The organism is Bradyrhizobium sp. 87 (genome assembly GCF_023073015.1).
Taxonomy (GTDB): domain Bacteria; phylum Pseudomonadota; class Alphaproteobacteria; order Rhizobiales; family Xanthobacteraceae; genus Bradyrhizobium; species Bradyrhizobium canariense_D.
Genome location: NZ_JADPIQ010000048.1, coordinates 1 through 110,874 on the forward strand (window position 1 = coordinate 1; position 110,874 = coordinate 110,874).

Here is a 110,874-nt window from a genome sequence, read left to right on the forward strand (position 1 = left end):
CGTTGTTCGGCTCCTGCTCGAACTTCACCAGCTGATTGTCCACGGTGTCCAGGCTCTCGCTGGTTTCCGTCAAAAACTCCCGCAACAGATCATCCATGAGCTACGCCTTACAGACCTGGATCTGGACCTCGACGCCCGAGCCGCGCTGGCATGAACGGAAGCCCCCACCTTGGATCGTTAGACATCCCCTTTCACGGTCCCGTTAATTTCATCCTCCGTGCTAATACGGATATTGAAGACAAGTTTGCCGTTCGACTGCATGGGACAGCGTTTTTCGGCAAGACCGGCCCCACGCCGCAGCGGCGAGACGCGTTAGGTGAACGTGCCGATAACAGCGAGACCCGGCGCGCGGGAAAGCCCTGCTTGTGAAGGAGATATGCGCGGTCTTCGCGCAAATTGTATCGAGCTGCCTGCAGCCCGGGCCGGTCTCGCCACGTCGCCTGGTGCTTTGCCGGGATATGCATCACCCGCATTTGCGGTAAACGAACCGTTACCCGCGTCCGCTGCGGCCGGTGCCGCGCTAACCCAGGCGCGCGGCCGGGGCAAGCTCGCCCTGGGGACGGTGCTCCGCCAGGCAATCGTTGATGGCGGCGAGCAGCGCGTGCGGCGTGAACGGCTTGCGCAGACAGCGCGCCGCACCGAGCTCCAGCGCCATCCGGAGGAAATCCGGGGCCGGCGAATTCAGATTGCGAACGCGTAGCCGGACATCGCTATCAGCGGAACGGCCGGCGCGCGCTCGTGAAAGATTCTGACCGATTCGAACCCGCGCATGTGCGGCATGAAGATATCGATGATCATCAGATCGAACTGTTCGTGTTCGAGCGCACGAAGTCCGGCTTCCCCTCCTTCGGCGATCGTCACCCGAAAATTGTTGCGCTGGAGATAGACCTCGATGGCCATGCAGACCATCGGGTCGTCATCGACGACGAGAATATCGCGCAGATCTTCTGTCCCCGTTTGAGCTTCCCGATTTGGCGATTCAATAATTGAACCGTGGCGCACGCCATGCTCCTTTGCTCGAGAAATGGACTGTTGAGAGCGTCCTTGGCGGAGCCGGAAAGACGATTGACGCGGAATCTGCGGCCACGCGGCGCCAAGGCAACTCCATGACGACGACGCGGCGCGGATGACCTTGAAACGCGCCGGATCAACCATGACCGCGAACAAGCTCCAAACCGATTCTCCAGCCGCACCATCTGGATCTGCTGGTTCCCAGCTCGGTAGGAATTGGGTCAGGGAATCTGTCTTGGCGAGGCCGACGTGCAGCGGCACTGACTGCGATCGGACGTCTTGTCCCAATTGCCAATATATCCCGACGGGAACATGATGGAACGTGGCCGAACGACAAGCAGTTTCCCGTGCTGGTCCGGGAGACGGGAGGCTACTTTGGAAACAATGGTACGTTCCTCCAACGGTTTCCTGTCCGCGCTGTCGGCGGACGATTATGAATTGATCCGCCCCCACCTGCGGACGGGCGATCTGCCGCACGACGCGGTGCTGGTCGCGACCGGCGAAACGCTCAAGCGCGCCTACTTTCCCCATCGCGGCGTCATCTCGCTGGTGGTGGAGCTCGCCAGGGGCGAGCACGTGCAAGTCGCCATGATCGGCCGCGACAGCCTGCTCGGAACGCTCTCGATCATGGGCGATGCCTGCGCGCTGAACACGGCCATCGTGCTGGTTCCAGGCTCCGCCTCGATGATGGACCTCGACCGGCTGCGCGTCGCGGCCGACCAGAGCTGCACCCTGCGGACGCTGCTCACGCGTCACGGACTGGCGGTCTACGCGCAGGTGCAGCAGACCGCGGGCTGCAACGCCGCTCATCCGGTGGAGTCACGGCTGTCGCGCTGCCTGCTCCACACCCATGACCTCTCCGGCGACTACCGGCTGCTGCTGACCCAGGAGGCGATGGCGCAGATGATCGGCGCTCGGCGCAACAGCGTGTCGCTGGTCGCCAACACCTTGCAGCAGGCGAATTTCATTAACTACAGCCGCGGACACATCCAGATCCTCAACCTGGACGGCCTGCGCCAGACGGCGTGCGAATGCTACGCCACCGTGAAGGCGCAGTATGACCGGCTGCTCGGCCCGCGCTGACTGGCGCTGCGGCGTGGTAAACCGGCCGCTAATTCCGGCCCGCAAACACGGAATGTCCTGCTACCGGAACTGAAATCCAGATGCCGTAGACACGGATGTGCCGCGCGCGCCTGTACGGGCCGGCGGCAAACCGTGATCAAGGCAGGCCAAACCATGTTCGAAGTCACCGTCGCGCCTGCGCAAACAGTGCTTGATGCCGAACCCGCGCGCGAGCCGGGCGCGTACCAGGCGCTGGTGCGCGAGATCGGCGAGGATGGTGCTTGCGAAGTGCGCGACGTGTTCTGGAGCGAAACCTGCGCGCGTCTGCAATCGTTCCGCACGCTCTCGCTCGCGCAGCACCACGGCAGGATCGCCCGCGAAGCGCATTCGCTGAAGGGCGCGGCCGGAACGTTCGGCTATGTCAGGCTCGCGGTGCTGGCGCTGCGGCTGGAGAAGACCGCGGAGAGGCTCGGCGACGCCGGATTTTGCGACCTCCTGGACCTGATGGACGCCGCCTACGCTGCCGCGCGCGCGCAGGAGCCGGAGGGCTGACGCGCTCGCTCGAAACGCTCCAACCACTCACGCGTGCATGCCCGCCGTACTTCTACGGCTTGGGATTTTCACAGATGGCTAATCATAGGCAGCGATAGTCGCCGGAAACCAGGAGGGTTTCCATGTTCACCTACGAGACCGCGGACCAGAAAGAAGTTCGCCGCTTCCGCATCGCACAGTTCAACGGCCGGATGGCGACGGTGGCCGCTGGCGAGGCGACGGTGACCGGCTTCGTACGTTCGGTGCTGGAGCAGGAATCGAGCATGCCGCCCCGCTGGACCATCACGATCATTCCCAACGTGCCGAAGGACGAGCTCAAGCCGCTGCGGCCCTCGTCGCGCGCGCGTCCCTTCGCCGAAGATTATTTCTGAGCACGGTCGGAGCCGCGGGTCTTTTTCGAGAAATGCCTCACGCTTGGCCCTCGCCCGCTGCCGGGCGGCCCGACGCAAGGCCCTTCAGTCGATCGAATGCAGCAGCGCCGCACGGACGAGGTCCGCCGTGTTGCGCGCACCGAGCTTCCGCATCGCCTCGGCGCGATGGCTCTCGAAGGTGCGCGGGCTGATCTGCATCCGAAGCGCACCCTGCTTGTTCGAATAACCCTCGCTGATCAGCCTCAGCACCTCGCGCTCGCGCTTGGTCAGCCGCTTCTGGCCTGACAGGCCGAGGATTTCGGCGCTCGGCACGCGCTGCAGCTGTGGCGCGCGCGCGAACTTCGATTCGGCGCCCTCGGCCCTGGACGCGATCGGCAGGCCACCCGTGTGAGAACCGGCAAGCTGTTTGACGAGGCCACAAACCCGCTCGGTCTGCACTAGCGCATTCTCCACGACCCGCTGCAAATAGGCACGGTCGCCCGTCACCGGCGCGAGCTGATCGCTGTGATGCTTGATCTCGCCCATGTAGAGCAGGAGCGCCGTGAGGGGACCGTTGAGCTCGCGGGCGATGGCGGCTGCCATTTCGTCGGCCGCCTTGGCACGGGCGGCGTTCAGACGGACGGCATCGAGCTCTTCAGTTGGAGCGGCGTTGCTTTCGTACCATTCCGACGGCCGCGAATCAGTGGCCGTATCATTCTGTGACCCCATGTCACTCGTTTAGCGGAACCCAACGCGGTCTGTAGTTAACTTTTTGCTCCGTAAGACTACGGTGAATTTGGCAGTTTTGTGCTGAAACCCCGGCACAGGCACACTTTATGCTTGAGTGGCAACGTCCCTCAACATTCTTAGGTTGCTGAACCTGCCCAATTGATAGACGGGTCGCTCGACGCCTTCTTAACGATCAGATCCGCGCCGATTACCTGCGGCCTTGGATTTTACGGATATATTAACGGCGGCTTGCTTCTCTATGTCGCAATTGAGAGCGCGCAAATGCCTCCATGCATGGGGTCGGTAGGCCTGCTGGAAACGTTGCGGAAGATTGCGTGCCATGAACGAGATCGACCAGCTATCGAACTTCCTGCAGAAGCTGACGCCGCTGTCGCGCAGCTGCCTGCTCAGCGAGCTCGAACGGCTTGAGCTGTGCGGCATCGACATGCCGGGCTCGTCCGACCTGCAGTCCCGGTTGCGCGCCGAATTTCGCAAGGACGGATCGAACCAGGCGCGCGCCACCAGTCCCTCGCGCCATTTCTTTGCGCCGCTCGAGCTGCTTCTGATCGACGGCGCGCCCGAGCATGCCAACATGGGGCGGATCTCGCGCAACACCCTCACCCCGATCTGGGAGTGGATCTGCCGCGACCTGCTGCCGACCATGGCACGCGACTACATCAAGGCGATCAACGACCAGGTCGCCGCCAACAACCAGAAGGAAGTGCTGAAGATCGCATCGACCTTCCAGACCAAGGTCGTCAAGGTTCTCGAAAGCACCCTCGCATCAGCGGAGAGCACCGAGTTCGCGCGCGGCAAGCTCGCGCAATACACGGCATCGCACACCGCCTTCGAGGACGTGAAGAAGATCCAACATGTGCTGCGCGCCGGCGCCGCGCTGCCGAAGTTCAACGACAGGCTGCCCGAGAAGATCGCGAAGTTCGACGACGGCACGGTTGATCAGATCACCGCCCGATTGGACGCCTTCAAGAAGGCCCATCCCGAGGCGCTGCCGTTCGCGCTGACGCTGGTGGCGAGGCGGCTGAAGACGTTCTGGCAATTGGTGCGTCTTGCCACCAAGGCCGCAGCGAGCAAGGGCGCCGCCGATGTCGCCGCCGCGCCCTATGCCTGCGTCGTTCACATGGTGCTCGACCAGCTCGACGACAGGCGCCTCGCCTTGCGCATCGCGCTCCGGCACAACCGGGTGCTGATTGCGCGCGACCTGCTCGCCGAGATCTACGAGACCGAATATGCGCTCAAGGTGCGGATCGACGGCATCGAGCATTGCGAATGGGGCATTCGGCTCCAGCAATTGATGGACGCGATCGCGGCGCTGGTGTCCGCCGAGGTGAGCCGCTTCCCCTCCAATGTCGGCCACATTCTCGGTTCGCGCCGGCTGCGCAGCCACGACACGCTCGGTGGCAAGCTGTCCTATCTGGCCTGGAAGGGACGCGATGCGATTGAGGACGGCGCGGCCGCGTTGCGCAAGCTGATCGGCCAAACCTGATCCCGCGCTAATGCGCGCGCGGCAGGCACAGGAAACGATCGAGAAATCGCCCTGACAGCACGAACCTGAACCACCAATACATTATTCGCCGCGACGTCATTGCTGCGATCCTCGACAGCCCACCACCGGCTGCCCAGAGCAATAGCGCACGTGCAGCAATCCGCTTGTGATGTGCTTCACATTGGCGCCAGCGCGCACCGACGCATTGTCGCAGAACCGTCACGAGCGAACCGGGAAAAATGCGCGCGTCGCGCGCAATTGAGGCGCTCCATTATTCAATTGGGCGAGGCGCGCGTGGCTTGGTCCAATTGCAGGACAGCGCGCGTACATGCAGCCGCACTGCACGTCGCGAGATCTCCAGTGATTGTCGCAACCCTGCGCCCGGCGCGCGGGTAGACGTAAAAACTTCCCGACCGAGATCCAGATAATTTTAGACGTGATGGGCGCTTTAACGTTACTCAGATAATTCGACAATCGACTGAAGCCTTCCATATTTGAAACTGCTCACGTCGCTAACACACCGGCACGGAACGGAGTGCTTGCGATGAACGACGAAATTGTAGAACTCGCCGAACGAAGGCCGAAAACCTTCGGACGGCGAAAGGTGAAGCCGCGCGCCTGCGTGGCCGACGGCAAGCGCCATCTTCGCGCGTTTCTCGCGGAAGTGCTGGAGGATCTCGGCTTCGTCACCACCGAATGCGCCAGTGCCGAGGAGCTGCAGAGCGTGCTGACAAGCGAATTGCCCGACCTGATCCTGCTCGGCATCGCCGCCGACGGCATCGAGCCCGGCAAATTTTTGGAGACGCTGGTGCGCGAGGCCTTCGACGGCAGGGTTCTGACTGTGGGCGCCCGCGAGTCGATCATCGTCAGGGCCGTGCAGCAGGTCGGCGAGGAATACGGCCTCAAGATGCTGCCGCCGCTGACGACGCCGTTTGCCGCGGAGACGCTGCGCGACCGTGTCGCGATGCTGTTGCCCGAGGAGCCGGCGCCGAGCCCCGCCGTGCACGTCGGCGAGGCCCTGCACGCCGGCTGGCTCGAGCTCTGGTACCAACCCAAGATCGACGCGCGCACGCTGATTCGCAATAGCGCCGAGGCGCTGGTGCGGATGCGGCATCCGACCTGGGGCGTGGTGCCGCCCGCCTATTTCATCCCCGAAGAGCACGACCCGAATATGCGCGACCTCTCCGAATTCGTGATCGAGCGCGCCATGCAGGACTGGCACTATCTACTGGAGCAGCAGAGCCCGGTCGATCTCGCGATCAATTTGCCGGCGTCCTATCTGAAGGAGCCGCAAGCCGTGCGTGATCTCTGCCGGCGCATGCCGACGCATCCGGCGTTCGGCGGGCTGACGATCGAAATCGACAGCGAGGAGGCGATCCGCGATCTCGATCTCCTGGCCGAGGTCGCCCGCGAACTGCGTCTGCACAATATCGGCCTGTCGGTCGACAATCTCGGCGCCAACTGGCCGTCGCTGATGGACCTTGGAAAAATTCCCTTCATCAAGCTGAAGGCCGACCGGCACTTCGTCACCGGCAGCGGCACTGATCGCCTCAAGCGCACGGTGTGCCGCCACATCGTCGAGCTTTCGCATGGCTATGGCGTGCGCGCCATCGCCGAGGGCGTCGAGAGCCGCGCCGACCTCGTCGCCGCCAACGAGCTCGGCTTCGACCTCGTGCAGGGTTTTCTGTTCGGCAAGCCGATGCCGCTGAAGAAGTTTGCGCGGAGCACGCTGACGCGGACGGTGATGGGGTGAGTCCTTGCGCGAGCGGCGGATTACGCTGTTGCCGCGCACCCCTCAGCCGTCGAGTGCACGGAGCTCGTTTCACCCATTGGGCTGCGTGCCTCGACCTGTTCGACGTGAAGCGCGAAGCTGGTCGCGCCGGAATGCTCGAGTCCTGCGCGGAGCCGCATGCTCGGAATCAGGTAATCGCCGCCATTCTGGCGCCGGTAGGGAATCGGGGATGTCGTCGCAAGCGTTCGCATCCTCTCGCGCAAACGTTCGGCAGTCGCTTGGAAACCCGCTTCGTCCAGTTTGTCGGCCTTGTAGACGACGAACGGCGGAAGCACGTCATAGCCGGGATAATAGAGGATGCCGTGATTGATCGGGAACAGCAGGTCGTCGATCGGCCCGTTGATCCCGCGCGCCGAATAATGCTCCTGCCAGCCGCCGGCGGTCACGATCAGCATCGCGCGTTTGCCCGCCAGCCTGCCTTCGCCGTAACGGTCGCCCCACCGCTTGTCGCTGTGCTCGCCGACGCCATAGGCGAAACCGTAGGCGAACACGCGGTCGACCCAGCCCTTGAGGATGGCCGGCATGCTGAACCACCATAGCGGGAATTGCAGGATCAGGACGTCCGCCCACAGCAGCTTCTCGATCTCGGCCTTGACGTCCGCGGTGAGTGTACCCGACTCGAACGCCTGCTTGGAGGCGGCGGCCGGCGCCAGCCGCCCGTCCGGCGGCAGCAGCGGAAAATCGGCGCGGCCGACCTCGGATGTCCATCCCTGCGCGTAAAGGTCTGACACCCGCACCTCGTGTCCCTCAGCCTCGAGTTCTCTGACGGCAACGTCGCGGAGCGAGCCATTGAGGGAGCGCGGCTCGGGGTGAGCGAAGAGGATCAACACTTTCATGATCAGCACCTTGGTTGACGATTGCGAGCAGCAGGTAGCGCCTCCGACTGCAATCCGGTAGTTGTCGCCGATGGATAGGATCATGCCGAAATATGGATAAATCGGACGTGACGCTCGAACGCATGCGCAGCTTCGTGCGGGTCGCCGAGCGCGGAAGCCTGTCCGCGGTCGCGCGCGAGCTTGGTCTCGGCCAATCGACAGTGACGCGGCACCTTCGGGAACTGGAGCAGGCCGTCGGCGTGCCGCTGCTCACGCGGACCACGCGCAGCGTGACGATGACCGAGGAGGGGCGCCGCTATTACGCCGACTGCGTGCAGATCCTGCGCCTGGTCGAACTCGCCGGCGACGAGGCGCGCAGCACGCGCGGCGCGCCTGCCGGAACGGTGCGCGTCTCCTGCACCGCCGCCTTCGGCGTGCTCCACGTCAGCCGTCTGGTTTTCGCGTTCCAGGACCGCTATCCGGACGTGGCGGTGGATCTCAGCCTGACCGACGAGCGGATCGACCTCGTGCGGGAAGGTGTCGATATCGCTTTGCGTCTGGGGCCGCTCCCCGGCAGCTCGATGAAGCTCAGGCTGCTTGGTCAGTCGCGGCGGGTGCTTGTGGCCGCACCGGACTATCTGGCGTCGCGCGGCAGGCCCGCGCGCCCGCAAGACCTCGCCAGCCACGAGGGTGTCAGGATGTCGAACATCGCCGGCAGCGACGTGCTCGTGCTGCACGGGCGCCGCGGCGGCCGTCATGTGGTCCCCTTCGCAGGGCGGCTGCGGGTGGATCACGGGCTTGCCGCACGCGAGGCGCTCGCGGCCGGTCGTGGCATTGCGCCGGCGCATCTTTGGCTCGTCGACGACCTGCTTGCCTCCGGCCAACTCGAGCGCGTGCTTGAAGACTACGCGCCGCCGTCCGTTCCGCTCAACATGCTGATCGTGCCGGAGCGGTCCGGCATCGCGCGGGTACGGCTGCTGGTCGATTTTCTTGCCGAGGGAATCGCACAGCTGCCGGGGATTGAAAAGCCGCAACCGGGCAAGAGGTAAGGCCGCATCAATTCGGCCTCAGGCAAACCGCCGTGCGAAGAAGACGCAGGCGACCACCAGCGCGGTCGCGACGATCATGCTCCAGGCCACAGGTTCGTGCAGGAGCAGGCCTGCAAGCGCAAGGCCGAAGAACGGCTGGAGCTGCTGCAACTGGCCGACGCGGGCGATGCCGCCGATCGCAAGCCCGCGGTACCAGAAGATGAAACCGACGAACATGCTGAAGACCGAGACGTAGGCGAGCCCGATCCAGGCGGGCACACCGACGCCGCTCCATGTCGACGGCCAGGTTAGAATCGCGACCGGCACCATCAGCGGCAGCGACAGCAGCAGCGCCCAGGAGATCACCTGCCAGCCGCCGAGCCGGCGCGACAGCGCGGCGCCTTCGGCATAGCCGAGCCCGCACAGCACGATCGCCGCGACCATCAGGAGATCGCCGGTGAGCGATGCGGTGCCGTCGTTGGACAGCGCAAAGCCGGCGACAGTGGCGCTGCCCAGAATTGCAAAAAGCCAGAACATCGGCTGCGGCCGCTCGCCGCCGCGCAGCACGCCGAAGATCGCGGTCGACAGCGGCAAGAGCCCGATGAAGACGATCGAATGCGCCGAGGTGATGTGCTGGAGCGCAAGCGCCGTCAGCAAGGGAAAGCCGACCACGACGCCGATGGCGACGATCGCGAGCGAGACGAGATCCTTGCGCTGCGGCCGCGCCTGACGGAGCAGGCCGAGCACGGCCACACCGATCAGCGCCGCGATGACCGCGCGCGCCGAGGTCAGGAACAGCGCGGAAAACCCGCCGACCGCCACGCGGGTCGCCGGCAGCGATGCGCTGAAGATGATGACGCCAAGAAGCCCGTTGCCCAAGCCGCTGCCGGAAGAGTGCATGCCCATCTCGCCTTGTCGGTGGTGATCCGAACTGGCGAGGCCAGCCGGTGTCGCGACGATTACCTGTAAGCCTCCCAAGGCCCAACAACAAAAAGCGCGAAAACAACCCCATGCACAGTAGCCGGAGCTGCAAGATCAATGACTTACGCCGGGGCGGAATCGTGTTTCTAGACCGCGATCGTGATGCGGCGGGCGCTGAAGGCGAGCCGGGGATGATTGCCGACGAGCAGCAGGGCTGCGTGGGACACTTAATTCGCCTTGATGCCCGCTTCACTGATCAGCTTGCCCCATTTCGAGCTTTCGCTTTGGATGAAGCGGCTGAACTCCTCCGGCGAGGTCGGTGCAGGCTCTGCGCCAAGCGTCCGGATCTTCTCGACCACCGATGGATCCTTCAGGGCCTTTCCGAAGGCTTCGTTCAACCGGCCGACGATATCGGCTGGCGTGCCGGCCGGAGCAACCAGCCCGAACCAGCCAACGGATTCGAAACCCGCAATACCGCTCTCGGCGAGTGTCGGCACATCAGGCAAGGACGACAGACGCTGCGCAGACGACACACCGATGGCGTTGAGCTTACCTTCGAGGATCAGTTGCCTCGATGCGGGGATATCCAGTACCGCGAAGGGGACATGGCCTGCGAGAACATCGACCGTCGCCGGCGCGGTCCCGCGATAGGGGACCAGCTCCATGGCGATCCCGGTCTTCTGCGTGAACAGTGCCGCGGTCAAGTGCATGGCGGTCGAATTGCCGCCATGCCCGATCGACAACGCGCCCGGCTTGGCCTTGGCGAGCGCGATCGATTCCGCGACCGTATGCGCCGGCACGTTCGCTGACGCAACCAGCACGAAGGGAATTTTCGCGAGCAGGGTGATCGGCGCAAGATCCTTCGGATCGAACGGCATCGACGAATTGAGATGCGGATTGACCGTCAGGCTGCCTGCCGGCGCAATGCCGAGCGTATAGCCGTCAGGCTTGCCCTGCGCGACCGCGGCCATGCCGATGTTGCCTCCAGCACCCGCGCGGTTCTCGATCACGAGACCCTGTTTGAGCTCGGCAGTGACCAGCGGTTCGAGCGCGCGGATGACGGTATCGGCGCTGCCGCCGGGCGGAAAGGTCACGATGATCTTGATCAATTGCTCGGGATAGACCGCTCGGACCGCCTCCAGCGGCAGCACGGCGAAACTCGCGGCCGTCAGCACGGCCAAAATACGGCGGCTTGCAACGTGAAACACGTTTCCCTCCTGGTGCGAGTCTTTTTTTGTTTTGTGAACCACGACTTTGTAAATCACCTGCCGGCGGACTTCGCCGCGAGACCGTCCGCTTCAAATCGCCTTACGCCGAAGCGCCGGTGATGCGCGTCAGCAAGCCTTGTGGGTCCGCTGGCGCGGCCTGCCCGCGCCAGGCGATGTGCTGATCGGGCCGCGCCAGCACCAGCTTCTCGGCATACGCGCCGTTCGCTTCGTCCGGCGCAATGTCGAGCAGCGCGAGCGGAATGCCGCGCTGCTCTGCGGCAGACTTCAATGGCGCTACATCGATCGCCGGATCGAACCGCAGCAAAGTGTAGCCGACGCCGAAGGCATCGTAGAGCGATCGCCCGTCCCGCAGAAACAGGTGCGGCGCGCGAGCGCCCGGCACGGTGGAGGGGGTGAAGCTGCCCATCGCGTAAGCGGGCGGCGTCTCGCCGTCATAGGCGATGATCGGCGAGGCATCGTAATAGTAGCCGAAGTTCAATCCGGCACAGCAATATTGCTGCACGTTGAGATCGTAGGCCGCCCTGGCCAGCGCTGCGCGCGCGGCGTGGCCGCGCGGCGTGTCGTCCTCGATCTCCGCGGAGACTCCACCACGCTGCGCCATCATCTTCATCGCATGGTCCATGGCAAAGCGCGACACCTGTTCGGTGATGGGCTGACGCTCCGCCTCGTAGGCATCCAGGATCGAAGCCGGCGCCCACCCGTTCAGATGCGCCGCCACCTGCCAGCACAGGTCGACGGCGTCCGCAATCCCCGCATTCATGCCGTAGCCCGCATACGGCATCCACAGATGCGCGGCGTCGCCGCAGATGAAGACTCTGCGGTCGCGGAAGCGATCGGCGACAAGCCGGCGGCCGACCCAGTCCTCCTTGCTGAGGACGCGGTATTCGAAGCGCTCGTCGACGCCGAGAATGGCGCGGATCGCCCAGTCCCGATCGACCGAATCAAATTCGGGCTCGTCTGGCTTCAGGTGATTATGGATCAGCCAGCGGTCCTGACCGTCGATCGCCACCGTCGTGCCTGAGCGTCGCGGGTTGAGCGAGAGCACCATCCAGGCCGGCTTGTGCGCGCCCATCAGCTCCTTGAGCTGCGGCGCTTCGATGAAGGTCGATTGCACGCGCTGGATCACCGGCGTGCCGGACAGGTTGGCGCCGATCGATCTGCGAACCAGGGAACGGCTGCCATCGCAACCGATCACAAAGGAAGCCTCGATGCGGAGCGAGCTTCCGCTGTCGAGGTCGCGCGCCAATGCGACCACATGGTCGTCATTCTGCTCGATGTCCGTGATTTCCGTGCGCGCCAGAATGGTGATGCGCGACTGAGCGGCGGCATGGCTGAACAGGATCGGCTCGAGATAGACTTGGTTGATCCGGTGCGGCGGCTCCGGCGTCGGCCACCAGGTGTCGGGGCCGCCGGTGGCGCTGTAGCGGCGTGCGCGCGAGGGAATGTCGATGCGGCACAGCTCGATGCCGGTCGCCGTGGTCCGGTAGGAGCAGTCGTTCGGGAAATCTGCGGGCAGGCCTGCGTCGCGCAGCTTTGCGGCGACGCCGAGCCGGCGGAAGATCTCCATCGAACGCGCCGAGACGTGATTGCATTTGACGCTGGGCGGATCGCCGGCATGGCGGATCTCCGCGACCACGACGTCGATCCCACGGGAAGCCAGATCCATCGCCGCGGTCAATCCGACGGGCCCGGCGCCCACCACCAGCACCTGTGTCCTCATGTTCGTTTCCAATCCCTTGGCGATCGCCGCTTCACCGACCACGGCATGCATTTTATTGCATGCTCGCTTATGTGATAAGCCGGAAAGAACTCATCAATTCATGAGCTTTGCCTATGAACGTCACCTTACGGCAATTGCAGGCCTTCACCGGCGTGTACCGTACGCGCAGCATCACGCGGGCTGCGCGCGAGCTGGGGATCACGCAATCGGCGGCGAGCCTGTTGATCCAACAGCTCGAAGCGCAGCTCGGCGTCAAACTGTTCGATCGCTCCACTCGTTCGGTGCAGCCGACGCGGGCCGCTGACGAGGCAGTTCATGCCGCCGAACGGATGCTGGGCGATGCGCTGGGCCTGTCGCGGCGCATGCGTGACCTCGCGCAGGCGCGCGCCGGCCGAGTCGCGTTTCTCGCCTCAGCCGGTACCGCATCGGCACTGCTGCCCTCGGTGCTGGCAAAATTCCGGGCAGGCTATCCCGACATCGAAATCGACATGCGCGACGTCGCCGCCGACGATCTCGTTCCACGTCTGATCGCGACGGATGCGGAGTTCGCGATCGGCAGCGTCGAGGGAGAATTCGCGGAGCTGACGATCGAGACGCTGACCCGCGGCCGCCTGAGCGCCATCGGCCGGCGCACCCCCGACTTCGCGGCACGGCGCTCACTGACATGGGACGAATTGGATCAGATGCCGACGATCGCGATGCGGCGCGAGACGCGGATACGCATGCAGATCGATCAGGCGCTGGGGAGCCAGGGCAAGCACCTCAACCCGACCTATGAAGTGACGCTGATCAACACCGCGCTCGCCATGACGGCGCAGGGCCTCGGCCTTGCTATCCTTCCTGCGACGATGCTGCCGGCCGATCAATTTCCAACTCTGATCGCAAAGCCGCTGATACGCCCTGCCATCACCCGCCCGGTGTCGCTGCTGCAGCGCCAGGGTCGGACGCTGTCGCCGGCCGCGCAGGCGTTCGTGGCGACGGCGCGGACGGTGCTGGCGGAGCGAGAGCCGGCAAGATCAGACTGATCTGCCGAGCTTTCTGGAAAGCCGTTTTATTGTGGCGGATGATGTTGGCGGAGAGGGAGGGATTCGAACCCCCGATAGGCTTGCACCTATGCCGCATTTCGAGTGCGGTGCATTCGACCACTCTGCCACCTCTCCTGAAGGCGCCAAGTAAGGAGCATGGCCCCTGTGGTTCGGGCGTTAATAGGCGAGGATGGCGGGCCAGACAAGGCTTGCGAGGGCGAAAATCGGGCCGGTTTTCCGGCTGGACCCACGATGTCACGGTGATGATCGGGGGCGATCGCGGATTTCGGCGGCGGTTTGCGCGGGAATGGGCCTGAGCCGTTCGCCACTGACCCGGCGCGAGCCCGATGCGGCACGTCGGTGCCGAATCACTGGTACCCGCAAAAGGCGGGGTGGGACCGCCAGACGCGGTAAACACTGGCGGTCCCGGTGCCGCTCATTGAAATACTGGCTGGGAAGGGCGGCTTCGCCGGCCAGGTGAGGCGACGGTTTCGACCGTAGCGTGCGGGCGGTGCACCGCAACGCAATCCGGTCCTTAACCTAACCAGTCAAGGTTACTCCTTGTCGGACTTGGCCTTTTTCTTCCCGTTCTCCGTAGAATCGCGGTCTTTGTCTTTGTCCTTGCCGTTGTCCTTGCGGCGGTTGGTGAAGCGGGCATTGCCGAGGCCGGTGCCGATGGTGAGCACGCCCCAGCGATCGACGTCCTGCATGAACGGCACCTCGGAGAGGCCCTGAACCACGCCGTCATTGTGCATCAGGATCGCGGTGTCGTGCTCGCCGATCTGCGGAATGCCCTCGAGCAGGCTCGCCGGCAGGTTGAACTTGCTGCTCTCCCAATTGCCCGGCAGGTTCTGTGCGCCTTTCTCGATGGAGCCGTCCGCGTTGATCACGCCGGGACAGGCGATGCCGATGAACGGCGCCAGCTTGTAGCCTTCCTTCTCGGCCTCGGTGATCAGCCCCTTCAGCATCTTCGTCAGCCGCTTCACCGCGCCTTCGCGCGTCGGCTCGTCGTCGGCATGACGCCACAGCTCGGACTTCACGACCTTGGCTTTCGACAGGTCTTTTGCCTTTTTCCAGCTGGTCTCAACCAGGCCGCAGCGGATGTTGGTGCCGCCGATATCGACGGCGAGGATGCTGTCATGGGCCTCGAAGATCCACGACGGCGCCAAATGCAGCGCGCCGATCAGGCCGGCCTCGTCGGGATGATGGCGGATCGGCAGCATGTCGATCTTGAAGCCCTCGGCGATGAGGATAATCTCGGTGCGCGCGATCGCGAGCTCGCCGAGCCGGGAATCGCGAAAACCGCCGCCGACCACGATGCGCTCGGTCTTGGCCCAGGCCTTGGACTTGAGGAAGCGGCGGGTGACGTAAGCGAGCTCCTGGGCGAAGTCCTCGATGGCGCTATGCACCACCGCCCAGGCCTCGGTGTCGTCGCCGACCAGGATGGCGTCCAGCGTCTTCTTGCTGATCTCGTCCGACGGCTCCTTGCCGAACGGGTCCTCGCCGGACTTGCGCAGCGGCTTGCGCCAGCGCTCGAGGATCTCGCGGAACGCGCCCTTGCTGGCGCGGTCGCCGATGAAGCCATCCTCGTCCTTCATCTCGATGTTGAAGCTGTCGATATCCACCGACGGCAGCCGCTCCGCGCCGTGATGAGCGATGCCCGTCGTCGTCTTGACCAGCTCGTCTGTTGCCATGGTAAGCCCCTTGCCCGTGTGACTGAATTCGCCGGGACAACGGCGGGGGAACCTGTTGGTTGCGGCGCGGTCCGAAATTCGCCTGCGGGCCGGATCGGGCCCAAATGCTTCAAATCCGGCCGTTTTCGCCGGCTTTTCCTTGACTCCGGGGGATCAGCGGCTATAAATCCCGCAACCGGCGCGGGGCGTTTCTCGCGCCGCTTGTTTTTACGTGGGTTTTCAAAGGGATAACTCCCGCCCGCACAAAACTCGCATAAACCCATAACGACTGACAAAAAGCCGGCCCCGACAATATGTCGCGAGGCCGGGAATGAACACGAAGGAAAACAACGATGTTCGCAGTCATCAAAACCGGCGGCCGGCAGTACCGCGTCGTTCCGGATGATGTCCTGGAAGTAGGCAAGATCGAAGGCGAAGTCGGCTCGATCGTGCAGCTCAATGAAGTTCTCCTGGTCGGCGGCGACACGCCGATCCTGGGTCTGCCCACGGTCGCCGGCGCGTCCGTTGCGGTCGAGGTGCTCGACCACAAGCGCGGTCCCAAGGTCATCGCTTTCAAGAAGCGCCGCCGCAAGAATTCGCGCCGCAAGCGCGGCTATCGCGACGAGATCACCGTGCTGCGCATCTCGGAGATCCTGACGGACGGCGCCAAGCCCACCAAGGGGCCGCGTCCGAAGCGGGAGAAGGTCGCCAAGCCAGAGACCACGACCGAAGAGGCCGCCGCATAATTTGATCACGCGCCGTCACGAAGTGATGCGTGAGAAATTGTGAAATGATTCCGTCAAGGAATTGATCTAGAAATACGTAGAATTTCGGAGACGAGCCATGGCTCACAAAAAAGCAGGCGGTTCATCGCGCAACGGTCGCGATTCCAAGGGCAAGCGCCTCGGTATCAAGGCGTTCGGCGGGGAAGTTGTGATTCCCGGCAACATCATTGCGCGTCAGCGCGGCACCACCTGGCATCCCGGCCTTAATGTCGGCATGGGCACGGACCACACCTTGTTCGCCAAGATCGAGGGCCGCGTAACGTTCCAGGCCAAAGCCAACGGCCGCACCTTCATCTCGGTGCTCCCGCTCGCAGAGGCGGCTGAATAGACGGTGGATCAAATTTGGAGTCCGCCGGGTCCCAGACCGAACCGGCGGAGTCCTTGAGATCACAGATCGAAGGCTCCAGGGGAGGCGGGAAACCGGCCTCCCCTTTCGTTTGCGTGCTCACTTTTCACTTTAGTGACTTCGACGGAGCCGGACATGTTGCAGGATTTTTCGAGCGTGACCTTGCGGGAGGCGAGACCCAGCGTCGTCGCCACCGAGCGGCTGACCTTGCGGCGGCCGACCCTCGCCGATGTCAGGACCATCGCCCTCCTCGCCAACGACCGTCGCGTCGCCGAAAACACAAGGCGCCTCCCGCATCCCTATTCGCAGGACGACGCCATCGCCTTCATCCGCGCCAGCGCCCTGCCCGGCAGCGAGACGGTGTTCCTGATCGAGCATGACAGCGGCCCCATCGGCATGGTCGGCATCGACCGCTCGACGCCCGACAACGCCGAGCTCGGCTATTGGCTCGGCGTCGAGCATTGGGGCCGGGGCTTTGCCACCGAGGCCGCACGCGGCGCGATCGACTTCTTCTTCGAGGAGTTCGAGGACGATCATCTCTATGCAGGCGCGCGCGTCACCAACCCGGCCTCGCGCAACGTGCTGGAGAAGTGCGGCTTCCAGTGGAGCGGCGTCCAGCTGCATCGCTTCCTGGCGCTGGGCTCGTCCACGCCCGTCGACTGCTTCCGTCTCTCGCGCGGCGTGTGGGCGTCGCTGAAGAGCTGGAGCAGCGCGCGAAGGGTGAGGTAGGGCGGAGGCGGCTCAAACTGTCGTCCTGGTGAAAGCCAGGACGACGCTCGAATTTATTCCGCTGTAATCACGCTGGCGGATTCACATCCGCGTCCCTGCGTCCGAGATCGCGCTCACGCAGATAAATATAGAACCCGGCGGCGATGATGATGGCGGCGCCGACGATGGTGGCGATTTCGGGCACGTCGCCGAACACGACGAAGCCGAAGATCACCGCCCAGACGATCATCGAATATTGATAGGGCACGACGACGCTGGCCGGCGCGAGCTTGAGCGAGCGGTTGACGCAGAACAGCGCCGTGACCGAGACGCATCCCGCCAGCGCGAAGATCACGAGGCTGCCCGATGTCGGCGGCACCCAGTGGAACGCCGACAGCACAGCGCCCAGCAAGAACGTGCCGACGAATTGCGACGACGCCATCACGATATCGGGCGTCTTGCGCAGGCTGCGCGTGATCAACATCAGCGTTGCGAAAGAAAGACTGCCGCCAAGCGCGATCAGCGCCGGCAGGCTCACCGTCTGTGCCGAGGGCCGCAGCGCGATCAGGACGCCGCAGAAGCCGATCAGGATCGCCGTCCAGCGCCGCCAGCCGACCTTCTCGCCGAGAAAGATCGCCGACATCGCGGTGACGAAAATGGGCCCGGCGAGATAATAGGTGATGACGTCGGCGAGCGGCAGGTAGACCGTCGCAAGGAAGAAGGCCGCCACTTCCAGCGTCGACAGCACGACGCGAAAGAGCTGGAGACCCGGCCGCTCCAGATGCAGGAACTGGTGACGCTGCCGCCAGACCAACGGCGACAGCAGCAGCAGCGCCGCGCAGGCGCGCAGGAACAGCAGCTGCCCCACCGAATAAGTCCCGACCAGGAACTTGCCCATGGCATCGCCAAACGAGAACATGAAGATCGACAGCACCATGAGCGCAATCCCGGCAAGGCGCGCCGAGCGTTCGTCATAGGCCGATAGATTCTTGAACAGGGGCATCGAGCGCCGTTGTAATGACGCAGGCCGTCACGACAAGCCCGCGTTGGACGAATTGAACGGATTGTCGCACTCTCCGCGTCGCGGTAGCGACAGGTGTCTCACAAGAGAGCCAGGAAAGAGCTTAGCCATGACCGACTTCGACCCGGCCCGGCATCGCATGATCCCCGCGCAACGCTGGTTTGAGGATTTCGTGGTCGGCGAGCGCTTCGTGCTGCCGAGCCGCACGCAGACGACGGCGGTGTTCGCGGCGTTCCAGACCGCGAGCGGCGACACGCATCCGGTGCATTACGACGTGGAGTATTGCCGCAGCCGCGGCATGCCGCATCTGCTCGCCCACGGTTTCCAGACGCTGATCCACACCGCGCCCGGCGCCGGCCTGTTTCCGTTCATGGTCGAGGACTCCCTGGTCGGCTTCCTCGAGCAATCCAGCCGGTTCCTCAAACCTGTCTTCGCCGACGACACAATCTATCCCGCGCTCGAGGTCACCGAGCTGGTGCCGGGACGCTCGACCGGCGTGGTGACGCTCAAAAGCACCGTGTTCAACCAGCGCAAGGAGCTGGTGCTGGAGGGCACGCAGAAATTCCTGATCCGGCGCCGGCCAGCTGGTTAAGCAAGGCCACAAATCGCCGGGTTTCGGCCGATTTGCGGGTCCATCCGGGTTGCCGCGCGGGACCGGCTGGCCTACCTATGGCCCATGAAATTCCTAGACGAAGCAAAGGTCTATATCCGCTCCGGCGACGGCGGAAACGGCTGCGTGGCGTTCCGCCGCGAAAAATTCATTGAATTCGGCGGCCCCTCCGGCGGCAATGGTGGCCGCGGCGGCAATGTCATCATCGAGGTCGCCGACGGGCTGAACACGCTGATCGACTATCGCTACCAGCAGCACTTCAAGGCCCAGAAGGGCGAGAACGGCTCGGGCTCGGACCGCCACGGCGCCAATGGCAAGTCGATCGTGCTGAAGGTCCCCATCGGCACGCAGATCTTCGATGAAGATCGCGAGACCATGATCCACGATTTCACCACTGTCGGCGAAAAGTTCGTGCTGGCCGAGGGCGGCAATGGCGGCTTCGGCAACGCGCATTTCAAGACCTCGACCAATCGCGCGCCGCGCAATGCCAATCCCGGCCAGCCCGGGGAGGAGCGCTGGATCTGGCTGCGGTTGAAGCTGATCGCGGATGCCGGCCTCGTCGGCCTGCCCAATGCCGGCAAATCGACCTTCCTTGCCAAGGTCAGCGCGGCCAAGCCGAAGATCGCCGACTATCCCTTCACCACGCTGCATCCGCAGCTCGGCGTCGTGAATGCCGACGGCCGCGAATTCGTGTTGGCGGACATCCCCGGCCTGATCGAAGGCGCGCATGAAGGCGTCGGTCTCGGCGACCGCTTCCTCGCCCATGTCGAGCGCTGCCGCGTGCTGCTGCATCTCATCGATGCGACCTGCGAGCACGCCGGCAAGGCCTACAAGACGGTGCGAACGGAGCTGGACGCCTATGCCGGGCAGCTCACCGACAAGATCGAGATCGTCGCGCTGAACAAGATCGACGCGATCGAGCCGGACGAGTTGAAGAAGCAGAAGGAGCGGCTGAAGCGCGCCGCCAAGAAGACGCCGCTGCTGCTCTCCGCCGTCACCGGTGACGGCGTGCAGGAAGCGTTGCGCTCTCTTGCGGATGTGATCGGCGAGAGCCCGGTGTCTGCGAAAGCGAAGAGCGCGGCCGAAGCGGAGCCGTGGTCGGTTTGATTTTTCGTCGTCCCGGCGAAGGCCGGGACGACGCTGGAGTGTACGGCCGCAGACGCGTGCATCGCTGATAGCTTGTCTTCGCGCCCTCGATAGCGCAGCATCCCACAATCAAGAAACGGCAGGGATCACGCATGGCGCGCGCGAAGAACGTTCTCTGGATCATGTGCGACCAGCTTCGCTATGACTATCTCGGCTGCACCGGCCATCCCACGCTGAAGACACCGAACATCGACGCCATGGCGAAGCGCGGCGTGCTCTTCAGCAAGGCCTATGTGCAGTCGCCGATCTGCGGCCCCTCGCGGATGTCGTTCTACACCGGGCGCTACATGCGCTCGCACGGCTCGCACTGGAACGGCTGGCCGTTGCGGGTCGGCGAGCCCACCCTCGGCGATCACCTCAAGAAGCTCGGCGTGCGCTACGTGCTGGTCGGCAAGACCCACATGGCGCCCGATCTCGAAGGCATGAAGGCGCTCGGCATCCCGCCGGAATCGATGATCGGCGTGCACGTCGCCGAATGCGGGTTTGAGCCCTATGAGCGTGACGACGGCCTGCATCCCACGGGGCGGCCGCGTCCGAAATACGACGAATATCTGCGCCAGCAGGGCTTTGATGCGCCCAATCCCTGGGAGCATTGGGCCAATTCAGGCGCGGCCGAGGACGGCTCGCTCCAGAACGGCTGGCTGCTCGTGCATGCCGACAAGGCCGCGCGCGTGCCGGACGAGCATTCCGAGACGCCCTACATGACGCGACGCGCCATGGATTTCATCGGCGAGGCCGAGACCGACGGCAGGCCGTGGTGCCTGCATCTGTCCTACATCAAGCCGCACTGGCCCTACATCGCGCCCGAACCCTACGCCAGCATGTATTCGACATCGGACATGATCCCGGTGATCCGCTCCGAGCGCGAGCGGCAGAACCCGCATCCGGTGTTCGGCGCCTATATGGACATGCGCTACTCCCGCAACATGGCGCGCGACGATGCCCGCGAGAAGGTGATCCCGACCTATATGGGCCTGATCACCCAGATCGACGCCCAGATGGGCGTGCTGATGAAGTTTCTGGAGGAGCGCGACCTGCTGGACACCACCATGATCGTGTTCACCTCCGATCACGGCGACTATCTCGGCGATCACTGGATGGGCGAGAAGGATCTGTTCCACGAGCAGTCGGCGAAGATCCCGCTCATCATCATCGATCCCTCGAAGGAGGCGGATGCGACGCGTGGCACGCGCAACGATGCGCTGGTCGAAGCCATCGATCTCGCGCCGACCTTCGTCGACTATTTCGGCGGCAAGGTGCCGGGCCATATCCTCGAGGGACGCTCGCTGCTGCCGCTGCTGCGCGGCGAGAGTCCGCCGGATTGGCGCAAGGTGGCGTTCTCCGAATACGACTATGTCATGCAGGACGTGCGGCTGAAGCTGAATCAGCCGATCGAACGCTGTCGCCTGTTCATGGTGTTCGACGGCCGCTGGAAATACATCCACGCCTCAAGCTTCCTCCCGATGCTGTACGACCTCGAAACCGATCCGGAAGAGTTTCTGGATCGCGGCGACGATCCCGAGTGCGCCGGCGTCATCGCTCGACTGCAGGCCGAGCTGTTCGACTGGGCGCTGCATCCCAACGACCACATCACGACGCCGCGCGAGAAAATCGCCGCCTATGCCGACAACCAGCTCCAGGTGAAGGGCGGGATTTTGATCGGTGTTTGGGACGAAGCGGAGCTGGCGTCGATCAAGGACGGGATCGCGCAGCGCGCGAAGCTGTGAGTGAGCGGAAAGAGCCTCTCTCAGCTCGTCATGCCCGGGCTTGACCCGGGCATCCACGTCTTGCGTTAGGTGGCGGTGCACGTGGATGGCCGGGACAAGCCCGGCCATGACGGCGGAGAGCGGAGCGCAAACAGAAACTAATTCTCGATCTTGTACCCCGTCGCCTTCACGACCGGCTGCCAGAACGCGGTGTTGGCGGCGAGCTCCTTGGTCAGACCTTCCGCGCTGCTGCCCACCGGGATCAGACCGATCGCGGTGAGCTTCTCCTTCACCTCGGGCTTGGCGAGCGCGGCGCTTGCGGCCGCGCCGAGCTTGCTTGCGAATTCCGGCGAGCTGCCGGCGGGAAGCCACATGCCGTACCAGGCGTCGGCGACGAGATCGATGCCGCTCTCTTTCAAGGTCGGCACCTCTGAGGCAAAGGGCGAACGTTCCGCGCTGCTCACCGCGATGATCTTCACGCCCTTGGCGCGATGCTGCGCAAGCGCGTCGGCCAGCGTGGTGATCCCGAACGGAACATGGCCGCCGACGAGGTCGTTGAGGATAGCTGCGCTGCCGCGATAGGGCACGCGGCTCAAGGGAATGCCGAGGTCCTTCTCCAGCTTCGAGCCCATGAAATGCGGAATGGTGCCGCTGCTGGGTACGCCGAACGAGGTCCTGTCCGGATGTGCCTTCAGCCAGGCCGCGAACGACTTGAAATCCACAGCGTCGACCGCCGGGCTGATCACCAGCGCAAATTCAAAGCGCGCCAGCAGCGAGACCGGGACGAAATCCTTTGCAGCATCGAAGCTCGGAATCGTCTCGACCATCGGCAGCAGGTACATCGTGGGTCCGGTCGTCACCAGCACCATGCTGCCGTCGGGGCTTCCCCCCTTCACCGCCTTGATGCCGATCAGGCCGTCACCGCCGGTGCGGTTCTCGACCACGATGGTCCGCTGCAGTGCCGGCGCCATCTCCTGCGCGATCAGCCGGCACAGCGTGTCGCCGCCCGCGCCGGCCGCGAACGGGAAGATGATCTTGGTGAGCCCAGCCTGTGCGCGCGTCGCTCCCACCTGCGCCAGCAGCGGCAGGCTCAGACACCGGACCATGAATTTGCGGCGATCCATGGGTTTCCTCCACCGTTATGGTTGGCAGCATGAGAGCCGGACGGCCGCCCGGGGCAACCCGGCGTTCATCCTTTAGCATGCCGGCGCCTTGCGCGGGCCATCGTCCTGCTGCAAAAGCAGGGCCTCATCGGCGCCGCTCTCGCTCCGCCGTGTCCGATGCAGAGCAATCCGTCACACGCGCCAGCACTTGCACACATGGCCAGCCCCGAACTCAGTCAATTCCGCCGCATCGTCGTCAAGGTCGGCTCCGCGCTGCTGGTCGATTCCGACAAGGGCGAGGTGCGCGCGTCCTGGCTTGCCGCGCTCGCCGACGACATGGCCAAGCTGCATCGCGAGGGGCGTGACGTGCTCGTCGTCTCCTCCGGCTCGATCGCGCTCGGCCGCAGCCGCCTGAAATTGCCGCGCGGCCCGCTGAAGCTGGAGGAGAGTCAGGCAGCCGCCGCCGTCGGTCAGATCGCGCTCGCCCGCATCTGGTCGGAGGTGCTTGGCGCCCACGGCATCGGCGCCGGCCAGATCCTGGTGACGCTGCAGGACACCGAGGAGCGCCGCCGCTATCTCAACGCGCGCTCCACTATCGGCAAGCTGCTGGAGTGGCGCGCGATCCCCGTGATCAACGAGAACGACACGGTCGCCACCAACGAGATCCGCTACGGCGACAACGACCGCCTCGCCGCGCGCGTCGCCACCATGGCCAGCGCCGACCTGCTGGTGCTGCTGTCCGACATCGACGGGCTCTACGACGCCCCGCCGAAGAACAACCCGAACGCCAGGCTCATTCCCGTCGTCGACAGCATCTCCTCCGAGATCGAGGCTGTGGCAGGCGACGCCGAGTCCGAGCTGTCGCGCGGCGGCATGCGCACCAAGGTCGAAGCTGCCAAGATCGCGACCACCGGCGGCACGCATATGCTGATCGCCTCGGGCAAGATCGAGCATCCGTTGCAGGCGATCGCCGATGGCGGCCGCTGCACCTGGTTCCTGACGCCGGCCAATCCCATCACCTCGCGAAAACGCTGGATCGCGGGCTCGCTTGAGCCGAAGGGTACGCTGACGATCGACGCCGGCGCGGTCGCGGCCCTGCGCGCCGGCGCCAGCCTGCTGCCGGCCGGCGTGATCAAGGTCGAGGGCCAGTTCGCCCGCGGCGACGCCGTGATCGTGCGCGGCCCCGACACCAGCGAGGTCGGCCGCGGCCTGATCGCCTACGACGCCGACGATGCCGAGCGGATCAAGGGCCGCTCCTCCCCGGATGTCATGGCCATCCTCGGCATCAGCGGGCGGTCCGAGATGATCCACCGGGATGATCTGGTGGTGGGCGGGTAGCCGCTAGGGCATCCGAGTAGGCGCCGGCCGAGGCGTGGATGGCCGGTCAAGCCCGGCCATGACGCCGGAGCTGGGCCATTGATCGAGCTGCCGTCCGGCACGTGAAGCCCTGCCATACCCTGCCGACCCTTCGCAAAAGCGGGATTTCCGTGCTAGGACACTGCCTTAGCAGAAGGTTGAAACTCCCATGGCCGCCCCCCTCAAAGCCGTCGACGGCAATGCCGATCTTCAGGCGCTGATGACCGATCTCGGTACCCGTGCCCGCGCTGCCGCGCGCGTGCTGGCGCTGGCGCCGCCGGAGCAGAAGAACCGGGCGCTCGAGGCCATGGCGCGGGCGATCCGCAACAATGCCGCCGCGATCCTCGCCGCCAATGCCGAGGACGTCACCGAGGCCCGCGCCTCCGGCAACGCCACCTCGTCCTTCATCGACCGCCTGACGCTGACGCCGGCGCGGGTGGAGGGCATGGCCGAGGGCATCGGCATCGTGCGCGGCATTGCCGATCCCGTCGGCATCGTCACCGAGAGCTGGCAACGGCCGAACGGCATGACCATCGAGCGCGTGCGCGTGCCGCTCGGCGTCGTCGGCGTGATCTTCGAGAGCCGGCCGAACGTTGCGGCGGACGCCGGTGTGCTGTGCCTGAAGTCGGGCAATGCCGTGATCCTCCGCGGCGGCTCCGACAGTTTCCGCTCCTGCCGCGCGATCCATGACTGCCTGGTGCAGGGCCTGCGCGAAGCGGGCCTTCCCGAGGCTGCCATCACGCTGGTGCCGACGCGCGACCGCGCGGCGGTAGGCCAGATGCTGTCGGGATTGAATGGCGCCATCGACGTGATCGTGCCGCGCGGAGGCAAGAGCCTCGTCGCGCGCGTCGAGCAGGAAGCGCGCGTGCCGGTGTTCGCGCATCTCGAAGGCGTCAACCACATTTACGTCGACGGCAGCGCCGACCTCGCCATGGCGAAATCGATCGTGCTCAACGCCAAGATGCGCCGCACCGGCGTCTGCGGCGCCGCCGAGACGCTGCTGGTCGATCGCGCCGCAGCCGGTAAAAACCTCAAGCCGCTGGTTGAGATGCTAATCGAGGCCGGCTGCGAAGTGCGTGGCGACGACGCCGTGCAAAAGATCGATGCGCGCGTCAAACCCGCGAGCGCGGACGATTGGGACACCGAATATCTCGATGCGATCATCGCAGCGAAGGTGGTGAACGGCGTCGACGGCGCGATCGCGCATATCCAAAATCACGGTTCGCACCATACCGATGCGATCGTGAGCGCCGACGAGACCGCTGCGAAAAAATTCCTGAGCGAGGTCGATTCCGCGATCGTGCTGCACAACGCCTCGACGCAGTTCGCCGACGGCGGCGAGTTCGGCTTCGGTGCCGAGATCGGCATTGCCACCGGCAGATTCCACGCCCGCGGCCCGGTTGGCGCCGAGCAGCTGACGAGCTTCAAATATCGCGTTCACGGCACCGGGCAGACGCGGCCGTAGACGACGCAGGGCGCGGGGCATTGAGCAACAATTTCGTCGCGCCACGTTTCTTCGCGCAGGCCATACCGACCCATACCTCGGGCATGCGCATCGGCCTGCTCGGCGGCTCGTTCAACCCGCCGCACCAGGCCCATCGCGCGATCAGCCAGTTCGCGCTGAAACGACTCCAGCTCGATCGCGTGTGGTGGCTGGTGACGCCAGGCAATCCGCTGAAGGAGAACGGCGCGCTGCATGAGCTCGGCGCGCGCATGCAGGCGGCGCGCGAAATGGCCGACGATCCCAGGATCGAGGTGAGCTGTCTCGAATCCGTCATTCGCACGCGCTATACCATCGATACGATCAACACCTTGCGCCGCCGCCTCTCGGGCTTGCGCTTTGTCTGGATCATGGGCGCCGACAACCTCGCTCAATTCCATCGTTGGCAGCACTGGCGGCGCATCGCCGACCAGGTGCCGATCGCGGTCATCGACCGTCCGCCGCAGAGTTTTCGCGCCCTCGCCTCTCCCGCCGCCCAGGCGCTCAGGCGCTATCGGATGCCGGAGAATGAGGCCGCCTTGCTCGCGGACCGGCCCGCGCCAGCCTGGGTGTTCCTGACCGGAATGAAGCTGAATCTCTCGTCGACCGGCTTACGGAACCCGGACGGAAGCTGGAAAGGTACGAAGTGAGTCAGATTGTGCGAACGCCATGCGGTCTTCGGGCTCTCTGGCATATTGAAACCCTTAACCCCACATGATGTAGTGTAACCAGTGGGCGCCGGATTCGGCGTTCGCGATACAGTGAAAGGAATGGTCCCTGACCACATCTGTATTGTCCAAGACAGCCTCACCCAAGACGGCTTCACCGAAGTCTGTTTTACCCAAGGTTGCCAAGCCGACGCGTAAAACATCGACCAAAGCTGCGGCCTTGAAGGCGCAACCCGACGCCGACAAGACGCTGAGCCTGATCCTCTCCCGCCTCGACGACATGAAGGCGGAAGAGACTGTGACCATCGACCTTCGCGGCAAATCGGCCTACTCCGACTACATGATCGTCACCACCGGCCGGGTGAACCGGCACGTCGGCGCGATCGCGGAGAACGTCGCCAAAGGCCTCAAGGAAAACGGCATCAAGAACATCCACGTCGAGGGCTTGCCCAATTGCGACTGGGTGCTGATCGATTCCGGCGATGTGATCGTGCACGTGTTCAGACCCGAGGTCCGCGAGTTCTACAGTCTCGAGAGATTGTACACGCAGGGCCCAGGGGCGGCGAAGGCGATCTGAGAGGCTGCTGGCCGATTTCGAATCGGCTGACGCGCATGCTAGCGTCGTGCGCGCGCAGATCGCGCGCGGTCCAGAAAACGCGACCCTGAACATATCATGCGCATAGCCGTCATTGCGGTGGGCCGGCTGAAGCAGGGCCCCGAACGGGAGCTTGCCGAGCGCTATTTCGAGCGGTTCGACGAGGCCGGCCGCAAGCTCGGATTCCGCGAGCTCGCCATCCACGAATTGCCCGAAAGCCGCGCGCGCGATACGGCGACGCGGATGGCCGAAGAGGCCGCGGCGATCTCCGCCCATATTCCCGAAAAGTCGGTGCTGGTGGCGCTGGACGAGCGCGGCCAGAATCTGGATTCGACCGTATTCGCACGGCATCTCGGGCGCTGGCGCGACGAGGGTGCCGGTCATACTATCTTCATGATCGGAGGGGCGGACGGACTTTCGCCCGAATTGCGCCGTAAGGCCAAGCTCGTGATCGCGTTCGGCTCTGCGACCTGGCCGCATCAAATGGTCCGCGTCATGCTTCTGGAACAGCTTTATCGGGCCGCCACCATTCTGGCGGGCCACCCCTATCACCGCGCGTGATCCGCGCCACAACGAGCACCTTTGCTTAAAGCGATGCGAGCGCCGATTTTCAACCTGCTGCTGATCGCCGGCGTTGCCGGCGCAAGCCTCGCGCAAGCTCAGACGCCTGCACCGCAGACTGCGGCCGTAGCGCCCGATGCGATCAAGCAGCGCGAGCAGGAGCTCGAAGCCGCGCGCGCCAGCAAGAAGAGCGCTGAGGAAGCGCAGGCCAAGCTCAAGGCCGAGATCACCTCGCTCGGCCAGGCCCGCACCCAGCTCAATCAACAGTTGATCGACACCGCCGCCAATGTGCGCACCGTCGAGACCAAGATCGACGAGGCCGAAGCGCGGCTGCGATCGCTGAACGGCCGCGAACAGGCGATGCGCAGCTCGCTCGATTCACGCCGCGCCGACATCGTCGAGGTGCTGGCGGCCTTGCAGCGCGCCGGAAGGCGGACGCCGCCGGCACTTCTGGTACGGCCCGAGGATGCCCTGCAATCGCTGCGCACGGCGATGCTGCTCGGTGCCGTGGTGCCGGAGTTGCGCGGCCGTGCCGAGAAGATCGCGGGCGAGCTCGGCGAGCTCGTGGCCTTGCGCAAGACCATCGCGACCGAGCGCGACCAGCTTGCCTCCGACCGCGACAAGGTGCGCAACGACCAGACCCGGCTCGCGGCTCTGGTCGACGAACGGCAGCGTCAGCAGGCGTCGCGCGAAAAGGACCTCGACGCCGAGAACGCGCGCGCCGTTGCGCTCTCAAGACAGGTCGGCGATCTCCAGGGGCTGATCGCCAAGATGGAGCAGGATCTGCAAAGCGCCGCCAAGGCGGCCGAGAAAGCAGCTGAGGCCGCCAAGCAGGCCGAGGCCAAGGCGGCTGCAAACGCGGCCGCCAGCGCCAAGACCGGCCCCGGCACATTCAAGGATCGTTCCCGCACCACCCCTGCGATGGCCTTCGCCGCGGCCAAGGGCCTCCTGCCTCTGCCGGTTAACGGTAACAAGATCAGGGATTTCGGCGGTTCGGACGGGCTCGGCGGGGTCCAGAAGGGCATTTCGCTGGCGACGCGGCCCGGCTCCCAGGTCACGACGCCGTGTGATGGCTGGGTGGTCTATGCCGGCCCGTTCCGCAGCTATGGACAACTCTTGATCCTCAATGCCGGGGGCGGGTATCATGTGCTGATCGCCGGGATGGAGCGCATTTCGGTCAACATCGGACAATTCGTGCTCACGGGGGAGCCTGTCGCGACCATGGGGTCGACCTCTCAAGTCGCCTCCATTCTCGCCACGAACGCGAGTCAACCTGTGCTCTATGTCGAGTTCCGCAAAGACGGCACTCCAATCGATCCAGGCCCATGGTGGGCCGCAAATGAAGGCGAGAAGGTTCGCGGATGATGCGCAAGACTTCAGTTATCCTCCTCAGCGCGGCCACCGGTGCGGCGCTGACGCTGTTCGTGACGCAACCGCGCGCGGTCTTCATGGGCTCCAGCGCGCGAGCCGCCACTGCGGACACCTATCGCCAGCTCAATTTGTTCGGCGACGTGTTCGAGCGCGTGCGCTCGGACTATGTCGAGAAGCCCGACGACACCAAGCTGATCGAATCCGCGATCAGCGGCATGCTTACCGGTCTCGATCCGCATTCGAGCTACATGGACGCCAAGAGCTTCCGCGACATGCAGGTGCAGACCCGCGGTGAGTTCGGCGGCCTCGGCATCGAAGTCACGATGGAAGACGGCCTGATCAAGGTGGTCTCGCCGATCGACGACACCCCGGCCTCGCGCGCCGGTGTCATGGCCAACGACATCATCACCAATCTCGACGACGAGGCGGTGCAGGGCCTGACCCTGAACCAGGCGGTCGAGAAGATGCGCGGCCCGGTCAACACCAAGATCAAGCTGAAGATCATCCGCAAGGGCCAGGACAATCCGATCGACGTCACGCTGGTGCGCGACAACATCCGCGTCCGTTCGGTGCGCGCCCGCGTCGAGGCCGACGACATCGCCTATATCCGCATCACCACCTTCAACGAGCAAACCACCGAAGGCCTGAAGCGCGAGGTCGCCAACCTCTCGAATCAGATCGGCGACAAGCTGAAGGGCTACGTCATCGACCTCCGCAACAACCCGGGCGGCCTGCTCGAGGAAGCGGTCACCGTCTCCGACTCCTTCCTGGAGAAGGGCGAGATCGTCTCGACCCGCGGCCGCAATGCCGAGGAGACCCAGCGCCGTACCGCGCATACGGGCGACCTCACCAAGGGCAAGCCGGTCATCGTGCTGGTCAACGGCGGCTCGGCTTCGGCGTCGGAGATCGTCGCCGGCGCGCTGCAGGACCACAAGCGTGCGACCATCGTCGGCACACGCTCGTTCGGCAAGGGCTCGGTGCAGACCATCATTCCGCTCGGCTCCGGCAACGGCGCGCTGCGTCTGACCACGGCGCGCTATTACACGCCGTCGGGCAAGTCGATCCAGGCCAAGGGCATCGTGCCCGACATCGAAGTGCTGCAGGACGTGCCGGACGAGCTGAAGTCGCGTACCGACACCAAGGGCGAAGCTTCGCTGCGCGGCCATCTCAAGAACGACGGCGACGAGAAGACCGGCTCGCAGTCCTACGTTCCGCCGGACGCCAAGGACGACAAGGCGCTCAAGCTCGCCGACGATCTGCTCCACGGCATCAAGAACAGCGCGTCCGCGGCGCCCACGCCGGGCGGCGACAAGGCCACGACCGACAAGCCCAAAGCGGCGAACTAGGTCGGCGCATCGCGATCTGACGAAAAGGGCGGCTCCCGGAGCCGCCCTTTTTGCTTGGAACTCCTGATATCCCCCGGCCTATCCCGGCCTGCCGCCGCTTGACCCCGGCGTGGTATCGTCATTGCTGAGTGATTCGGGATCGCGCATGACTGAAACGGCCGATGATCTGAGCGCCCCGCTCGGACGGGACAAGCCGCGCCGGAAACGTCGGCTGCGGCTGCCGTTCACGGCCATGCAGCTGCTCGCGGTCCTGCTCGGACTGTTCCTGGTCACCTTTGCCGGCTTCGCCATCTTCAACAAGGATCCGCTCGGCGGCGAGCCAATGACACGGCTCGCGATCCGCGAACCCAATGCCGCAGACAAGGCTGGCGACGACAAGCCGGCCGCGGCCGGCCATGGCCAGGACAGCAAGCAGGAAAGCAAGCAAGAGACCAAGGACGCACCGAAGCAGGCGGGCGAGCAGAAGACCGTCACCATGATCGACGGTTCCACCGGCATGCGCCACGACGTGGTGATCGGCGGCGATGCCGCCGGCAAAAGCGAGACGGCGGCGGCCTCCGCACCGCCGCCCGTCATGGCCGGGATCGACCCAAAACTTCTTGAGAAATCGCGCTATGGCATGATCCCCGCGGTTTCCGGGGATCTGAAGCCGTTCAACGTCTATGCGGCGGATGCCGACCGCGCCAAGGCCGCCAAGATGCCGGTGGTCGCGATCCTGATCGGCGGCCTCGGCGTCGGCGCCGCCAAGACCACCGATGCCATCATGCGGTTGCCAGCGGCGGTGACGCTGGCCTTCACGCCCTATGGGTCCGATCCAGGAAAACTCGCCGAGCGCGCCCGCGCCCAGCGCCACGAGATCTTCCTCCAGATCCCGATGGAGCCCTATGACTTCCCCGACAACGATCCGGGACCGCAGACGCTGCTGACCTCGCTGAGTGCCGACCAGAACATGGACCGCCTGTACTGGCATTTGAGCCGGATGCAGGGCTATGCCGGCCTCACCAATTTCATGGGCGCCCGCTTCATCGCGACGGAGCCGGCGATGCAGCCGATCATCCGCGAGGCGGCCAAGCGCGGGCTCGGCTTCTTCGACGACGGCTCCTCGCCGCGCAGCATCGCGCCGCAAGCGGCCGGCAGCCAGGCGATGCCGTTCGGCAAGGGCGATATCGCGATTGACGCGGTGCCGACCCCGGCCGAGATCGACCGCGCCCTGACCAAGCTCGAAGCGGCGGCGCGCGAGCGCGGCGTGGCCGTGGGCACCGCCTCCGCCCTCCCGGTCTCGATCGAGCGCATCGGCGCCTGGACCAAGACATTGGGCGACCGAGGTATCCTTTTGGTGCCATTGACAACCGCGATGCTGAAATCAAAATCCAGCTAAATCAACGGATTGGTATGGTACAGGCCCGCGGGGCCTGCTTAAGCCTTACCGACAGCATGCGAGAGGTCTGGCGGAATGGCGCGTTACGAGGATCTGCCCTACCGGACCTGCGTCGGCGTGATGTTGCTCAACAAGGACGGACTGGTGTTCATCGGCCGCCGCGCTGGCGGCATCGAGCATGTCGACGACACCCACGTCTGGCAGATGCCGCAGGGCGGCGTCGATCCCGGCGAGGACAATTGGGAGGCCGCCAAGCGCGAGCTCTATGAGGAGACCAGCGTGCGTTCGGTTGAGCGGCTCGGCGAAGTTCCGGACTGGCTCACTTACGACATTCCGCGCACGGTCGCCGGGCGCACCTGGAAGGGCCGCTACCGCGGTCAGCGCCAGAAATGGTTCGCGGTCCGCTTCACCGGCAAGGATAGCGAGATCAACGTCGAAAAGCCCGGCGGCGGTCACAAGGCCGAGTTCGTGAGCTGGCGCTGGGAGCCGATGAAGAACCTGACCGGGCTGATCGTCCCGTTCAAGCGCCCGGTCTACGAGCGCGTGGTGAAGGAATTTTCCGCGCTGGCGCAGGATTAGTTCAAGTCGCCATTCCAGGTTGATGCTAGAGCCAGTTCCGTTCCGATAGAATCGGGACGGGGCTCTAGTTTTTTATTTTGACGCGTTTTCTTGACGCGAACCGGTATCCACTTCGCTCGAAAACGCTCTAATGCACAGCCTGAAATGACGACGAGAGATCCACGCGTGAGCACTGAAAAACCCTACCGTCCCAATGTCGGAATCGCGCTGTTCAATGCCGATGGCCGCGTGCTGATCGGGCACCGCTTCAAGGGCGACGGACCCGAGATCATCCTGCCGGGTCTGGACTGGCAGATGCCGCAGGGCGGCGTCGACGAGGGCGAGGATTTGCGCGATGCCGCGCTGCGCGAGCTCTGGGAAGAGACCAGCGTCAAGAGCGCATCCTATCTCGGCGAGACCGACTGGTTGACTTACGAATTCCCGCCATATGACGGGCCGCAGACACATCGACTGGCGAAATTCCGCGGCCAGCGCCAGAAATGGTTCGCGTTACGCTTCACCGGCAAGGATGACGAGATCGATCCGCTGACGCCGCGCAACGGGCAGCCCGCCGAGTTCGACGCCTGGCGCTGGGAGCGGCTCGACCGCGTCCCCGATGTCGTGGTGCCGTTCCGCCGCCACGTCTACAGCGCAGTGGCGCAGCAGTTTGCGCCGTTCGCGAACTAAAAACGCGAAAAACAACCCCATGCACAGTAGAACGGGGTTGAAATCATTAGAGAACTTTGCCCGGAAATTTGCGTGAGCCTAGTTGATCGGTCCCACCGTGAACGGGCCGATTGCGATGAGGTGGCAGTCGCTGTCGCGCTTGGCGCAGTCGGCGAGCGCGGAATTGACGGCGGTCTGCTCGTCCGCGGCCTTGAGGCCGAGGCCCGGCCGGCCCGCGGTGCCGACCGCGACGGCGTTCCAGCCCATGCCGTCGGCGAGCTTGCGCACGACCTCGTCGCGCGCATCTGCGATGATCGAGGCGTTCGACGCCGCATGGAAGAAGCCGGTGATCCGGAGCAGGGTCGGGATCGGCACGACGAAATTCTCGTCGACCGCAACGACCAGGCAGGCGACGCCGGCGATCGCACCGCACGATTCCAGTGAACGCCGCGCGGCATCGTCGGTGGACGATGCGCCCATCACCATGAAATATTGGCCGCCGGGGCCGAGCGCGACCGCGCGGGATTTTGCCGCGGGCACGAACATGTTCTCGAGCCGGACCTTGGCGGGATCGCGCACCATCGGAAAGTCTTTCGAGGCGAAGGCGCGCTCGGTCATGGCATCATGCCGGACGAACGGTTGCGGCGGCATCGGCGGTTTGCCGTGCGTGTAGACCACATTGTTGCCGACTGCATAGAGCTCGCAACGCCGCGGCGACTGCGCGGCATCGGCGCGCTTCTGGCACTGATCGAGTGCGGCGTTGCGCGCGGCTTCCTCGTTCGGCTGATTCAACGACGCGCCGGTGAACCCGCCGACATTGAGTGCGAACGCCTTGTAGTCGCCGGCAGCGGAATAGTCGCCGGCCAGGTAGTTGCGGATGCGCTCGTTGATGAAGGGGACGCTGTCGGCAGGAAACTTGCCGGCCATCGGTGAAGCCGATGGTGCCGGCATGGGCATCGGCGCTTTCGCCGCCATGGTGGATGACGGGCTTGGCGCTGCTGCCGCAGCCGCGTTGGGCATCGGACTTGATGCTGGGCTTGGCGCGGTCACTGCAACCGCCGGCGCCCTGGTCGTCTCGAGCTTGGTGAAATAGAGGAAGCCGCCGACGCCGATGGCGACGACGGAGACGACACCGACCACCAGCGGCCACATCCAGTTCGGCGCGGCCTCAGCCTTCGTCACCTTCTTGATCTGCGGCGTCGCGTAGCTACCGTCCCCGCGCCGCATCGCCACCATGTAGGCGTGCACCGGCGTCGGGATGTTCTTGACCTCCTGCGCGCCGATATCGGCGAACTGCACCGACAGCTTGTTGGCGACCTGCTCGTGCACGGCGCGGGAGACGCAGATGCCCCCGACCTCGGCGAGGCCCTCGAGCCGGGCGGCGATATTGACGCCGTCACCGAGCAGATCGCCGTCGCGCTCGACCACGTCACCGATGGTGATACCGATGCGGAACGACATCTGCCGGCTCGGCGGATAGGCCATGTTGCGGGTTCGCAGGGATTCCTGAATGTCGATCGCGCAGCGCACCGCATCGACTGCGCTTGGAAATTCCGCAAGCACGGCATCGCCCGCGGTGTTGAAGATGCGTCCGCCCGCCCTGGCAATGAAATCATCGACGACCTCGCGATAGGCGGCGAGACGCCGCAGCGTCTCCTCTTCGTCTTCCGCAACCAGTCGCGAGTAACCGGCAATATCGGCCGCGAAAATCGCTGCGATCTTGCGTTTCATCTGCGGTCGGCCCCCGGAACAAAGTTCGCGGGCGCAGAATGGCGCTATCGGCGGCGCCGTGCAACAAAGTTTCAGCGCCCGCCACTCCCGTGACGAGCGCTGAACTTATTCAGGAATTTTCAGTTCGGGCCCCGGCGCAGTGCACCGGGGCTTAGTGCATCGCCGTGCTGCTGAGCTGCTGCTGGATGCTCTTGAAGTGGTCGAGCCGGGCGATGGCTTGATCGAGCTCGTTGCCTTCGTGCTCCTTCAAGCCCTCTTCCATCTCCGAGATGGTCGCGGCGAACTGCGCGCGGTCGAGCTCGGCCAGCGAGGTCGCGACGTCGGCGAGTACGGTCAGGCCCTTCTCGGAGACTTCGGCGATACCGCCGAGCACGATGATCTTCTCGTGCTTGCCGCCGGTGGTCACGGTGAGAATGCCGGGCCGGATCGCGGCCACGACCGGCGCGTGTCCCGCCAGCACGCCGAAGTCACCTTCGACGCCGGGGATATCGACCTGGTCGACCTCGCCCGAGAAGGCGAGCTTTTCCGGCGAGACGAGATCGAAGTGGAAGGTGGCCATTGGAAACCTGCGAATGGTGAGTAGCGAATTGCGAATGGAGCGGGAGCGGCGCGACTATTCGCTACTCCCTGCTCGCCCTTCGCAGCTTAGGCCGCCTCGGCCGCCAGCTTCTTGCCCTTCTCGATCGCCTCTTCGATGGTGCCGACCATGTAGAAGGCGGCTTCCGGCAGGTGGTCGTACTTGCCTTCGCAGAGGCCGCGGAAGCCCTTGATGGTGTCCGCGAGGTCGACGAACTTGCCGGGCGAGCCGGTGAAGATTTCGGCGACGTGGAACGGCTGCGACAGGAAGCGCTCAATCTTGCGGGCGCGGGCCACCGTCAGCTTGTCCTCTTCCGAAAGCTCGTCCATGCCGAGAATGGCGATGATGTCCTGCAGCGACTTGTAGCGCTGCAGCACCTGCTGGACCTGACGCGCGGTGTCGTAGTGCTCCTGGCCGACGACGAGCGGCGAGAGCATGCGCGAGGTCGAGTCGAGCGGGTCCACCGCCGGATAGATGCCCTTTTCCGAGATCGCGCGGTTCAACACCGTGGTGGCGTCCAAATGCGCGAACGAGGTCGCGGGCGCCGGGTCGGTCAAGTCGTCGGCCGGAACGTAAATGGCCTGCACCGAGGTGATCGAACCCTTCTGCGTGGTGGTGATGCGCTCCTGCAGCGCGCCCATGTCGGTGGCGAGCGTCGGCTGGTAACCCACGGCGCTCGGGATACGACCGAGCAGCGCCGACACTTCAGAGCCGGCTTGGGTGAAGCGGAAGATGTTGTCGACGAAGAACAGCACGTCCTGGCCCTGGTCGCGGAAGTGCTCGGCGACGGTCAGACCGGTGAGGCCGACGCGGGCGCGAGCGCCGGGCGGCTCGTTCATCTGGCCGAACACCAGCGCGCACTTCGACTTGACGCTCGGATCCGGATTATGCGGATCGGCGTTGACCTTGGACTCGATGAACTCGTGATAGAGGTCGTTGCCCTCGCGGGTACGCTCGCCGACGCCGGCGAACACGGAGTAACCACCGTGCGCCTTCGCGACGTTGTTGATCAGCTCCTGAATCAGCACGGTCTTGCCGACGCCGGCGCCGCCGAACAGGCCGATCTTGCCGCCCTTGGCGTAGGGCGCGAGCAAGTCGACGACCTTGATGCCGGTGACGAGAATTTCAGCTTCGGTCGACTGGTCGGTGTAGCTCGGCGCTTCCTGGTGGATGGCGCGCATGCCTTCGGACTGGATCGGACCGGCTTCGTCGATCGGCTCGCCGATCACGTTCATGATGCGCCCGAGCGTGCCTGCACCCACCGGAACCGAGATCGGCTGACCGGTGTCGGTCACTTCCTGGCCGCGGACCAGACCTTCGGTCACGTCCATCGCGATCGTGCGCACGGTGGACTCACCGAGATGCTGTGCAACTTCCAGCACGAGGCGGATGTTGCCGTTCCTGGTTTCCAACGAATTCAGAATGGCCGGCAGATGGCCTTCGAACTGAACGTCGACGACGGCGCCCATGACCTGGGTGACGCGACCGACCTGGGTAGCTGCTGTAGCCATGAAGCTCTCCTTCGAAATTCTTTACTTGAACGACCGTCGTTTGGTTCGTGCGTCAGACCGCCTCGGCGCCGGAGATGATCTCGATCAGCTCCTTGGTGATCTGGGCTTGACGGGTTCGGTTGTAGATCTGGGTTTGCTTGCGGATCATTTCGCCGGCGTTGCGGGTGGCGTTGTCCATGGAGCTCATCTGCGCGCCATAGAACGAGGCGTTGTTTTCCAGCAGCGCACGGAAAATCTGCACCGCGATGTTCCGCGGCAACAGGCCGGAGAGGAGTTCGTCTTCCTCCGGCTCATAGTCGTAGGACGTCGACGGCGCGGTCGCCGCCTTTTCTTCCACGGTCAGCGGAATGATCTGCTGCGCGGTCGGGACCTGGGCGATCACCGACTTGAACTGCGCGTAGAACAGCGTGCAGACGTCGAATTCGCCGTTATCGAAGCGGGCCAGCACCTTCTTGGCGATGTCGTCCGCGTTGACGAAGCCGAGCTGACGAACGCCGCGCAGGTCGAGATGCTCGACGATCTGCTTGTCGTACAGGCGGCGGAGCTGCTCGTAGCCCTTGCGGCCGACGCAGAAGAATTTGACTTCCTTGCCCTGCGCCAACAGCGCCTGGGCGCGCTCGCGCGCGAGGCGCACGATCGAGGAGTTGAACGCGCCGGACAGACCACGCTCGCCGGTGCAGACCAGCAGTAGGTGAACCTGATCCTTGCCGGTGCCGGCCAGCAGCACCGGGGCGCCGGGCGAACCGGCGGCAGCGCTGGCGATGTTGGAGATCACCGCGCTCATCTTGTCGGCATAGGGCCGCGCCGCCTCGGCCGCTTGCTGGGCGCGGCGCAACCGGGACGCCGCGACCATCTGCATGGCCTTGGTGATCTTCTGCGTCGCCTTGGTGGAGGCGATGCGGACGCGCATGTCTTTAAGTGACGCCATTCTTCGTTCACCCCGGCGGTTCGACCCCTTGGATCAAGCCGCTAGCCTATCCCAGTCGTCATGCCCGGGCGTGTCCCGGGCATCCACGTCTTCGTTTCCATGCAGTGAGGCACGGAAGGCCGGGACAAGAAGCCCGGCCTTGCGACCGTTCTCTTATGCGAAGCTCTTGGCGAAACCTTCGACCACCGACTTCAGCTTGGCGGCGGTGTCGTCGGAGAGATCGCGGCTGTCGCGGATCGCGTTGAGGATCTCGACGTTCTTGCCGCGCAGCAGCGACAACAGACCGTCCTCGAACGCGCGCACCTTGTTGACCGGCAGCGGGTCGAGATAGCCGTTGGTGCCGGCCCAGATCACGCAGACCTGCTCTTCCATCTTCAGCGGCGCGAACTGCGGCTGCTTCAGGAGCTCGGTCAGACGCGAGCCGCGATTGAGCAGGCGCTGGGTCGAGGCGTCGAGGTCGGAGCCGAACTGCGCGAACGCCGCCATTTCGCGGTACTGCGCGAGCTCGCCCTTGATCTTGCCGGCGACCTTCTTGGTGGCCTTCGTCTGTGCCGAGGAGCCGACGCGCGACACCGACAGACCGACGTTCACCGCGGGGCGAATGCCCTGGAAGAACAGGTCGGTTTCCAGGAAGATCTGGCCGTCGGTGATCGAGATGACGTTGGTCGGAATGTAGGCCGACACGTCGTTGGCCTGGGTTTCGATGACCGGCAGCGCCGTCAGCGAGCCCGAACCCTGGTCCTTGTTCAGCTTCGCCGCGCGCTCGAGCAGGCGGGAATGCAGATAGAATACGTCGCCCGGATAGGCTTCGCGGCCCGGCGGGCGGCGCAGCAGGAGCGACATCTGGCGGTAGGCGACGGCCTGCTTGGACAAATCGTCATAGATGATGACGGCGTGCATGCCGTTGTCGCGGAAGTACTCGCCCATGGTGCAGCCGGTGAACGGCGCGATGTACTGCATCGGTGCCGGATCCGACGCGGTGGCGGCGACGATGATCGAATATTCGAGCGCGCCCTGCTCTTCCAGCACCTTCACGAACTGGGCAACCGTCGAGCGCTTCTGGCCGATCGCGACGTAGACGCAATACAGCTTGATGTTCTCGTCCGGCTGCGCGTTGAGCGGCTTCTGGTTGAGGATGGTGTCGAGCGCGATCGCGGTCTTGCCGGTCTGACGGTCGCCGATGATCAGCTCGCGCTGGCCGCGGCCGATCGGGATCAGGGCATCGATCGCCTTGAGGCCGGTCGCCATCGGCTCGTTCACCGACTTGCGCGGAATGATGCCGGGCGCCTTGACGTCGACGCGCATGCGCTTGTCGGCCTGGATCGGGCCCTTGCCGTCGATGGGGTTGCCGAGCGCGTCGACGACGCGGCCGAGCAGGCCCTTGCCGACCGGCGCGTCCACGATGGCGCGGGTGCGCTTGACGGTCTGACCTTCCTTGATCTCGCGGTCAGCGCCGAAAATAACGATACCGACGTTGTCGGTTTCGAGGTTCAGCGCCATGCCGCGGGTGCCGTTCTCGAATTCGACCATTTCACCGGCCTGGACGTTATCCAGACCGAAAACGCGAGCGATACCGTCGCCGACGGACAGCACCTGTCCGACTTCGGAGACTTCAGCTTCCTGGCCGAAATTCTTGATCTGGTCCTTGAGGATCGCGGAAATTTCCGCGGCGCGGATGTCCATCAGCCTGCCTCTTTCATCGCGTGCTTGATCGAATTGAGTTTGGTGCGAAGCGAGCTATCGATCATTCGGCTGCCAAGCTTGACCACGAGGCCACCGATGATCGAGGGATCGACCTTCACGTTGAGCGCGACGTCCTTGCCGGTCACCGACTTCAGGGCAACCTTGAGGGCGTCGAGATTCTTGTCCGAGAGCGCCTCCGCCACGGTGACGTCGGCCGTCGCCTCGCCCTTGAACTTGGCGACCAGGGCGCGATAGGCGCGGATGACGTCAGCCACCGCGAACAGGCGGCGGTTGGCGGTCAGCACTTTCAGGAAATTGGCGGAGATGCCGGCGATGCCGGCCTTGTCCAGCACGGCCGAGAGGGCTCTGGACTGGGCATCGGCCGCGAACACGGGGCTGCGGACGAGGCGCTTCAGATCGGCGCTTTCGTTCAGCATGCCCTCGAATTTTTCGAGATCGGCTTTGACCTCGTCGACCACTTTCTGGTCGCGGGCCAGTTCAAACAAGGCCGTTGCATAACGGCCCGACACACCGGAAACGGACGTATCTTCTGCAGCCACAGACGTGCTCTTTTTGCTGTCAAACTCGCAAGGGAAAAACCGTCGCCACGAAGCGGCGCCTAGCGATCCAAGCCCTTGGAATTCAAGCGGGACTTCGATTTTCGACCCCGCACGGAAGTGCCGGGCTCGTTAAAATCGCGGCTTTGCTAACATAGCAGGCGCGCACGTGCAACATGACGCCAAATTAAAGGCATGACGTTCTGTCGCCAGTTCGTCGCACTCCACGACGACGCGACGACGACCTTGCCATGCCGCGGAATTGCCACAGCGCTTAAGCCCAACCCTGAGCCGAGGCCGGCGATTGGTTCCTGCCCTCAGCGCATAGCCGCCATGAACACGGATCGCTGAGGCGTGATTCCAGCCCTCCCGGCTCCACTCGCCGAATACTTTCTGAATTCTAAATGCGGAAAGCGATGACTTCGTTTTACAGTATTCGCGAGTAATATAGAGGTTAACAAACTGCTAAATTCCAATATTACGGAATGTCGGCCGAATATCCCTGCCGGTAACAAGATATTACACAGCGACACAGAACGGATTTACTGCCCAATTCACGCCTCATTAGGAATCGAAACGCGATCCCGCTCGCAAACTTACGGGGGCTCCACTTGCCACATATGTGGCAATACTAGCTTAGGGACCAATATATGCTTTGTTTGAAGACGCTGGGCTCAGTGACCCGGCCGCGTAAGGCGATCGCCTTTGTTGCCGCAACTCTTCTCATCGGGGGAACTGCCACCGAAGCTTCCGCCAAATCCCGCCATCACCATCGCTATTCCCACCATCATCACCGCCACCACGCCCAGACCGATGCCAACACGACCTCCGATTGGCGTAACGCCAATGCATCGATGACGCCGTCGCAGGGCACCGGACGTTCCTTCTCCGGCATGGCTTCCTTTTACGGGAACGAGTCCGGCAGCAGGACCGCCTCCGGCCAGCGCTTCAACCAGAACGCCATGACCGCGGCGCACCGTTCACTGCCGTTCGGCACCAAGCTGCGTGTCACCCATGGCGGCTCGAGCGTCATCGTCACCATCAACGACCGTGGCCCGTTCATCCGCGGCCGTGTCCTCGACCTCTCCACGGGCGCTGCCCGTGCCATCGGCCTCACCGGCGCCGGCGTCGGCCGCGTCACTGCCGAAGTCGTCTCCTAAAGCGCGACGCCTGAAACAAGCTCGCCGTCTTGGGGGACGGCGGGCTTTTTGTTTGTTCTTCCGCCGTTATTGCGAGGAGCGGAGAGACGAAGCAATCCAGACTGCCTCCGTGGAGGGATTCTGGATTGCTTCCGCCTTCGCTAAAGCTTCGGCGGACAAGTCGCTGCGCTCGCAATGACGGGGAGTTTTGCAGCTCCTTACAAAAAGCTCTGCGGATCGACGTCGACTTCGAGCTTTTGATTGCCCTTCGGCTTCGGGCATGCGGCAAGCCAGTTGCGCAGATAATCCGACAGGTCGAAGCCGCGCGCCGATTTCACCAGGATGCGGAAGCGGTAGCGGCCCTTGATGACCGCGAGCGGGGCTTCCGCCGGGCCCAGCACCACAACGCGTTCGTCGCGCGGCGCGAGCGCAACGAGGTGGCGGCCAAAGCCTTCGGCGCTCGGCCGGTCGCCGGCGGAAATGATCAGGCTCGCGAGCCGCCCGAACGGCGGATAGAGCGTGCGTTCGCGCAAATCGATCTCGCTATCGTAGAACGCTTCGCGGTCGCAGGCGATCAGCGCCTTCATCACGGGATGATCGGGCTGGTGGGTCTGGAGATAACCGATGCCACGGCCCTGCTCGCGCCCGGCGCGGCCGATCACCTGGTTGAGCAACTGCCAGGTGCGCTCGGAGGCGCGCGGATCGCCATTGGACAGGCCGAGATCCGCATCGACCACGCCCACCAGATTGAGCCGCGGAAAATTGTGGCCCTTGGCGACGAGCTGGGTGCCGATGATGACGTCGACGCGGCCCTCCGCGATGTCGTTCAGCTCGGAGCGCATCGTCTCGATCGAGGTGATGAGATCGCTCGACAGCAGCATGGTGCGGGCCTCCGGGAACAGCGCCGCCGCCTCCTCCTGCAAGCGCTCGACGCCGGGCCCGACCGCGACCAGCGATTCCTCCGCCGCGCAATGCGGACAGGTTTGCGGGCGCGGCATCGAGAAGCCGCAATGGTGACAGACGAGGCGCTGGCGGAAGCGGTGATCGACCAGCCAGGCATCGCAGATGGTGCAGGCGAAGCGATGGCCGCAGGCGCGGCACAGCGTCAACGGCGCATAACCGCGGCGATTGAGGAACAGTAGCGCCTGCTCGCGCCGCTCGATCGCGGTCCTGATCTCGGACGCCAGCCGCGGCGAGATGAAGCGGCCGCGCGCCGGCGGCTCGCGGCGCATGTCAATGGCCTCGATATGTGGCATGTGCTGGCCGCCGAAGCGCGACGGCAGAGCGATGCGCTGATAGCGGTTCTTGCGCGCATTGACCTCGGATTCGACCGACGGCGTCGCCGACGCCAGCACGATCGGAACCTTTGCGATATGCGCGCGCACCACCGCCATGTCACGGGCGTGATAATGCACGCCCTCGTCCTGCTTGTAGGCTTGGTCGTGCTCTTCATCGACCACGATGAGGCCGAGATTGGCGTAGGGCAGAAAGAGCGCCGAGCGCGCGCCGACCACAACCGGCGCGCTGCCCTCGGAGATCGCCGCCCAATTGCGCGCGCGGGTGCGCGGCGTCAGCTCGGAATGCCATTCCAGAGGGCGCACGCCAAAGCGCTGCGCGAAGCGATCGAGGAACTGGCCGGTGAGCGCGATCTCCGGCATCAGGATGAGCGACTGTTTTCCGCGGCGGATCGCCTCGGCGACGGCTTCGAAGTAAACCTCGGTCTTGCCCGAGCCGGTGACACCGTCGAGCAGCGCGACGTGAAAGCTGCCGTTGGCGGCGAGTGCGCGCATGGCATCGACCCCGGCGCGCTGAAGCGGCGAAAAATCCGGCCGGCTGAAATCCGGATCTGGGGCCGGCGGCGGCGGAGGCGGGGGCATCGGCTCGACCGAGAGCGTTCCTTCGTCGACGAGGCCGTCGATCACGCCGGCCGAAACCCCGGCCTCTCTGGCCGCCTCGGACTTGCCGTGCAGCAGCCGGTCCGACAGCACCTCGATCAGGCGCTGCCGCGCCGGCGTCAGACGTTTTGGCGGATCGCCGACCAGGCGCACGCCGGCGCGCACCCGCTCGGGGCCGAGGTTTTCGCCCATCCGCAGGCACATGCGCAGCACCATGCCGCGCGGGCTCAACGTGTAATTGGCGATCCAGTCCACGACCGCACGCAGCTCGGGCTTCAACGGCGGGATGTCGAGCTTTTCGCTGACCTCCTTGAGGCGGTTGTGCAGGCGCGGATCAGGATTGGCGTTTTCGGCCCAGACCACGGCGAGCACCTCGCGCGGGCCGAGCGGCACGCCAATAATATCGCCCGCCTTCAGCTCCATTCCGCGCGGCACCTTGTAGGAATAGGTCTGGTCGAGCGCGACCGGCACCAGCACGTCGACCATGCGGGTCGCGTTGGCGGAGACGGCGTTGCTGCGCGACGTGTGATCCATGGAGGGGGAATCGGAACCCGGGGGCTTCAAGGCTAGCGCCCTGAGGCGGCCTTAGCGAACGATAAACGAGTGTGATGCGATATACTGAGTGGAATCACCACGTCCAGAGCGCATGAGCAAAGCGGCCGCCCCACAAATCGAGCTCGCCAGCGCCGATCCTGACATCGCGCGGGAGATGACGCGCTGGCTGTCGCATCTCGGCGCGGAGCGGCGGCTGTCGCCGAAGACGCTGGAAGCCTATGCCCGCGATTTGCGGCAGTGCCTGATTTTCCTCTGCGGCCATTGGGGCGAGCGAGTGACGCTAAAGCGTTTCGCCGCGCTGGAGGCCACCGATATCAGAGCCTTCATGGCGATGCGCCGCGCCGACGATATTGCCGGCCGCAGCCTGATGCGCGCGCTCGCGGGCCTGCGCTCGTTCGGCCGCTTTCTCGAGCGCGAAGGCAAGGGCAAGGTCGGGGCGCTCTCGGCGATCCGCGCGCCGAAAGTCGCAAAGAGCCTGCCCAAGCCGCTGCCGATGGCGTCGGCCAAACGTCTTGCGGACGCCGACGAGCGCGCCGGCGAGGACCGCGAGACCTGGATTCTTGCGCGCGACGCCGCCGTGATGGCTCTCCTCTACGGCTCAGGCCTGCGCATCTCCGAAGCGCTGGGGCTGACGCGCCGCGAGGTCCCGCGTCCCGGTGAAGGCGACGTGCTGATCGTGACGGGCAAAGGCAACAAGACCCGCATGGTGCCGGTGCTCCAGAACGTGCTCGCACTGGTGCAAGAATACGTTTCCATGTGCCCGTATCCGCTGCCGGCGGAGGGGCCGATCTTCGTCGGCGCACGCGGCGGGCCCTTGAGCCCGCGCATCATCCAGCTCGCGATGGAGCGGCTGCGCGGCGCGCTCGGCCTGCCCGACAGCGCCACGCCGCACGCGCTCCGGCATTCCTTCGCCACGCACCTGTTGTCACGCGGCGGCGATTTGCGCGCGATCCAGGAATTGCTCGGCCATGCCTCGCTCTCGACCACGCAGATCTATACCGGCATCGATGCCGAGCGGCTGCTGGAAGTCTATGCCAGCGCGCATCCGCGCCGATAGCGGCTCAGTTGGCGAGATACTCGATATCGTAGACGTAGTTCGAGCCGCGCCCGACCTCGACGCGGACCATCGGCCTGAACGTCTCCAGCCGCTCGTACAGCGGCGCCGTGACCTTCACCGGTTGGCCCGCGATGCGAACGAGACAGTCCGCTTTGCGGCGGCTACCTGACCTCCACGCACGATCGACACGGCCTTCGATCACAAGGCGGGACGTCAGGTGATCGAGAAACAGCATTCGTCCGGCATACCATGCAAGACCGCTGCCGAGCAGCACGATCAGGATCATCGAGGCGAACGCCTTCGCCTGGTCACGCCATGAGCCGTACAGCGGAGGTTGTCGCAGCTGCGAGCCGACGATAATCAGGCCCAGAACAACGAGGCCGACATGGACGTCGTTGACTGCGATGATCGAGCTCTTGTCATAAAACCGCAACAGGCCGATGTAGGTCAGGCCAAGCGCGAGGACAATCTTGCCGACGAACGGAAAGGCCGCGGTGTTGCGGGCCTTCAGCAGCGCAAGCGCGGATGCGAGGATGGAAGGCCAGACGCAGGCTGCGATGAATTCCGCTGTGGTCATGGGACAGGACTAGATCAGCCCCGACGCGAAACCCTTAATTGCAACGGCCATCGCGGCTTGCCACTTGCGCCCGTCGCGCAGTTCGGTCAATCGTTGGTAAACAGGCAGGAGGGATTTATGAGCGCACATGAAAGCATGGAGCATGCCGAGCACGCCGAACACGCGTCCGGCTCGAACAAGAAGATCGCGCTCCTGATCGCGGTTCTGGCGCTGTTCCTGGCGATCTCCGAGACGCTCGGCAAGGGCGCCCAGACCGAATCGATCAGCAAGAACGTCGAGGCCTCCAACCTCTGGGCGTTCTTCCAGGCCAAGAGCATCCGCCGCACCGTGGTGCAGACCATGGCCGACCAGGGCAAGCTCATCCTCGGCGCGGCGAGCGACGAGGCCAACAAGGTGGCCGTGCAGAAGCAGATCGAGGACTGGCAGAAGACCGCGCAGCGCTACCGCTCCGAGCCGGAGACCGGCGAAGGCACCGAGCAGCTGGCCGAAAAGGCCAAGCACGCCGAGCATGAGCGCGACGAGGCGACTGCGAAATATCATCACTTCGAGCTGGCGTCCGCCGCCTTCCAGATCGGCATCGTGCTGGCCTCAGCCACCATCATCACCGGCATGCTGCCGCTCGCCTGGATCGCGGGCCTGCTGTCGCTTGCCGGACTTGGGATGACCATGCTCGGCGCATGGTCGCCGCATCTGCTGCATCTGCATTGAGGCTCGTAGCCCGCATGAGCGCAGCGACATGCGCGCTGTCATGCCCCGGCTTGACCGGGGCATCCAGTACGCCGCGGCTTCTCCGTAGCCATTGCCGTCTCTGGAATACTGGATCGCCCGGTCAAGCCGGGCGATGACAGCGAGTCTGCGGTGAGGCTTCACCGCGCTTCGTGCACGCTCTTGCGAAAGCGCTGGATCAGGCGGAGCGTGCGGGAGGACCAGCCTTCGCCGTTGCCGGCGATCAGCTCCTTGATGCGTCGCTTGACCGGATCGACCAGCTCGGCGGCCTTGGCACGCAGCTTCAGCACCAGATCATAGAGCCGCTCGAACCACGCCATCTCCATCAGCTTGTCGCGCGTCACGTCGAACACGAAGGCGGTGACGCCGACCCCGAGCAGCTTTGCGAACACGATGGTGAAGACCGCGCTGGTCCAGTATTCGTGCGTGAGCAGCCACAGGCCAACCAGCTTGAGCGGAAACAGCGGGACGATCGGTACAGCGAACACGATCAGCGTCATCGCTGGCGACAGCGCATCGACGCGGTCCGACAGCCATTGCTTGAACCGCGCAAGCGGGACGATTGCGACAACCCGCGCGACGATCGGTTCGAGATGGTCCCACAGCCAGGCTTCGATCAGGAAGATGATCGCAAGCAGGACCCAGACCGGTTGAAGCAGGCGGCGTAGCATGTGTTTCCCGCCCGATTCGGCGCTGGGCGCGACCTACATATGGATGGCCCGCTTGCCGACTGCAAGCGCGGCTTCCTTGATGGCCTCGGAGCGCGTCGGGTGCGCGTGGCACGTGCGCGCGAGATCCTCCGCGCTGCCGCCAAACTCCATGAGAACGGCTGCCTCATGGATCATTTCGCCGGCTTCGCGGCCGATAATGTGCACGCCGAGGACGCGATCGGTCTTCGCATCTGCGAGAATCTTCACAAAGCCGTCGGTGGTCTGGTTGACCTTGGAGCGCCCGTTGGCGGTAAAGGGAAACTTTCCGACCGTATAAGCCACGCCCGCCTGCTTCAGCTCCTCCTCGGTCTTGCCGACGGAGGATACTTCCGGCGTGGTATACACGACGCCTGGGATAACATCGTAGTTCACGTGGCCGGCCTGCCCGGCGATGATCTCGGCAACCGCGACGCCTTCATCCTCGGCCTTGTGCGCGAGCATCGGGTCCGCGACGACGTCGCCGATGGCATAGACGCCCTTCACGCTGGTGGCGAAATGCGGGTCGATCTGCACGCGGCCGCGATTGTCGAGTGCAACACCGGCTTCCTTCAGTCCGAGCCCCTCCGTGTACGGCACACGGCCGATACAGACGAGAACGACGTCGGCCTCCAGCGTCTCGGCAGCGCCCCCCGCGGCGGGCTCGATCGTCGCCTTCAGCGTCTTGCCGGAGGTGTCCACGCCCGTGACCTTGGCACTGAGCTTGAAGGCAAAGCCCTGCTTCTCCAGGATGCGCTGGAATTGCTTGGCGATCTCGCCGTCCATGCCGGGCAGGATGCGGTCGAGGAATTCGACGACGACCACTTCGGCGCCGAGACGGTGCCAGACCGAGCCGAGCTCGAGGCCGATCACGCCGGCGCCGACGATCAGCAACTTGCCGGGGACCTTGTCCAGCGACAGCGCACCGGTCGACGACACGATGCGGGTCTCGTCGATCTCGATGCCCTTGAGCCGCGCGATGTCCGAGCCGGTGGCGATCACGATGCTCTTGGTTTCGACGACCTGCGACTTGCCGTCGGCGGAGATCTCGACCTTGCCGGTGCCGAGAATCTTGCCGGCGCCCTTGAGCACGTCGATCTTGTTCTTCTTCATCAGGAACTCGACGCCCTTGACGTTGCCGTCGATGCCCTGCTGCTTGAAGTTCATCATCGCAGGCAAATCGAGCTTCGGCGCGGAGACGCTGACGCCCATCTTGGCGAAGGAATGCCCGGCCTCCTCGAACATTTCGGAGGCATGCAGCAGCGCCTTCGACGGCATGCAGCCGACATTGAGGCAGGTGCCGCCGAGCGTCGCGTTCTTTTCCACCACGGCGACTTTCATGCCGAGCTGCGCTGCACGCACCGCGCAGACATAACCGCCCGGTCCGGTGCCGATGACGACGAGATCGTAGGTAGCCATGAGAGAAAGTCCCGTAAGTTTAGCGTTGAAGGATGTGTCAGCGTCCGCGCGGCGCGTCAGCGTCCGCCGGACACATCGAGAATGGCTGAGGTAACGTAGGAGGCATCGTCCGACATCAGCCAGACGATGGCATTGGCGACTTCATCGGCCGTACCGACGCGCTTCATCGGCACCATATGGGCCAAGCGATGGGCGCGGTCGGGCTCACCGCCGGCAGCGTGGATTTCGGTGTCGATCAGGCCGGGGCGGATGCCCGCGACGCGAATGCCCTCGCCGGCAACCTCATAGCCGAGGCCGATGGTGAAGGAATCGATCGCGCCCTTGGACGCGGCATAGTCGACATAGGTGTTCGGCGCGCCGAGCTTGGCCGCAACCGACGACAGATTGACGATGACGCCGCCCTGGCCGCCATGCCTGGTCGACATCCGCTTCACGGCTTCGCGCGCGCAGAGGATGGAGCCGGTGACGTTGACCGCCATCACACGCTGGATGCGCTCGGCCGACATCTCGTCGACGCGCACGCCGCTGGTCCCGACAATACCGCCATTGTTGACGAGCGCGCCGAGCGTGCCGAACGCGTCCGCGGCCTTGAACAGCGCCAGGATGTCGCTTTCCTCGGCGACGTCGCATTTCACCGCGATGGCCTTGCCGTTGCTGGCCGCGATCTCGGCGACCACCTCATCGGCGGCCGTCTTGTTGCTGGCATAGCCGACAACGATCCGGAAGCCGCGTGCCGCGGCGGCAATTGCGGTCGCACGGCCGATGCCGCGGCTGCCGCCGGTGATGACAACGACTTTATCCGTCACGCGCGCCTCCATAGTTCGACACGCGCCGTCGCGAAAGGCGACGGCGCTCGCAGAGCATCAGCGATCAGAGATCGAGCACCAGGCGCGCCGGATCTTCCAGGCTCTCCTTGACGCGGACAAGGAAGGTCACGGCTTCCTTGCCGTCGATGACGCGGTGATCGTAGGACAGCGCCAGATACATCATCGGGCGGACCTCGATCTTGCCGCCGACGACCATCGGCCGCTCCTGGATCTTGTGCATGCCGAGGATGCCGGACTGCGGCGCGTTCAGGATCGGGGTCGACATCAGCGAGCCGTAGATGCCGCCATTGGTGATGGTGAAGGTGCCGCCCTGCATCTCGTCGATCTTGAGCTGGCCGTCGCGGGCGCGGCGGCCGAAATCGGCGATGCCCTTCTCGATGTCGGCGATCGACTTGTTGTCGCAGTCGCGCACCACGGGCACGACGAGGCCCTTGTCGGTGCCGACGGCGACGCCGATGTGATAGTAGTTCTTGTAGATCAGATCGGTGCCGTCGATCTCGGCGTTGACGGCCGGGATGTCCTTCAGCCCCTGGACGACGGCCTTGGTGAAGAAGCCCATGAAGCCGAGCTTCGAGCCATGCTTCTTCTCGAACGCATCCTTGTAGTGGGCACGCAGCGCCATGACGTTGGTCATGTCGACCTCGTTGAAGGTCGTGAGCATCGCGGCGGTGTTCTGCACGTCCTTGAGGCGGCGCGCGATGGTCTGGCGCAGCCGGGTCATCTTGACGCGCTCTTCGCGGGCGGCGTCATCGGCCGGCGACGGTGCGCGGACCTGAACCGCTGCGGCCGGCTGGTTGACGGGGGTCGGCGCCGAGGCCGCACGCTCGATCGCGGCGAGCATGTCGCCCTTGGTGACGCGCCCGTCCTTGCCGGAGCCGGGAACGGTCGAGGCATCGACGCCGGTCTCGGCCGAGAGCTTTCGCACGGAGGGAGCGAGCGGCGCATCGGCCGGTGGCGCCTTCGCCGCGGCGGGAGCAGCAGCGGCCGCAGGAGCGGCAGCCGCGGGCTTCGCGGGCGCAGCTGCCGGCTTGGCAGCGCCGGCGGCGCCTTCGGTAATCTGGCCGAGCAGCGCGCCGACGGCGACGGTGGCACCATCGGCGGCGATGATCTCGCTCAGCGTGCCGGCTGAGGGCGCCGGGACTTCGATGGTGACCTTGTCGGTCTCGAGCTCCACCAAGGGCTCGTCGACGGCGACGGGATCGCCGGCCTTCTTGAACCAGCGGCCGATGGTGGCCTCGGTGACGGATTCGCCGAGGGTCGGCACACGAATTTCAGTCATGGTCTTTTCCTTAAGGAGATCGCCAATGCGGACATAGGTGCAGATGTCAGCGCCCGCGGATGCGGGCGATCCAGTACGCCGTGACAGTCGTGATAGAGACGGGCGGCGCGGAATACTGGATCCCCCGCCCCGGTGCGCAATTGCGCACAAGGCGGGGCATGACGAGGTGTAAAAACTTCTCAGCTCAATGCTTCGTCCAGGAACGCCTTCAGCTGCGCCTGATGCTTCGACATCAGACCCGTGGCGGTCGCAGCGGAGGCGGCGCGGCCGACATAACGCGGACGCCGGCTCGCACCGTTCACCTGGTTCAGCACCCACTCCAGATAGGGCTCGATGAAGTGCCAGGCACCCATGTTGCGCGGCTCTTCCTGGCACCACACCACTTCGGCCTTCTTGAAGCGCGACAGTTCGGCCACCAGCGCCTTGAGCGGCACCGGATAGAGCTGCTCGACGCGCATCAGATAGATGTCGTCCATGCCGCGCTTCTCGCGCTCCTCGTAGAGGTCGTAATAGACCTTGCCCGAGCAGAGCACGATGCGGCGGATCTTCTCGTCGGGAACGAGCTTGATCGCTTCGCTCGGCAGCATCTGGGCGTCGTCATAGAGGATGCGGTGGAAGGTCGTTCCCTTCGCGAGCTCCTCGAGACGCGACACCGCCCGCTTGTGACGCAGCAGGGACTTCGGCGTCATCACGATCAGCGGCTTGCGGATCTCGCGATGAAGCTGCCGGCGCAGCACGTGGAAGTAGTTCGCCGGCGTGGTCGGATAGACCACCTGCATGTTGTCTTCCGCGCACATCTGCAGATAGCGCTCCAGACGCGCCGAGGAGTGCTCCGGTCCCTGGCCTTCATAGCCGTGCGGCAGGAGGCAGACGAGGCCGGACATGCGCAGCCATTTGCGCTCACCCGAGGAGATGAACTGGTCGAACACGACCTGCGCGCCGTTGGCGAAGTCGCCGAACTGCGCTTCCCACAGGGTGAGCGTGTTCGGCTCGGCGAGCGAATAGCCGTATTCGAAGCCGAGCACGGCTTCTTCCGACAGCAGCGAGTTGATGACCTCGTAATGGCCCTGCTCGTGACCGAGATGGTTGAACGGCGTGTAGCGGCTCTCGTCTTCCTGGTCGATCAGGACCGAGTGGCGCTGCGAGAAAGTGCCGCGCTCCGAATCCTGTCCGGACAGGCGGACATGGTGGTTCTCGTTGAGCAGCGTGCAGAACGCCAGCGCTTCGCCGGTCGCCCAGTCGATGCCCGTGCCGCCGTCGATCGCCTTGGCGCGGTTTTCTAGGAAGCGCTGGATCGTGCGGTGGACGCGGAAACCGTCCGGCACCTTGGTGATCTTGCGACCGATGTCCTTCAGGGCGGCGATGTCGACGCCGGTGACGCCACGCCGCGCATCTTCTTCCTGATCGGCGATCTTGAAGCCGGCCCATTTGCCGTCGAGCCAATCGGCCTTGTTGGGCTTGTAGCCGGAGCCGGCTTCGAGTTCGGCATCGAGCCGCGCGCGCCAGTCGGCCTTGGCCTTCTCGACCTCGCCCTCGGTCAACACGCCTTCGCTGATGAGGCGGCGGGCGTAGAGTTCGAGCGTCGACGGATGGGCCGCGATCTTCTTGTACATCACCGGCTGGGTGAAAGCCGGCTCGTCGCCCTCGTTATGGCCATGCCTGCGGTAGCAGAACATGTCGATGACGACGGGCTTGTGGAATTTCTGCCGGAACTCGGTCGCAACCTTGGCCGCGAACACGACGGCTTCCGGATCGTCGCCGTTGACGTGGAAGATCGGCGCGTCGATCATCTTCGCCACGTCGGACGGGTAAGGCGACGAACGGGAATAACGCGGATAGGTGGTGAAGCCGATCTGGTTGTTGACGATGAAGTGCACGGAGCCGCCGGTGCGGTAGCCCTTCAGGTCCGACAGGCCGAAACATTCCGCGACCACGCCCTGGCCGGCGAACGCGGCGTCACCGTGCATCAGCAGCGGCATCACCGAGATGCGCATATCCGGCGGATCGCCGTGCTGATCCTGCTTGGCGCGGACTTTTCCGAGCACCACGGGATCGACGATCTCCAGATGCGAGGGGTTGGCGGTCAGCGACAGATGGATGCGGTTGCCGTCGAACTCGCGATCCGAAGACGCGCCGAGGTGATATTTGACGTCGCCCGAGCCTTCGACCGCATCAGGATTGGCCGAACCGCCCTTGAACTCGTGGAACAGCGCGCGATGCGGCTTGCCCATCACCTGGGTCAGGACGTTGAGGCGGCCGCGGTGCGGCATGCCCAGCACGACCTCCTTCACGCCGAGATTGCCGCCGCGCTTGATGATCTGCTCGAGCGCGGGGATCAGCGATTCAGCACCGTCCAGGCCGAAGCGCTTGGTGCCGGTGAACTTGGTGTCGCAGAATTTCTCGAAACCTTCGGCTTCGACCAACTTCATCAGGATGGCACGGCGACCTTCGCGGGTGAACGAGATTTCCTTGTCCGGCCCCTCGATCCGCTCCTGGATCCACGCCTTCTGCGCCGCGTTGGTGATGTGCATGAACTCGACGCCGAGCGTCTGGCAGTAGGTGCGCTCGCAGATCGCGGTGATTTCGCGCAAGCTGGCGTATTCGAGACCGAGCACATGGTCGAGGAAGATCTTGCGGTCGAAATCGGCTTCGCTGAAGCCGTAGGTCCGCGGGTCGAGCTCTTCGCGATTGCGCTGGGCTTCGATGCCGAGCGGATCGAGCTTGGCGTGGAAGTGACCGCGCATGCGGTAGGACCGGATCAGCATCAGGGCCCGGACCGAGTCGCGGGTGGCCTGGAGAAGGTCGGCGGAGGAGAGGCCGCCGCTCTTATCGCCACCCTTGGCCTGCGCCTTGGCAGCGATCTTGGCTCCGACCGTCTTCTCGACTTCCGCCCAATTGCCGTCGAGCGCGGAGGTCAGATCATCCTGCGGGGTCAGCGGCCAGTTGGCGCGCTCCCAGGACGGGCCTTGGGCGTTCTTGCTGATGTCACCCGGCTGGTCGTTGAGGCTCTTGAAGAAGTCCTGCCACTCGGCATCCACCGAGGACGGGTCCTTCTCGTAGCGGGCGTAGATTTCGTCGATGTAGGTGGCGTTGGTGCCCTGCAAAAAGGAGGAGAGGGCAAAGGCTGCGTTCGCGTCTTGGCGAGACATACTTGAGTTCCTGGCGATTTCGGTTCGCGCATAACAAACGGCGCTGGCGCTGGGCTCCCCGGCAGAGGACCAGCGCGACAGGCACCATTTACCCTATTTGCTGCGAAACTTCGCCCGGAAAATTACGAAGGTGTGAATCAAGATTTCAATTTTTCGGCAAGCGTGTGGCCGAGGCGCGCGGGAGATGGCGACACTGTAATTCCAGCCGATTTCATCGCGTCGGTCTTGGAACCGGCGTCGCCCTTGCCGCCCGAAATGATCGCACCGGCGTGGCCCATGCGACGGCCGGGAGGGGCCGTGACACCGGCGATGAAACCGACCATCGGCTTCTTGCGGCCGCGCTTGGCCTCGTCCTTGAGGAACTGGGCGGCGTCCTCCTCGGCGGAACCGCCGATCTCGCCGATCATGATGATCGACTCGGTCTTGGGGTCGCCGAGCAGCATTTCCAGCACGTCGATAAACTCGGTTCCCTTGACCGGGTCGCCGCCGATGCCGACCGCGGTGGTCTGGCCGAGGCCTTCCTGGGTGGTCTGGAACACGGCTTCGTAGGTCAGCGTGCCGGAGCGGGAGACGATGCCGACGCTGCCGGTCTTGAAGATGTTGGCTGGCATGATGCCGATCTTGCACTCGCCGGCGGTCATGACGCCCGGGCAGTTCGGCCCGATCAGGCGCGACTTGGAGCCGGCCAGCGAACGCTTCACCCTGACCATGTCGATGACCGGGATACCTTCCGTGATGCAGACGATCAGCGGGATCTCGGCGTCGATGGCTTCGCAGATCGCATCGGCCGCGCCCGGCGGCGGCACATAGATCACCGATGCATCGGCACCGGTCTTCTCACGCGCCTCGCGCACGGTGTCGAACACCGGCAGCCCCAGATGCGTCGCGCCGCCTTTGCCGGGCGAGGTGCCGCCGACCATCTTGGTGCCATAGGCAATCGCGGCCTCCGAATGGAAGGTGCCGTTCTTGCCGGTAAAGCCCTGGCAGATGACCTTGGTGTTCTTGTCGATCAGGATGGACATGAGGTCTGCTTTCGCGAAACTAACGAGTGAGAGGTCAGTGGATGCGGCGGTAGACGCCGGTGAGCACGTCGGCCCAGCCTTCTGCGTCCGGCGAGAACTGGATCTTCAACGAATAGGAATCGTCGTCGATGATTTCATAGACGTGGCGCGCATTGCCGCGGAGCGAGCCGCGCACCAGCGTCAGGGTCTTGCCGACCCACCCGCCGGAGGCGGGCGAAGGCGGCGTGTAGCCGAGCGAGTCGTACCAGAACAATTTGTAGGTCCGGTCTTCGCGGTCGAAGGTGAAGATGCCGTGGGTGGCGAAGCTCTGCTTGCCGTCGCGGGTCTGGACCGAGTCCTGGATCAGATAGAAGCCATTGAGATCCATGTGGGCCACGACGCGAGAAGTCGCCGTTCCACCCTCCGTCCAGCGCGACGGAAAGACCACCTCTTCGCCATTCCATTCACCGGCGAACGCGGCAAGACGCGCGTGCTCCGGCAGCGGGGATGATGCAGCGAGATGGTCCTGAGTCATGGCCTCAGCCTCCCTTGACGGCCTTCACGATCTTCTGCGCGGCGTCGTCGAGATTGTCGGCCGGCACCACGTTCAGGCCGGATTCACGAATGATCTTTTTGCCCAGCTCGACATTGGTGCCTTCGAGGCGAACCACCAGCGGCACGCTGAGGCCGACTTCACGCACGGCGGCCGTGACGCCCTCGGCGATCACGTCGCACTTCATGATGCCACCGAAGATGTTGACCAGGATGCCCTTCACGTTGGGATCCGCGGTGATGATCTTGAAGGCGGCCGCGACCTTTTCCTTGCTGGCGCTGCCGCCGACGTCGAGGAAGTTCGCCGGCGCCATGCCGTAGAGCTTGATGATGTCCATCGTCGCCATCGCGAGACCGGCGCCGTTGACCATGCAGCCGATATTGCCGTCGAGGGTGACGTAGTTGAGGTCGTATTTGGACGCCTCGATTTCCTTGGCGTCTTCCTCGGTCTCGTCGCGCAGCGCGAGCACCTCGGGGTGACGAAACAGGGCGTTGTCGTCGAACGACACCTTGGCGTCGAGCACGCGGAGCTGGCCCTGCTTGGTCACGACGAGCGGGTTGATCTCCAGCATCGACATGTCCTTCGCGACGAAGGCCGCGTAGAGCTGCGCGGTGAGCTTCTCGGCCTGCTTGGCGAGATCGCCGGAGAGTTTCAGCGCGTTCGCGACGGTGCGGCCGTGATGGCCCATGATGCCGGTCGCGGGATCGATCGAGAAGGTCACGATCTTCTCAGGCGTGTTGTGCGCGACGTCCTCGATGTTGACGCCGCCCTCAGTCGACACCACGAAGGAGACGCGGGAGGTCTCGCGGTCGACCAGGATCGAGAGGTAGAATTCCTTGTCGATGTCTGAGCCGTCCTCGATGTAGAGGCGGTTGACCTGCTTGCCGGCGGGTCCGGTCTGGATGGTGACGAGCGTTGCGCCGAGCATCTGCTTGGCGAATTCGGAAACTTCCGCGGCCGACTTGGCGATGCGGACGCCGCCCTTGTCGCCGGCCGACGCTTCCTTGAACTTGCCCTTGCCGCGGCCGCCGGCGTGGATCTGGCTCTTCACGACCCAGACCGGGCCCGGGAGTGCCTTTGCCGCCGCGTCCGCATCGGTTGCCTTCAGGACCGGAACGCCCTTCGAGATCGCGACACCGAACTCGTTCAGCAGCGCTTTGGCCTGATATTCATGGATATTCATTTAGTCGCTCCCTGAACCCGCGGGCGGTGACCTCGTAGGCCCACCTCAGTCTTGTGGCTGGCATACCATATACCACAGGAACTGCAACCCGGATTCTCTGACATCGATCTCTGGACTGCCGATCCGGAGCCCGCCCCGTCCTCTACAAGAGTTGCAGCGGGGGCCCGGAAGTGAAACCGCCGAAGACCGGTTTTTCGATCTTCGGCGGGGAATGTTGGGTTTAGCGGCCCAGAAGATCGGGCGCGATCTTCTTGCAGGCGTCAACCAGACCCTGCACTGCGCCGACCGACTTGTCGAAGGCTTCGCGGTCCTTGCCGACGAGCTCGATCTCGACGACGCGCTCGACGCCCTTGGAGCCGATCACGACGGGCACGCCGACATACATGTCCTTCACGCCGTATTCGCCGTTCAGGTAGGCGGCCGAGGCCAGCACGCGCTTCTTGTCACGCAGATAGCTCTCGGCCATCGCGATCGCGGAAGCCGCCGGAGCATAGAAGGCCGAGCCGGTCTTGAGCAGATTGACGATCTCGGCGCCGCCGTTGCGGGTGCGGTCGACGATCTCGTCGAGGCGCGCCTGCGAGGTCCAGCCCATCTTGACGAGATCGGGCAACGGGATGCCGGCGACGGTGGAGTATTTTACCAGCGGCACCATGGTGTCGCCATGGCCGCCCAGCACGAAGGCGGTGACGTCTTCGACCGAAACGTTGAACTCGTCGGCCAGGAAGTAGCGGAAGCGCGACGAATCCAGCACGCCGGCCATGCCGACGACCTTCTTGTGCGGCAGGCCGCTGGCCTTCTGCAGGGCCCAGACCATCGCGTCGAGCGGGTTGGTGATGCAGATGACGAAGGCGTCGGGAGCGTACTTCTTGATGCCGGCGCCGACCTGTTCCATGACCTTGAGGTTGATGGAGAGGAGGTCGTCGCGGCTCATGCCGGGCTTGCGCGGCACGCCGGCGGTGACGATGCAGACCTTTGCGTTGTCGAGCGCCTCGTAGGAGTTCGCGCCGGTGTAGTGCGCGTCAAAGCCGTCGACCGGCGAGGACTGCGCGATGTCGAGCGCCTTGCCCTGCGGCACGCCCTCGGCGATGTCGAACATCACCACGTCGCCCAGCTCTTTCAGGCCGATGAGATGAGCCAGCGTTCCGCCGATCTGACCGGAGCCAATCAAAGCAATCTTGTCGCGCGCCATGTGAGCCTGTCCTTTAGACACGTAAGGAGGGGAAAACTGAGACGGGTGGTTATCCCTTTCGCCTCCCCCGTTCAAGTCACGGGTTGCCCAATTGTCGGGCTTGCCGCGTATTCAAGCGCAACCTTGTCATTCCGGGGCTTGGGGAAGCGCCGAGTCCGGAATGACAGCGCTGGCAAATAGGACTTAAGTCTCGACCAAGCCCTTGGTCGAGCCGCTGGCGGTGGAATCCTTGCGGCCGTGAGGCAGCGCCAGATAGGATTCCGAGCTCATTTCGATCAGGCGCGACGCGGTGCGCTTGAACTCGTTGGCCTCGTTGCCCTCATTGGCAAGATAGAGCGAGATCGGGTTGGCATCGGCGGAGGCCATCAGCTTCACGGCATTGTCATACAGCGTGTCGATCAACGTAATGAAACGCTTGGCGGCGTTGCGCTGGGAGAAATCCATCACTGGAATATGGTCGACCAGGATGGTGTGATAGTCGTGCGCCAGCCTGAGATAGTCGGATGCCCCGAGCGGCTTGTCGCAGAGATCGGCGAACGTGAAGCGCGCCACGCCGTGGGCCGAGCACGGCACGTGCAGGATGCGGCCCTTGATCGAAATATCGCGCGACTTGCATTTGGCGCCGCCTGACATCTTCGACCAGGCGCGGTCGAGCGCGGCGTCCGCCTCGGTGTCTGCCGGCGTCAGCCACATCGGTACGCCCTGAAGTTTTTCCAGCCGGAAGTCGGTGCGCGCGTCGAGCCGCAGCACGTCCATGTGGTCGGTGATCTGCCTGATGAAGGGCAGAAACAGCGAACGGTTCAGGCCGCCCTTGTAGAGGTCGTCAGGCGCGACGTTGGAGGTCGCGACCACCACGGTGCCGAGCTCCAGCAGCTTTGCGAACAGGCGGCCCAAGATCATCGCGTCCGCGATGTCGGTGACGTGGAATTCGTCGAAACAGAGCAGCCAGCTCTCCTCGAAAATCGCATGCGCGGTCAGCGCGATGACGTCGCCGTCGCCAATCTCGCCGCGCGCGATGCCCTGGCGATAATCGTAGATGCGCTCGTGCACCTCGGCCATGAATTCGTGGAAATGGGCGCGCCTCTTGTGCTCGACTGTCGAGTGCTGGAAGAACAGATCCATCAGCATGGTCTTGCCGCGGCCGACCTCGCCATGGACGTAGAGCCCGTGCGGCGCCTCGTCCTTGTCGCTGCTGAACAGGCGGCTGAGCAGGCCCTGCTTGCGCGGCGGCTTGTAATCGGCGAGCCGCTGGTCGAGCGCGGCATAGGCGTCGGCGATTTCAGCCTGCGCAGCGTCGGGCTCGATCGCGCCGGACGCGATCTGGGCCTGATAGGCCTCGCGGAATGAGGAACTGGGGGTCGAGAGCATGCTCTTTACCGCCAGAGATGAGCGGAAATTGCAAGCCGTGAATTGGGGCGGGGCGCCATGCATTCCGTGTCCCGGACGCGCTGCGGCACGCAGTGACGCTGCGCAGAGCCGGGACCGACTGTTTCGTACAGGACCGTTCGTCTATCGCCGCGTAATGGGCCCCGGCTCTGCAGCGCACCGCTTCGCGCTGCGCAGCGTCCGGGGCACGAGAGCTTCGCTACTCACACAGCTCGTAGGCGTCCTCGACCACATACGGGCCGCCGCCGGTTGAGGCGCGGGACGAGAACAAAACAAAACGTTCGGCCGTGAATGCCTTGCTGGGAAAATAGCCACGCAGCGAGAGATAATCGGCGACGTCACGGTCGGTGGCGTCGTGCAGCCGGGCCAGCGTGACATGCGGGATGAACTTGCGGCCTTCCGGGTCGAGGCCGATCCGCTGCATCAGGCGCTCGAGCTCGGCCTGCAATTCCATCAGCGGCTTGCTCGGCACGATGGTGGCGACCACCGCGCGCGGCTTGCGTCCGCCGAAACTCTGCAAACCCTGCACCTTCACCTCGAACGGCTTACGGTCGACGCGAAACAGCATCGAGGCGATTTCGTTGGCGGACATGCCATCGATATTGCCGATGAAGCGCAGGGTGACATGGTAATTTTCGGGATCGATCCAGCGGGCGCCGGGAAGGCCGCCCCGCAAATTGGAAAGCGACTGGCCAATCTCGGCCGGAATTTCCAGACCAGTGAACAAACGCGGCATCGTTTCGCACTCCCGATGCTTGGGCATGATCCCAGGGCAAGATCATATCCAAATTTTAGAGCCGGCGACGAATCACCGGTACCCTAATTCCTATCGCAGTTGTGTGACCCTGCGAAGCATCGCGCGCCTTACTCCGGTAAAACCCTGGGAATTACGGTTAGCGCTGCCTGGTTTTCAACGCCGTTGCTCAGCGATGGTGCCAAGGAATGCCTCAACCGTAGGCAAGATATTCTTGACGATGATATCGACGCCGGCCGCGGTCGGATGAATGCCGTCGGCCTGGTTGAGCTTGGCATCGGCCGCGACACCATCGAGAAAAAACGGATAGAGCGGCACGCCGAATTTTTTCGCCAGATCCGGATAAATCGAATTGAAGCGCGCAGCATAATCCGCGCCGTAATTCGGCGGCGCCAGCATGCCGCACAGCATCACCGCGATCTTGCGCGCCTTGAGGCGCTGGACGATCTCGGTCAGCGCGGTGCGGGTCAAATCGGGATCGATGCCGCGCAACGCATCATTGGCGCCGAGCTCGATGATCACACCGTCGGTTCCGTCAGGGACCGACCAGTCGAGCCGGTCACGGCCCCCCGAGGAGGTGTCGCCGGATACCCCGGCATTGGTCATGCCGACCTCTATGCCTTTGTCTTGTAAAGCTTTTTGAAGCTTTGTGGGGAACGCTTCCTGGGCCGGGAGGCCAAGACCCGCGCTCAGGGAATCGCCGAGAACCACCAGCTTGATCGGTTTCGCCGCCTCAGCCCATGCCGGATTTGCGACGGTCATCAAAGCGAACATCAACACGGCTATGTGCATGAACAATCCGTAACGCCTCTCGACCGCGCGGGCGGAGTTGCCATATGACCGGACCATGGACACTCGCATCTCTTCCTCTTCGCTCGCCGACAGTTCGGCCGACACCATCGCCATCTCCAACGTCAATCTGTCATTGGGTACGGGCGCGGCACGCGTTCACATCCTCAAGGATATCAGCTTGCGCGTGGGCCGGAGCGAGACGATCGGCCTGATCGGCCCGTCAGGTTCGGGCAAATCCACGCTGCTGATGGTGATGGCGGGGCTGGAGCGTCCTGATAACGGAGAGGTGGTGGTCAACGGCACGCCTTTCAATGCCCTCGACGAGGACGCACTGGCCCGCTTCCGCGGCCGCCAGGTCGGCATCGTCTTCCAGTCCTTCCATTTGATCCCGACCATGACCGCGCTGGAGAATGTCGCGGTGCCGCTCGAGCTTGCGGGCAATCCCGACGCCGCAAAGCGCGCGGCGCAGGAGCTGCAATCGGTCGGGCTCGGCGACCGTCTGCATCATTATCCGACCCAACTCTCCGGCGGCGAGCAGCAGCGCGTGGCGCTGGCCCGCGCACTGGCACCCGATCCAGCGATCCTCGTCGCCGACGAGCCGACCGGCAATCTCGACGAAGCCACGGGACAACAGATCGTCGACCTCCTGTTCAGCAAGCATGCCGAGCGCGGCATGACGCTGGTGCTGGTCACGCACGATTCTTCGCTCGCGCAGCGCTGCGATCGCGTGATCCGCCTCCGTTCGGGGCGCATCGACACGCAGTCGGCGCCGGCATGAGTGCTGCTGCCGCACCGTTTGCGAAGCCCAACGGCGTCGCGCTGTCGCTGCGTTACGCGCTGCGCGAATTGCGCGGCGGCCTGCGCGGCTTCTACGTCTTCATTGCCTGCATCGCGCTCGGCGTGATGGCCATCGCTGGCGTCGGCTCGGTCTCGGCGAGCCTGAGCGACGGCCTCGCCCGCGAAGGCCGTACGCTGCTCGGCGGCGACGTGTCGTTCGTCCTGTTTCAGCGCGAGGCGAAGCCGGAGGAAGTCGCCTTCCTGCGTTCGCGCGGCACCGTCTCGAGCGCCGCCACACTGCGCGGCATGGCGCGCTCGGCCGAGGGCAAGCTGGCCCTGGTCGAGATGAAGGCGGTCGACGACACCTATCCGATGCTGGGCCAGCTGACGCTGGCGCCGCCGCTGCCGATGTCCGAGTTGCTCGCGGAGCGCGACGGCGCGTTCGGCGCGGCCGCCGATCCGACACTGCTGGCGCGGCTGTCGCTCAAGACCGGCGATCGCGTCACCGTCGGGGCTGCGACGTTCCAGATCCGCAGCGCCGTCGAAGCCGAGCCCGACAAGCTCGCAGGCGGCATCGGCTTCGGCCCGCGCTTCCTGATCAGCGAAGCGGGCCTGCGCGCGACAGGGCTCGTCCAACCCGGCAGCCTGGTGCGCTGGGTCTATCGTGTGAAGCTGCCGGAGATCGCCAACAACGAGCGCGCCACCGACGCCTTCATCGCGGACGCCCGCAACGCCGCGCCGCAGGCCGGCTGGGAGGTCCGCAGCCGCTCCAATGCCTCGCCGCAGCTCGAGCGCAACATCAACCGCTTCACGCAGTTCCTGACGCTGGTCGGCCTCGCCGCGCTGCTGGTCGGCGGCGTCGGCGTTGCCAATGCCGTCAAGGCCCATATCGACCACAAGCTCGAGGTGATCGCGGCCTTCAAGGCCGTCGGCGCCACCGGGCGCGACGTGTTCGGCATCTATCTCGCCCAGGTTCTCCTGCTCGCCGCGATCGGCTCAGTGATCGGCCTCGCACTAGGCGCCGCCATGCCGTTCGCGATCGTCGGCCTATTCGGCAAGCTGCTGCCCCTGCCGGTGGTGCCGGCGGTGCATGCCGACGAGCTCGCGCTGTCGTTCGTCTACGGGCTGCTCACGGCGCTTGCCTTCGGCCTGTGGCCGCTCGGGCGAGTGCACGACGTGCCGGTGGCGGCGCTGTTCCGCGACACCATCAGCTCCGAATGGCATCGGCCACGCTGGAGCTATCTCGTCTTCATGGCCGTCGTGATCGCGCTGCTCATCGCGGTCGTGATCGGGCTGTCCTTCGACAAGCGCATCGCCGCGGTGTTCGTGGCCTCCTCCGTGGTCGTGTTCGCGCTGCTCCGCGGCATTGCCGCCCTGCTGATGACGATCGCACGGCGGCTGCCGCGCACGCGATGGCCGATGCTGCGACTTGCGATTGCCAACATCCACCGGCCGGGCGCGCTAACGCCCTCGGTCGTGCTGTCGCTCGGGCTCGGGCTCGCCGTGCTCGTCACCATCACCCAGATCGACGGCAATCTGCGCCGGCAGTTCCTGGCGGCGCTGCCCGAGCACGCGCCATCGTTCTTCTTCATCGACATTCCGAGCACGCAGGCCGAGCAGTTCGACACATACCTGCGCCAGATCGCCCCTGGCGCGAAAGTCGACGACGTGCCGATGCTGCGCGGACGGATCGTCGGAGCCCGTGGTGTCCGCGCCGAGGAGCTCAAGCCCAGCACCGATTCCGAGTGGGTGCTGCAGAGCGACCGCGGCCTGACCTATACCGCCGAGCTGCCGAAGGGCTCCAAGGTGGTCGAGGGCGAGTGGTGGAGCGCCGATTATTCCGGCCCGCCGCTGGTTTCGATGGAGAAGAAGATCGCGGACGGACTCGGCCTCAAGGTCGGCGACGAGGTCGTGGTCAATATCCTCGGCCGCGACATCCCCGCGAAGATCAGCAATCTGCGCAGCATCGACTGGCAGGGCCTCGGCATCAATTTCGTCCTCGTGTTCTCGCCGAACGCATTCAAGGGCGCGCCGCACACCCACATCGCGACGCTGACGGAAGCCGGCGGCGATGCGGCCGGCGACGGCAAGATCATCAAGGAGGTCGCTGACGCCTATCCGATGGTGACGAGCGTGCGCGTGCGCGAGGTGATGGAGACGGTCGGCTCGGTCGTGACCAACCTGGCGCTGGCGATCCGCGGCGCCAGCGCGGTGACCCTGATCTCGGCGATCCTGGTGCTCGGCGGCGCGCTCGCCGCCGGCCATCGCCACCGGGTCTACGATGCGGTGATCCTCAAGACCCTGGGCGCGACCCGGCTGCGGCTGCTCGGCGCCTATGCGCTCGAATACCTCCTGATCGGGCTTGCCACCGCGGTCTTCGGCGTTTTCGCCGGCAGCGTCGCGGCCTGGATGATCGTGACCCGGCTGATGACCCTCACTTTCGTCTGGCAGGGCGGCAGCGCAGCCGGCGTGGTCGCGGCTGCCTTGGTCGTCACGGTCGGCCTCGGGCTCGCCGGCACCCTGCTGGCGTTGAACAAAAAGCCCGCCACGGTGTTGCGGAATTTGTGACAAATGGTAGCGGGCGGCGGCACGGGAGCGAAATCGCACGATTCCAGCGATTAACCACGTCCGCTCGTCTGGATTGCAGGTAAGGGCGACATTCAGCCGCGCGTGGACGGTTGCAGCGAATGTGTTAGTTTCCCACATATCGAATGGGTTCGGAGCCCCGATTGTTAGCCAAAATTTAGTCGGCAGACATCGGTATCCGAGATAGAATTTGACGAACCGGCGGCATGGCGACCCTCATGCCGGACCGGACCAACCAACGGGAATTCGACCATGTCGGACCTAGACCGCAATTACGCTTCTCCTTTCGGCAGGGCCGCCGGGCGTGTTGACGCCGCGACGGTCGATGCCGGCCTGCGCGCCTACATGCTGCGCATCTACAACTACATGAGCATCGGCCTGGCCATCACCGGCCTTGCCGCCCTCGGCGTCTACATGGCCGCCGTGACGGACGTTCCGACCCCGGAAGCCGTGCGGGTCGGCAAGCTGTTCCTGACGCCGTTCGGCTACGCGATGTTCGTCAGCCCCCTGAAGTGGCTGTTCATGCTCGCGCCGCTCGCCATGGTGTTCGTGATCTCGGCAGGCATCAACCGGCTCGCTCCTTCGACCGCCCAGATCCTGTTCTGGGTGTTCGCGGCACTGATGGGCGTCTCGCTGTCCTCGATCTTCCTGGTGTTCACGCACACCTCGATCGTCCGGGTGTTCTTCATCACCGCGGCGACTTTCGGCGCGCTCAGCCTCTACGGTTACACCACCAAGCGTGACATGAGCGGAATGGGTTCGTTCCTGTTCATGGGCCTGATCGGCATCGTCATCGCGAGCCTGGTGAACCTGTTCCTGGCGAGCTCGGTGCTGCAGTTCGTCGTGTCGGTGGTCGGCGTGCTGGTGTTCGCGGGCCTCACCGCCTGGGATACCCAGCGGCTGAAGAACGACTACATCTACGGTTACGCTTCGGCCGGCGGTGACATCGCAGAGCGTGCGGCCATCACCGGCGCGCTGTCGCTGTACCTGAACTTCATCAACTTGTTCACGCTGCTCCTGCAGCTCCTCGGCCAGCGCGACTAAGCGCCAGCCCAGAGTGGACGACAGCAACCCCCGGCCGAGAGGCCGGGGTTTTTGTTTGGGGCGAGCCTCTCAACACCCACCGTCATTGCGAGCGCAGCGAAGCAATCCAGAGTCCCTCCGCTGGTGCATTTCTGGATTGCTTCGTCGCAAGGGCTCCTCGCAAGGACGGAGTATGAGGAAGCACGGTTGCCTCTTCCAGCCGCCCCGGGAAGGCTCTAATCTTGCGGCATGTCCGCACCCGATATCAGGCCCACCACCGAGGCCGACCTCCCCGCCATCACGGCTATCTATCGGCAGGCTGTCCGCGAGGGCACCGCGACGTTCGAGCTGGAGCCGCCCGACCTTGCCGAGATGACGCGCCGCTACCGCACGCTGATCGACGGCGGCTACCCCTATTTCGTCGCCATCCTCGACGGGCGCGTCGCCGGCTACGCCTATGCCGGTGCCTACCGGCCCCGCCCGGCCTACCGCTTCACGGTCGAGAACTCGATCTATCTCGATCCATCCTTCCACCGCCGCGGCATCGGGGCGCTCCTGCTGGAGCGGCTGATCGTCGAATGCGAGGCACGCGGCTTCCGTCAGATGATCGCGGTAATTGGGGATTCCACCAATGCCGGCTCGATCGGCGTGCACACCAGGGCCGGCTTCAAAATGATCGGCACGCATCCCAGCGTCGGGCTGAAATTCGGCCGCTGGCTGGACACGGTAATGATGCAGCGGAGCCTCGGCGAGGGCGCCAAGAGCGTGCCGGGGAAGTAAGGCCCGTAGCCCGGGTGAGCGAAGCGATACCCGGGAACGCTGCAAGCAAAGACCCGGATGTCGCTACGCTCATCCGGGCTACTGGATCCCTGCTACACCACCGCCAATTTGCGATCGATCACCAGGAGCACGCGCTCCAGTTCGTGGCCGCGGCGCAGGATCAAGCCCGTCGCCGAGATCACGCTGTACATGCCCTGCTTGCGCGCGAGGCGCGGATCCTTCTCGATACGATAGATCGGCACTTCCGAGGCGCGGCGAAAGACCGAGAACACAGCGCGATCCCTGAGGAAGTCGATGGCATAGTCGCGCCACTCGCCTTCGGCAACCATCCGGCCGTAGAGATTGAGAATACGGTGCAGCTCGAGCCGGTTGAACGTCACGCGGCTCAGTTGCGCATTCGAAGCGGCGGGGCGCGCCGCCGCACGCTGTTCGCTCGGATCGGTATCCTCCGACAGACTCATAGGCCGCCTCCTGTCGCATCAGCATGACCGCGTCCGCGAAGACCGTCCCTCGACCGCGGATCATGACGGTTGCATGATTGCGCCAACTGTTCCCCACCGCAAGGGCCCTTGGAAGGACCTTGGAATCGGAGCCAATCCGCCCACACGCAGCGGTGGAACTCTGTCGCGGCAAACCGTCACGGGATCGTTAGCAGGAATCATAGTGTCGCCGCTTTTCCGCCAAGCGACTGCCGCCCTGCGTTGCGAAAAGACCTATGTGCGTTGACCCGGTCCTTTCGGTTCCGGATTCCTCAGCCCCCAGCCCCCCGGGGCCGTCAGGATCGGGTCTGTTCGCACGACAAGGAGGGCCAACGCGAGTTGGTCCTTTTTTGTTTGAGTCGAATTGTTTGGGTCGGGATGTTTCTGCCTCGACGGATATCTCAGCATCTCAGCAAAAACCCTTTCCCCTCATCCTGAGGAGCCGCGAAGCGGCGTCTCGAAGGATCGAGGCCGAGCTGCCTCAGCAGGGCCTGCATGGTTCGAGACGGCGCTGACGCGCCTCCTCACCATGAGGATTGAGAGTGTGCTTGAGTCGGACGATTCGAAGTGCGCGTCAGTGCAGCGACGTGTACGCCGCGCCCAGCATCGGGCCCGGTCTCTCCCGGCTGCCGTCCTGGACATAGACCACGGCACCGTCGACGCCGTCACGCGTGAGGTTCTCGATCGGCACCGTCCAGCTTTCCGGGCGGCCGGTCCAGTCGCCGACCTTCAGCAGGTTGCGCACCACGTTGTGATAGATCACTTGCTGTCCGCGATTTTCGCCGCGACTGATCGCGATCGGCACCGACCTCGCAATCGAGCAGATCCAGACCTCGCCGTGGGACGCCGTCGGCTCCTTGCTCGCGGCCACCGAGACGTTGATCTGCTTGCCCGCGAGCGACATCGTCACCGGCACGCTCATCACACCAGTGCCCGTCTCGGTTTTGCCGATGGCGCTTTCGATGCCGGTGCGGTCGCTGCCGACGACATGCGTGGAGCCGTTGACCACGACCTGCGGCGTGTAGACTTCGCGGTCGCCGCGCATGCGCGAATACGCACGCTGCCGTGCAGAGAAGCGCGAATCGGCCAATGTGTCCTTCCAGCCGAGATAGTCCCAATAGTCGATCGGCATGCTCAGCGCGATGATCGAGGGATCGCGGGCGAGGTCGCCGATGATCTTGTCGGCCGGCGGGCAGGAGGAGCAGCCCTGCGAGGTAAACAACTCGACAACGGCGCGGGGATCAGCCTCGGCAGGGCGGATGACGGCGACGATTGCACAGAGACCAAGAGCTCCCGACCAGAGGGCACCGGACCAGCGTGAAACCAGATGAGAAGCCGTCATTGTTGTCATGTCGAACGCCGCACACCATTGCTCGTGAGAGGGAAATCTTACCGCCGGATGGTCACCGTAATCTTACGGGCCTCACACATTTGTTGTCCGTCCAAGAACCGTACAAGGGGAGGTTCTGTGCCGGGCGGGCCCATCTGAAGCCTGCCGCAAACGCGTGAAGGCGGCCTTGTGATAGGCCGCCTTCGTGTAACCTACTACTCACTTCGCAGTGAGCCACCGTTCACAAATCCGCGCTTACGCCGCGAGCTTGCGTAGCACGTAGTGCAGGATGCCGCCGTTGCGGTAGTATTCGAGTTCGTCCAGCGTATCGATGCGGCAGAGCAGCGAAACGCGCTGCAGCGAACCGTCGCCGGAGACGATCTCCGCGGTCAGCTTCTGGCGCGGCTTGAGGTCGCCAACGAGGCCGCGCAGCGTGACCTTCTCGTCGCCCTTCAGACCGAGCGACGACCAGGAGGTGCCGTCCTCGAAGGTCAGCGGCAGCACGCCCATACCGACCAAATTGGAGCGGTGGATGCGCTCGAAGCTCTGGCAGATCACGGCGCGCACGCCGAGCAGACGGGTGCCCTTCGCGGCCCAGTCGCGCGAGGAGCCGTTGCCGTATTCGGCGCCGGCGAACACCACCAGCGGCACCTGCTCCTGCTGGTACTTCATCGCGGCGTCGTAGATCGACATCTGCTCGCCGTCGGGCCAGTGCTTGGTGAGACCGCCTTCCGGAATATTGCCGTCGGCGCCCTTCAGCATGAAGTTCTTGATGCGGATATTGGCGAAGGTGCCGCGCATCATGACTTCGTGGTTGCCGCGCCGCGTGCCGTACTGGTTGAAGTCGGCCGGACGCACCTGGTGCTCGCTGAGATATTTGCCGGCGGGCGAGGTGAGCTTGATCGAACCGGCCGGCGAGATGTGGTCGGTGGTGATCTTGTCGCCGAACATGGCGAGGATGCGGGCCTCGACGATGTCGGTGACCGGCTCCGGCTCCTTCTTCATGCCTTCGAAATAGGGCGGGTTCTGCACATAGGTCGAACTCATGTTCCAGCGATAGGTTTCGCTCTCGACCGTCTTGATCTTGCGCCAGTTGGTGTCGCCCTTGAACACGTCGGCATACTTCTTCTTGAAGATCGACGCGGTCACGAACTTCTTCATGAAGGCGTTGATCTCCTTGGTCGTCGGCCAGATGTCCTTGAGGTAGACCGGCTTGCCGTCCTTGCCTTCACCGAGCGGCTCGACGGCGAGGTTCTTGGTGACGGTGCCCGCGAGCGCGTGGGCGACCACGAGCGGCGGCGAAGCCAGATAGTTCGCCTGCACGTCCGGTGAGACGCGGCCTTCGAAGTTGCGATTGCCGGAGAGCACCGCAGCCGCGACGATGCCGTTGTCGTTGATCGACTTCGAGATCTCCTCGGGCAGCGGACCTGAATTACCGATGCAGGTGGTGCAGCCGAAACCGACCAGGTTGAAGCCGACCTTGTCGAGATCGGCCTGGAGACCGGAATCGGCAAGATAGGCCGCCACCACCTGGCTGCCCGGGGCGAGCGAGGTCTTCACCCACGGCTTTGCCTTGAGGCCCTTCGCGGCGGCGTTGCGCGCCAGAAGACCGGCGCCGATCAGCACGCTCGGGTTCGAGGTGTTGGTGCAGGAGGTGATCGCGGCGATCACGACGTCGCCATGGCCGATGTCGAAGTTCTTGCCGTCGACGGCGAAGCGCTTCCCCGGCTCCTCGGCCTTCTTGTATTCGCTGGCGAGCGCGAGCGAAAAGCCCTCGGCCACGGACGGCAGCGCAATGCGGCCTTCGGGGCGCTTCGGGCCGGCCATCGAGGGCACGACATCACCGAGGTCGAGCGTCAGCGTTTCCGTGAACACCGGATCGGGCGACTTGGCGGTACGGAACAGCCCTTGCGCCTTCGCATAGGCCTGCACCAGCGCGACGCGCGCCGAGGCGCGGCCGGAGGTCTTGAGATAATCCAGTGCGGCGGCATCGACCGGGAAGAAGCCGCAGGTCGCGCCATATTCGGGCGCCATGTTGGCGATGGTTGCCTTGTCTGCGACCGAGAGATGGTCGAGGCCGGGGCCGAAGAACTCCACGAACTTGCCGACGACGCCGAGCTTGCGCAGCATCTGCGTCACCGTCAGCACCAGGTCGGTCGCGGTGACGCCTTCCTTCATCGCGCCCTTCAGCTTGAAGCCGACGACGTTGGGCAGCAGCATCGACAGCGGCTGGCCGAGCATGCAGGCTTCCGCCTCGATGCCGCCGACACCCCAGCCGAGCACGGCAAGGCCGTTGACCATGGTGGTGTGGGAATCGGTGCCAACCAGCGAGTCGGGATACGCGACCTCGAAGGTGCCGGTCTTCTTGCCGACCGTCATCTTCTCCTTCTTGGTCCACACCGTCTGGGAGAGATATTCGAGATTGACCTGGTGGCAGATGCCGGTGCCGGGCGGCACGACGGAGAAGTTCGAGAACGCCTTCTGGCCCCATTTCAGGAACTCGTAGCGCTCCTGGTTCTGCTTGTATTCCTCGGTGACGTTCTTGCCGAAGGCCTTGTTGTCCCCGAAGAAGTTCACGATCACGGAGTGGTCGATGACGAGATCGACCGGCACCAGCGGATTGATCTTCTCGGCGTCGCCCCCGAGCTTCTGCATCGCGTTGCGCATCGCGGCGAGATCGACCACGGCGGGCACGCCGGTGAAGTCCTGCATCAGCACGCGCGCCGGGCGGAAGGCGATCTCATGCTCCAGCGACTTCTTGCGCAGCCACTTCGACACCGCGACGATGTCTTCCTTCTTGACCGAGCGGCCGTCCTCGTTGCGGAGCAGGTTCTCGAGCAAAACCTTCATCGAGTAGGGGAGTTTCGAAATTCCCTTCAGACCATTCTTCTCGGCCGTGGGCAGGCTGTAATAGACATAGGTCTTGGCGCCGACCTTGAGGGTCTTTTTGCATTTGAAGCTGTCGAGCGAGGTCATGTAGGAAATCCCAATTGTCAGTTATACCCGGCAGGGTATTTTAACACCGTCAGCGTAGGCAGGCTGAGTCACTTGCAGGGGCAGGTTGAGTTGCCGCATCAAGTAGTTCCGGGCTTATAGAAGCTTTCTAACCGCGCCGCCACAGCCACAATCGTGCCGCGGCAATCCGCGAGCCAAAAATTCCCATGCGCTACCCCAAGTTTTCCTGAGGCCTGGCTTTGAGCGGATCGATACGAGGCAAGATGCAGCTTTCCGGACGCGGGGTCAGTTGCGTGCGGGGCGGGCGCGAGGTGTTTTCCGCGCTCGATTTCGAGGCCGGCTCCGGCGAAGCCGTGGCGGTCGTCGGCCGCAACGGATCGGGCAAGACCTCGCTGCTGAGGCTGATCGCGGGCCTGCTCATTCCGGCGAGCGGCACGATCGCGCTGGACGGGGGTGACGCCGAGCTGACGTTGCCGGAGCAATGCCACTATCTGGGTCATCGCGACGCCCTGAAGCCAGCCCTGAGCGTGGCGGAGAATCTGACGTTCTGGGCCGATTTTCTCGGCGGCGAGCGTTTCGACACCGGCAAGGGACTCGCCACCGTCGGGCTCGACCATGCCGCCGATCTGCCCGCCGCCTTCCTGTCCGCCGGCCAGCGCCGCCGGCTGTCGCTGGCCCGCCTGCTCACCGTCCGCCGCCCCGTCTGGCTGTTGGACGAGCCGACCACGGCGCTCGATGTCGCGGGACAGGACATGTTTTCCGGATTGATGCGCGGGCACTTGGCGCGCGGCGGCCTGATCGTCGCCGCCACCCATGCCCCGCTCGGGATCGATTCGCGGGAGCTGCGGATCGGGGGTGCGGCGTGATTCGGGTCGACCCTCAGGTTTCCAAGCGGCCGAACTCCGCCCTCTCCGTTCCCTCTCCCCTTGTGGGGGAGGGTCAGGGAGGGGGGTGCCACACGGCGCACTCTCTCGGTTCTCGCGTTCGGCAGGCGGGCGCTCCGTTGCTAGCAGCCCGCACCCAAGAACCATCTTCCTCGGGGCTACCCCCCTCCCCCGCCCTCCCCCACAAGGGGGGAGGGAGCGCAGCTCGCCCGGCGCAACCGGCCGACGCTGCCTCCTCACCTCTGGGAGCAGTGGCATGACCGCCCTGTCTGCCCTCATCCGCCGGGATATCCGGATCGCGCTCCGCGTCGGGGGCGGGGCGTTGATTGGCGTGCTGTTCTTTCTGACCGTGGTGGTGCTGATGCCGTTTGCTGTGGGGCCGGACCTGGCACTGCTGTCGCGGCTCGGACCCGCCATCCTGTGGCTGGGGGCGCTGCTGGCGAGCCTGCTGACCCTGGACCGGCTGTTCATGGCCGACCACGAGGACGGCTCGCTCGACCTGATCACGATGAGCCGGACCCCGCTGGAACTCGCCTGCGCGTCGAAAGCGCTGGCGCATTGGCTGGCCGCCGGCCTGCCGCTGATCGTCGCAACCCCCGTGCTCGGCCTGCTGCTCAACCTCGACATGGTCGCAACCGGTGCTGTGGCGCTGACACTGCTCGCCGGCACCCCGGCGCTGACATTTACCGGGATGGTCGGTGCGGCGCTGGCGGTGACGCTGCATCGTGGCGGCTTGCTGATAGCTGTCCTGGTGCTGCCGCTGTCGATACCGGTGCTGATCTTCGGCGTCGCAGCCTCGCAGGCGGCGATCGTCGGACCCATGACGTTCGGCGCGCCGTTCTCGATCCTGTGCGCGCTGTCGCTGGTCAGTCTCGTGATCGGCCCCTTCGCGGCTGCGGCGAGCCTGAAGCATGGGCTGGATTGAGATGGGCTGGACTGACCTTGACCCCGATCAACTTTCGCTGCGGACTTTCGTGCTGATTGCGTGAGCGCTTACCGGTGATTATCAGGATACCATGACGCTGATCGACCTCGCCAACCCCACACGGTTCCTCGCGCTGACGGCGCGGCTGCTGCCATGGCTTGCGGCCGCGACCATCATCCTGCTCGCGATCGGGCTCTATCAGTCTGCCACCGCACCCGACGACTATCAGCAGGGCGCGACGGTAAAGATCATGTTCATCCACGTGCCTAATGCCTGGCTGTCGATGTTCGTATGGGGCGTGATGAGCATTGCCTCGCTCGGCACGCTGGTGTGGCGGCATCCGCTTGCCGACGTCGCCGCCAAAGCGGCCGCCCCGATCGGCGCCAGCTTCACCTTCCTTGCGCTGCTCACGGGCTCGCTGTGGGGCCGGCCGATGTGGGGCACCTATTGGGAATGGGACGCGCGGCTGACCTCGGTGCTGATCCTGTTCCTGATGTATCTCGGCCTGATGGCGCTGTGGCGCGCGGTCGACGAGCCCTCCCGCGCGGCGCGCGCCGCCGCCGTGCTGACCCTAGTCGGCGCCATCAACCTGCCCATCATCAAGTTCTCGGTCGACTGGTGGAACACGCTGCACCAGCCGGCCTCGGTGATGCGGATGGGCGGCTCGTCGCTCGACAGATCATTCCTGATTCCGTTGCTGGTGATGGCGGTCGCGTTTACCCTGCTGTTCGTCACGCTGCATCTGGCTGCGATGCGCAACGAGATTTTGCGACGGCGCGTGCGGTCCCTGCAGATGATGCAGGCGAGCCGTGTGGCGTTTGCAGAAGTCGGCACCGGCTCGCGTGAAGGCAGCACGTCAAAAGAAGCTGGGGCTGCATGATCATGTCGCTCGGTCCCTATGCGTCTTTCATCGTGACATCCTATGCCGCGGCCGCCCTTGTGGTCGTGATCCTGATCGGCTGGATCGTGCTCGATCATCGTAGCCAGACACAGCGCCTGCGCGAGCTCGAGCGCAGCGGCGTGACCCGCCGCTCCGGCCGTAGCGCGACGGATCGGCCATGAGAGATCGAGCATGAGAGATCAATCATGAGCGAGCAATCGACGTCCGCTCCGCCGCAGCGCCGCACCTTCCTGATGGTGCTGCCGCTGATCGCCTTCATCGGCTTGGCGCTGCTGTTCTGGTTCCGGCTCGGCAGCGGCGATCCCTCGCGAATTCCGTCTGCGCTGATCGGACGCCCCGCGCCGCAAACCACGCTGCCGCCGCTCGAGGGATTGCAGGCTGACAATGTGCAGATCCCCGGCCTCGATCCCGCCGCGTTCAAGGGCAAGGTCAGCCTCGTCAATGTCTGGGCGTCCTGGTGCGTGCCGTGCCACGACGAGGCGCCGCTGCTGACCGAATTGGCAAAAGACAAGCGCTTCCAGCTCGTCGGTATCAACTACAAGGATGCCGCCGACAATGCGCGGCGCTTCCTGGGGCGCTACGGCAACCCGTTCGGCCACGTCGGCGTCGATGCCAACGGCCGCGCCTCGATCGAATGGGGTGTCTATGGCGTGCCGGAGACCTTTGTCGTCGGTCGCGAAGGCACCATCGTCTACAAGCTGGTGGGACCGATCACGCCGGAGAATTTGCGGACGGTGCTGTTGCCGCAGATGGAGAACGCGTTGAAGGCGGCGGGGAGCTAGCTCTGTCGTCAGTGTGAGCGAAGGACCCAACCCCAAACACCGCTGTCATGCCCCGGCTTGACCGGGGCATCCAGTACGCCGCGGCCTCTCCGTATCTCACAACCGTCTCTGGAATACTGGATCGCCCCGGCGATGACAGTTGAGTGTGTGGCCGCAACCGGCAATGATGAGTTGAGAGCTCAACCCTTCCTCACATCGCCCGCCTCGGCCTCGCTCGCTTCCAGCGACGCCGGCTCGAGGTGATAGCGCTTGGTCAGCGGCATCTGGGCGATGGCGAAGATCATGGTGATCGGCGTGACGCCGAACACCTTGAAGTTGACCCAGAAGTCGGTGCTCTGGGTGCGCCAGACGATCTCGTTCAACACCGCCATGCCGGCGAAGAACAGCGCCCAGCGCAGCGTCAGGATGCGCCAGCCCTGCGGCGTCAAATTGAACATCTGGTCGAACATGACGGCGATGAAGGAGCGGCCGAACAACAGGCCGCCGCCGAGGATCGCGGCGAACAAAGCGTAGATGATGGTCGGCTTGAGCTTGATGAAGGTCTCGTCGTGGAGCACCAAGGTCAGCGTGCCGAACACCAGCACGATGACGCCCGTCACGATCGCCATGATCGGAATGTGGCGCGTCACCACATAGGAGGCGATCATCGCCGCGACGATCGCGACCATGAAGGCGCCGGTCGCTGCGAACAGATTGAACTTCGCATTGACGAAGAAGAACACGAGCAGCGGGCCGAGCTCGGTCGCAAGCTTGAACAGCGGATGCGGCTGGGTCTTGTCCATTCTTCAGCTTTCGATTCCGGCAATGGCGCGGGCGAAATCACGCGCGGTGAACGGCGCGAGATCGTCGACGCCTTCGCCGACGCCGATGAAATGCACCGGCAGTTTGAATTTCTCCGCGAGCGCCACCAGAATGCCGCCGCGGGCGGTGCCGTCGAGCTTCGTCATCACGAGACCGGTGACCCCTGCGGTGCGATGGAAGGCCTCGACCTGCGACAGCGCGTTCTGGCCGACAGTGGCGTCCAGCACAAGCAGCACCGCATGCGGTGCAGTCGCGTCCACCTTGCGGATGACGCGCACGACCTTTTCGAGCTCGTTCATCAGCTCGGCCTTGTTCTGAAGCCGCCCGGCGGTGTCGATCAGGAGCAGGTCGACGGCCTGCTCCTTCGCCGCCGTCAGCGCGTTGAAGGCGAGGCTCGCCGAATCCGAGCCTTGCGCGCCTGATATGACGGGCGTCCTGGTGCGCTCGCCCCAGACCTTGAGCTGTTCGATCGCCGCCGCGCGAAAGGTGTCGCCGGCGGCCAGCATCACCTTGCGGCCTTCGGACGCGAATTTTTGCGAGAGTTTTCCGATGGTGGTGGTCTTGCCGGAGCCGTTGACGCCGACCACGAGGATGACGAACGGCTTCTTGCCGGCGTCGATCTCGAGCGGCTTCGCCACCGCCGCCAGCACCTTCTCGACCTCGGTCGCGACGACGTCCTTGACCTCGTCCGCCGAGATCGCCTTGTCGTAGCGTCCCGTGCCAACCGCATCCGCGATCCGCACCGCGACCGAGGTGCCGAGGTCGGCGCGCAGCAGCACGTCCTCGATATCGTCGAGCATGGCGCGGTCGAGCTTGCGCTTGGTGACGAGGTCGGCGACCGCGGTCCCGAGCGAGGACGAGGTGCGCTTCAGCCCGTCGGACAGGCGGCGCCACCAGCTCAGCTTGGGGGTCTCGGGGGTGGTATCGTTCATGGTGGCGGTGTGTTAGCCGTTCCGGCTCGCAAACGAAAGTCTTGACCGAAAGTCCTGCAATTGCTCGATGTTCCCGAATTGACGGCCGACGAAATCCTGGCGCGCGTGCTCCATCGCGACGGATTGATGCTGGTCATCGACAAGCCGGCCGGCCTGCCGGTGCATCGCGGACCCAAGGGCGGTGCCAATCTGGAAACCTCCTTCGAGGCGCTTCGTTTCGGCCTGCCGCGGCCGCCGGTGCTGGCCCACCGGCTGGACAAGGACACCTCGGGTTGCCTCGTGCTCGGCCGCCATCGCAAGGCGACGGCGTCGCTCGGCCTGCTGTTCAAGCATGGCAAGATCGGCAAGACCTACTGGACCATCGTCGAGAGCGGCCCCACCGAGGACGAAGGCACCATCGACATGCCGCTCGGACGGCTGAACGCCGAGCGAGGCTGGTGGCAGAAGCCCGATCCCGAGGGCCAGAAGGCCATCACCAACTGGAAGGTGATGGGCCGGGGCGATGGCCTGACCTGGCTCGCCATGGAACCGGTGACCGGGCGGACCCATCAATTGCGGGTGCATTCGTCGGCGACCGGCTGGCCGATCTTCGGCGACAACATTTACGGCAACGGCCCGCGCTTCGGCGAGCCGAAGCTGCACCTGCATTCCCGCGAGATCGTGGTACCGATCTCCCGCAACAAGGAGCCGGTCCGCGTGGTGGCGCCTGCCCCGCCCCACATGCACGAGCGGCTCCGCGCCTGCGGGTGGAACGGGGAGTAGCCCGACTGCTCGCCCCTCATGGTGAGGAGGCCGCGCAGCGCCCCCTATAGTTTACGAAACGTTCAGTGCTCGTCTCTAATGATAGCGGTTGCTTAGAACAAGCTTCCGTCAATCTGCTCAGGACGAGCTGCGCGTCATGTCCACGGCCGAGTTATCGATCATCGACGAGGTCGAGTCCGCGCTTCGGACTGGCTCGGCGGAAAAGGGCCTGGCAACAGCCCGCCGCGTCACCGACCTGTTCCTGTCCTCCGCCGGCAGTTTCGACGACGAGCAGATCGCACTGTTTGACGACGTGCTCGATCGCCTGATCGGCACCATCGAGCTCCGCGCCATCGCCGACATGGGCGCGCGCGTAGCGCTCGCCGAGATCAGCGCGCAGCTCGCGCCGATCGCGCAGGCGCCGCCATCGGTCATTCGCCGCCTCGCCAACAATGACGAAATCCGCATCGCTGGTCCCGTGCTGCAGGAATCCGCGCGCCTCGACGACGGCGCGCTGGTGCAGATCGCATCATCCAAGGGCGAGCCGCATCTGCTCGCGGTCGCCGGACGCTGGTGGCTGAAGGAGATCGTCACCGATGCATTGCTGGCGCGACGTTATCCCAGCGTCAGCCGGCGGCTCGCCGCCAATCCCGGCGCGCGCGTCTCCGGAAGCGGATTTGCCGTCATCGTCGGACAGGCGGAGGCCGATCCCGAGCTCGCTGTCAGCGTCGGCGTCCGCGTCGATTTGCCGTCAGACCTGCGCCGTCAATTGCTGCGCTCGGCGAGCGAGGCCGTGCGGACCCGCCTGTTGTCGCGCGCGCCGCCGCATCTGTTCGAGGAGATCCAGAGCGCGATCGCCGCAGTCACCGTCGGTGTCGAGCGCGAGATGTCGGGTGTCCGCGATTTCGAAGGCGCCAAGCGCGCCGTCGCAGGTCTCAGGGCGACCGGCCAGCTCAGCGAAGCGACGCTGCTCGGCTTCGCAACACAGCGCCGTTATGAAGAAGCGGTGGCCGCATTGGCGGCATTGTCGGGATCGACTGTCGAAGTCATCCGCCCGCTGATGCAAAGCCTGCGCGAGGACGGCCTGCTGGTGCCGTGCAAGGCAGCGCAGCTCAGCTGGGAAACCACCGCCGCCGTGCTCGAAAGCCGCTTTGCGAGCGGCGCGATGAAGCCGGCCGATATCGCAAGGGCTCAAAGCCATTACGCGCGCATGACCCCGGAGAATGCGCGGCGGACGCTGCGCTTCTGGCAGGTGCGGGCGTTGTAGTTTTTCCCTCTCCCCTTGTGGGAGAGGGTGGCTCGCCGCGCAGCGGCGAGACGGGTGAGGGGTCTCTCTCCGCGAGTCCACATTGAGTTGAGTACGCGGAAGCAACCCCTCATCCGGCGCTTCGCGCCACCTTCTCCCACAAGGGGAGAAGGGAAGGAAGCATCACACCGTCAGCCGCGCGCCATCGCGACCGGCAATCCGCAGCGACACCACACTCCCCACACGCTCGCCCGCAATCGCCACCGGCAGATAATGCTCCGTCCGTCCCTGACCGTCGCTCTCGATCAGCACCTCACGCGTGGCGCCTATCTCGGCTTGCAGCCGCTGCAGGAGCGCGGTCTCACCGGCCGAGCGCAGCCGCTTCGCACGCTCCTTGATTGCACCGCCCGCCACCTGTGGCATCCGCGCGGCCGGCGTGCCGGGACGCGGCGAATAGGGGAAGACGTGGAGGAACGTCAGGCCGCATTGCTCGACCAGATCGAGCGAGCGCGAGAACATCTCCTCGGTCTCGGTCGGAAAGCCCGCGATGATGTCGGCCCCCAGCGCGATATCCGGGCGCAGCCGGCGGACCTGGTCGCAGAACGCGATGGCGTCGCCGCGCGTATGCCGCCGCTTCATGCGCTTCAAGATCATGTCGTCGCCGGACTGCAGCGACAGGTGCAGATGCGGCATCAGCCGCGAATCCTCAGCAATTGCATCCAACAGATCGCTGTCCGCCTCGATCGAATCGATAGAGGAGATGCGCAGGCGCCTCAGCTCCGGCACATGCCGCAAAATCTGCTTCGTCAGCATGCCGAGCTTGGGCGTGCCCGGCAGGTCAGTGCCGTAGCTGGTGAGGTCGACGCCCGTCAGCACGATCTCGGCATGGCCGCGCTCGGCCAATGCCCGGACCTGATCGACCACGGCGCCCATCGGCACCGAGCGCGAATTGCCGCGCCCGAACGGAATGATGCAAAAGGTGCAGCGATGGTCGCAGCCGTTCTGCACCTGCACGAACACGCGGGGCAGCCCGCTCGCAAAGCCGTCGATGAGATGCGGCGCCATCTCCTTCACCGCCATGATGTCGCTGACGGCGATTTTTTCGCTCGTACCGAGATCGAACGCCGTACGCGCCTCGCGCCACGCAGACGACCGCATCTTGTCGTCATTGCCGACGACGCGATCGACCTCGGCCATCTCGGCGAACATGCCGCTTTGCGTCTGCGCCGCGCAACCGGTGACGACGATGCGCGCTCCCGGCCGCTCGCGCTTCAATTTGCGGATCGACTGCCTCGCCTGCGCCACCGCTTCGTTGGTGACGGCGCAGCTGTTGATGACGATGGCATCTGAAAGGCCCGCGCCCTCGGCCTCGCGGCGGATCACCTCGGCCTCGAAAGCATTGAGGCGGCATCCGAAGGTGACGATGTCGACGCTCATCACCCGACCGGCGCGAACAGCGCCGGATCGAAACGGCCTTCATATTCGAAGGTCGCCGTGCCCGTCATCAGCACGTGATCGTCGCGCTCGCGCCATTCGATCCCGAGCTTGCCGCCGGGCAGCGTGATCTCGACATTGCGCTCGGCGCGCTTCAGCCGCGCCGCCGCGACCGCCGTGGCACATGCGGCCGAGCCGCAGGCCCTGGTCAGGCCGGCGCCGCGCTCCCAGGTGCGGATCGTGATGTGCTGGGGATCGACGATATGGGCTAGCGTGATGTTGGCGCGCTCCGGGAAGATCGGATGGTTCTCCAGCAGCGGACCGAAACGCTCGAGGTCGTAGGCGTTGACGTCATCGACCCAGAAGATCGCATGCGGATTGCCCATGCTGACCACCGAGGGCGAATGCAGGATCGGATTGTCGATCGGGCCGATCTGCAATTCGATGTAGCGGGTGTCACGAAATTCCTGGTCGAGCGGAATGTCCTGCCAGCCGAACTTCGGCGCGCCCATGTCCACCGTATAAAGATCCGGCGCCGGACCCTGCCAGGCATTGAGCAGGCCCGCGGCCGTCTCGAACGTTGCCGTGCTCTGGCCGGTCTTTTCGAAGATGCGCCGCACGACGCAGCGCATGCCGTTGCCGCAGGCGCCGGCCTCGGAGCCGTCTCTGTTGTAGATGCTGATGAACGCTTCGGTGCCGTCGAAGCGCGGCTTCTGCAGCACCATGAGTTGGTCGTAGGGCACGCCGCCTCGCGGCGATGCCACCGCGCGGGCATCGTCCGGGGTGACCTTTGAGGTGGAATCGCGCATGTCGACAACGACGATCTCGTTGCCGATGCCGTTCATCTTGGCAAATGCGTGGTTGGCCAGCGCGCTCATGAAAATTCCCGAATTTCGCCTGCCTTATATGGCGATCCTTGGCCCTCTTGGCCAGTGATTTGCCGACAAGAGCCAGGACGCTGCCATGACGCATCTGTCATGGGACGAATTCGGCGCTCGCGTGTTAGAACGGCGCAATTCGCGCGATCCGGGACATGCGGCCGGGCTAAGGCTTCGGGGACGTAAGGCCTTGGCGGATAAGCTATTGGGGAGAATAAAAATGTTCAGGTTTCGTCGTCTCGTTTTGGCCGCGCTGATCCCGGCAGCGGCCTTGTCGTTTAGTCTGTCCGCCACGCTGGCCCAAACGCCGAGCCCGGCACCGGCCGCATCAGCGAGCCCCTCGCCGGCCCCGTCGGCTTCGCCCGCCCCGGCCGCGAGCGCTGCCCCCGTCGCCACGCCCTCGCCGGCGGCCAGCGCCACGCCAAGCCCTGCAACGTCCCCTGCAACCTCGCCCTCGCCAGCCGCCAGTGCGTCACCCAGCCCGGCCACTCCGCCCCCGGCTGCCGCCGCGACGCCGGCTCCCGTGCAGACGGCCGATCCTTTCGGCCAGGAGACCACGCTCGAGTCCAAGAAGGTTTTGATGGTCAAGGGCACTGCCAATTGGGACTCGGCCTTCGACACGCTGATTGACGCCTTCAAGGCGCTGAACACGCTGCTGGACAAGCAGGGCATCAAGCACGCCGGCAATTCGATGATCGTCTACACCTCGACCGACGACACCGGCTTCACCTTCCTAGCCGAGATCCCGGTCGAGCAGGACCCGAAGAACCTGCCCAAGGACATGAGCGTCGGCAAATCGCCGGAGGGCAAGGCGCTGAAATTCGTTCATCGCGGCTCCTACGACAACATGGACAACACCTATGAGGCGATCACCAATCATCTCGACGACAAGAAGCTGGAAGCCAAGGACACCTTCATCGAGGAATACCTCACCGATCCCCTGAAGACGGCGGAGGACAAGCTCGTGATCAATGTTTTCGTGCCGCTGAAGTGAAACCGATGAAAAAGCCTGCCATCCTTTTGACCTCCCTTGTTGCGTCCTTTGCCGCCACGATGCTGGCAACGCCTGCGCTCGCCGACGATTTTCCGTCCGCGATTTCGGTGAGCGGCGAAGCCACGATCTCCGCCGCGCCTGATCTGGCGCAGATCGACGCCGGCGTCGCCAACGACGCCAAGTCTGCGAAGGAAGCCTCCGACGCCAACAACGCCGCGATGGGCAAGGTGCTGCTGGCGCTGAAGGGCGCAGGCATTGACGAGAAGGACTACCAGACCTCGCGGCTGTCGCTGCAGCCGCAATACGGCCAGAACAAATCCACCGGCGCCTCGCCCGTGGTCGGCTTCCGCGCCTCAAACCGCGTCACCGTGAAGATCCGCGACGTGACCAAGGTCGCCGCCATCATCGACACGCTGGTCGGCGCCGGCGCCAATGATATCGGCAACATCTCCTTCGAGGTTACGCAGGCCTCGAAACTGCTCGACGATGCCCGCGAGAAAGCTGTCGCAGACGCCCGCCGCAAAGCGGAGATCTACGCCAAGGCGACCGGCGTCACGCTGGGTGCACCGCTCAGCGTCTCCGAAGGCGGCGCCCCGATGCCGCTGTTCAAGGGACGCATGGCCGCAGCTCCCATGGCCGTACCGCAGGCCGCGGTCGCGCCGGGCGAGGAAACGCTAGCGGTGACGGTGAATGTGAGCTGGGCGATCAAGGCGAAAGAGCAGTAGGGGCAGCTGCCGCTACAGACTCCATTGTCGTCCCGGCCGCAATTGCGCACTAGGCCGGGACGACAGCGGGTTCGAAGCGACGGCGAAGCTAGATCTCCACCACCTGCCCCGGCTTCATCGCCACAAATCTTTCCTGCGGAACCTTCGCGGCATCGAGCGCCTCGACCAGCGCTTTCGCCGGCGCATCGATTGCTTCATCGGTCAGCTGAAACGTGCCGTGGTGATGCCCGAGTGCGGCTTGCGCGCCGCAATCCGCGAGCGCCTTCACCGCGTCTTCCGGGTTCATGTGCTGGTCGTGCATGAACCAGCGCGGCTCATAGGCGCCGATCGGGAGGATCGCCAGGCGGAGCGGCCCGTGCCTCTCGGCGACGCGGCGGAAATGCCCGCCATCGCCGTAGCCGGAATCGCAGACGACGTAGATTTTCCCCGCAGGCGTCTCCAGCACGAAACTCGCCCACAGCGCCTTGTTGCGATCGAACATGCCGCGCGCCGACCAGTGCCGGGTCGGCACCAGGGTCACGGCGATACCGCCGCCGAGCTCGACGCGATCATGCCAGTCGAACGCTTCCACCTTGATCGTCGCATCGGTGCTGCGCATCGTGACGTCATTGCCGAGCGGGGTCACCACACGCGGCGCAAAATTCTTGGCGAGCCGCGACAGCGTCGCCATGTCGAGATGATCGTAATGGCCGTGCGAGACCAGCACGACATCGATCTTCGGCAGCTTGTCGAACGCAATGCCGGGATCGTTGTGCCGTTTCGGCCCGGCGAAGCTGACGGGCGAGACCCGCGTCGACCAGACGGGATCGACGAGAATATTGAGGCCGCCGGTCTGGATCAGCCAGCTGGCGTGGCCGACGAAAGAGAGCCGCACCTTGTCGCCGTGGACGCGGTCGGGCGGGGCGTCGGCATGGGGGCTCGGCGCCCAATCCGGCCAAGTCGCGCGCTGCCGCTTGCCGCCGAATTGCCAGCGCAGGACCTCACGAAGCGATTTCGGCGGCACGCCGTCCGGATCGAAGAAGTTCAGGCCGTCGAAATGGTCGGAGACCGGGCCGTCATAGGTTTTCATGCGGGACATCCAAAGGGAGGGCACGCCGACCAATGCGCCGGCACCGGCGAGCAGTCCGAAAAGGCGGCGGCGGGTGATCGGCACGGAACTGGCTTCAAAGATGGTCGGAGGGGGAGGACATCACCGCTATATGGGCGGGGTCTGCGGAAAAGGAACCCGCCGCCGGAAAGTTCATCTTTTCAAGGCTTTGCCTTCCAAAGCAGCCCCGGCCACCCTAACTTTCCTTGACTTTCGGGCGTCAGCGGCGTTTAACCCCGGCACTTCTCGGAAAGGCTTTCTTTTCGACCCGCCGACTGGTCCCAGAGGCCAACGCCCGACAGCGCGATGCGCCCTCGGGCGTGAAGGTGTTTGGATTTCTGCTCCCTCGCCCCGCGCTTGCGGGGAGAGGTGAAAAAAGGACAACGGCATTGTTCGACAATCTGTCGGAACGGCTTGGCGGCATTCTCGATCGTCTGACGGGGCGCGGTGCGCTGACCGAAAAGGACGTCGACGCCGCGATGCGCGAAGTGCGCCGCGCACTGCTGGAAGCCGACGTCGCGTTAGAGGTGGTGCGCAGCTTCACCGAGCGGGTCCGCGAGCAGGCGATCGGCGCCACCGTCGTCAAGTCGGTGACGCCAGGCCAGATGGTGGTCAAGATCGTCCATGACGAGCTGATCAACACGCTCGGCGCCGAAAGCCAGACCATCGACATCAATTCCGTGCCGCCGGTGCCGATCATGATGGTCGGTCTGCAAGGCTCCGGCAAGACCACCACCACCGCAAAGCTCGCCCGTCGCATGGTCCAGCGCGACAAGCGCAAGGTGCTGATGGCGTCGCTCGACATCTACCGTCCCGCGGCGATGGAGCAGCTGGCCGTCCTGGGCCGCGATCTCGACATTCCGACGCTGCCGATCGTCGCCGGCCAGCAGCCGGCGCAGATCGCGAAGCGCGCGCTCGAGGCCGGCAAGCTCGGCGGCTACGACGTCGTGCTGCTCGACACTGCCGGCCGTACCACGCTCGACGAAGAGATGATGGCGGAAGCGGCAGCGATCAAAGCCGCCGCCAATCCGCATGAAGTGCTGCTGGTGGCGGACAGCCTCACCGGCCAGGACGCCGTCAATCTCGCTCGCGCCTTCGACGAGCGCGTCGGCCTCACCGGTATCGTGCTGACGCGCGTGGACGGCGACGGCCGCGGCGGCGCCGCGCTGTCGATGCGCGCGGTCACCGGCAAGCCGATCAAGCTGCTCGGCACCGGCGAAAAGACCGATGCGCTGGAGGATTTCCATCCTGATCGTATCGCCGGCCGCATCCTCGGCATGGGCGACGTGGTCTCGCTGGTCGAACGCGCTGCCGCCAACATCGATGCCGAAAAGGCCGCGCGCACCGCCGAGCGCATGCGCAAGGGTCAGTTCGACCTCAACGACATGCGCGAGCAGCTGTTGCAGATGGCCAATATGGGCGGCATCAGCGGCCTGATGGGCATGATGCCCGGCATCGCCAAGATGAAGAACCAGATCGCGGCCGCCGGCATCGACGACAAGATTTTGAAGCGCCAGGTCGCGGTGATTGATTCGATGACGCGCGACGAGCGCCGTCATCCCGATTTGCTCAAGGCCAGCCGCAAGAAGCGCATCGCCGCAGGTTCCGGCCAGAGCGTCGAGCAGGTCAACAAGCTGCTCAAGATGCACCGGAACATGGCCGATATGATGAAGGCCATGGGCTCCGGCAAGCGCGGTCCGCTCGCGGGCATAGCGCAGGCGATGGGCTTTGGCGGCGGCATGAAGCCGCCTTCGCCGGAAGAGATGAAGGCGCTGCAGGAGAAGATGCAGGGTGGCGGCGGACAGGGTCTGCCCAGCCTGCCGAAGGATCTACCTGCCGGGCTGCGCCAGGGTCTGCCGAACGTTCCGGGCCTGACCGGGCTGAGCGGCAAGCCGATGCTGCCGGGTCTCGGCGGTTTCCCTGGCAAGAAGAAATGAGGAATTCGTCGCGGGAGATCGCAGCGGTCTCGCGCAACGCGGAATACCAATCAACCGAACAAAACGTACTTTGAAGGAGAACTTAGATGTCCGTCGTTATCCGTCTCGCCCGCGCTGGCACCAAGAAGCGTCCCGTCTATCACGTCGTCGTCGCCGATTCGCGCTTTCCGCGCGATGGCCGCTTCATCGAGCGTCTCGGCTATTTCAACCCGCTGCTGCCGAAGGACAACGAGACCCGGCTGAAGCTCGACATGGACAAGGTGAAGGCCTGGCTCGCCAAGGGCGCGCAGCCGTCGGACCGTGTATCGCGCTTCCTCGACGCCGCCGGCGTCAAGAAGCGCGAAGTGCGCAACAACCCCGAGAAGGCCGTGCCGCGCAAGGAGCGCAAGGCGCAGGCCGAAGCCGCCGCGAAGGGTTAAGGCCAGATCATGCCGGCGCTGGTCTGCGTCGCGCGGATCGGCGCCGCGCATGGTGTGCGCGGCGCGGTCAAACTGTGGACCTTCACGGAAGATCCGTTTGCCGTGCGGAGCTACGGTCTGCTTTCGTCCAAGGACGGCAAGCGCCAGTTCGAGGTCGCAACGGCGCGCGCGGCCAAGGATCATCTGGTTGCAACGTTCAAGGGCGTCACGACTCGCGATGAGGCCGAGCGCCTCAACGGCATCGAGCTCTACGTCGCGCGCGAAAAGCTGCCCGCGACGGACGAGGGCGAATATTACCACACCGATCTGATCGGGCTCGCCGCCGTCACCATGGCCGGCGATGCGCTCGGCCGCGTGCTCGCGATCCACAATTTCGGCGCCGGTGACATCATCGAGATTGCGCCGCCCACAGGCACCACGATGCTGCTGCCGTTCACCGATGCGGTGGTGCCGGAGGTCGACATCGCCGGCGGCCGCGTCGTGATCGCGCTGCCGCAGGAGATCGCGGGCGAGGATCCCTCCCCGGGTCGTCCCGGCGAAGGCCGAGACCCATAACCACAGTGCCAGAATTTTTAGCTAAGCTGATCGCGCCAGCCGTCGCCAAACGAAGTGCGGTGGTTCTGGGTCCCGGATCTGCGCTCCGCTTGTCCGGGACGACAATAACTGAGATCCGATGACCAACCCCTCACCCTGGCGCGCGACGGTGCTGACGCTGTTTCCGGAGATGTTTCCGGGGCCGCTGGGCGTGAGCCTGGCCGGCCGGGCGCTGGCTGGCGGGCTCTGGGAGCTGGAGGCGCGGGACATCCGGGCCTCGGCCACCGACCGCCACCGCAGTGTCGATGACACCCCGGCCGGCGGCGGACCGGGCATGGTGCTTCGGGCCGATGTTCTGGCGGCCGCGATCGATGCCGCCGGGATCGGGCCGGACCGGCCAAAACTGCTGATGAGCCCGAGGGGTCGGCCATTGACCCAGGCCCGGGTTCTCGAACTCGCCAAGGGCCCGGGTCCTCTGATCGTCTGCGGGCGGTTCGAGGGGGTGGACCAGCGCGTGATCGACGGGCGGGGCCTGGAGGAGGTCTCGATTGGGGATTACGTCCTCTCCGGCGGCGAAATCGCGGCCTTGGCCCTGATCGACGCCTGTGTTCGGCTGCTTCCGGGCGTGATGGGCAAGGAGGCCTCGGGAACCGAGGAAAGCTTCTCGGACGGCCTGCTCGAATACCCCCAATACACCCGGCCGCAGCGGTTCGAGGGAACCCCGATTCCGGAGATCCTGACCTCCGGTGACCATGCCAAGGTCGCCAGCTGGCGGCGGGAGGAATCCGAGGCCCTGACCGCGGCCCGGCGACCGGATTTGTGGGCCCGGATCCCGAGCAAAGTCCCGAATCGGGGCGGACGCCAAAAAACGCCAAAAAACAAGACAGACGGGTGACAAACGCTCCGGCTTGCCTTATAGCAGCGGCCACATCCGCAATGGCTGGATAAACGAATTTCGCGCAGCCCCCGTTTTCCAAGGCTGGGCGCGCCGATGGAGATTTACCCATGAACCTGATCCAACAGCTCGAAAAAGAGCAATTCGACAAGCTCTCCGCCAACAAGGAGATTCCGGAATTCGGCCCCGGCGATACCGTGATCGTCAACGTGAAGGTCGTCGAAGGCGACCGCACCCGCGTGCAGGCCTATGAAGGCGTTTGCATCGGCCGTTCCGGCGGCGGTCTCAACGAGAGCTTCACGGTGCGCAAGATTTCGTACGGCGAAGGCGTGGAGCGCGTGTTCCCGGTGATGTCGCCGATGATCGACTCGATCAAGGTGGTGCGCCGCGGCAAGGTGCGTCGCGCCAAGCTCTATTATCTCCGCAACCTTCGCGGCAAGTCGGCCCGCATCGTCGAGAAGAAGCAGGACCGTCCGGCTGCCGTCAACGAGTAAGCTCCGCTTACAGGCGAGTTTCCAAAAGCGCGGGGCCAACCCCGCGCTTTTTTGTTGCGTCAGCCGTGCGCGTCAAAGCCCTCGCGATTCCGGTTCGGCCTGCTATATATTCTTGGAATGTTTCCAGATTTGACCAGCCTCTCGCCCGTCAAGCGCGTCGTCATCGACGATCGCTCGCGGCTGCCTGGCCGGTTCTTCGGACGCTTCGCGACCTCGGCAACGTCAGAGCTTACGCGCGCAGCCTAAAAGCTGCGCTGACGATTTTGTTGCCCGCGCGCTATCCGCGCAACCCGCTCTACACAACATTCCTGGAGCTGACGCTCATGTCCAAGCCGACCACATTGTACGACAAGATCTGGAACGACCATCTGGTGCACGAAGCCGAGGACGGCACCTGCCTGCTCTATATCGATCGCCATCTGGTGCACGAGGTCACTTCACCGCAGGCGTTCGAAGGCTTGCGCGCCACCGGACGCAAGGTGCGCGCGCCGGAGAAGACGCTGGCCGTCGTCGACCACAACGTGCCGACCACCGACCGCACCAAGCCGAACCCCGACCCTGAAAGCATCGAGCAGATCAAGGCACTGGCCGACAACGCCCGGGAATTCGGCATCGAATATTACGACGAGTTCGACAAGCGTCAGGGCGTCGTCCATGTCATCGGCCCCGAGCAGGGCTTTACGCTGCCCGGCACCACCATCGTCTGCGGTGACAGCCACACCTCGACGCATGGTGCGTTCGGCGCGCTCGCGCACGGCATCGGCACGTCGGAAGTCGAACATGTGCTGGCGACGCAGACGCTGATCCAGAAGAAGGCGAAGAACATGCGCGTCACTGTCGACGGCAAATTGCCGGATGGCGTGACGGGCAAGGACATCATCCTCGCCATCATCGGCGAGATCGGCACCGCGGGCGGTACCGGCTACGTGCTCGAATACGCCGGCGACGCGATCCGTGCGCTCAGCATGGAAGGCCGCATGACGGTCTGCAACATGTCGATCGAAGGCGGTGCACGCGCCGGACTGGTCGCGCCGGACCAGAAGGCGTTCGACTTCCTGCGCGGCCGCCCGAAGGCACCGAAGGGCGCCGACTGGGACGCGGCGATGCGTTACTGGGAGAAGCTGCGCTCGGACGAGGGCGCGCATTTCGACCACGAGCTGCGGCTCGATGCCGCGAAGCTGCCGCCGATCGTGACCTGGGGCACGAGCCCTGAAGACGTGATCTCGGTCACCGGCAGCGTGCCCGATCCCGACAAGATCGCGGACGAGGCCAAGCGCCTGTCGAAGCACCGCGCGCTGAAATACATGGGCCTGACCGCGGGGACGAAGATCACCGACATCAAGCTCGACCGCATCTTCATCGGCTCCTGCACCAACGGCCGGATCGAGGATCTGCGCGCCGCCGCCAAGATCGCGGAAGGCAAGCAGGTCGCAGGCGGCGTCAACGCCATGGTCGTGCCGGGCTCCGGCCTCGTGAAGGAGCAGGCCGAGGCTGAAGGTCTGGACAAGATCTTCATCAAGGCCGGCTTCGAATGGCGCGAGCCCGGTTGCTCGATGTGCCTCGCGATGAACCCCGACAAGCTGGCTCCGGAAGAGCGCTGCGCCTCGACCTCGAACCGCAACTTCGAGGGCCGCCAGGGCTTCAAGGGCCGCACCCATCTGGTGTCGCCGGCGATGGCCGCAGCCGCTGCGATCGCGGGTCACTTCGTCGACATTAGGGAGTGGCGGTAAGCTGCTCCCTGCAATTTGAGTGATTGCGGCAAACCGCCGTTAATCGGCAGCGCCGACACTGTGTCCTCGCGAGCGTTTCGCGAGGACACCAGCTCATGGCCAGCAAGCCTGAATATGTCGATCTGATCAGCGCGGCGACGCCCCAGCACCGGCGGCGCGCGGCACCGCTGCGCATGGTCGCCAAGCCCGAGGTCGAGGAGGCCTCGAAGCTCAGCCGCTGGCCGCCGGCGATGTTCAAGCAATGGAAGCTGGAGAACCTCACGCGCTGGACGTCGGCGACGTGGAAACTGAAGGATTGGCTTTAGGCCACCGGATGAACAAGGGCGCCGTCGAGGCGCCCTTTTCATTTCGGTCGTGCTTACCAATAGCGATACGGATGGTGCCAGCGATGCCAGCGGCAGACGCGGCGCGGGCCGTAATAGGTCCAGATGACCCGGCAGCGGCGCGGATGGCTGTAATAGGGATAGTAGCCGCCATAGTAGCGCCGGTGGAAATGGCGATGGCCGTAATAGGCGGGACGATAGATGCCGTAGCGATGGAATCCGCCTCCGCCATAGTGGCGAACTCCGCCGTAACGATAGCCGCCGCCATGAAAGGCGGGTGCGGCCCGGAAGCCACCAGCGTGGAAACCACCGCCGCGGAAGCCACCGATATGTCCTCCGCCACCGTGGAAGCCGCCTCCACCGTGGAAACCGCCGCCGCCATGAAAGCCGCCGCCATGTCCACCACCACCGCCGCCGCCGTGGCGAACCTGGATCATGTCGTCACTTGCGGCCTTCGCCGCAGGCAACGCGGTCGGATTGACTGGTGTCATCGCTTCAGCGCGGCGCGTCGTGCCGGCCGACAACATCAGCGTCGCGGCGGCCGCAATTCCGAGCAAGCGCATCCGGCTTGCCTTGAGACCCAATATCCTCAGCATCGACTTCTCCCTGAATCTGGACAGCGGAGTTGCGACGCTCGCTCCCGGCTCGCGTCATCCGTGTTCATTGGCGGTCGCTCCCGAGATTAAATTACGGACAGCGACGTGAACCCATCATGAATGAACGGCATTCCGCGGAAGCGCCTGCAGGCTAGTGCATCACCGCCACGGTCCATAGCCGAACACGAATGGCGCCGGCACGGCATAGGGATAGGGGCGGTAGAAGACCGGCCGCGCGTAATAATGCGGATCAGGACGCGGAGCGTAATGCATGATGTCGGGCCGCACATGTCGCCCTCCGTCGAACGCCGCGCGCCCTGCCGAGGCATCCGGCAGCTTCGTCACCCTATGCGCTGCAAAAGCGTGAGGCAGGCCTGCGGCAAGTCCGGCAGCGACGGCCAACGCGATCCATCTCATCATGACGGCCTCTGCCTGCAACATGGCGCTTCATCGGCGCGCGACGGCATCGCGCTCGTATCAGCCCCGGCGCCAGTAGCAGCTCATATGCGGCACGATCACCGTGCCGCTCGGGCGATATTCCTGCACATAGGTGGCGTTGCACTCGCGGACCGCATCGGGACCGGGATTGTAGCGGGGATAGACGCCATCCGGACTGTAATAGGGCGTGACGCGCAGGCGCGCCGGGGTCCGCTTGCGCGGCGGCGGCAGATCGTCTCGCGAGGCCGCTTGGGCCAGCCTGATCCCGGGAGCCGCGGTCTGGGCCTCCGCGCCAACGCAAAACTGCGAAAACAACCCCATGCACAGTAGCGTCAGCGCTGTTTTCGCTCGCATTTTTCTGCCCACCTGAACGTCCACTTCGAGGCCTACGCTCCCCGTTTTGACGGCGCTCGTCAACCTCGCCGCGCTTATAAAGCCGGATGCATCGCCGCGAAACCCACGCTATGAGAAGCCCATGTGGACGGAATTGAAAGCGCCCTCGCTGGCCGAGATGGAAGCGATGGCGCATGAAGTGTTCGAACGCCTGCCGGCGGAGTTTCGTAGGCTGTGCGAGGGCGTGATCATCCGCGTCGACGACTTCCCCACCGAGGAAGTCCTGGACGAGATGGCATGCGAGAGCGAGTTCGACCTGCTCGGCCTGTTCCAGGGCGTCGGCCTGCCGCAGCAGAGTTTTGCCGACGTGGCGCGGCTGCCCAACATGGTCTGGCTCTACCGCCGGCCGATCCTGGATTACTGGGCCGAGCACGACGAAAGCCTCGGCCATATCGTTCGCCACGTCCTGATCCACGAGATTGGCCATCATTTCGGCCTGTCGGACGACGATATGTCCGCGATCGAGGCTCAAGAGCCGGGTTGAGCAGAGAGCCCGGTTAGGCAGACGAGATCTGCCGAATTCGGCCTAGGATTTCCGCCCCGATCGCGATAAATACCGGTTCCCTAGACCATCCCGGGAAAGCGCAACCATGGACAAGTTCACCACGCTGGAAGGCGTCGCGGCGCCGCTGAAGATCATCAATGTCGACACCGACATGATCATTCCGAAGCAGTACCTCAAGACCATCAAGCGCACCGGCCTTGGCAAGGGGCTCTTCTCCGAGCAGCGCTACAAGGACGACGGCAGCGAGAACCCCGATTTCGTCCTCAACCAGCCCGCCTATCGCAACGCGAAGGTGCTGGTCGCCGGCGACAATTTCGGCTGCGGCTCGAGCCGCGAGCACGCGCCCTGGGCGCTGCTCGACTTCGGCATCCGCTGCGTGATCTCGACCTCGTTCGGCGACATCTTCTACAACAACTGCTTCAAGAACGGCATTCTGCCGATCCGCGTGGCCCAGGAAGACCTCGACAAGCTGTTCGACGACGCCGAGCGCGGCGCCAACGCGACGCTGACGATCGACCTGCCGAACCAGGAGATCCGCGGTCCCGACGGCGGCAAGGTCAAGTTCGAGATCGACCCGTTCCGCAAGCACTGCCTGATCAACGGCCTCGACGACATCGGCCTGACGATGGAGAAGAAGGCCTCGATCGACACCTATGAGGACAAGCTAAAGCGCGAACGCGCCTGGGCCTGATCTCAAGTTTTTGTTCAAGCCCCGGTGCTACAAGCGCCGGGGCTTTTTCTTTGTTCTGATTATCCCGTATCTTTCGAGCATGATCTTGTCGGAAAACCGCTGCACACTTTTCCGGATCATGCTCTAAGCTCCGCGCATGCTGCCCGACATCGTCACCTTCTGGCACGGCCCGATGGACGCCTTGCGCCAGACCTGTCTGCGCTCGCAGCTGGCTGCCGGCCACAAGGTCACGGTCTACAGTTTTGACACCATTCCCGGCCTGCCCGCAGGCGTCGAGAATGCCGATGCCGAAGCTATCCTGCCACATGCGTTCTCCGAACGATTGCGACCGCCGCAGCCGGACGGCAGCTGGCGCGACTGGACCACGCTTCAGTTCAGCGACTTCTTCCGCATGAAGCTGATGGCGAAGGACCTCGGCCTCTGGCTCGACGCCGACGTGCTGCTGCTCAGGCCCGTCGAGATCGATCCGGCAAAGCCCTATTTCGCGTGGGAGCGGCCGCGCCAGCTCGGCAACTCCGTGATTTACCTTCCACCTGAACACGGCATCGTTGCCGCTTTCGAAGAGCTGATGGAGCAGGAGGAGCTGACGCCGAACTGGCTGTCGCTGCGCCATCGCGTCACGTTTGCGATGCGCCGCCTGCGCGGCGGCTCGAACCGCCTCTCCGACATCCGCGTCGCGATCTTCGGGCCGGCGGCACTCACCGCGCTCGCGCGCCGCACCGGCGAGCTGCACTGCGCCTTGCCGAAGCAATCGTTCTACGCCGTGCATGCCGAGCCAAAACTGTTCTTCGATCCCTCGAGCTATCTCGGCCTCGTCACCGACCGCGACATCATCGGCCTGCATATCTCGCCCAAGGGCCGCGGCGGTGAGAAGCCGATCCCGGGCAGCCTGTATGCGTGGGCGGCGGAGCGGTTCGCATAATTTTCTCCGCTGTGCGGCGCTCTCGCGCCCGGACGCAGCGCAGCGCGAAGCGGTGCGTTGCTGAGCCGGGGCCCAGCGATGCGGCGAGATGGCTCCGGCTCTGCGAGCAGCGCTTCACGCTGCAGCGCGTCCGGGACACGAGAGCTGTATTTGATCCAGCGCAACGCGCACCTGCACCATTGTGCCTAATCTCGCTCCAATTCCGTCGTTCGAATGGAGCTTCGCATGAGCACCGCAACCAGGCCTTATCCCATTGTCCAGGACCTCATCGAGTCCTTTGCAAGCTGGCTGAAGCATCGCCGCGAGCTGAACGAGATCCGGCAGCTCGACCGCGCCGATTTCGACCGGATCGCGCAAGACCTGCGGATCGCGCCTGACGATCTGGAAGATCTGGTCCGTCACGGCAAGCACGCCGCCGACGAGCTGCCGAAGATGCTGGAGCAGCTCGGCATCAGTGCCGAAGGGCTCGGCCGCGCGCATCCGCTGCTGCTGCGCGACATGGAGCGGGTGTGCGCGCTTTGCAGCCACAAGGGCCAGTGCGATCGCGAGCTGGCCGACGGCACCGCCGCGGAGAACTATCACGGCTTCTGCGCCAATGCCTCGACACTGGAGTCGCTCGACCGTGCGGATCACGCGCATCGCTAAGGCGTTGCCCTTATCAAAGGATTAGTTTAGCGGCAGGATGTCCCGCCGGTGCTAGATCACGCCCGTACGGGCACAAGCCTCGCGCCGGGCAAATCCTTTGACGAGTTTTCTGCAAGCACGATAGCGCTCTTCCATGCTCGTCCCACTGACATTGCCTGACGGGCTCGGTTCGGCCGCGCTTTCCTTTTTGGCGGCACGAGGCTGCGAGGTTTTCTCGCGCTTGCTTGAAGCATCCTCCGGCGCTGGCACGAGCTTCCAGACAGGGCGGAGCTCTATGTTCGCCTTCTCAGTTGGATTTTCCTTGTTGACGGACGACAGCGTAAGGACGTTCTTGTCCATCCTGACGGTGACGGGTGTTCCGCTGATGGAAAATTTGTCGTTCACAATGTATTCGGCAAACGACCGGTACCCCGCCTCATCCTTCACCCACGATGCCTTTGTCGGCGGTCCCCAGAGGTAGTGTCCCTTGGCTAACCCGGTGGCAGAGACTTCCGTAACGATCAGCATGGCATACCGTCCTTTGCCATTCGTCCATCCACGTTTGTTGGACCACACGCCGACAAATCTGGAGTTAGCATTGAGCGGATCATTCTGATCAGGCGATATAGCGTAGCTTGGCAGTTTGAGTTGCTGAGCTGCCGCGATGGCTGCAACTTTCTGGTTATCTTCGGGCGCAAATAGATTTCGGACGACGGTTTTTGCGTCCGGTTTCGGAGGGGCAGCTGGGGATGAGAGCACCGCAACTTCGTTGGCCTTGAAATTCTTCACCCGCTGGCGCGCTTCTGCGGCGTGGCTGCTGCGGGGGTACCTGGTCAGAAACTCCTCGTAGAGGCCTGCCACCGTGGACGTCTGGATAGCCAGCCAAAACTTCTCGTCCTCCGCGGCATCTGCAGGCGCGGGAGCCGACGCGACTGGCGCTTGAGCGCTCGCCACCGGAGCTCTCAGGTAAATCTCTTCCTTCGACAAAGAGCCGTATACGAAAGGCTGCTGCTCGCGTCTGGTGGCCGCCATCACGTCGTCACGAACACGACGAAACAGAAACGATATCTCCAGCCCCGGCGTTTCAATGTGGCGAAGGAGCGATGCCGTGAATGGGCTGTTCCGGCCATCCCCGTCGCTTGCCGTAGTACCGTCCCGGGCGGCGTACGCAATCAGAACGTTATCGGATGGCTCCGTCGGAGCGAGTCCGCGAGCCACGGCCCGGGTGCTCAGCGAGCGTCTCATCTTTGCGGCAAAAGGATTGTTGCGGCATGCGTCCAGTATCACAAGGCCCAACTTTCGTGCCTTCGAAACCTGAAGGCTCACCGAGCGCAGGCTGATGGCCTCGCTTTCGATGTCGGTATCGCTGCGCAGCTCTGCGCCGACCGGAATCAGCCAGTTCTCGCCGCTGACCTCCATGCCGTGTCCGGCATAGAAAACGACCGCAAGGTCTGCTCCCTCCGCAGAGCGGCCGAACTCGACGACAGACTTCCTCATCTCTTGCGCAGTCGCGTTCTTGACCTGGGTGACTTTGAAGTCGAGCCGCTCCAGCGCGCGGCCGATGTCGGCCGCATCGCGCGTCGGGTTCGGCAACTCGGCTACCTTCTCATAGGCGCCGTTACCGATGACGAGCGCAACCCGAACCTGCTGCGCAAGCGCCGGCGTGGCGAATGGAAATGACGTAACGAGAAGGACTGCTAGGAAAAAAATGCGCATCAAATGCTTGCCCGGATCAATATCGAGCGTGAGGGTAGCATTGTCTTTCACCACCGCAACGGGAAAAGCCGGGATCGTGGTCGTTCAGAGAACCGCGGCTCCCCGAGCATACCGGTAACCGCGTCAATGTTCGTTCGGCTTGAGCGCAACCGCCTGCCCTCAGCCCTTCCCCATCGCCGCAATCGCGTCCGCGATCTCGATCGTGCGCCGCGCCATGTCGGCGTGCAGCCGCTCCACCATGGCGCCGTCGAGACGGATCGCGCCGCGCGAGACGTTCTCCGGCAGCTCGAACGCGGCGATGACCTTTCGCGCGCGCGCGACTTCCTCCTCCGGCGGGGTGAAGATCGCGTTGCAGGCTTCGATCTGCGAGGGGTGAATCAGCGTCTTGCCGTCGAAACCGAGATCGCGGCCTTGCGCGCATTCGGTGGCGAAACCATCGGAGTTGGCGATGTCGCTATAGGGGCCGTCGAGGATTTCGAGGCCATGGGCGCGCGTCGCCAGGATGCAATGGGAGATCATCGGGATCATCGCCGCGCGGCCCGGCAGCATCTTGATGCGCGTCTCGCGCGAGATGTCGTTGGGCCCGAACACGAAGCCTGACAGGCGCCGCGCTGGATCGCGCCCGGCGGCAGCGAGTTCTTCGGCATGCAGTACCGCGCGCGCGGTCTCGATCATGGCCCAGACCTTTACGGTCGGCGCCGCGCCGAGTTCGGCGAGACGGCGGCCGATCGTGTCGAGCTCCTCCACGCGTGAAACCTTTGGAACCAGGATGCCGTCGGGCGAGGCATTCGCCGCCATCGCGACATCGTCGGCCCACCAGGGCGTGTCGAGGCCGTTGGTCCGGATCAGGATCTCGCGCTTGCCGAACCCTTTGGCCGCGATCGCGGCCGCGATGCCATCGCGTGCCACTGCCTTGGCATCGGGCGCGACGGAGTCTTCCAGGTCGAGGATCAGGCCGTCGGCGGCGAGATTGCGCGCCTTTTCCAGCGCGCGGGGGTTGGAGCCGGGCATGAACAGATGGCTGCGGCGCGGGCGGGTCATGCAAGCGTTCCTTCCGGTTTCCTCATCTCATTCCGACCGAAGCCGATAGCATCTGGCCTGCCTATTCGAAAGGCTTGTTCGTCCCAGCGGTATATGATTAGGCATAGGCCATGACCACATTCCCAGAGCATTTGCTGGAAGGCTACAAGGCCTTCGCCACCCAGCGGCTGCCGACCGAGCAGACCCGCTACCGCGAGCTGTCGGTGAAGGGGCAGTTCCCTGAAGTGATGGTGATCGGCTGCTGCGACAGCCGCGTCTCGCCCGAAGTGATCTTCGACGTCGGGCCGGGCGAACTCTTCGTCGTCCGCAACATCGCCAATCTGGTGCCGGTGTATCAGCCCGACGGCAACGCGCATGGCGTCTCGGCGGCGCTGGAATATGCCGTGACGGTGCTGAAGGTGAAGCACATCGTGGTGCTCGGGCACGCCCAGTGCGGCGGCATCCGCGCCTTCGTCGACAAGATCGAGCCGCTCACGCCGGGCGACTTCATCGGCAAATGGATGCAGATGTTCATCAAGCCGGGCGAAGTGGTGGAGCAGCGCGACCACGAGACCATGGCGCAATTCGTCGAGCGCATCGAGAAGGCCGCGGTGTTCCGCAGCCTGGAAAACCTGATGACCTTCCCGTTCGTGCAGAAGGCGGTCGAGAGCGGCCAGATGCAGACCCACGGCGCCTATTTCGGCGTCGCGGAGGGATCACTGTTCGTGCTGGACAAGGCGGCGAAGGAATTCAGGAACGCGCGCGAGATGGCGTAGGTCCGCAGCTCTTGTGGGGTGGGCAAAGCGAAGCGTGCTCACCACTTTTCTAGCAATTGTGGAAAGATGGTGGGCACGGCGCTTCGCGTCTTTGCCCACCCTACGGCAGCACGGCTTACGCCGCCTTCTTCTTCGCGCTGATCAGCTTGCGGTTGATCAGGACTTCCGCGATCTGGATCGCGTTGAGCGCGGCGCCCTTGCGTAGATTATCCGAGACGCACCACAGCACGAGACCGTTCTCCACCGTCGCGTCCTCGCGGATACGGCTGATATAGGTGGCGTCCTCGCCGGCGGCTTCATACGGCGTGGCGTAGCCGCCGGGCTCATGCTTGTCGATGACGAGACAACCCGGCGCCTTGCGCAGGATGTCGCGTGCTTCGTCCGCGCTGATCGGGTTCTCGAACTCGATGTTGACGGCCTCGGAATGGCCGACGAAAACTGGCACGCGCACGCAGGTCGCGGAGAGCTTGATCTTGGGATCAAGAATCTTCTTGGTCTCCGCCATCATCTTCCACTCTTCCTTGGTGTAGCCGTCCTCCATGAAGACGTCGATCTGGGGGATGACGTTGAAGGCGATGCGCGCCGGAAACTTGTTATTGATCAGCTCCTGGTTGGTGTAGACGGCCTTGGTCTGCGAGAACAGTTCGTCCATCGCGTCCTTGCCGGCGCCCGACACCGATTGATAGGTCGAGACCACGACGCGCTTGATCGTCGCCTTGTCGTGCAGGGGCTTGAGCGCGACCACGAGCTGCGCGGTCGAGCAGTTCGGGTTGGCGATGATGTTCTTCTTCTTGAAGCCCGCAGTCGCGTCCGCATTCACTTCCGGCACGATCAACGGCACGTCCGGGTCCATGCGCCAGGCCGAGGAATTGTCGATCACGACCGTGCCGGCGGCGCCGATCTTCGGCGACCATTCCTTCGACACCTCTCCGCCGGCCGACATCAGGCAGATGTCGACGTCGGAGAAGTCGTAATGCTCCAGCGCTTTGACCTTCAGCGTGCGGTCGCCGTAGGAGACCTCGACGCCCATGCTGCGGCGTGACGCCAGGGCCACCACCTCGTCCGCAGGGAATTTGCGCTCGTCGAGGATGTTGAGCATTTCCCGTCCGACATTGCCGGTCGCGCCGACGACTGCGACTTTGTAACCCATCGTTCACTCTCCGACGAAAAAGCTCTTTCCTGAAGCTGAGGCTTAAACAGGAAGAGCAGCGCTTCTATGCGAGAACCGGCCTCAAGACAACGTTGGACCATGCCTTAGGGACGTGGATGCACTCGCCCGAGGCCAGCACGGCCGCAAACCCCACCCAGATCCATCTGGCGCTTGCAGCCTTCGCCGACGAGGTCGTCGGCACGCTGGCGCGCCTGTTCGCCTATGTGGGGATTTTGGTACTGTTTGCCATCCTCGGCCTTGCCGCACTCGGCCAGCTGCCCAACTTGCGCGACGATGATCCGGCGCTGAAGCCCGATTGGAGCGTGGCCGACCGGTCGCCTCCGGCCTTCGCCCTTAGCCGGCTCGATTCGTCAGAAAAAACAGCTTCTTACGCGATCTTCAGGCATCCCGAAGGCGGCCGCAGGGACGTGATGCGCTGGGCCAGCGAGGCAGACAGGACCGTGGCCGAGCTCGAGATTTACCGGGAAGGCGGCGAATTCGACGTGACGCGTCCAGCAACAATGGATCTGGCCGTCCGGATGGGACTGGGCACCGCGACCCCGCTGGAGCAAGCCGGCCTGATCGACACGAAATTCGGCCCCGTCGCCCTATTCCAGCCGACCGGTCCGGCGGAGGGCGCGCGGGCCTGCCTCGGCTACCTCAAGCGCAGCGAGGAGCCGGCGCTCCAGATCTCCGGATTCTCCTGCCAGGGCGACAGCCTGCCTGCGCGGCGCGCCGCGATCGCCTGCACGCTGAACCGGCTAACGCTGCTGACCTCGGGCAACGAGCCGAAGCTGGCCGAATTGTTCGCCCATGCGGAGCTGAAGCGCCGCCCCTGCGCGCCCCCGGGCGCGTCGGACTGGCTGCTCGGCGCCGCCAATGCGCAGTTGCGCGGCGCGCTCTGATCGGCATCAAGCTCAAGTGGCTGTATCCATGCAACTTTTGCCGGCGCGCACGATTATTCAGCGCTGGTGTGACCCAATAGACCTAGTTGCAGCCGCCCCGGCCGGGTTAGTATGAGCGTGAAATTGATTGGCGGCTTGCCGCCTGAAGGGGACGTGATGAGCTCGAATTTCTCTGCCGCGAACAAACTGGCGATGTGGCTTACGGCCGGCGCCGTGATTGCCATGTCCTCAGCCTTCGCGACACCCGCCTCGGCCGACACCAAGAAGCAGCGCTATGACAGCGGCCGTCACTATTACGGCCCGAGCGGCCCCAATTCGAGCTATCAGCAGGGCCGCACCCGCATCTATGTGAGCAAGCGCTCCTGGCTCGACGGCGGCACCGAGGTCAATCCGGGCGACCGCAAGTTCTCCGACTACGCCTTCCCGCCGGCGGTAGGCTATCCGACCTTCGCGCGCGAAAATCTCAACCGCCCGATCGATCGCCAGCCGCTGAGCACGCCGCAGGATGTTGGCGGCTATCCGCAGAATTTCCCGCTGTACTGAGGCGGACATATCGACCGAATCAAATGGCCGGGCTCGCGCCCGGCCATTTTTGTTTGTCGTGTAGCCCGGATGGAGCGAAGCGCAATCCGGGATTTTCGACACGCGGGAAGAACGCCGGATTTCGCTTCGCTCCATCCGGGCTACGGCTCTAAGCGTGCAGCTTCTGCAATTCCTTCAAGATCGCTTCGCCCATCTGCGTGGTCGAGGCGGCAGTGGTGCCTTCCGACTTGATGTCGGCGGTGCGCAGGCCGCTGGCCAGCACCGCGGCGATCGCGGCGTCGACCTTGTCGGCGAGCGCGCCCATGTCGAAGGAGTAGCGCAGCGCCATGCCGAAGGACGAGATCATCGCGATCGGATTGGCGAGGCCCTGGCCTGCGATATCAGGCGCCGAGCCGTGCACGGGCTCGTACAGCGCCTTGCGCTTCTTGCTCTTGACGTCGACCTCGCCGAGCGAGGCCGAGGGCAGCATGCCGAGCGATCCCGTCAACATCGCAGCAATGTCGGACAGCATGTCGCCGAACAGATTGTCGGTGACGATGACGTCGAACTGCTTCGGCCATTTCACCAGCATCATGCCGCCGGAATCGGCGAGCTGATGCTCGAGCGTGACGTCGGGATATTCGCGCTTGTGGACCTGGGTCATGACCTCATTCCAGAGCACGCCCGACTTCATGACGTTGCGCTTCTCCATCGACGTCACCTTGTTCTTGCGCTTCTTCGCAAGCTCGAAGGCGACGCGGCCGATGCGCTCGATCTCATAGGTGTCGTAGACCTGGGTATCGATGGCGCGCTTCTGGCCGTTGCCGAGATCGGTGATGGTCTTGGGCTCGCCGAAATAGACGCCGCCGGTGAGTTCGCGCACGATCATGATGTCGAGGCCCTCGACCGCCTCGCGCTTCAGGCTGGAGGCCTCCGCCAGCGCCGGGTAGCAGACCGCGGGACGGAGGTTGGCGAACAGACCGAGATCCTTGCGCAGGCGCAGTAGGCCGGCTTCGGGGCGCACCTCGTAGGGCACCGCGTCCCATTTGGGACCGCCGACCGCACCGAAGATGATGGCGTCGGCCTCCTTGGCCTTGGCCATGTCGCCTTCCGAGATCGACACCTTGTGTGCGTCATAGGCCGAACCGCCAACGAGGCCGGTGTCGGTCTCGAACTTGGCGATCCCCGCCGAACTGAGCCAGTCGATCAGCCGCTTCACCTCGCCCATCACCTCGGGGCCGATACCGTCGCCGGGAAGCAGCAGCAGTTTGTGGGTCGCCATGGTCGTTTCCTCTGAGGTCGATTTCGGCCGGAGTGCTAGAGCGGCGTTGCGTGCTTGGCAAGACACCATTGCCGCTTCGGTTCTGTGCAACGCGGGCAGGGCCTGCCACACTGCGCATGCCGGAGTACCCATTTGCACGCCCCTGAACGTCCCCCGCCCGACGCCCATCCCGCGCGGCTGATCCTGACCCTGTCGCTGGCTGCGACGGTTGGGCTGGGTATCGGCCGCTTCGCCTATTCGCTGGTGCTGCCCGACATGCGGGAGGACCTCGGCTGGTCCTACTCGGCGGCCGGTTTCATGAACACCATCAACGCCGTCGGCTACCTCGCGGGCGCGCTTGTGGCATCCCGGTTGATCGAACGGGTCGGCTGGTCGGCCGCGATCCGTGGCGGAACCCTGGCCTGCGTCGCCGCGCTTGCGACTTGCGCGCTGACCGGGAACTTCGTTGCGCTGAGCCTGGCCCGTCTCGTGCTGGGCGTTGGCGCCGCGGCCGGTTTCGTCGCCGGCGGCGCGCTGGCCGCTTCCATTGCGCAGTCGCGCCCGGAGCGGGCCAATTTCCTGCTGAGCCTGTTCTATGCCGGACCCGGCATCGGCATTCTCGCCTCGGGCCTGATCGCCCCGTTCACGCTGCAATATTTCGGGCCGGGCTCGTGGTGGATCGTGTGGTGGGCGATGACGCTGCTGTCTGTCGTCATGACCGTGCCGCTGTTCCTGGTCCGCATCGAGAGCGGCGTGCGTTTCTCGCAAGGCGGCCACGGCGCCTTCGCCATTTTTCCGGTGCTGATCTACCTCGCCGGCTACTTCCTGTTTGGCGCGGGTTACATCGCCTACATGACCTTCATGATCGCCTATGTGCGCGACGGCGGCGGCGGGGCCGCAGCGCAGGCCGCGTTCTGGAGCCTGATTGGCTTGAGCGCCTTCGTCACGCCGTGGGCCTGGCGCCGCGTGCTCGCGCTCGATCGCGGTGGTCTTGCCACCGCCATCATCCTCGGCACCAACGCGCTCGGCGCCGCCCTGCCGATGCTCGGGCATTCGCCGGCATGGCTCGCGGTCTCGGCGATCGTGTTCGGCGTCGCCTTCTTCGCCGTAGTCGGCTCGACCACCGCCTTCGTGCGCTTCAACTATCCGCCCGAGGTGTGGCCGACCGCGATCGCGGCGATGACGATCTCGTTCGGCGTCGGCCAGACGCTGGGCCCGATCGTGGTCGGCGCGATCACGGACGCGCTGGGGAGCTTGAGTTACGCGCTGAATGTGTCGGCGGCGCTGCTGGCGCTGGGCGCGGTTGCCGCGCTGTGCCAGCGGAAAGTGGAGCCGGCCTCATAACAAGTGTCGTCCCGGCGAAGGCCGGGACCCATAACCACAGGGAGCATTTTGGGGAAGACTGGTCGTTCGGGATTGGCATCTAGCGAAAATCGATAGACCTCGCGGTATGGGTCCCGGCCTTCGCCGGGACGACAACAGCTAGCTTCCGCTGAACGAATTGTACCCCTGGTCTTCCCAATAGCCGCCCTTGTAGTCGTTGGTGACTTCCATCGACACCACGTATTTCGGGTTCTTGAAGCCGAGCTTGGTCGGCACGCGGATCTTCATCGGGAAGCCGTAGGCGCGCGGCAGGATTTCGCCCGCATATTTGAACGTCATCTGGGTCTGCGGATGCAGCGCGGTGCGCATGTCGAGCGGAGAATTGTAGCCGTCCTTGTCGGCGCACTGGAACCAGACATACTTTGCGCGGGTGTCGGCGCCGATCAGCTTAAGGAAGTCGCGCATGGGTGTACCGGTCCAGCTGCCGATCGCGCTCCAGCCCTCGACGCAGATGTGACGGGTGATCTGCGTAGCCTGCGGCAGCTTGTACAGCTCGGGAAGCGTCCACGACTTCTTGTTCTCGACGAGACCGCGGACTTCGAGCTTCCAGTCGGCACCGTCGACATCGGGCGCGTCGTCGAGATCGTAATAGGCGTTGAACGGAAACGGTTTTGTGATCGCGCTCTCGGGAAACGTCGGCGCCAGCGCGCCGGGATTGAAGATGAAATCCTGCACGGCATCGTTGAATTTCGAAACCGACTTCAGCATCTCCTCCGCGGAGGACGAGTCGATCACGTCGCAGCCGGTGAGCAGCGTCAGCGCCCCGAGGCTTGCGCCGCCCGCGATGAAGCGGCGGCGGCTGACCTCTGGCATCGTCTTGATGGAATCCTTGATCAGCAGCCGCTTGTCGACGCCCGGGATCAGGAATGAGCGCTTCGCCATGACTCTCTCTCCACTCAACGGCCGATGATCATCGCGCGCAGGCTCTTCGGCACCAGCAGCGCGAGTAAAACATGAATGACCAGGAAGGCGCAGATCGCGGCCATGCAGAAGAAATGGATGTAGCGCGCGGTCGGATAGTCGCCGAACAGGGACACGAGCCAGTGCAGTTGCACCGGTTTCCACATTCCCAGCCCCGACAGCACGATGATCACGCCGATCAATATGATGCCGGCATAGAGCACGCGCTGGACGTAATTGTAGACGGAGAGATCGGCATGGCCGAGCTTGAAGGTCAGCGCAGCCCTGACGTCGTGGAGCACGCCGGATGGGGTGATCGGCAGCAGTTTTTTCCGGAAGCGGCCGGTGGCAAGGCCGGTGACGAGATAGGCAAGGCCGTTGATCATCAACAGCCACATCGCCGCAAAGTGCCAGAGCAGGCCGCCACCGAGCCAGCCGCCGAGCGTGTACTCGCGCGGAAAGCTGAAACCGAACAGCGGCGAGGCGTTGTAGATCTGCCAACCCGACAGGATCATCAGGATCATGGCGAAAGCGTTGATCCAGTGCATGACCCGGACCCGGGCCGGCTGGATCACTTTGGCCGGGGTGGCGCTGACCTGCTCGTCGGTGACTGTGAGGCTCGACATGGCGGTTCCGTCCTGAACATCGTCTGACAGCAATTATACGCCGATGCTTCCGCTTTCGTTACGCCCTGTTCGGCATCGAATCCATGTCGGCTGGCTATCGTGGTCACAATAAAGCGAGCCGGGTACCCCCGGCTCGCCATTTCGTCGCATCCGGTTCGGGGATGAAGCCGGACGGCGCGGTGTTTACGTCGCCGGCATCAGCACGGTGTCGACCACATGGATTACACCGTTCGACTGGTTGACATTGGAGATCGTCACCATCGAGGTACCGCCCTTGGCGTCGAGGATCCAGACCTTGCCGTCCTGCTTCTTCACCGTCAGCTCCTCGCCTTCGGCGGTCTTCATCTTCTTGCCGTCGGTGAGGTCGGACGCCTCGAGCTTGCCGGGCACGACATGGTAGGTGAGGATCTTGGTCAGCGTCGCCTTGTTCTCGGGCTTCACCAGAGTGTCGACGGTGCCGGCCGGCAGCTTGCCGAAGGCGGCGTTGGTCGGCGCGAACACCGTGAACGGACCCTTGCCTTCCAGCGTCGGCACCAGGCCGGCCGCCTTCACCGCCGCCACCAGCGTGGTGTGGTCCTTCGAGTTGACGGCGTTCTGGACGATGTTCTTGGACGGGAACATCGCGGCGCCGCCGACCATGACGGTCTTTTCCTCGGCGCGGGCGGGCGCGACGACGGTCGCGGTGATGGCCAGCGCGCTGAAGGCCGCAGCGGTGAGATAGGCAATACGCTTCGACATGGAGGGTCTCCCGATTGGATTGTGACCGGCGATTGCCGGCGTTCGAGTTGGGCAACAACAGTGGCTGCGACCTGCGAGTGTGAAGCAGCAGCGCCGTCGTTGGCTCGAACTACGGGAGCGTTTGCGAAGCGGTTTCGAACAAAACTTCTTTGTGATGGGTGAAACTAAGTGCGTGGTTCTCCGTGGGGGGCGTCATTGCGAGGAGCGAAGCGACGAAGCGATCCAGGCTGCCACCGCGGATGCACCGCTGGATTGCTTCGCTTCGCTCGCAATGACGCGCCTCGACGATCTACCTGCCGCTCAATCCCTGTTGTGCGGCGTCTGGATAAACCCGCGATTATGCGTCGGGCTGATCAGCAGTTCATTGATGCACACCCGCGCCGGCATGCTCGCGATGAACGCGATGGTGCGGCCGAGATCTTCGGATTGCAGCATCCTGGCCTGCTCCTCCTCGCTCGGTACCACCGGGCGCAGCTTCAGGATCGGGGTCGCCACCTCGCCCGGCATCAGGCAGCAGGCGCGCAAGCCGTTGACGCATTCGTCCATGTTGAAGGAATGCGTCAGCGCCAGCACCGCATGCTTGGTCGTGGTGTAGGCCGGGCCCGGCATTTTCGAGACGTGGCGGCCGGCCCAGGACGAGACGTTGATGATGGAGCCGTCCTGCTGCTTGCGCATCGTCGGCAGCACCGCGCGCATGCAATAGAGCACGCCGTTGAGATTGACCTGGACCAGCTGGTCCCAGCCCTCCAGTTCCATGTCCTTCCAGCTCCGCTTAGGGACATTGATGCCGGCATTGTTCACCAGCAGGTCGATCCGGCCGTGCTTCGCAACGATTTGATCAGCCGCCTTCTGGGCCGCGGCGGCGACCGACACGTCCAGCGCGATGGCCTCGGCGGCCCCGCCCGTCTGGGCGATCTTCGCGACCACGGTATCCAGGGCGTCCTTGCGCCGGCCCGAAACCACCACCGTCCAGCCGTCGGCCGCCAGCGCCTCGGCGCCGGCCTCCCCGATCCCGCTGCCCCCGCCTGTCACCCAGGCCACGCGTTTCCCGTTTTTGGTCATGCAAACTGTCTCCGTTGCTTCATCGGGGCGGTTTTTGCTAATCCAGCCCTCGGTTTTGACCGGCCTCTGACGATCGTTGCGGTCAAGCCTTGCGGTCGAGGAAATCTTGCATGAACCAAGCTGCCAACGCCAATCTGTTTTCCCGCCTGTTCGACGGCCTCGACGATCCGAAGCGCCTCGCGATCGAGACGCATGACGGGGTCCGCATCAGCTATGGTGATCTGATCGCCCGGGCCGGACAGATGGCCAATGTGCTGGTCGCGCGCGGCGTGAAGCCCGGCGACCGCGTTGCGGTGCAGGTCGAGAAGTCCGTGACCAACATCGTGCTGTATTTGGCCACGGTGCGGGCCGGCGCAGTCTATCTGCCGCTCAACACCGCCTATACGCTCAACGAGCTCGACTACTTCATCGGCGATGCCGAGCCCTCGCTGGTGGTCTGCGATCCCGCCAAGGCGGAGGGCCTCGCCCCCATCGCCGCCAAGGTGAAGGCCAAAGTCGAGACGCTCGGGCCTGACGGCAAGGGCTCGCTGACGGACGCCGCCGACAAGACGAGCAGCGAATTCACCACGGTGGCGCGCGCAAACGACGATCTCGCCGCGATCCTCTACACGTCCGGCACCACCGGCCGCTCCAAGGGCGCGATGTTGACCCACGACAATCTGGCGTCGAACTCGCTCTCGCTCGTCGGCTTCTGGCGCTTCACCGACAAGGACGTGCTGATCCACGCACTGCCGATCTACCACACCCACGGCCTGTTCGTGGCGACCAACGTGACGCTGTTTGCGCGGGCATCGATGATCTTCCTGCCGAAGCTCGACCCGGATCTGATCATCAAGCTGATGGCGCGTGCCACGGTGCTGATGGGCGTGCCGACGTTCTATACCCGTCTGCTCCAGAACGCTGCGCTGTCGCGCGAAACCACAAAGCACATGCGGCTGTTCGTCTCGGGCTCGGCGCCGCTGCTCGCCGAAACCCATCGCGAATGGTCGGCGCGCACGGGGCACGCGGTGCTCGAGCGCTACGGCATGACCGAGACCAACATGAACACGTCGAATCCCTATGACGGCGAGCGCGTGCCCGGCGCGGTCGGCTTTCCGCTCCCCGGCGTGTCCGTACGCGTCACCGATCCCGAGACCGGCAAGGAGCTGCCCCGTGACGAAATCGGCATGATCGAGGTCAAGGGCCCGAACGTGTTCAAGGGCTATTGGCGCATGCCGGAGAAGACCAAGGCGGAATTCCGCGACGACGGCTTCTTCATCACCGGCGACCTCGGCAAGATCGACGCCAAGGGTTACGTCCATATTCTCGGCCGCGGCAAGGATCTCGTGATCTCCGGCGGCTTCAATGTCTACCCGAAGGAAATCGAGAGCGAGATCGACGCCATGCCCGGCGTGATCGAATCCGCCGTGATCGGCGTGCCCCACGCTGATTTCGGCGAGGGCGTCACGGCGGTGCTGGTCTGCAACAAGGGCGCCGATGTGACCGAGGCCGCGGTGCTGAAGGCGCTCGACGGCCGGCTGGCCAAGTTCAAGATGCCCAAGCGGGTCTTCGTGGTCGACGAGCTGCCGCGCAACACCATGGGCAAGGTGCAGAAGAACGTGCTGCGGGATACGTACAAGGATCTTTACGCGAAGAAATAGGGGCGCAACTGCTCCGGGCTGGGGGGACATGAACCGAGAGCAAGCTAAGAAGATACACAAGCACCTGCTCGATGCCGCCGCAGCATTCCGGCGAGCGGAGGCCGCGATCGTCGATGTTGGCGATGACGGCCGAAAGCTGTTTGCAGATCCGCTCGTAACGGCGGTTTTCCATTTGCAATTCAAGCTTCTGCGATTGATCTACAAGCGATTTCCGGATCTTGAACCGCCGGGACGGCCTGCCACCATCGACAGCACACTCCGGTGGGAAGACGTTTCACTTCCGTCCTCTGTGCTGGAGACCGATTTGGATCGCGTCATTTTCTCTGTCATGAAGTCGCGATGGCAGAAGTTCGCAATGGTCCTGTACTGCGCGGTTGAGAGGGTCGAAAAGGAAGAAGCGCTAGCGGCTCCCGTCGATTTTGAGGTCTTTGCGGCCCGCATTCAGGCGTTGGTTGAGGCCGACCTCCTGGAGGCGCAAGGCAATCTTCAAATGTGGGGCCACAGCGAAGTGAGATTGAAGGACCGGTCCGTCAATTAGTGCCCACCCACCAGGCTCATCACAAACCTGCTGCCGACGATGAACAGATAGCACCCGAACGCGACTTCCAGCGTCCGCTTCGACATTGCATGCGCAGCCTTCACACCGAGCGGTGCCGTCACAAGGCTCATTGGCATCACCAGGACCGCGCCGATCAGCGAGACGTAACCGAGCGCGAACGGGACCTGCAGGGCTGCAACGGCCGGGTAGCTCACCGCCGCAGGCCAACCGGCATAGATGTAGCCGAGCGCGCCGGGGATCGAGATCAAGACCGCGAGCGCCGACGATGTCGCCACTGCCTGGTGGATCGGGCGGCCGTAGAACGTCATCAGCAGGTTCGAGAACAGGCCACCGCCGATGCCCATCAACGTCGACAAAATGCCGACGCAGAAGCCGTAGATCCGCATCAAGGGGCCCTTCGGCAGATCATCGCCGAGCTTCCAGCTCTCGCGCGCGAAGATCAGCCGTACCGCGGCCGACCAAGCGACGGCGACGAACACGATCTTGAACAGTCGCTCCGGCGCGTAACGCGCGACCACGCTGCCGGCGACGACGCCGATCAGGATCGGCAGCCACCAGACCCGGAGGATCGCAAGATCGACGGCGCCGCGCCTGTAGTGCGCCTGGAACGAACGGATCGAGGTCGGAATGATGACAGCGAGCGAAGTGCCGATGCAGAGCGGCATGCGCACCTCGAGCGGCACACCGGCGATGCGGAAGCACTCGTAGAACACCGGCACCAGAATCGCGCCGCCGCCGATGCCGAACACGCCGGCCAAAAATCCGGAGAGCGCGCCGGTTGCGATCAGCAGCAGCGCGAGTTCGGCGATCTCCTTGATATCAAGTCCTGCAATCACCCCTGACCTGCCCCGGCGATGGGTCGCAACTTCTCCGATGCATCGCTCGGAAACGGCTGCCCGCAATGCTCTAGGCGATCTGATTTGTCGGGTCGACCGCCGCATCTCCGGTCCGGGGTGGGATGCGGACTGCGCATATCCGCCCGTCTCGCGAAAAATCGGCGCGCTTCGCGGAACTTGGAGATTGCTTGCCGACCATCCCTACCGGTTCGAACGTCATGAACTGACTGGCTCGAACCCTGGCCGGCCCGCAGCGGCTTGGAGCCGTTCCAATAGTAATTTCAATGCGTCTCGGGTCTCATTACAAGAGGTGAATTTATATTCTATCTTTAGCCGGTGCGCCACCCCTCTGGTATACCAAGTCTCCGATTGGCCTTGTTACATCAAGGGCCTAGAGCTGAACTCAAGTTCGGTTTATGGCGATTTGGTGATTGCGCAGGTGAAATCGACTCCGTAAATAGAGCCGACCTTTCGCGATCCCCGCGCGCCCCATGCTGGGCCGCAATAAAGCAATTGAAGCCCATGACCGCACGGATCGAACGACCGCTTTCGCCGCACATTCAGACCTACCGCTGGACCCTGACGATGGCGCTTTCCATCGTCCATCGCGCCACCGGAATTGCCCTCTACGCCGGAACGCTGCTGCTGGCCTGGTGGCTGATTGCGGCGGCCTCCGGCCCCGCCGCCTATAGCCACGTCCAAGCCTTCACCGGCAGCATCATCGGCCGCCTGATCGTGTTCGGCTACACCTGGGCGCTGATGCACCACATGCTCAGCGGCATCCGGCATTTCGTCTGGGACCTCGGCTACGGCTTCAAGGCCAATGAGCGCGAAGCGTTGACCTGGGGCGCCCTGATCGGCGGCATCGTGCTCACGGTCCTCATTTGGATCATCGCCTACGCGATCGGAGGCGGACGATGAGTTTCGACGAATCCCACGGCGCCCCGAAGGGCTCCTCCATGCGCACCCCGCTCGGCCGCGTGCGCAATCTCGGCGCGGCGCATTCGGGCACCTCCGATTTCTGGCGCCAGCGCATCACCGGCGTCGCCATGACGCTGCTGATGATCCCCGTGATCGTGATCGTGATGATGCTGCTCGGCCGCAACCAGGCCGGCGCCGCACAGATTCTCGGCTCGCTGCCGATCGCGGTGATCCTGCTGCTCTTCATCTTCGCCAGCGCCTGGCACATGAAGATCGGCATGCAGGTCGTGATCGAGGACTACATCCATAACGAGAAGCTGAAGCTCATCTCGATCATGCTCAACAACTTCTTCTCGTTCGCCGTGGCGCTCGCCTCGACCTACGCGATCCTGAAACTTTCCTCCGGAGTCTAAACCCATGGCCACAGAGACCAATGGCAAGGGCAACGGCGCTCCCGCCACCAACGGCAAAGCCTATCCGATCGAAGATCACACCTATGATGTCGTCGTGGTCGGCGCCGGCGGCGCAGGCCTGCGCGCCGTGGTCGGCTGCAGCGAAGCCGGTCTTCGTACCGCCTGCATCACCAAAGTGTTTCCGACCCGCTCGCACACCGTCGCGGCGCAGGGCGGCATCTCGGCGTCCCTCGGCAACATGCACAAGGACGACTGGCGCTGGCACATGTACGACACCGTGAAGGGGTCGGACTGGCTGGGCGACCAGGACGCGATCGAATACATGGTGCGCAACGCGCCCGAGGCGGTCTACGAGCTCGAGCATTGGGGCGTGCCGTTCTCGCGCACCGAAGACGGCAAGATCTACCAGCGCCCGTTCGGCGGCATGACCATGGACTACGGCAAGGGCCAGGCGCAGCGCACCTGCGCCGCCGCCGACCGCACCGGCCACGCCATGCTGCACACGATGTACGGCCAGTCGCTGCGTCACGCGGCCGAGTTCTTCATCGAGTTCTTTGCCATCGACCTGATCATGGACGACCAGGGCACCTGCCGCGGCGTTATCGCGCTCAAGCTCGATGACGGCACGCTGCACCGCTTCCGCGCCCAGACCGTGATCCTCGCCACCGGCGGCTATGGCCGCGCCTATGCATCCTGCACCTCGGCGCACACCTGCACCGGCGACGGCGGCGGCATGGTGCTGCGCGCCGGTCTGCCGATGCAGGACATGGAGTTCGTGCAGTTCCACCCGACCGGCATCTACGGTTCGGGCTGTCTCGTCACCGAAGGCGCGCGCGGCGAAGGCGGCTATCTCGTCAACTCCGAGGGCGAGCGCTTCATGGAGCGCTATGCGCCCTCCGCCAAGGATCTGGCCTCGCGTGACGTCGTCTCGCGCGCGATGACCATCGAGATTCGCGAAGGTCGCGGTGTCGGCAAGAAGAAGGACCACATCTTCCTTCATCTCGACCATCTCGATCCCGCGGTGCTGGCCGAACGCCTGCCGGGCATCTCGGAATCCGCAAAGATCTTCGCCAATGTCGACGTGACGCGCGAGCCGATCCCAATTGTGCCGACCGTGCATTACAACATGGGCGGCATCCCGACGAACTATCACGGCGAAGTCCTGACCAAGAAGGACGGCGACGACAACGCCATCATCCCCGGCCTGATGGCGATCGGCGAGGCCGCCTGCGTCTCCGTGCACGGCGCCAACCGCCTCGGCTCCAACTCGCTGATCGACCTCGTCGTGTTCGGACGCGCCGCGGCGCTGCGCCTCGCCGAGAAGCTCACGCCGAACGCCAGCCAGCCGGAATTGCCGGCGAATTCGTCCGACCTGGCGCTCGGCCGGCTCGACCACTACCGCTACGCCTCCGGCGGCACGCCGACCGCGAAGCTGCGCGAAGGCATGCAGCACGTGATGCAGAACAATTGCGCGGTGTTCCGCACCGGCGACATCCTGAGCGAAGGCCAGAACCTGATCGAGAAGGTCCATAGCGGCATCATCGACATCGCCGTATCCGACCGCTCGCTGGTGTGGAATTCCGACCTGATCGAGACGCTCGAATTCGACAATCTGATCTCGCAGGCGGTGGTGACGATGAACTCGGCCGCCAACCGCACCGAGAGCCGTGGCGCGCATGCCCGCGAGGACTTCTCCGAGCGCGACGACAAGAACTG

General features: G+C 64.4%; 107 protein-coding genes, 1 tRNA gene and 1 pseudogene (1 of these 109 only partly in view). 59 read left to right on the forward strand and 50 right to left on the reverse strand.

What is annotated here, in order from left to right:
• Window positions 1–520: 520 nt before the first annotated feature.
• Window positions 521–942, reverse strand: a pseudogene (locus IVB50_RS09575) (response regulator).
• Window positions 943–1,395: 453 nt separating this feature from the next.
• Here IVB50_RS09575 and IVB50_RS09580 point away from each other — a divergent pair.
• The 3 genes from IVB50_RS09580 (at window position 1,396) to IVB50_RS09590 (ending at window position 2,996) form a co-directional block, all read left to right on the forward strand.
• Complete coding sequence (locus tag IVB50_RS09580; protein ID WP_018459877.1) at window positions 1,396–2,094, forward strand: Crp/Fnr family transcriptional regulator; 699 nt, start codon at window positions 1,396–1,398, stop codon at window positions 2,092–2,094.
• Window positions 2,095–2,247: 153 nt separating this feature from the next.
• Window positions 2,248–2,625 carry an Hpt domain-containing protein gene (locus tag IVB50_RS09585; protein ID WP_018459876.1) on the forward strand — a complete coding sequence of 126 codons (378 nt, stop codon included), beginning with the start codon at window positions 2,248–2,250 and terminating at the stop codon, window positions 2,623–2,625.
• 122 nt (window positions 2,626–2,747) lie between these two features.
• Entirely contained in the window at window positions 2,748–2,996 is a 249-nt protein-coding gene (locus IVB50_RS09590) for a hypothetical protein (protein ID WP_018459875.1), read from the forward strand.
• An 84-nt stretch (window positions 2,997–3,080) separates the two neighbouring features.
• Here IVB50_RS09590 and IVB50_RS09595 read toward each other — a convergent pair whose 3' ends face one another.
• Window positions 3,081–3,704, reverse strand: coding sequence for a helix-turn-helix transcriptional regulator (locus tag IVB50_RS09595; RefSeq protein WP_018459874.1), 624 nt, complete (start codon window positions 3,702–3,704; stop codon window positions 3,081–3,083).
• 340 nt (window positions 3,705–4,044) lie between these two features.
• On the opposite strand from IVB50_RS09595, the gene IVB50_RS09600 reads away from it, so the two are divergent.
• Together IVB50_RS09600 and IVB50_RS09605 are read left to right on the forward strand one after the other, a co-directional pair.
• A complete protein-coding gene (locus tag IVB50_RS09600; protein WP_018459873.1) occupies window positions 4,045–5,208 on the forward strand; it encodes a hypothetical protein in 1,164 nt (387 codons plus the stop codon).
• Window positions 5,209–5,752: 544 nt separating this feature from the next.
• Window positions 5,753–6,961 carry an EAL domain-containing response regulator gene (locus IVB50_RS09605; RefSeq protein WP_026233896.1) on the forward strand — a complete coding sequence of 403 codons (1,209 nt, stop codon included), beginning with the start codon at window positions 5,753–5,755 and terminating at the stop codon, window positions 6,959–6,961.
• Window positions 6,962–6,981: 20 nt separating this feature from the next.
• Here IVB50_RS09605 and IVB50_RS09610 read toward each other — a convergent pair whose 3' ends face one another.
• Window positions 6,982–7,836 (reverse strand): NAD(P)H-dependent oxidoreductase, encoded by an 855-nt coding sequence (locus IVB50_RS09610; protein ID WP_039801040.1) that lies wholly within the window; start codon window positions 7,834–7,836, stop codon window positions 6,982–6,984.
• 92 nt (window positions 7,837–7,928) lie between these two features.
• Here IVB50_RS09610 and IVB50_RS09615 point away from each other — a divergent pair, with 92 nt between their 5' ends.
• Window positions 7,929–8,864, forward strand: coding sequence for a LysR family transcriptional regulator (locus tag IVB50_RS09615; protein ID WP_247295757.1), 936 nt, complete (start codon window positions 7,929–7,931; stop codon window positions 8,862–8,864).
• A gap of 18 nt (window positions 8,865–8,882) precedes the next feature.
• On the opposite strand, the gene IVB50_RS09620 is transcribed toward IVB50_RS09615, so the two are convergent.
• The 3 genes from IVB50_RS09620 to IVB50_RS09630 form a co-directional block, all read right to left on the reverse strand.
• Window positions 8,883–9,743 carry a DMT family transporter gene (locus IVB50_RS09620; RefSeq protein ID WP_026233895.1) on the reverse strand — a complete coding sequence of 287 codons (861 nt, stop codon included), beginning with the start codon at window positions 9,741–9,743 and terminating at the stop codon, window positions 8,883–8,885.
• A 248-nt stretch (window positions 9,744–9,991) separates the two neighbouring features.
• Complete coding sequence (locus IVB50_RS09625) at window positions 9,992–10,972, reverse strand: tripartite tricarboxylate transporter substrate binding protein (RefSeq protein ID WP_247295759.1); 981 nt, start codon at window positions 10,970–10,972, stop codon at window positions 9,992–9,994.
• Between the two features lie 100 nt (window positions 10,973–11,072).
• Entirely contained in the window at window positions 11,073–12,713 is a 1,641-nt protein-coding gene (locus IVB50_RS09630) for an FAD-dependent oxidoreductase (protein WP_162496289.1), read from the reverse strand.
• 113 nt (window positions 12,714–12,826) lie between these two features.
• Between IVB50_RS09630 and IVB50_RS09635 the strand changes: the two genes are divergently transcribed.
• Window positions 12,827–13,738 (forward strand): LysR family transcriptional regulator, encoded by a 912-nt coding sequence (locus IVB50_RS09635; protein ID WP_018459865.1) that lies wholly within the window; start codon window positions 12,827–12,829, stop codon window positions 13,736–13,738.
• Window positions 13,739–13,783: 45 nt separating this feature from the next.
• Here the strand turns inward: IVB50_RS09635 and IVB50_RS09640 are convergent.
• Together IVB50_RS09640 and IVB50_RS09645 are read right to left on the reverse strand one after the other, a co-directional pair.
• Window positions 13,784–13,873: transfer RNA gene (locus IVB50_RS09640), tRNA-Ser, on the reverse strand.
• Window positions 13,874–14,292: 419 nt separating this feature from the next.
• Complete coding sequence (locus tag IVB50_RS09645) at window positions 14,293–15,432, reverse strand: ROK family protein (RefSeq protein ID WP_018459864.1); 1,140 nt, start codon at window positions 15,430–15,432, stop codon at window positions 14,293–14,295.
• A gap of 332 nt (window positions 15,433–15,764) precedes the next feature.
• On the opposite strand from IVB50_RS09645, the gene rplU reads away from it, so the two are divergent.
• The 3 genes from rplU to IVB50_RS09660 all read left to right on the forward strand — a co-directional run bounded on the left by rplU (window position 15,765) and on the right by IVB50_RS09660 (window position 17,271).
• A complete protein-coding gene (gene rplU, locus IVB50_RS09650) occupies window positions 15,765–16,157 on the forward strand; it encodes a 50S ribosomal protein L21 (RefSeq protein WP_007604396.1) in 393 nt (130 codons plus the stop codon).
• A gap of 97 nt (window positions 16,158–16,254) precedes the next feature.
• Window positions 16,255–16,524, forward strand: a complete 270-nt coding sequence (gene rpmA / locus IVB50_RS09655; protein WP_018459863.1) for a 50S ribosomal protein L27 — start codon at window positions 16,255–16,257, stop codon at window positions 16,522–16,524.
• Between the two features lie 153 nt (window positions 16,525–16,677).
• A complete protein-coding gene (locus IVB50_RS09660; RefSeq protein WP_018459862.1) occupies window positions 16,678–17,271 on the forward strand; it encodes a GNAT family N-acetyltransferase in 594 nt (197 codons plus the stop codon).
• 67 nt (window positions 17,272–17,338) lie between these two features.
• On the opposite strand, the gene IVB50_RS09665 is transcribed toward IVB50_RS09660, so the two are convergent.
• Window positions 17,339–18,253: a DMT family transporter gene (locus tag IVB50_RS09665; RefSeq protein WP_018459861.1), complete on the reverse strand. Its 915-nt coding sequence runs from the start codon at window positions 18,251–18,253 to the stop codon at window positions 17,339–17,341.
• 127 nt (window positions 18,254–18,380) lie between these two features.
• Between IVB50_RS09665 and IVB50_RS09670 the strand changes: the two genes are divergently transcribed.
• The 3 genes from IVB50_RS09670 (at window position 18,381) to IVB50_RS09680 (ending at window position 21,754) form a co-directional block, all read left to right on the forward strand.
• Window positions 18,381–18,863 (forward strand): MaoC family dehydratase, encoded by a 483-nt coding sequence (locus IVB50_RS09670; RefSeq protein WP_018459860.1) that lies wholly within the window; start codon window positions 18,381–18,383, stop codon window positions 18,861–18,863.
• An 84-nt stretch (window positions 18,864–18,947) separates the two neighbouring features.
• Complete coding sequence (obgE, locus tag IVB50_RS09675; RefSeq protein WP_018459859.1) at window positions 18,948–19,988, forward strand: GTPase ObgE; 1,041 nt, start codon at window positions 18,948–18,950, stop codon at window positions 19,986–19,988.
• A gap of 131 nt (window positions 19,989–20,119) precedes the next feature.
• The gene (locus tag IVB50_RS09680) at window positions 20,120–21,754 is read left to right on the forward strand and encodes an alkaline phosphatase family protein (protein WP_247295760.1); all 1,635 of its coding nucleotides are present in this window, start codon (window positions 20,120–20,122) and stop codon (window positions 21,752–21,754) included.
• A gap of 137 nt (window positions 21,755–21,891) precedes the next feature.
• On the opposite strand, the gene IVB50_RS09685 is transcribed toward IVB50_RS09680, so the two are convergent.
• Window positions 21,892–22,857 carry a Bug family tripartite tricarboxylate transporter substrate binding protein gene (locus IVB50_RS09685; RefSeq protein WP_018459857.1) on the reverse strand — a complete coding sequence of 322 codons (966 nt, stop codon included), beginning with the start codon at window positions 22,855–22,857 and terminating at the stop codon, window positions 21,892–21,894.
• Window positions 22,858–23,052: 195 nt separating this feature from the next.
• Here IVB50_RS09685 and proB point away from each other — a divergent pair, with 195 nt between their 5' ends.
• The 10 genes from proB to IVB50_RS09735 all read left to right on the forward strand — a co-directional run bounded on the left by proB (window position 23,053) and on the right by IVB50_RS09735 (window position 32,836).
• The gene (gene proB / locus IVB50_RS09690) at window positions 23,053–24,174 is read left to right on the forward strand and encodes a glutamate 5-kinase (protein WP_018459856.1); all 1,122 of its coding nucleotides are present in this window, start codon (window positions 23,053–23,055) and stop codon (window positions 24,172–24,174) included.
• Between the two features lie 187 nt (window positions 24,175–24,361).
• Entirely contained in the window at window positions 24,362–25,657 is a 1,296-nt protein-coding gene (locus IVB50_RS09695; RefSeq protein WP_018459855.1) for a glutamate-5-semialdehyde dehydrogenase, read from the forward strand.
• A 20-nt stretch (window positions 25,658–25,677) separates the two neighbouring features.
• A complete protein-coding gene (locus IVB50_RS09700; protein ID WP_026233892.1) occupies window positions 25,678–26,322 on the forward strand; it encodes a nicotinate-nucleotide adenylyltransferase in 645 nt (214 codons plus the stop codon).
• A gap of 238 nt (window positions 26,323–26,560) precedes the next feature.
• Window positions 26,561–26,917 carry a ribosome silencing factor gene (gene rsfS / locus IVB50_RS09705; protein ID WP_007598906.1) on the forward strand — a complete coding sequence of 119 codons (357 nt, stop codon included), beginning with the start codon at window positions 26,561–26,563 and terminating at the stop codon, window positions 26,915–26,917.
• 96 nt (window positions 26,918–27,013) lie between these two features.
• Window positions 27,014–27,496, forward strand: a complete 483-nt coding sequence (rlmH, locus tag IVB50_RS09710) for a 23S rRNA (pseudouridine(1915)-N(3))-methyltransferase RlmH (protein ID WP_018459852.1) — start codon at window positions 27,014–27,016, stop codon at window positions 27,494–27,496.
• 33 nt (window positions 27,497–27,529) lie between these two features.
• A complete protein-coding gene (locus tag IVB50_RS09715) occupies window positions 27,530–28,861 on the forward strand; it encodes a peptidoglycan DD-metalloendopeptidase family protein (RefSeq protein ID WP_247295762.1) in 1,332 nt (443 codons plus the stop codon).
• Window positions 28,858–30,213, forward strand: coding sequence for a S41 family peptidase (locus IVB50_RS09720; protein ID WP_018459850.1), 1,356 nt, complete (start codon window positions 28,858–28,860; stop codon window positions 30,211–30,213). Before IVB50_RS09715 ends, IVB50_RS09720 begins: the two co-directional genes overlap by 4 nt.
• A gap of 145 nt (window positions 30,214–30,358) precedes the next feature.
• The gene (locus IVB50_RS09725; RefSeq protein ID WP_018459849.1) at window positions 30,359–31,591 is read left to right on the forward strand and encodes a divergent polysaccharide deacetylase family protein; all 1,233 of its coding nucleotides are present in this window, start codon (window positions 30,359–30,361) and stop codon (window positions 31,589–31,591) included.
• Between the two features lie 75 nt (window positions 31,592–31,666).
• Window positions 31,667–32,170: an RNA pyrophosphohydrolase gene (locus IVB50_RS09730; protein ID WP_018459848.1), complete on the forward strand. Its 504-nt coding sequence runs from the start codon at window positions 31,667–31,669 to the stop codon at window positions 32,168–32,170.
• Window positions 32,171–32,335: 165 nt separating this feature from the next.
• Window positions 32,336–32,836 carry an RNA pyrophosphohydrolase gene (locus IVB50_RS09735; protein ID WP_018459847.1) on the forward strand — a complete coding sequence of 167 codons (501 nt, stop codon included), beginning with the start codon at window positions 32,336–32,338 and terminating at the stop codon, window positions 32,834–32,836.
• Window positions 32,837–32,914: 78 nt separating this feature from the next.
• Here IVB50_RS09735 and IVB50_RS09740 read toward each other — a convergent pair whose 3' ends face one another.
• The 6 genes from IVB50_RS09740 to IVB50_RS09765 all read right to left on the reverse strand — a co-directional run bounded on the left by IVB50_RS09740 (window position 32,915) and on the right by IVB50_RS09765 (window position 39,805).
• On the reverse strand, window positions 32,915–34,546 hold the full coding sequence (locus tag IVB50_RS09740; protein ID WP_018459846.1) for an adenylate/guanylate cyclase domain-containing protein: 1,632 nt from the start codon (window positions 34,544–34,546) through the stop codon (window positions 32,915–32,917).
• A 151-nt stretch (window positions 34,547–34,697) separates the two neighbouring features.
• The gene (locus IVB50_RS09745; RefSeq protein ID WP_018459845.1) at window positions 34,698–35,105 is read right to left on the reverse strand and encodes a F0F1 ATP synthase subunit epsilon; all 408 of its coding nucleotides are present in this window, start codon (window positions 35,103–35,105) and stop codon (window positions 34,698–34,700) included.
• Window positions 35,106–35,191: 86 nt separating this feature from the next.
• Window positions 35,192–36,634, reverse strand: a complete 1,443-nt coding sequence (gene atpD, locus IVB50_RS09750; RefSeq protein ID WP_007598896.1) for a F0F1 ATP synthase subunit beta — start codon at window positions 36,632–36,634, stop codon at window positions 35,192–35,194.
• A 52-nt stretch (window positions 36,635–36,686) separates the two neighbouring features.
• Window positions 36,687–37,562, reverse strand: coding sequence for a F0F1 ATP synthase subunit gamma (locus tag IVB50_RS09755; protein ID WP_026233891.1), 876 nt, complete (start codon window positions 37,560–37,562; stop codon window positions 36,687–36,689).
• 153 nt (window positions 37,563–37,715) lie between these two features.
• Window positions 37,716–39,245, reverse strand: coding sequence for a F0F1 ATP synthase subunit alpha (atpA, locus tag IVB50_RS09760; protein ID WP_018459843.1), 1,530 nt, complete (start codon window positions 39,243–39,245; stop codon window positions 37,716–37,718).
• Window positions 39,245–39,805 carry a F0F1 ATP synthase subunit delta gene (locus IVB50_RS09765; protein ID WP_027566412.1) on the reverse strand — a complete coding sequence of 187 codons (561 nt, stop codon included), beginning with the start codon at window positions 39,803–39,805 and terminating at the stop codon, window positions 39,245–39,247. Before IVB50_RS09765 ends, atpA begins: the two co-directional genes overlap by 1 nt.
• Before the next feature lie 647 nt (window positions 39,806–40,452).
• Between IVB50_RS09765 and IVB50_RS09770 the strand changes: the two genes are divergently transcribed.
• Window positions 40,453–40,962, forward strand: coding sequence for a septal ring lytic transglycosylase RlpA family protein (locus IVB50_RS09770; RefSeq protein ID WP_026233889.1), 510 nt, complete (start codon window positions 40,453–40,455; stop codon window positions 40,960–40,962).
• A 197-nt stretch (window positions 40,963–41,159) separates the two neighbouring features.
• On the opposite strand, the gene IVB50_RS09775 is transcribed toward IVB50_RS09770, so the two are convergent.
• Entirely contained in the window at window positions 41,160–43,370 is a 2,211-nt protein-coding gene (locus IVB50_RS09775; RefSeq protein WP_247295765.1) for a primosomal protein N', read from the reverse strand.
• Between the two features lie 112 nt (window positions 43,371–43,482).
• Between IVB50_RS09775 and IVB50_RS09780 the strand changes: the two genes are divergently transcribed.
• Window positions 43,483–44,448, forward strand: coding sequence for a tyrosine recombinase XerC (locus IVB50_RS09780; protein WP_018459839.1), 966 nt, complete (start codon window positions 43,483–43,485; stop codon window positions 44,446–44,448).
• 4 nt (window positions 44,449–44,452) lie between these two features.
• On the opposite strand, the gene IVB50_RS09785 is transcribed toward IVB50_RS09780, so the two are convergent.
• A complete protein-coding gene (locus IVB50_RS09785) occupies window positions 44,453–45,025 on the reverse strand; it encodes a hypothetical protein (protein WP_247295767.1) in 573 nt (190 codons plus the stop codon).
• Between the two features lie 117 nt (window positions 45,026–45,142).
• Here IVB50_RS09785 and IVB50_RS09790 point away from each other — a divergent pair, with 117 nt between their 5' ends.
• Entirely contained in the window at window positions 45,143–45,733 is a 591-nt protein-coding gene (locus IVB50_RS09790; RefSeq protein ID WP_026233888.1) for a DUF4337 domain-containing protein, read from the forward strand.
• Window positions 45,734–45,891: 158 nt separating this feature from the next.
• Here the strand turns inward: IVB50_RS09790 and IVB50_RS09795 are convergent, their stop codons facing one another.
• The 12 genes from IVB50_RS09795 to IVB50_RS09850 all read right to left on the reverse strand — a co-directional run bounded on the left by IVB50_RS09795 (window position 45,892) and on the right by IVB50_RS09850 (window position 59,969).
• Window positions 45,892–46,422, reverse strand: coding sequence for a hypothetical protein (locus IVB50_RS09795; RefSeq protein WP_018459836.1), 531 nt, complete (start codon window positions 46,420–46,422; stop codon window positions 45,892–45,894).
• A gap of 33 nt (window positions 46,423–46,455) precedes the next feature.
• Window positions 46,456–47,856: a dihydrolipoyl dehydrogenase gene (gene lpdA / locus IVB50_RS09800; RefSeq protein ID WP_247295770.1), complete on the reverse strand. Its 1,401-nt coding sequence runs from the start codon at window positions 47,854–47,856 to the stop codon at window positions 46,456–46,458.
• Between the two features lie 56 nt (window positions 47,857–47,912).
• On the reverse strand, window positions 47,913–48,662 hold the full coding sequence (locus IVB50_RS09805) for an SDR family oxidoreductase (RefSeq protein WP_026233887.1): 750 nt from the start codon (window positions 48,660–48,662) through the stop codon (window positions 47,913–47,915).
• Between the two features lie 64 nt (window positions 48,663–48,726).
• Entirely contained in the window at window positions 48,727–49,962 is a 1,236-nt protein-coding gene (odhB, locus tag IVB50_RS09810) for a 2-oxoglutarate dehydrogenase complex dihydrolipoyllysine-residue succinyltransferase (protein WP_026233886.1), read from the reverse strand.
• A gap of 179 nt (window positions 49,963–50,141) precedes the next feature.
• Window positions 50,142–53,111, reverse strand: coding sequence for a 2-oxoglutarate dehydrogenase E1 component (locus IVB50_RS09815; RefSeq protein WP_018459832.1), 2,970 nt, complete (start codon window positions 53,109–53,111; stop codon window positions 50,142–50,144).
• A 137-nt stretch (window positions 53,112–53,248) separates the two neighbouring features.
• Window positions 53,249–54,133, reverse strand: coding sequence for a succinate--CoA ligase subunit alpha (sucD, locus tag IVB50_RS09820; protein WP_018459831.1), 885 nt, complete (start codon window positions 54,131–54,133; stop codon window positions 53,249–53,251).
• Window positions 54,134–54,167: 34 nt separating this feature from the next.
• A complete protein-coding gene (locus tag IVB50_RS09825; RefSeq protein WP_007604324.1) occupies window positions 54,168–54,647 on the reverse strand; it encodes a DUF1579 family protein in 480 nt (159 codons plus the stop codon).
• A gap of 4 nt (window positions 54,648–54,651) precedes the next feature.
• Entirely contained in the window at window positions 54,652–55,848 is a 1,197-nt protein-coding gene (gene sucC / locus IVB50_RS09830) for an ADP-forming succinate--CoA ligase subunit beta (RefSeq protein WP_018459829.1), read from the reverse strand.
• Window positions 55,849–56,068: 220 nt separating this feature from the next.
• Window positions 56,069–57,037 carry a malate dehydrogenase gene (gene mdh, locus IVB50_RS09835; RefSeq protein ID WP_007598869.1) on the reverse strand — a complete coding sequence of 323 codons (969 nt, stop codon included), beginning with the start codon at window positions 57,035–57,037 and terminating at the stop codon, window positions 56,069–56,071.
• A gap of 183 nt (window positions 57,038–57,220) precedes the next feature.
• Entirely contained in the window at window positions 57,221–58,405 is a 1,185-nt protein-coding gene (gene zapE, locus IVB50_RS09840; protein ID WP_085348694.1) for a cell division protein ZapE, read from the reverse strand.
• A 217-nt stretch (window positions 58,406–58,622) separates the two neighbouring features.
• Window positions 58,623–59,159, reverse strand: coding sequence for an RNA 2',3'-cyclic phosphodiesterase (gene thpR / locus IVB50_RS09845; RefSeq protein ID WP_007598862.1), 537 nt, complete (start codon window positions 59,157–59,159; stop codon window positions 58,623–58,625).
• A 174-nt stretch (window positions 59,160–59,333) separates the two neighbouring features.
• Window positions 59,334–59,969, reverse strand: a complete 636-nt coding sequence (locus IVB50_RS09850) for an arylesterase (RefSeq protein WP_026233885.1) — start codon at window positions 59,967–59,969, stop codon at window positions 59,334–59,336.
• Between the two features lie 55 nt (window positions 59,970–60,024).
• Between IVB50_RS09850 and IVB50_RS09855 the strand changes: the two genes are divergently transcribed.
• The 4 genes from IVB50_RS09855 to IVB50_RS09870 all read left to right on the forward strand — a co-directional run bounded on the left by IVB50_RS09855 (window position 60,025) and on the right by IVB50_RS09870 (window position 65,135).
• Entirely contained in the window at window positions 60,025–60,747 is a 723-nt protein-coding gene (locus IVB50_RS09855; protein WP_247295772.1) for an ABC transporter ATP-binding protein, read from the forward strand.
• Window positions 60,744–63,314 carry an FtsX-like permease family protein gene (locus tag IVB50_RS09860; RefSeq protein WP_018459824.1) on the forward strand — a complete coding sequence of 857 codons (2,571 nt, stop codon included), beginning with the start codon at window positions 60,744–60,746 and terminating at the stop codon, window positions 63,312–63,314. The genes IVB50_RS09855 and IVB50_RS09860 overlap by 4 nt, the downstream gene beginning before the upstream one ends.
• Before the next feature lie 270 nt (window positions 63,315–63,584).
• Window positions 63,585–64,376 (forward strand): Bax inhibitor-1/YccA family protein, encoded by a 792-nt coding sequence (locus IVB50_RS09865; RefSeq protein ID WP_007598855.1) that lies wholly within the window; start codon window positions 63,585–63,587, stop codon window positions 64,374–64,376.
• A gap of 228 nt (window positions 64,377–64,604) precedes the next feature.
• Window positions 64,605–65,135, forward strand: a complete 531-nt coding sequence (locus IVB50_RS09870; protein WP_018459823.1) for a GNAT family N-acetyltransferase — start codon at window positions 64,605–64,607, stop codon at window positions 65,133–65,135.
• A 92-nt stretch (window positions 65,136–65,227) separates the two neighbouring features.
• Here the strand turns inward: IVB50_RS09870 and IVB50_RS09875 are convergent, their stop codons facing one another.
• The 3 genes from IVB50_RS09875 to acnA all read right to left on the reverse strand — a co-directional run bounded on the left by IVB50_RS09875 (window position 65,228) and on the right by acnA (window position 69,920).
• Window positions 65,228–65,596 (reverse strand): DUF2794 domain-containing protein, encoded by a 369-nt coding sequence (locus tag IVB50_RS09875; RefSeq protein WP_018459822.1) that lies wholly within the window; start codon window positions 65,594–65,596, stop codon window positions 65,228–65,230.
• Between the two features lie 592 nt (window positions 65,597–66,188).
• Window positions 66,189–66,965: a DUF1223 domain-containing protein gene (locus tag IVB50_RS09880; protein WP_026233884.1), complete on the reverse strand. Its 777-nt coding sequence runs from the start codon at window positions 66,963–66,965 to the stop codon at window positions 66,189–66,191.
• Window positions 66,966–67,199: 234 nt separating this feature from the next.
• The gene (gene acnA / locus IVB50_RS09885) at window positions 67,200–69,920 is read right to left on the reverse strand and encodes an aconitate hydratase AcnA (protein ID WP_018459820.1); all 2,721 of its coding nucleotides are present in this window, start codon (window positions 69,918–69,920) and stop codon (window positions 67,200–67,202) included.
• A gap of 242 nt (window positions 69,921–70,162) precedes the next feature.
• Between acnA and ccmA the strand changes: the two genes are divergently transcribed.
• From ccmA to IVB50_RS09910, 5 genes are all read left to right on the forward strand, one after another.
• Entirely contained in the window at window positions 70,163–70,765 is a 603-nt protein-coding gene (gene ccmA / locus IVB50_RS09890; protein ID WP_026233883.1) for a heme ABC exporter ATP-binding protein CcmA, read from the forward strand.
• A 274-nt stretch (window positions 70,766–71,039) separates the two neighbouring features.
• Entirely contained in the window at window positions 71,040–71,708 is a 669-nt protein-coding gene (ccmB, locus tag IVB50_RS09895; protein WP_018459818.1) for a heme exporter protein CcmB, read from the forward strand.
• A 91-nt stretch (window positions 71,709–71,799) separates the two neighbouring features.
• Complete coding sequence (locus IVB50_RS09900; protein ID WP_018459817.1) at window positions 71,800–72,588, forward strand: heme ABC transporter permease; 789 nt, start codon at window positions 71,800–71,802, stop codon at window positions 72,586–72,588.
• A complete protein-coding gene (gene ccmD / locus IVB50_RS09905; RefSeq protein ID WP_018459816.1) occupies window positions 72,585–72,770 on the forward strand; it encodes a heme exporter protein CcmD in 186 nt (61 codons plus the stop codon). Before IVB50_RS09900 ends, ccmD begins: the two co-directional genes overlap by 4 nt.
• 24 nt (window positions 72,771–72,794) lie before the next feature.
• Window positions 72,795–73,391: a DsbE family thiol:disulfide interchange protein gene (locus IVB50_RS09910; protein ID WP_018459815.1), complete on the forward strand. Its 597-nt coding sequence runs from the start codon at window positions 72,795–72,797 to the stop codon at window positions 73,389–73,391.
• A gap of 179 nt (window positions 73,392–73,570) precedes the next feature.
• On the opposite strand, the gene IVB50_RS09915 is transcribed toward IVB50_RS09910, so the two are convergent.
• Entirely contained in the window at window positions 73,571–74,173 is a 603-nt protein-coding gene (locus IVB50_RS09915) for a septation protein A (protein WP_007598838.1), read from the reverse strand.
• 3 nt (window positions 74,174–74,176) lie between these two features.
• The gene (gene ftsY / locus IVB50_RS09920; RefSeq protein WP_018459814.1) at window positions 74,177–75,124 is read right to left on the reverse strand and encodes a signal recognition particle-docking protein FtsY; all 948 of its coding nucleotides are present in this window, start codon (window positions 75,122–75,124) and stop codon (window positions 74,177–74,179) included.
• A gap of 60 nt (window positions 75,125–75,184) precedes the next feature.
• Between ftsY and IVB50_RS09925 the strand changes: the two genes are divergently transcribed.
• A complete protein-coding gene (locus IVB50_RS09925; protein WP_026233882.1) occupies window positions 75,185–75,886 on the forward strand; it encodes an RNA pseudouridine synthase in 702 nt (233 codons plus the stop codon).
• Between the two features lie 136 nt (window positions 75,887–76,022).
• On the forward strand, window positions 76,023–77,132 hold the full coding sequence (locus IVB50_RS09930) for a DUF2336 domain-containing protein (RefSeq protein WP_247295774.1): 1,110 nt from the start codon (window positions 76,023–76,025) through the stop codon (window positions 77,130–77,132).
• 162 nt (window positions 77,133–77,294) lie between these two features.
• Here IVB50_RS09930 and mtaB read toward each other — a convergent pair whose 3' ends face one another.
• Together mtaB and dapF are read right to left on the reverse strand one after the other, a co-directional pair.
• A complete protein-coding gene (gene mtaB / locus IVB50_RS09935) occupies window positions 77,295–78,548 on the reverse strand; it encodes a tRNA (N(6)-L-threonylcarbamoyladenosine(37)-C(2))-methylthiotransferase MtaB (protein WP_018459811.1) in 1,254 nt (417 codons plus the stop codon).
• Window positions 78,548–79,423 (reverse strand): diaminopimelate epimerase, encoded by an 876-nt coding sequence (dapF, locus tag IVB50_RS09940; RefSeq protein WP_018459810.1) that lies wholly within the window; start codon window positions 79,421–79,423, stop codon window positions 78,548–78,550. Before dapF ends, mtaB begins: the two co-directional genes overlap by 1 nt.
• 220 nt (window positions 79,424–79,643) lie before the next feature.
• On the opposite strand from dapF, the gene IVB50_RS09945 reads away from it, so the two are divergent.
• Both IVB50_RS09945 and IVB50_RS09950 read left to right on the forward strand, forming a co-directional pair.
• Window positions 79,644–80,417 (forward strand): GyrI-like domain-containing protein, encoded by a 774-nt coding sequence (locus IVB50_RS09945; RefSeq protein ID WP_026233881.1) that lies wholly within the window; start codon window positions 79,644–79,646, stop codon window positions 80,415–80,417.
• Between the two features lie 5 nt (window positions 80,418–80,422).
• Window positions 80,423–81,142: an SIMPL domain-containing protein gene (locus tag IVB50_RS09950; protein ID WP_018459808.1), complete on the forward strand. Its 720-nt coding sequence runs from the start codon at window positions 80,423–80,425 to the stop codon at window positions 81,140–81,142.
• Window positions 81,143–81,230: 88 nt separating this feature from the next.
• On the opposite strand, the gene IVB50_RS09955 is transcribed toward IVB50_RS09950, so the two are convergent.
• On the reverse strand, window positions 81,231–82,295 hold the full coding sequence (locus tag IVB50_RS09955) for an MBL fold metallo-hydrolase (RefSeq protein ID WP_018459807.1): 1,065 nt from the start codon (window positions 82,293–82,295) through the stop codon (window positions 81,231–81,233).
• Window positions 82,296–82,618: 323 nt separating this feature from the next.
• Between IVB50_RS09955 and ffh the strand changes: the two genes are divergently transcribed.
• The 7 genes from ffh (at window position 82,619) to IVB50_RS09990 (ending at window position 88,543) form a co-directional block, all read left to right on the forward strand.
• A complete protein-coding gene (gene ffh, locus IVB50_RS09960) occupies window positions 82,619–84,166 on the forward strand; it encodes a signal recognition particle protein (RefSeq protein WP_018459806.1) in 1,548 nt (515 codons plus the stop codon).
• 86 nt (window positions 84,167–84,252) lie between these two features.
• Window positions 84,253–84,585, forward strand: coding sequence for a 30S ribosomal protein S16 (gene rpsP / locus IVB50_RS09965; RefSeq protein ID WP_007598827.1), 333 nt, complete (start codon window positions 84,253–84,255; stop codon window positions 84,583–84,585).
• A 9-nt stretch (window positions 84,586–84,594) separates the two neighbouring features.
• A complete protein-coding gene (gene rimM, locus IVB50_RS09970) occupies window positions 84,595–85,140 on the forward strand; it encodes a ribosome maturation factor RimM (RefSeq protein WP_018459805.1) in 546 nt (181 codons plus the stop codon).
• 118 nt (window positions 85,141–85,258) lie between these two features.
• Window positions 85,259–86,014 carry a tRNA (guanosine(37)-N1)-methyltransferase TrmD gene (trmD, locus tag IVB50_RS09975; RefSeq protein ID WP_018459804.1) on the forward strand — a complete coding sequence of 252 codons (756 nt, stop codon included), beginning with the start codon at window positions 85,259–85,261 and terminating at the stop codon, window positions 86,012–86,014.
• 110 nt (window positions 86,015–86,124) lie between these two features.
• Entirely contained in the window at window positions 86,125–86,508 is a 384-nt protein-coding gene (gene rplS, locus IVB50_RS09980; RefSeq protein ID WP_018459803.1) for a 50S ribosomal protein L19, read from the forward strand.
• A 323-nt stretch (window positions 86,509–86,831) separates the two neighbouring features.
• Window positions 86,832–88,238 (forward strand): 3-isopropylmalate dehydratase large subunit, encoded by a 1,407-nt coding sequence (leuC, locus tag IVB50_RS09985; protein ID WP_026233880.1) that lies wholly within the window; start codon window positions 86,832–86,834, stop codon window positions 88,236–88,238.
• A 95-nt stretch (window positions 88,239–88,333) separates the two neighbouring features.
• The gene (locus tag IVB50_RS09990) at window positions 88,334–88,543 is read left to right on the forward strand and encodes a hypothetical protein (protein ID WP_018459800.1); all 210 of its coding nucleotides are present in this window, start codon (window positions 88,334–88,336) and stop codon (window positions 88,541–88,543) included.
• A gap of 53 nt (window positions 88,544–88,596) precedes the next feature.
• Here IVB50_RS09990 and IVB50_RS09995 read toward each other — a convergent pair whose 3' ends face one another.
• From IVB50_RS09995 to IVB50_RS10005, 3 genes are all read right to left on the reverse strand, one after another.
• Window positions 88,597–89,157, reverse strand: a complete 561-nt coding sequence (locus tag IVB50_RS09995; RefSeq protein WP_026233879.1) for a hypothetical protein — start codon at window positions 89,155–89,157, stop codon at window positions 88,597–88,599.
• A 159-nt stretch (window positions 89,158–89,316) separates the two neighbouring features.
• Window positions 89,317–89,577, reverse strand: a complete 261-nt coding sequence (locus IVB50_RS10000; RefSeq protein ID WP_026233878.1) for a hypothetical protein — start codon at window positions 89,575–89,577, stop codon at window positions 89,317–89,319.
• 57 nt (window positions 89,578–89,634) lie between these two features.
• Window positions 89,635–89,916, reverse strand: a complete 282-nt coding sequence (locus IVB50_RS10005) for a hypothetical protein (RefSeq protein WP_018459797.1) — start codon at window positions 89,914–89,916, stop codon at window positions 89,635–89,637.
• Window positions 89,917–90,070: 154 nt separating this feature from the next.
• Between IVB50_RS10005 and IVB50_RS10010 the strand changes: the two genes are divergently transcribed.
• The 4 genes from IVB50_RS10010 to IVB50_RS10025 all read left to right on the forward strand — a co-directional run bounded on the left by IVB50_RS10010 (window position 90,071) and on the right by IVB50_RS10025 (window position 92,751).
• Window positions 90,071–90,472, forward strand: a complete 402-nt coding sequence (locus tag IVB50_RS10010) for a metallopeptidase family protein (protein WP_026233877.1) — start codon at window positions 90,071–90,073, stop codon at window positions 90,470–90,472.
• A 106-nt stretch (window positions 90,473–90,578) separates the two neighbouring features.
• The gene (gene leuD, locus IVB50_RS10015; protein WP_018459795.1) at window positions 90,579–91,184 is read left to right on the forward strand and encodes a 3-isopropylmalate dehydratase small subunit; all 606 of its coding nucleotides are present in this window, start codon (window positions 90,579–90,581) and stop codon (window positions 91,182–91,184) included.
• Between the two features lie 136 nt (window positions 91,185–91,320).
• Window positions 91,321–92,106 carry a hypothetical protein gene (locus tag IVB50_RS10020; RefSeq protein WP_018459794.1) on the forward strand — a complete coding sequence of 262 codons (786 nt, stop codon included), beginning with the start codon at window positions 91,321–91,323 and terminating at the stop codon, window positions 92,104–92,106.
• A 225-nt stretch (window positions 92,107–92,331) separates the two neighbouring features.
• Complete coding sequence (locus IVB50_RS10025) at window positions 92,332–92,751, forward strand: hypothetical protein (RefSeq protein ID WP_026233876.1); 420 nt, start codon at window positions 92,332–92,334, stop codon at window positions 92,749–92,751.
• Window positions 92,752–92,802: 51 nt separating this feature from the next.
• Here IVB50_RS10025 and IVB50_RS10030 read toward each other — a convergent pair whose 3' ends face one another.
• Window positions 92,803–94,497 (reverse strand): caspase family protein, encoded by a 1,695-nt coding sequence (locus tag IVB50_RS10030; RefSeq protein WP_247295776.1) that lies wholly within the window; start codon window positions 94,495–94,497, stop codon window positions 92,803–92,805.
• Window positions 94,498–94,605: 108 nt separating this feature from the next.
• A complete protein-coding gene (locus IVB50_RS10035) occupies window positions 94,606–95,487 on the reverse strand; it encodes a CoA ester lyase (protein ID WP_247295778.1) in 882 nt (293 codons plus the stop codon).
• Window positions 95,488–95,597: 110 nt separating this feature from the next.
• On the opposite strand from IVB50_RS10035, the gene IVB50_RS10040 reads away from it, so the two are divergent.
• A complete protein-coding gene (locus tag IVB50_RS10040) occupies window positions 95,598–96,242 on the forward strand; it encodes a carbonic anhydrase (RefSeq protein ID WP_018459791.1) in 645 nt (214 codons plus the stop codon).
• Between the two features lie 115 nt (window positions 96,243–96,357).
• On the opposite strand, the gene IVB50_RS10045 is transcribed toward IVB50_RS10040, so the two are convergent.
• On the reverse strand, window positions 96,358–97,392 hold the full coding sequence (locus IVB50_RS10045; protein ID WP_018459790.1) for an aspartate-semialdehyde dehydrogenase: 1,035 nt from the start codon (window positions 97,390–97,392) through the stop codon (window positions 96,358–96,360).
• 116 nt (window positions 97,393–97,508) lie between these two features.
• On the opposite strand from IVB50_RS10045, the gene IVB50_RS10050 reads away from it, so the two are divergent.
• Together IVB50_RS10050 and IVB50_RS10055 are read left to right on the forward strand one after the other, a co-directional pair.
• Window positions 97,509–98,297: a hypothetical protein gene (locus IVB50_RS10050; RefSeq protein ID WP_018459789.1), complete on the forward strand. Its 789-nt coding sequence runs from the start codon at window positions 97,509–97,511 to the stop codon at window positions 98,295–98,297.
• 156 nt (window positions 98,298–98,453) lie between these two features.
• The gene (locus IVB50_RS10055) at window positions 98,454–98,840 is read left to right on the forward strand and encodes a hypothetical protein (RefSeq protein WP_018459788.1); all 387 of its coding nucleotides are present in this window, start codon (window positions 98,454–98,456) and stop codon (window positions 98,838–98,840) included.
• 148 nt (window positions 98,841–98,988) lie between these two features.
• Here IVB50_RS10055 and leuB read toward each other — a convergent pair whose 3' ends face one another.
• Complete coding sequence (leuB, locus tag IVB50_RS10060) at window positions 98,989–100,101, reverse strand: 3-isopropylmalate dehydrogenase (RefSeq protein ID WP_018459787.1); 1,113 nt, start codon at window positions 100,099–100,101, stop codon at window positions 98,989–98,991.
• A 132-nt stretch (window positions 100,102–100,233) separates the two neighbouring features.
• Between leuB and IVB50_RS10065 the strand changes: the two genes are divergently transcribed.
• On the forward strand, window positions 100,234–101,424 hold the full coding sequence (locus tag IVB50_RS10065; RefSeq protein ID WP_018459786.1) for a YbfB/YjiJ family MFS transporter: 1,191 nt from the start codon (window positions 100,234–100,236) through the stop codon (window positions 101,422–101,424).
• Between the two features lie 138 nt (window positions 101,425–101,562).
• Here the strand turns inward: IVB50_RS10065 and IVB50_RS10070 are convergent, their stop codons facing one another.
• From IVB50_RS10070 to IVB50_RS10085, 4 genes are all read right to left on the reverse strand, one after another.
• Window positions 101,563–102,345 (reverse strand): molybdopterin-dependent oxidoreductase, encoded by a 783-nt coding sequence (locus IVB50_RS10070; protein ID WP_247295780.1) that lies wholly within the window; start codon window positions 102,343–102,345, stop codon window positions 101,563–101,565.
• A gap of 14 nt (window positions 102,346–102,359) precedes the next feature.
• Window positions 102,360–102,989, reverse strand: a complete 630-nt coding sequence (locus tag IVB50_RS10075) for a cytochrome b/b6 domain-containing protein (protein WP_247295782.1) — start codon at window positions 102,987–102,989, stop codon at window positions 102,360–102,362.
• Window positions 102,990–103,172: 183 nt separating this feature from the next.
• Window positions 103,173–103,727, reverse strand: a complete 555-nt coding sequence (locus IVB50_RS10080) for a fasciclin domain-containing protein (protein ID WP_018459783.1) — start codon at window positions 103,725–103,727, stop codon at window positions 103,173–103,175.
• A gap of 300 nt (window positions 103,728–104,027) precedes the next feature.
• Window positions 104,028–104,789, reverse strand: coding sequence for an SDR family NAD(P)-dependent oxidoreductase (locus IVB50_RS10085; protein ID WP_018459782.1), 762 nt, complete (start codon window positions 104,787–104,789; stop codon window positions 104,028–104,030).
• A gap of 110 nt (window positions 104,790–104,899) precedes the next feature.
• Here IVB50_RS10085 and IVB50_RS10090 point away from each other — a divergent pair, with 110 nt between their 5' ends.
• Window positions 104,900–106,429 carry a malonyl-CoA synthase gene (locus IVB50_RS10090; protein ID WP_018459781.1) on the forward strand — a complete coding sequence of 510 codons (1,530 nt, stop codon included), beginning with the start codon at window positions 104,900–104,902 and terminating at the stop codon, window positions 106,427–106,429.
• A 28-nt stretch (window positions 106,430–106,457) separates the two neighbouring features.
• Window positions 106,458–106,967, forward strand: a complete 510-nt coding sequence (locus tag IVB50_RS10095) for a hypothetical protein (protein WP_204512880.1) — start codon at window positions 106,458–106,460, stop codon at window positions 106,965–106,967.
• On the opposite strand, the gene IVB50_RS10100 is transcribed toward IVB50_RS10095, so the two are convergent.
• Window positions 106,964–107,824, reverse strand: a complete 861-nt coding sequence (locus IVB50_RS10100) for a sulfite exporter TauE/SafE family protein (protein WP_018459779.1) — start codon at window positions 107,822–107,824, stop codon at window positions 106,964–106,966. The two genes, IVB50_RS10095 and IVB50_RS10100, sit on opposite strands and share 4 nt — an antisense overlap.
• Before the next feature lie 522 nt (window positions 107,825–108,346).
• On the opposite strand from IVB50_RS10100, the gene sdhC reads away from it, so the two are divergent.
• The 3 genes in view from sdhC to sdhA are tightly spaced (at most 4 nt apart) and all read left to right on the forward strand, a layout consistent with a single transcriptional unit that may run on beyond the window.
• Window positions 108,347–108,745 carry a succinate dehydrogenase, cytochrome b556 subunit gene (gene sdhC / locus IVB50_RS10105; RefSeq protein ID WP_018459778.1) on the forward strand — a complete coding sequence of 133 codons (399 nt, stop codon included), beginning with the start codon at window positions 108,347–108,349 and terminating at the stop codon, window positions 108,743–108,745.
• Window positions 108,742–109,158, forward strand: a complete 417-nt coding sequence (sdhD, locus tag IVB50_RS10110; protein ID WP_007598776.1) for a succinate dehydrogenase, hydrophobic membrane anchor protein — start codon at window positions 108,742–108,744, stop codon at window positions 109,156–109,158. The genes sdhC and sdhD overlap by 4 nt, the downstream gene beginning before the upstream one ends.
• Window positions 109,159–109,162: 4 nt before the next feature.
• Window positions 109,163–110,874: the 5' portion of a succinate dehydrogenase flavoprotein subunit gene (sdhA, locus tag IVB50_RS10115; RefSeq protein ID WP_018459777.1), read on the forward strand. It continues 124 nt past the right edge of the window; 1,712 of the gene's 1,836 nt are visible here — the first part of the coding sequence; it begins with the start codon at window positions 109,163–109,165; the stop codon falls past the right edge of the window.

What these genes read in the sequence shown, in the direction of transcription:
- IVB50_RS09790 (WP_026233888.1), top strand. Translation starts at nt 45,143, where the DNA reads ATGAGCGCACATGAAAGCATGGAGCATGCCGAGCACGCCGAACACGCG.
- IVB50_RS09740 (WP_018459846.1), bottom strand. Translation starts at nt 34,546, where the DNA reads ATGAAACGCAAGATCGCAGCGATTTTCGCGGCCGATATTGCCGGTTAC.
- IVB50_RS09610 (WP_039801040.1), bottom strand. Translation starts at nt 7,836, where the DNA reads ATGAAAGTGTTGATCCTCTTCGCTCACCCCGAGCCGCGCTCCCTCAAT.
- IVB50_RS09945 (WP_026233881.1), top strand. Translation starts at nt 79,644, where the DNA reads ATGTTCAGGTTTCGTCGTCTCGTTTTGGCCGCGCTGATCCCGGCAGCG.
- rpmA (WP_018459863.1), top strand. Translation starts at nt 16,255, where the DNA reads ATGGCTCACAAAAAAGCAGGCGGTTCATCGCGCAACGGTCGCGATTCC.
- IVB50_RS09990 (WP_018459800.1), top strand. Translation starts at nt 88,334, where the DNA reads ATGGCCAGCAAGCCTGAATATGTCGATCTGATCAGCGCGGCGACGCCC.
- IVB50_RS09580 (WP_018459877.1), top strand. Translation starts at nt 1,396, where the DNA reads ATGGTACGTTCCTCCAACGGTTTCCTGTCCGCGCTGTCGGCGGACGAT.
- lpdA (WP_247295770.1), bottom strand. Translation starts at nt 47,856, where the DNA reads ATGGCTACCTACGATCTCGTCGTCATCGGCACCGGACCGGGCGGTTAT.
- IVB50_RS10085 (WP_018459782.1), bottom strand. Translation starts at nt 104,789, where the DNA reads ATGACCAAAAACGGGAAACGCGTGGCCTGGGTGACAGGCGGGGGCAGC.
- IVB50_RS09875 (WP_018459822.1), bottom strand. Translation starts at nt 65,596, where the DNA reads ATGAGTCTGTCGGAGGATACCGATCCGAGCGAACAGCGTGCGGCGGCG.
- mtaB (WP_018459811.1), bottom strand. Translation starts at nt 78,548, where the DNA reads ATGAGCGTCGACATCGTCACCTTCGGATGCCGCCTCAATGCTTTCGAG.
- dapF (WP_018459810.1), bottom strand. Translation starts at nt 79,423, where the DNA reads ATGAGCGCGCTGGCCAACCACGCATTTGCCAAGATGAACGGCATCGGC.
- sucC (WP_018459829.1), bottom strand. Translation starts at nt 55,848, where the DNA reads ATGAATATCCATGAATATCAGGCCAAAGCGCTGCTGAACGAGTTCGGT.
- mdh (WP_007598869.1), bottom strand. Translation starts at nt 57,037, where the DNA reads ATGGCGCGCGACAAGATTGCTTTGATTGGCTCCGGTCAGATCGGCGGA.
- sucD (WP_018459831.1), bottom strand. Translation starts at nt 54,133, where the DNA reads ATGTCCATCCTGATCGACAAGAACACCAAGGTCATCTGCCAGGGCTTT.
- IVB50_RS09785 (WP_247295767.1), bottom strand. Translation starts at nt 45,025, where the DNA reads ATGACCACAGCGGAATTCATCGCAGCCTGCGTCTGGCCTTCCATCCTC.
- IVB50_RS09825 (WP_007604324.1), bottom strand. Translation starts at nt 54,647, where the DNA reads ATGACTCAGGACCATCTCGCTGCATCATCCCCGCTGCCGGAGCACGCG.
- IVB50_RS10090 (WP_018459781.1), top strand. Translation starts at nt 104,900, where the DNA reads ATGAACCAAGCTGCCAACGCCAATCTGTTTTCCCGCCTGTTCGACGGC.
- IVB50_RS09930 (WP_247295774.1), top strand. Translation starts at nt 76,023, where the DNA reads ATGTCCACGGCCGAGTTATCGATCATCGACGAGGTCGAGTCCGCGCTT.
- IVB50_RS09680 (WP_247295760.1), top strand. Translation starts at nt 20,120, where the DNA reads ATGGCGCGCGCGAAGAACGTTCTCTGGATCATGTGCGACCAGCTTCGC.
- IVB50_RS09685 (WP_018459857.1), bottom strand. Translation starts at nt 22,857, where the DNA reads ATGGATCGCCGCAAATTCATGGTCCGGTGTCTGAGCCTGCCGCTGCTG.
- sdhD (WP_007598776.1), top strand. Translation starts at nt 108,742, where the DNA reads ATGAGTTTCGACGAATCCCACGGCGCCCCGAAGGGCTCCTCCATGCGC.
- IVB50_RS09630 (WP_162496289.1), bottom strand. Translation starts at nt 12,713, where the DNA reads ATGAGGACACAGGTGCTGGTGGTGGGCGCCGGGCCCGTCGGATTGACC.
- IVB50_RS09620 (WP_026233895.1), bottom strand. Translation starts at nt 9,743, where the DNA reads ATGCACTCTTCCGGCAGCGGCTTGGGCAACGGGCTTCTTGGCGTCATC.
- IVB50_RS09595 (WP_018459874.1), bottom strand. Translation starts at nt 3,704, where the DNA reads ATGGGGTCACAGAATGATACGGCCACTGATTCGCGGCCGTCGGAATGG.
- IVB50_RS09600 (WP_018459873.1), top strand. Translation starts at nt 4,045, where the DNA reads ATGAACGAGATCGACCAGCTATCGAACTTCCTGCAGAAGCTGACGCCG.
- rplU (WP_007604396.1), top strand. Translation starts at nt 15,765, where the DNA reads ATGTTCGCAGTCATCAAAACCGGCGGCCGGCAGTACCGCGTCGTTCCG.
- IVB50_RS09590 (WP_018459875.1), top strand. Translation starts at nt 2,748, where the DNA reads ATGTTCACCTACGAGACCGCGGACCAGAAAGAAGTTCGCCGCTTCCGC.
- zapE (WP_085348694.1), bottom strand. Translation starts at nt 58,405, where the DNA reads ATGCTCTCGACCCCCAGTTCCTCATTCCGCGAGGCCTATCAGGCCCAG.
- IVB50_RS09900 (WP_018459817.1), top strand. Translation starts at nt 71,800, where the DNA reads ATGACGCTGATCGACCTCGCCAACCCCACACGGTTCCTCGCGCTGACG.
- IVB50_RS09795 (WP_018459836.1), bottom strand. Translation starts at nt 46,422, where the DNA reads ATGCTACGCCGCCTGCTTCAACCGGTCTGGGTCCTGCTTGCGATCATC.
- IVB50_RS09745 (WP_018459845.1), bottom strand. Translation starts at nt 35,105, where the DNA reads ATGGCCACCTTCCACTTCGATCTCGTCTCGCCGGAAAAGCTCGCCTTC.
- IVB50_RS09755 (WP_026233891.1), bottom strand. Translation starts at nt 37,562, where the DNA reads ATGGCGTCACTTAAAGACATGCGCGTCCGCATCGCCTCCACCAAGGCG.
- IVB50_RS09915 (WP_007598838.1), bottom strand. Translation starts at nt 74,173, where the DNA reads ATGGACAAGACCCAGCCGCATCCGCTGTTCAAGCTTGCGACCGAGCTC.
- rplS (WP_018459803.1), top strand. Translation starts at nt 86,125, where the DNA reads ATGAACCTGATCCAACAGCTCGAAAAAGAGCAATTCGACAAGCTCTCC.
- IVB50_RS10045 (WP_018459790.1), bottom strand. Translation starts at nt 97,392, where the DNA reads ATGGGTTACAAAGTCGCAGTCGTCGGCGCGACCGGCAATGTCGGACGG.
- IVB50_RS09730 (WP_018459848.1), top strand. Translation starts at nt 31,667, where the DNA reads ATGGCGCGTTACGAGGATCTGCCCTACCGGACCTGCGTCGGCGTGATG.
- IVB50_RS09770 (WP_026233889.1), top strand. Translation starts at nt 40,453, where the DNA reads ATGCTTTGTTTGAAGACGCTGGGCTCAGTGACCCGGCCGCGTAAGGCG.
- IVB50_RS10095 (WP_204512880.1), top strand. Translation starts at nt 106,458, where the DNA reads ATGAACCGAGAGCAAGCTAAGAAGATACACAAGCACCTGCTCGATGCC.
- IVB50_RS09850 (WP_026233885.1), bottom strand. Translation starts at nt 59,969, where the DNA reads ATGCACATAGCCGTGTTGATGTTCGCTTTGATGACCGTCGCAAATCCG.
- ftsY (WP_018459814.1), bottom strand. Translation starts at nt 75,124, where the DNA reads ATGAACGATACCACCCCCGAGACCCCCAAGCTGAGCTGGTGGCGCCGC.
- rlmH (WP_018459852.1), top strand. Translation starts at nt 27,014, where the DNA reads ATGCGCATAGCCGTCATTGCGGTGGGCCGGCTGAAGCAGGGCCCCGAA.
- IVB50_RS09660 (WP_018459862.1), top strand. Translation starts at nt 16,678, where the DNA reads ATGTTGCAGGATTTTTCGAGCGTGACCTTGCGGGAGGCGAGACCCAGC.
- IVB50_RS09870 (WP_018459823.1), top strand. Translation starts at nt 64,605, where the DNA reads ATGTCCGCACCCGATATCAGGCCCACCACCGAGGCCGACCTCCCCGCC.
- IVB50_RS10050 (WP_018459789.1), top strand. Translation starts at nt 97,509, where the DNA reads ATGCACTCGCCCGAGGCCAGCACGGCCGCAAACCCCACCCAGATCCAT.
- IVB50_RS10075 (WP_247295782.1), bottom strand. Translation starts at nt 102,989, where the DNA reads ATGTCGAGCCTCACAGTCACCGACGAGCAGGTCAGCGCCACCCCGGCC.
- IVB50_RS09780 (WP_018459839.1), top strand. Translation starts at nt 43,483, where the DNA reads ATGAGCAAAGCGGCCGCCCCACAAATCGAGCTCGCCAGCGCCGATCCT.
- leuD (WP_018459795.1), top strand. Translation starts at nt 90,579, where the DNA reads ATGGACAAGTTCACCACGCTGGAAGGCGTCGCGGCGCCGCTGAAGATC.
- IVB50_RS09910 (WP_018459815.1), top strand. Translation starts at nt 72,795, where the DNA reads ATGAGCGAGCAATCGACGTCCGCTCCGCCGCAGCGCCGCACCTTCCTG.
- sdhC (WP_018459778.1), top strand. Translation starts at nt 108,347, where the DNA reads ATGACCGCACGGATCGAACGACCGCTTTCGCCGCACATTCAGACCTAC.
- proB (WP_018459856.1), top strand. Translation starts at nt 23,053, where the DNA reads ATGGCCAGCCCCGAACTCAGTCAATTCCGCCGCATCGTCGTCAAGGTC.
- odhB (WP_026233886.1), bottom strand. Translation starts at nt 49,962, where the DNA reads ATGACTGAAATTCGTGTGCCGACCCTCGGCGAATCCGTCACCGAGGCC.
- IVB50_RS10005 (WP_018459797.1), bottom strand. Translation starts at nt 89,916, where the DNA reads ATGGGGTTGTTTTCGCAGTTTTGCGTTGGCGCGGAGGCCCAGACCGCG.
- IVB50_RS10010 (WP_026233877.1), top strand. Translation starts at nt 90,071, where the DNA reads ATGTGGACGGAATTGAAAGCGCCCTCGCTGGCCGAGATGGAAGCGATG.
- IVB50_RS09585 (WP_018459876.1), top strand. Translation starts at nt 2,248, where the DNA reads ATGTTCGAAGTCACCGTCGCGCCTGCGCAAACAGTGCTTGATGCCGAA.
- IVB50_RS09775 (WP_247295765.1), bottom strand. Translation starts at nt 43,370, where the DNA reads ATGGATCACACGTCGCGCAGCAACGCCGTCTCCGCCAACGCGACCCGC.
- IVB50_RS10040 (WP_018459791.1), top strand. Translation starts at nt 95,598, where the DNA reads ATGACCACATTCCCAGAGCATTTGCTGGAAGGCTACAAGGCCTTCGCC.
- IVB50_RS09815 (WP_018459832.1), bottom strand. Translation starts at nt 53,111, where the DNA reads ATGTCTCGCCAAGACGCGAACGCAGCCTTTGCCCTCTCCTCCTTTTTG.
- IVB50_RS09865 (WP_007598855.1), top strand. Translation starts at nt 63,585, where the DNA reads ATGTCGGACCTAGACCGCAATTACGCTTCTCCTTTCGGCAGGGCCGCC.
- IVB50_RS10035 (WP_247295778.1), bottom strand. Translation starts at nt 95,487, where the DNA reads ATGACCCGCCCGCGCCGCAGCCATCTGTTCATGCCCGGCTCCAACCCC.
- IVB50_RS09725 (WP_018459849.1), top strand. Translation starts at nt 30,359, where the DNA reads ATGACTGAAACGGCCGATGATCTGAGCGCCCCGCTCGGACGGGACAAG.
- IVB50_RS09670 (WP_018459860.1), top strand. Translation starts at nt 18,381, where the DNA reads ATGACCGACTTCGACCCGGCCCGGCATCGCATGATCCCCGCGCAACGC.
- IVB50_RS09605 (WP_026233896.1), top strand. Translation starts at nt 5,753, where the DNA reads ATGAACGACGAAATTGTAGAACTCGCCGAACGAAGGCCGAAAACCTTC.
- leuB (WP_018459787.1), bottom strand. Translation starts at nt 100,101, where the DNA reads ATGGCGACCCACAAACTGCTGCTGCTTCCCGGCGACGGTATCGGCCCC.
- IVB50_RS09720 (WP_018459850.1), top strand. Translation starts at nt 28,858, where the DNA reads ATGATGCGCAAGACTTCAGTTATCCTCCTCAGCGCGGCCACCGGTGCG.
- trmD (WP_018459804.1), top strand. Translation starts at nt 85,259, where the DNA reads ATGACCAACCCCTCACCCTGGCGCGCGACGGTGCTGACGCTGTTTCCG.
- leuC (WP_026233880.1), top strand. Translation starts at nt 86,832, where the DNA reads ATGTCCAAGCCGACCACATTGTACGACAAGATCTGGAACGACCATCTG.
- acnA (WP_018459820.1), bottom strand. Translation starts at nt 69,920, where the DNA reads ATGACCTCGCTCGACAGCTTCAAATGCAAAAAGACCCTCAAGGTCGGC.
- IVB50_RS10025 (WP_026233876.1), top strand. Translation starts at nt 92,332, where the DNA reads ATGAGCACCGCAACCAGGCCTTATCCCATTGTCCAGGACCTCATCGAG.
- IVB50_RS10055 (WP_018459788.1), top strand. Translation starts at nt 98,454, where the DNA reads ATGAGCTCGAATTTCTCTGCCGCGAACAAACTGGCGATGTGGCTTACG.
- atpA (WP_018459843.1), bottom strand. Translation starts at nt 39,245, where the DNA reads ATGGACATCCGCGCCGCGGAAATTTCCGCGATCCTCAAGGACCAGATC.
- IVB50_RS09855 (WP_247295772.1), top strand. Translation starts at nt 60,025, where the DNA reads ATGGACACTCGCATCTCTTCCTCTTCGCTCGCCGACAGTTCGGCCGAC.
- IVB50_RS09715 (WP_247295762.1), top strand. Translation starts at nt 27,530, where the DNA reads ATGCGAGCGCCGATTTTCAACCTGCTGCTGATCGCCGGCGTTGCCGGC.
- ccmB (WP_018459818.1), top strand. Translation starts at nt 71,040, where the DNA reads ATGACCGCCCTGTCTGCCCTCATCCGCCGGGATATCCGGATCGCGCTC.
- IVB50_RS09665 (WP_018459861.1), bottom strand. Translation starts at nt 18,253, where the DNA reads ATGCCCCTGTTCAAGAATCTATCGGCCTATGACGAACGCTCGGCGCGC.
- thpR (WP_007598862.1), bottom strand. Translation starts at nt 59,159, where the DNA reads ATGCCGCGTTTGTTCACTGGTCTGGAAATTCCGGCCGAGATTGGCCAG.
- obgE (WP_018459859.1), top strand. Translation starts at nt 18,948, where the DNA reads ATGAAATTCCTAGACGAAGCAAAGGTCTATATCCGCTCCGGCGACGGC.
- IVB50_RS09880 (WP_026233884.1), bottom strand. Translation starts at nt 66,965, where the DNA reads ATGACAACAATGACGGCTTCTCATCTGGTTTCACGCTGGTCCGGTGCC.
- atpD (WP_007598896.1), bottom strand. Translation starts at nt 36,634, where the DNA reads ATGGCTACAGCAGCTACCCAGGTCGGTCGCGTCACCCAGGTCATGGGC.
- rpsP (WP_007598827.1), top strand. Translation starts at nt 84,253, where the DNA reads ATGTCCGTCGTTATCCGTCTCGCCCGCGCTGGCACCAAGAAGCGTCCC.
- rimM (WP_018459805.1), top strand. Translation starts at nt 84,595, where the DNA reads ATGCCGGCGCTGGTCTGCGTCGCGCGGATCGGCGCCGCGCATGGTGTG.
- IVB50_RS10000 (WP_026233878.1), bottom strand. Translation starts at nt 89,577, where the DNA reads ATGATGAGATGGATCGCGTTGGCCGTCGCTGCCGGACTTGCCGCAGGC.
- IVB50_RS09645 (WP_018459864.1), bottom strand. Translation starts at nt 15,432, where the DNA reads ATGGCAACAGACGAGCTGGTCAAGACGACGACGGGCATCGCTCATCAC.
- IVB50_RS09860 (WP_018459824.1), top strand. Translation starts at nt 60,744, where the DNA reads ATGAGTGCTGCTGCCGCACCGTTTGCGAAGCCCAACGGCGTCGCGCTG.
- IVB50_RS10080 (WP_018459783.1), bottom strand. Translation starts at nt 103,727, where the DNA reads ATGTCGAAGCGTATTGCCTATCTCACCGCTGCGGCCTTCAGCGCGCTG.
- IVB50_RS09995 (WP_026233879.1), bottom strand. Translation starts at nt 89,157, where the DNA reads ATGCTGAGGATATTGGGTCTCAAGGCAAGCCGGATGCGCTTGCTCGGA.
- IVB50_RS10020 (WP_018459794.1), top strand. Translation starts at nt 91,321, where the DNA reads ATGCTGCCCGACATCGTCACCTTCTGGCACGGCCCGATGGACGCCTTG.
- IVB50_RS09615 (WP_247295757.1), top strand. Translation starts at nt 7,929, where the DNA reads ATGGATAAATCGGACGTGACGCTCGAACGCATGCGCAGCTTCGTGCGG.
- IVB50_RS09950 (WP_018459808.1), top strand. Translation starts at nt 80,423, where the DNA reads ATGAAAAAGCCTGCCATCCTTTTGACCTCCCTTGTTGCGTCCTTTGCC.
- ccmA (WP_026233883.1), top strand. Translation starts at nt 70,163, where the DNA reads ATGCAGCTTTCCGGACGCGGGGTCAGTTGCGTGCGGGGCGGGCGCGAG.
- ccmD (WP_018459816.1), top strand. Translation starts at nt 72,585, where the DNA reads ATGATCATGTCGCTCGGTCCCTATGCGTCTTTCATCGTGACATCCTAT.
- IVB50_RS09695 (WP_018459855.1), top strand. Translation starts at nt 24,362, where the DNA reads ATGGCCGCCCCCCTCAAAGCCGTCGACGGCAATGCCGATCTTCAGGCG.
- IVB50_RS09635 (WP_018459865.1), top strand. Translation starts at nt 12,827, where the DNA reads ATGAACGTCACCTTACGGCAATTGCAGGCCTTCACCGGCGTGTACCGT.
- IVB50_RS10070 (WP_247295780.1), bottom strand. Translation starts at nt 102,345, where the DNA reads ATGGCGAAGCGCTCATTCCTGATCCCGGGCGTCGACAAGCGGCTGCTG.